Source organism: Streptomyces sp. NPDC104371 (assembly GCF_055583785.1).
Window position 1 is genome coordinate 597058 of record NZ_JBVJNF010000002.1, and the last position, 115343, is coordinate 712400.

83 protein-coding genes, 4 pseudogenes and 1 riboswitch (2 of these 88 only partly in view) are annotated in these 115343 nt (G+C 68.7%); of the genes and pseudogenes, 39 read left to right on the plus strand and 48 right to left on the minus strand.

The window, feature by feature from the left end:
- Nucleotides 1-843: the 5' portion of an ABC transporter permease gene (locus ACZ60T_RS08555; RefSeq protein WP_469665289.1), read on the minus strand. It extends 81 nt beyond the left edge of the window; only the first 843 of its 924 coding nucleotides appear in the window; the start codon lies at nt 841-843; the stop codon falls past the left edge of the window.
- Between the two features lie 33 nt (nt 844-876).
- Nucleotides 877-2493 carry a peptide ABC transporter substrate-binding protein gene (locus ACZ60T_RS08560; protein WP_365621831.1) on the minus strand — a complete coding sequence of 539 codons (1617 nt, stop codon included), beginning with the start codon at nt 2491-2493 and terminating at the stop codon, nt 877-879.
- Nucleotides 2494-3056: 563 nt separating this feature from the next.
- Between ACZ60T_RS08560 and ACZ60T_RS08565 the strand changes: the two genes are divergently transcribed.
- The 6 genes from ACZ60T_RS08565 (at nt 3057) to ACZ60T_RS08590 (ending at nt 9974) form a co-directional block, all read left to right on the plus strand.
- Nucleotides 3057-4046: an ABC transporter permease gene (locus ACZ60T_RS08565; protein ID WP_469665290.1), complete on the plus strand. Its 990-nt coding sequence runs from the start codon at nt 3057-3059 to the stop codon at nt 4044-4046.
- 78 nt (nt 4047-4124) lie between these two features.
- Nucleotides 4125-5891: an ABC transporter substrate-binding protein gene (locus ACZ60T_RS08570; protein WP_469665291.1), complete on the plus strand. Its 1767-nt coding sequence runs from the start codon at nt 4125-4127 to the stop codon at nt 5889-5891.
- 118 nt (nt 5892-6009) lie between these two features.
- Nucleotides 6010-6990: an ABC transporter permease gene (locus ACZ60T_RS08575; protein ID WP_469665292.1), complete on the plus strand. Its 981-nt coding sequence runs from the start codon at nt 6010-6012 to the stop codon at nt 6988-6990.
- A 52-nt stretch (nt 6991-7042) separates the two neighbouring features.
- Nucleotides 7043-8080, plus strand: coding sequence for an ABC transporter ATP-binding protein (locus tag ACZ60T_RS08580; RefSeq protein ID WP_469665293.1), 1038 nt, complete (start codon nt 7043-7045; stop codon nt 8078-8080).
- A gap of 26 nt (nt 8081-8106) precedes the next feature.
- Complete coding sequence (locus ACZ60T_RS08585) at nt 8107-9150, plus strand: ABC transporter ATP-binding protein (RefSeq protein ID WP_469665294.1); 1044 nt, start codon at nt 8107-8109, stop codon at nt 9148-9150.
- Nucleotides 9151-9434: 284 nt separating this feature from the next.
- Nucleotides 9435-9974 (plus strand): hypothetical protein, encoded by a 540-nt coding sequence (locus ACZ60T_RS08590; protein WP_365621810.1) that lies wholly within the window; start codon nt 9435-9437, stop codon nt 9972-9974.
- A gap of 44 nt (nt 9975-10018) precedes the next feature.
- On the opposite strand, the gene ACZ60T_RS08595 is transcribed toward ACZ60T_RS08590, so the two are convergent.
- The 8 genes from ACZ60T_RS08595 to ACZ60T_RS08630 form a co-directional block, all read right to left on the minus strand.
- Nucleotides 10019-10522, minus strand: coding sequence for a DinB family protein (locus ACZ60T_RS08595; RefSeq protein ID WP_469665295.1), 504 nt, complete (start codon nt 10520-10522; stop codon nt 10019-10021).
- A gap of 73 nt (nt 10523-10595) precedes the next feature.
- Nucleotides 10596-11741: an ABC transporter ATP-binding protein gene (locus tag ACZ60T_RS08600; protein WP_469665296.1), complete on the minus strand. Its 1146-nt coding sequence runs from the start codon at nt 11739-11741 to the stop codon at nt 10596-10598.
- A 12-nt stretch (nt 11742-11753) separates the two neighbouring features.
- On the minus strand, nt 11754-12806 hold the full coding sequence (locus ACZ60T_RS08605; protein WP_469665297.1) for an ABC transporter ATP-binding protein: 1053 nt from the start codon (nt 12804-12806) through the stop codon (nt 11754-11756).
- A 9-nt stretch (nt 12807-12815) separates the two neighbouring features.
- A complete protein-coding gene (locus ACZ60T_RS08610) occupies nt 12816-13796 on the minus strand; it encodes an ABC transporter permease (RefSeq protein ID WP_469665298.1) in 981 nt (326 codons plus the stop codon).
- A gap of 89 nt (nt 13797-13885) precedes the next feature.
- A complete protein-coding gene (locus tag ACZ60T_RS08615) occupies nt 13886-15694 on the minus strand; it encodes an ABC transporter substrate-binding protein (RefSeq protein ID WP_469665299.1) in 1809 nt (602 codons plus the stop codon).
- A gap of 133 nt (nt 15695-15827) precedes the next feature.
- Entirely contained in the window at nt 15828-16859 is a 1032-nt protein-coding gene (locus ACZ60T_RS08620; protein WP_469665300.1) for an ABC transporter permease, read from the minus strand.
- Nucleotides 16860-17351: 492 nt separating this feature from the next.
- The gene (gene typA, locus ACZ60T_RS08625; RefSeq protein WP_365621789.1) at nt 17352-19268 is read right to left on the minus strand and encodes a translational GTPase TypA; all 1917 of its coding nucleotides are present in this window, start codon (nt 19266-19268) and stop codon (nt 17352-17354) included.
- 188 nt (nt 19269-19456) lie between these two features.
- Nucleotides 19457-21370: an ABC transporter family substrate-binding protein gene (locus tag ACZ60T_RS08630; RefSeq protein WP_469665561.1), complete on the minus strand. Its 1914-nt coding sequence runs from the start codon at nt 21368-21370 to the stop codon at nt 19457-19459.
- A 391-nt stretch (nt 21371-21761) separates the two neighbouring features.
- Here ACZ60T_RS08630 and ACZ60T_RS08635 point away from each other — a divergent pair, with 391 nt between their 5' ends.
- From ACZ60T_RS08635 to ACZ60T_RS08655, 5 genes are all read left to right on the plus strand, one after another.
- Complete coding sequence (locus ACZ60T_RS08635) at nt 21762-22052, plus strand: hypothetical protein (protein WP_365621786.1); 291 nt, start codon at nt 21762-21764, stop codon at nt 22050-22052.
- A 14-nt stretch (nt 22053-22066) separates the two neighbouring features.
- Nucleotides 22067-22888, plus strand: coding sequence for a hypothetical protein (locus tag ACZ60T_RS08640; protein ID WP_469665301.1), 822 nt, complete (start codon nt 22067-22069; stop codon nt 22886-22888).
- 26 nt (nt 22889-22914) lie between these two features.
- Nucleotides 22915-24855 (plus strand): fumarate reductase/succinate dehydrogenase flavoprotein subunit, encoded by a 1941-nt coding sequence (locus tag ACZ60T_RS08645; RefSeq protein WP_469665302.1) that lies wholly within the window; start codon nt 22915-22917, stop codon nt 24853-24855.
- Nucleotides 24852-25628, plus strand: a complete 777-nt coding sequence (locus ACZ60T_RS08650; RefSeq protein WP_365621779.1) for a succinate dehydrogenase/fumarate reductase iron-sulfur subunit — start codon at nt 24852-24854, stop codon at nt 25626-25628. Before ACZ60T_RS08645 ends, ACZ60T_RS08650 begins: the two co-directional genes overlap by 4 nt.
- Nucleotides 25629-25709: 81 nt before the next feature.
- Nucleotides 25710-27218 carry a TPM domain-containing protein gene (locus tag ACZ60T_RS08655; RefSeq protein ID WP_469665303.1) on the plus strand — a complete coding sequence of 503 codons (1509 nt, stop codon included), beginning with the start codon at nt 25710-25712 and terminating at the stop codon, nt 27216-27218.
- Here the strand turns inward: ACZ60T_RS08655 and ACZ60T_RS08660 are convergent.
- The 6 genes from ACZ60T_RS08660 to ACZ60T_RS08685 form a co-directional block, all read right to left on the minus strand.
- Nucleotides 27215-29803 carry a SpoIIE family protein phosphatase gene (locus tag ACZ60T_RS08660; protein WP_469665304.1) on the minus strand — a complete coding sequence of 863 codons (2589 nt, stop codon included), beginning with the start codon at nt 29801-29803 and terminating at the stop codon, nt 27215-27217. The two genes, ACZ60T_RS08655 and ACZ60T_RS08660, sit on opposite strands and share 4 nt — an antisense overlap.
- 321 nt (nt 29804-30124) lie before the next feature.
- Nucleotides 30125-30553: an ATP-binding protein gene (locus ACZ60T_RS08665; RefSeq protein ID WP_469665305.1), complete on the minus strand. Its 429-nt coding sequence runs from the start codon at nt 30551-30553 to the stop codon at nt 30125-30127.
- 135 nt (nt 30554-30688) lie between these two features.
- Nucleotides 30689-31114, minus strand: a complete 426-nt coding sequence (locus ACZ60T_RS08670) for a (deoxy)nucleoside triphosphate pyrophosphohydrolase (RefSeq protein WP_469665306.1) — start codon at nt 31112-31114, stop codon at nt 30689-30691.
- Between the two features lie 52 nt (nt 31115-31166).
- Complete coding sequence (locus tag ACZ60T_RS08675; RefSeq protein WP_365621765.1) at nt 31167-31358, minus strand: SPOR domain-containing protein; 192 nt, start codon at nt 31356-31358, stop codon at nt 31167-31169.
- Between the two features lie 294 nt (nt 31359-31652).
- Nucleotides 31653-32405 carry a GntR family transcriptional regulator gene (locus ACZ60T_RS08680; protein WP_469665307.1) on the minus strand — a complete coding sequence of 251 codons (753 nt, stop codon included), beginning with the start codon at nt 32403-32405 and terminating at the stop codon, nt 31653-31655.
- 146 nt (nt 32406-32551) lie between these two features.
- Nucleotides 32552-33751 (minus strand): DUF4190 domain-containing protein, encoded by a 1200-nt coding sequence (locus ACZ60T_RS08685; protein WP_469665308.1) that lies wholly within the window; start codon nt 33749-33751, stop codon nt 32552-32554.
- A gap of 99 nt (nt 33752-33850) precedes the next feature.
- On the opposite strand from ACZ60T_RS08685, the gene ACZ60T_RS08690 reads away from it, so the two are divergent.
- The 12 genes from ACZ60T_RS08690 to ACZ60T_RS08745 all read left to right on the plus strand — a co-directional run bounded on the left by ACZ60T_RS08690 (nt 33851) and on the right by ACZ60T_RS08745 (nt 47913).
- Nucleotides 33851-34972 (plus strand): pyridoxal-phosphate dependent enzyme, encoded by a 1122-nt coding sequence (locus ACZ60T_RS08690; protein ID WP_469665309.1) that lies wholly within the window; start codon nt 33851-33853, stop codon nt 34970-34972.
- A gap of 158 nt (nt 34973-35130) precedes the next feature.
- The gene (locus ACZ60T_RS08695; RefSeq protein ID WP_469665310.1) at nt 35131-36423 is read left to right on the plus strand and encodes an esterase/lipase family protein; all 1293 of its coding nucleotides are present in this window, start codon (nt 35131-35133) and stop codon (nt 36421-36423) included.
- A 13-nt stretch (nt 36424-36436) separates the two neighbouring features.
- The gene (locus tag ACZ60T_RS08700; protein ID WP_469665311.1) at nt 36437-37468 is read left to right on the plus strand and encodes an alpha/beta fold hydrolase; all 1032 of its coding nucleotides are present in this window, start codon (nt 36437-36439) and stop codon (nt 37466-37468) included.
- On the plus strand, nt 37465-38928 hold the full coding sequence (locus ACZ60T_RS08705; protein WP_469665312.1) for a carboxylesterase/lipase family protein: 1464 nt from the start codon (nt 37465-37467) through the stop codon (nt 38926-38928). Before ACZ60T_RS08700 ends, ACZ60T_RS08705 begins: the two co-directional genes overlap by 4 nt.
- A 203-nt stretch (nt 38929-39131) precedes the next feature.
- Nucleotides 39132-39743, plus strand: coding sequence for a phosphatase PAP2 family protein (locus tag ACZ60T_RS08710; RefSeq protein WP_469665313.1), 612 nt, complete (start codon nt 39132-39134; stop codon nt 39741-39743).
- Between the two features lie 141 nt (nt 39744-39884).
- On the plus strand, nt 39885-40313 hold the full coding sequence (locus ACZ60T_RS08715; protein WP_469665562.1) for a GntR family transcriptional regulator: 429 nt from the start codon (nt 39885-39887) through the stop codon (nt 40311-40313).
- The gene (locus ACZ60T_RS08720; RefSeq protein ID WP_469665314.1) at nt 40310-41242 is read left to right on the plus strand and encodes an ABC transporter ATP-binding protein; all 933 of its coding nucleotides are present in this window, start codon (nt 40310-40312) and stop codon (nt 41240-41242) included. Before ACZ60T_RS08715 ends, ACZ60T_RS08720 begins: the two co-directional genes overlap by 4 nt.
- Nucleotides 41239-42210 (plus strand): ABC transporter permease subunit, encoded by a 972-nt coding sequence (locus tag ACZ60T_RS08725; RefSeq protein WP_469665315.1) that lies wholly within the window; start codon nt 41239-41241, stop codon nt 42208-42210. Before ACZ60T_RS08720 ends, ACZ60T_RS08725 begins: the two co-directional genes overlap by 4 nt.
- Before the next feature lie 171 nt (nt 42211-42381).
- Nucleotides 42382-43170, plus strand: a complete 789-nt coding sequence (locus ACZ60T_RS08730) for a class I SAM-dependent DNA methyltransferase (protein ID WP_365621736.1) — start codon at nt 42382-42384, stop codon at nt 43168-43170.
- A gap of 404 nt (nt 43171-43574) precedes the next feature.
- Nucleotides 43575-43703 (plus strand): DUF6408 family protein, encoded by a 129-nt coding sequence (locus tag ACZ60T_RS08735; RefSeq protein WP_289735814.1) that lies wholly within the window; start codon nt 43575-43577, stop codon nt 43701-43703.
- A gap of 161 nt (nt 43704-43864) precedes the next feature.
- Nucleotides 43865-45922, plus strand: a complete 2058-nt coding sequence (locus ACZ60T_RS08740; RefSeq protein WP_469665316.1) for a DUF2075 domain-containing protein — start codon at nt 43865-43867, stop codon at nt 45920-45922.
- A gap of 110 nt (nt 45923-46032) precedes the next feature.
- A complete protein-coding gene (locus tag ACZ60T_RS08745) occupies nt 46033-47913 on the plus strand; it encodes a DNA/RNA helicase domain-containing protein (protein WP_469665317.1) in 1881 nt (626 codons plus the stop codon).
- Nucleotides 47914-48010: 97 nt separating this feature from the next.
- On the opposite strand, the gene ACZ60T_RS08750 is transcribed toward ACZ60T_RS08745, so the two are convergent.
- The 4 genes from ACZ60T_RS08750 to ACZ60T_RS08765 all read right to left on the minus strand — a co-directional run bounded on the left by ACZ60T_RS08750 (nt 48011) and on the right by ACZ60T_RS08765 (nt 53920).
- Complete coding sequence (locus tag ACZ60T_RS08750) at nt 48011-49102, minus strand: 2Fe-2S iron-sulfur cluster-binding protein (protein ID WP_469665318.1); 1092 nt, start codon at nt 49100-49102, stop codon at nt 48011-48013.
- Nucleotides 49099-50769, minus strand: coding sequence for a hydroxylamine reductase (gene hcp, locus ACZ60T_RS08755; protein WP_469665319.1), 1671 nt, complete (start codon nt 50767-50769; stop codon nt 49099-49101). Before hcp ends, ACZ60T_RS08750 begins: the two co-directional genes overlap by 4 nt.
- A gap of 119 nt (nt 50770-50888) precedes the next feature.
- On the minus strand, nt 50889-51584 hold the full coding sequence (locus tag ACZ60T_RS08760) for a Crp/Fnr family transcriptional regulator (RefSeq protein ID WP_365621730.1): 696 nt from the start codon (nt 51582-51584) through the stop codon (nt 50889-50891).
- Nucleotides 51585-51736: 152 nt separating this feature from the next.
- Nucleotides 51737-53920, minus strand: coding sequence for a DEAD/DEAH box helicase (locus ACZ60T_RS08765; protein WP_469665320.1), 2184 nt, complete (start codon nt 53918-53920; stop codon nt 51737-51739).
- Between the two features lie 194 nt (nt 53921-54114).
- Nucleotides 54115-54337, plus strand: a riboswitch (cobalamin riboswitch).
- 175 nt (nt 54338-54512) lie between these two features.
- Between ACZ60T_RS08765 and nrdI the strand changes: the two genes are divergently transcribed.
- The 4 genes and pseudogenes from nrdI to thiI all read left to right on the plus strand — a co-directional run bounded on the left by nrdI (nt 54513) and on the right by thiI (nt 59426).
- A complete protein-coding gene (gene nrdI / locus ACZ60T_RS08770) occupies nt 54513-54938 on the plus strand; it encodes a class Ib ribonucleoside-diphosphate reductase assembly flavoprotein NrdI (protein ID WP_469665321.1) in 426 nt (141 codons plus the stop codon).
- A 92-nt stretch (nt 54939-55030) separates the two neighbouring features.
- Nucleotides 55031-57102, plus strand: a pseudogene (gene nrdE / locus ACZ60T_RS08775) (class 1b ribonucleoside-diphosphate reductase subunit alpha).
- A gap of 35 nt (nt 57103-57137) precedes the next feature.
- The gene (gene nrdF / locus ACZ60T_RS08780) at nt 57138-58160 is read left to right on the plus strand and encodes a class 1b ribonucleoside-diphosphate reductase subunit beta (RefSeq protein WP_469665322.1); all 1023 of its coding nucleotides are present in this window, start codon (nt 57138-57140) and stop codon (nt 58158-58160) included.
- Nucleotides 58161-58169: 9 nt separating this feature from the next.
- Nucleotides 58170-59426, plus strand: coding sequence for a tRNA uracil 4-sulfurtransferase ThiI (gene thiI / locus ACZ60T_RS08785; RefSeq protein WP_469665323.1), 1257 nt, complete (start codon nt 58170-58172; stop codon nt 59424-59426).
- On the opposite strand, the gene tsaD is transcribed toward thiI, so the two are convergent.
- Nucleotides 59364-60473: a tRNA (adenosine(37)-N6)-threonylcarbamoyltransferase complex transferase subunit TsaD gene (tsaD, locus tag ACZ60T_RS08790; RefSeq protein ID WP_469665324.1), complete on the minus strand. Its 1110-nt coding sequence runs from the start codon at nt 60471-60473 to the stop codon at nt 59364-59366. The genes thiI and tsaD overlap by 63 nt on opposite strands.
- A gap of 87 nt (nt 60474-60560) precedes the next feature.
- On the opposite strand from tsaD, the gene ACZ60T_RS08795 reads away from it, so the two are divergent.
- Nucleotides 60561-60917, plus strand: a complete 357-nt coding sequence (locus ACZ60T_RS08795) for an antibiotic biosynthesis monooxygenase family protein (protein WP_469665325.1) — start codon at nt 60561-60563, stop codon at nt 60915-60917.
- A 121-nt stretch (nt 60918-61038) separates the two neighbouring features.
- Here the strand turns inward: ACZ60T_RS08795 and ACZ60T_RS08800 are convergent, their stop codons facing one another.
- From ACZ60T_RS08800 to ACZ60T_RS08820, 5 genes and pseudogenes are all read right to left on the minus strand, one after another.
- Nucleotides 61039-62187: an AAA family ATPase gene (locus ACZ60T_RS08800; RefSeq protein WP_469665326.1), complete on the minus strand. Its 1149-nt coding sequence runs from the start codon at nt 62185-62187 to the stop codon at nt 61039-61041.
- Nucleotides 62188-62197: 10 nt separating this feature from the next.
- A complete protein-coding gene (locus ACZ60T_RS08805; RefSeq protein WP_469665327.1) occupies nt 62198-62677 on the minus strand; it encodes a hypothetical protein in 480 nt (159 codons plus the stop codon).
- Between the two features lie 137 nt (nt 62678-62814).
- Nucleotides 62815-63345, minus strand: a complete 531-nt coding sequence (locus tag ACZ60T_RS08810) for an NUDIX domain-containing protein (RefSeq protein WP_469665328.1) — start codon at nt 63343-63345, stop codon at nt 62815-62817.
- Between the two features lies 1 nt (nt 63346).
- Nucleotides 63347-63766, minus strand: a pseudogene (locus ACZ60T_RS08815) (tetratricopeptide repeat protein); the annotation flags it as partial.
- 167 nt (nt 63767-63933) lie between these two features.
- Nucleotides 63934-64881 carry a hypothetical protein gene (locus tag ACZ60T_RS08820; protein ID WP_469665329.1) on the minus strand — a complete coding sequence of 316 codons (948 nt, stop codon included), beginning with the start codon at nt 64879-64881 and terminating at the stop codon, nt 63934-63936.
- Between the two features lie 851 nt (nt 64882-65732).
- Here ACZ60T_RS08820 and ACZ60T_RS08825 point away from each other — a divergent pair.
- The 4 genes and pseudogenes from ACZ60T_RS08825 to ACZ60T_RS08840 all read left to right on the plus strand — a co-directional run.
- Nucleotides 65733-66023 (plus strand): annotated as a pseudogene (locus ACZ60T_RS08825) (aminoglycoside phosphotransferase family protein); the annotation flags it as partial.
- A gap of 1 nt (nt 66024) precedes the next feature.
- Nucleotides 66025-66717, plus strand: a complete 693-nt coding sequence (locus tag ACZ60T_RS08830; protein WP_469665330.1) for a class I SAM-dependent methyltransferase — start codon at nt 66025-66027, stop codon at nt 66715-66717.
- Nucleotides 66718-66750: 33 nt separating this feature from the next.
- Nucleotides 66751-67295: pseudogene (locus ACZ60T_RS08835) on the plus strand (HAD domain-containing protein).
- 481 nt (nt 67296-67776) lie between these two features.
- Nucleotides 67777-68154: an IS3 family transposase gene (locus ACZ60T_RS08840; RefSeq protein ID WP_469665563.1), complete on the plus strand. Its 378-nt coding sequence runs from the start codon at nt 67777-67779 to the stop codon at nt 68152-68154.
- A gap of 9 nt (nt 68155-68163) precedes the next feature.
- Here the strand turns inward: ACZ60T_RS08840 and ACZ60T_RS08845 are convergent, their stop codons facing one another.
- From ACZ60T_RS08845 to ACZ60T_RS08885, 9 genes are all read right to left on the minus strand, one after another.
- Nucleotides 68164-68640, minus strand: coding sequence for a hypothetical protein (locus tag ACZ60T_RS08845; RefSeq protein ID WP_469665331.1), 477 nt, complete (start codon nt 68638-68640; stop codon nt 68164-68166).
- Nucleotides 68641-68663: 23 nt separating this feature from the next.
- The gene (locus ACZ60T_RS08850; protein WP_469665332.1) at nt 68664-69305 is read right to left on the minus strand and encodes a DUF4253 domain-containing protein; all 642 of its coding nucleotides are present in this window, start codon (nt 69303-69305) and stop codon (nt 68664-68666) included.
- 251 nt (nt 69306-69556) lie between these two features.
- Nucleotides 69557-69898, minus strand: a complete 342-nt coding sequence (locus ACZ60T_RS08855) for a CdiA C-terminal domain-containing protein (protein ID WP_469665333.1) — start codon at nt 69896-69898, stop codon at nt 69557-69559.
- A gap of 272 nt (nt 69899-70170) precedes the next feature.
- Nucleotides 70171-70602: an Imm1 family immunity protein gene (locus ACZ60T_RS08860; RefSeq protein ID WP_469665334.1), complete on the minus strand. Its 432-nt coding sequence runs from the start codon at nt 70600-70602 to the stop codon at nt 70171-70173.
- Nucleotides 70602-77069 (minus strand): RHS repeat-associated core domain-containing protein, encoded by a 6468-nt coding sequence (locus ACZ60T_RS08865; RefSeq protein ID WP_469665335.1) that lies wholly within the window; start codon nt 77067-77069, stop codon nt 70602-70604. The genes ACZ60T_RS08860 and ACZ60T_RS08865 overlap by 1 nt, the downstream gene beginning before the upstream one ends.
- 212 nt (nt 77070-77281) lie before the next feature.
- Entirely contained in the window at nt 77282-81547 is a 4266-nt protein-coding gene (locus ACZ60T_RS08870) for a LamG-like jellyroll fold domain-containing protein (RefSeq protein WP_469665564.1), read from the minus strand.
- Between the two features lie 888 nt (nt 81548-82435).
- On the minus strand, nt 82436-83668 hold the full coding sequence (locus ACZ60T_RS08875) for a tyrosine-type recombinase/integrase (RefSeq protein ID WP_469665336.1): 1233 nt from the start codon (nt 83666-83668) through the stop codon (nt 82436-82438).
- Between the two features lie 42 nt (nt 83669-83710).
- Nucleotides 83711-83860, minus strand: a complete 150-nt coding sequence (locus ACZ60T_RS08880; protein WP_469665337.1) for a helix-turn-helix domain-containing protein — start codon at nt 83858-83860, stop codon at nt 83711-83713.
- Between the two features lie 172 nt (nt 83861-84032).
- On the minus strand, nt 84033-84383 hold the full coding sequence (locus tag ACZ60T_RS08885) for a hypothetical protein (RefSeq protein ID WP_469665338.1): 351 nt from the start codon (nt 84381-84383) through the stop codon (nt 84033-84035).
- 1080 nt (nt 84384-85463) lie between these two features.
- Here ACZ60T_RS08885 and ACZ60T_RS08890 point away from each other — a divergent pair.
- The gene (locus ACZ60T_RS08890) at nt 85464-86471 is read left to right on the plus strand and encodes a hypothetical protein (RefSeq protein WP_469665339.1); all 1008 of its coding nucleotides are present in this window, start codon (nt 85464-85466) and stop codon (nt 86469-86471) included.
- Nucleotides 86456-86773, plus strand: coding sequence for a hypothetical protein (locus ACZ60T_RS08895; protein WP_469665340.1), 318 nt, complete (start codon nt 86456-86458; stop codon nt 86771-86773). The genes ACZ60T_RS08890 and ACZ60T_RS08895 overlap by 16 nt, the downstream gene beginning before the upstream one ends.
- Nucleotides 86774-87482: 709 nt before the next feature.
- Here the strand turns inward: ACZ60T_RS08895 and ACZ60T_RS08900 are convergent.
- The 3 genes from ACZ60T_RS08900 to ACZ60T_RS08910 form a co-directional block, all read right to left on the minus strand.
- The gene (locus ACZ60T_RS08900; protein ID WP_469665341.1) at nt 87483-88031 is read right to left on the minus strand and encodes a hypothetical protein; all 549 of its coding nucleotides are present in this window, start codon (nt 88029-88031) and stop codon (nt 87483-87485) included.
- 281 nt (nt 88032-88312) lie between these two features.
- Nucleotides 88313-88855 (minus strand): hypothetical protein, encoded by a 543-nt coding sequence (locus tag ACZ60T_RS08905; protein ID WP_469665342.1) that lies wholly within the window; start codon nt 88853-88855, stop codon nt 88313-88315.
- Nucleotides 88856-89079: 224 nt separating this feature from the next.
- The gene (locus tag ACZ60T_RS08910; protein ID WP_469665343.1) at nt 89080-89628 is read right to left on the minus strand and encodes an ATP-binding protein; all 549 of its coding nucleotides are present in this window, start codon (nt 89626-89628) and stop codon (nt 89080-89082) included.
- Between the two features lie 999 nt (nt 89629-90627).
- Here ACZ60T_RS08910 and haaT point away from each other — a divergent pair.
- From haaT to haaN, 4 genes are all read left to right on the plus strand, one after another.
- A complete protein-coding gene (haaT, locus tag ACZ60T_RS08915) occupies nt 90628-93345 on the plus strand; it encodes a cyclophane-containing RiPP biosynthesis TPR protein HaaT (RefSeq protein WP_469665344.1) in 2718 nt (905 codons plus the stop codon).
- A 126-nt stretch (nt 93346-93471) separates the two neighbouring features.
- Nucleotides 93472-93675: a HaaA family cyclophane-containing RiPP peptide gene (gene haaA, locus ACZ60T_RS08920; RefSeq protein ID WP_469665345.1), complete on the plus strand. Its 204-nt coding sequence runs from the start codon at nt 93472-93474 to the stop codon at nt 93673-93675.
- A gap of 13 nt (nt 93676-93688) precedes the next feature.
- Nucleotides 93689-94849 carry an FxsB family cyclophane-forming radical SAM/SPASM peptide maturase gene (locus ACZ60T_RS08925; protein WP_469665346.1) on the plus strand — a complete coding sequence of 387 codons (1161 nt, stop codon included), beginning with the start codon at nt 93689-93691 and terminating at the stop codon, nt 94847-94849.
- Nucleotides 94850-94939: 90 nt separating this feature from the next.
- Nucleotides 94940-95419, plus strand: coding sequence for a cyclophane-containing RiPP N-acetyltransferase HaaN (gene haaN / locus ACZ60T_RS08930; RefSeq protein ID WP_469665347.1), 480 nt, complete (start codon nt 94940-94942; stop codon nt 95417-95419).
- 1101 nt (nt 95420-96520) lie between these two features.
- On the opposite strand, the gene ACZ60T_RS08935 is transcribed toward haaN, so the two are convergent.
- The 6 genes from ACZ60T_RS08935 to ACZ60T_RS08960 form a co-directional block, all read right to left on the minus strand.
- The gene (locus tag ACZ60T_RS08935) at nt 96521-98722 is read right to left on the minus strand and encodes a DEAD/DEAH box helicase (protein WP_469665348.1); all 2202 of its coding nucleotides are present in this window, start codon (nt 98720-98722) and stop codon (nt 96521-96523) included.
- Nucleotides 98719-100056: a BREX system ATP-binding protein BrxD gene (brxD, locus tag ACZ60T_RS08940; RefSeq protein WP_469665349.1), complete on the minus strand. Its 1338-nt coding sequence runs from the start codon at nt 100054-100056 to the stop codon at nt 98719-98721. Before brxD ends, ACZ60T_RS08935 begins: the two co-directional genes overlap by 4 nt.
- Nucleotides 100053-102884, minus strand: coding sequence for a BREX-2 system phosphatase PglZ (gene pglZ / locus ACZ60T_RS08945; RefSeq protein ID WP_469665350.1), 2832 nt, complete (start codon nt 102882-102884; stop codon nt 100053-100055). Before pglZ ends, brxD begins: the two co-directional genes overlap by 4 nt.
- Complete coding sequence (locus ACZ60T_RS08950) at nt 102884-107011, minus strand: BREX-2 system ATPase PglY family protein (RefSeq protein WP_469665351.1); 4128 nt, start codon at nt 107009-107011, stop codon at nt 102884-102886. The genes pglZ and ACZ60T_RS08950 overlap by 1 nt, the downstream gene beginning before the upstream one ends.
- A gap of 160 nt (nt 107012-107171) precedes the next feature.
- Nucleotides 107172-107606 carry a hypothetical protein gene (locus ACZ60T_RS08955; RefSeq protein ID WP_469665352.1) on the minus strand — a complete coding sequence of 145 codons (435 nt, stop codon included), beginning with the start codon at nt 107604-107606 and terminating at the stop codon, nt 107172-107174.
- Complete coding sequence (locus tag ACZ60T_RS08960; protein WP_469665353.1) at nt 107606-107755, minus strand: hypothetical protein; 150 nt, start codon at nt 107753-107755, stop codon at nt 107606-107608. Before ACZ60T_RS08960 ends, ACZ60T_RS08955 begins: the two co-directional genes overlap by 1 nt.
- Nucleotides 107756-107912: 157 nt before the next feature.
- On the opposite strand from ACZ60T_RS08960, the gene ACZ60T_RS08965 reads away from it, so the two are divergent.
- A complete protein-coding gene (locus tag ACZ60T_RS08965; RefSeq protein ID WP_469665354.1) occupies nt 107913-108209 on the plus strand; it encodes a GntR family transcriptional regulator in 297 nt (98 codons plus the stop codon).
- Nucleotides 108210-108262: 53 nt separating this feature from the next.
- On the opposite strand, the gene pglX is transcribed toward ACZ60T_RS08965, so the two are convergent.
- From pglX to ACZ60T_RS08985, 4 genes are all read right to left on the minus strand, one after another.
- Nucleotides 108263-112066 carry a BREX-2 system adenine-specific DNA-methyltransferase PglX gene (gene pglX / locus ACZ60T_RS08970; RefSeq protein WP_469665355.1) on the minus strand — a complete coding sequence of 1268 codons (3804 nt, stop codon included), beginning with the start codon at nt 112064-112066 and terminating at the stop codon, nt 108263-108265.
- 119 nt (nt 112067-112185) lie between these two features.
- On the minus strand, nt 112186-113661 hold the full coding sequence (locus ACZ60T_RS08975; protein ID WP_469665356.1) for a hypothetical protein: 1476 nt from the start codon (nt 113659-113661) through the stop codon (nt 112186-112188).
- A complete protein-coding gene (locus ACZ60T_RS08980) occupies nt 113658-115076 on the minus strand; it encodes a KGGVGR-motif variant AAA ATPase (RefSeq protein WP_469665357.1) in 1419 nt (472 codons plus the stop codon). The genes ACZ60T_RS08975 and ACZ60T_RS08980 overlap by 4 nt, the downstream gene beginning before the upstream one ends.
- A protein-coding gene (locus ACZ60T_RS08985; RefSeq protein WP_469665358.1) for a hypothetical protein crosses the window boundary here: on the minus strand, nt 115076-115343 show its 3' portion. The gene runs 218 nt beyond the window's last position; 268 of the gene's 486 nt are visible here — the last part of the coding sequence; the start codon falls outside the window, past its right edge; it ends in the stop codon at nt 115076-115078. The genes ACZ60T_RS08980 and ACZ60T_RS08985 overlap by 1 nt, the downstream gene beginning before the upstream one ends.

The following is a 115343-nucleotide window of genomic DNA, read 5'->3' on the forward strand; positions in this document are numbered from 1 at the left end:
GACGGTCACGAAGCCCACGACGGTCTGGGTGTTCTGGCGGAGGATGCCCTGGTAGAGCTGGTAGCCGACGCCGTGGATGTTGAAGATCCGCTCGGTGACGATCGCGCCGCCCATGAGGGAGCCGATGTCGGTGCCGATGAAGGTGACGACGGGGATGAGCGAGTTGCGCAGCAGATGCCGGATGATCACCCGGCGGCGCGGCAGCCCCTTGGCGATGGCCGTGCGGACGTAGTCGGAGCGCTTGTTCTCGGCGATGGTGGTGCGGGTCAGCCGGGTGACGTAGGCGAGGGAGACCGAGGCGAGGACGAGCCCGGGGACGATCAGCTCGCCGAGGGCGGCCCGCGGGGAGACCGAGGGCCGGATCACGCCCCAGTGGACGCCGAGCAGGAGTTGGAGCAGCAGACCGGTGACGAAGGTCGGCACGGAGATGACGACGAGGGTGAGCAGCAGGACGGAGGTGTCCATGGGGTGTCCGCGGCGCAGCCCGGTGAGCACGCCGAGCGCGATCCCGATGACGATCTCGAAGGCGATGGCGACGAGGGTGAGCCGGATGGTGATCGGGAAGGCCGTCCCCATCAGCTCGGTGACGCGCTGTCCGTTGAAGGCGGTGCCGAAGTCGCCGGTGAAGACATGGCCCATGTAGGCCAGGTACTGCTGCCACACGGGCCGGTCGAGGCCGAACTCCCGGCGCAGCCGGGCCGCGGTGGCGGGGTCGCAGCGCCGCTCGCCGCACAGACCGGCGACGGGGTCGCCCATCACGTGCACCATGAGGAAGATGAGCAGGGTGGCGCCGAAGAAGACCGGGATCATCTGCAGCAGGCGCCTGATGACGTACCGTCCCATGGGGGCTCCGGGTGGTAGGGGCCGGCGTGCGGCTCAGCCGACCTTGATCTCGTCGTAGACGGGCACGCTGAACGGCGTGAGGGCCACGTGGCTCAGGCGGTGGGAGTAGCCCGCGCTGCCGTTCTGGTACCAGAGCGGGATGGCGGCCATGTGGTCCCGTACGACGCCCTCGGCGCGCTGGAACAGCCGTACGGCCTTGGCCCGGTCGCTCTCCGCGTTGGCCTGGTCGACGAGCCGGTCGAAGTCCTTGTTGGACCACTGGCCGTCGTTGGAGGAGCCGCCCGAGTAGTAGAGCGGCTGGAGGAAGTTCTGGATGAGCGGGTAGTCCATCTGCCAGCCCGCCCGGAAGGGGCCCGGCATGCTGTGGCGGCCGAGCTGGTTGCGGAAGTCGGCGAAAGTGCCGACGGGGTTGCCGACGCAGGCTGTGTCGTCGCCGAGCGCGTTGTTGATGGAGTTGCAGACCGCGTCCACCCACTGCTTGTGGGAGCCGGTGTCCGCGTTGTAGGTGATACGGACCTGTCCGCCGGGCAGTCCGCCGCCCTCCCGGACCAACTGCTTGGCCCGGCGCGGGTCGTGGACACAGGCCGCGCCGCAGAGCCCGTCCTGGAAGCCGCCGGCCGCGCCGAGGACCGGAGAGGTCCAGTCACTGGCCGGGGTGCGGGTCCTGCGGAAGATGGTGCGGGTGATCAGGTCCCGGTCGATCGCCATGGACAGGCCGGTACGGACCTTGCGCATCCTGGGGCTGTTCCAGCTCCGGTCGTAGAACGGGAAGGCGAGGGTCTGGATGATGCCGGCGGGGGTGTTGATGTAGCGGCCGTCGAGGTCCTTCCTGGCGAACTTGAGCTGTGTGGCGGGCACATCGTCGACGAGGTCGAGGTTGCCGGCCAGGAGGTCGGTGTAGGCGGTGTTGCTGTCCGTGTAGACCTGGAGGTCCACGCCCTTGTTCCGCGCCTTGTCCGGGCCCTGGTACCCGCCCCATCTGCGCAGGGCCATCTTGAAGCCCCTGGTGTACGACACGATCCGGTAGGGGCCGTTGCCGACGGGCTTGCGCAGCCAGTCCTCGTGGTGGTCGAAGAACGCTCTGGGCAGCGGCGAGAAGGCGACGTAGCCGAGGGTGTCGGGGAACGTCGAGAACTTCTGGTTGAGCCGGACGGTGAAGGTACGGGGGCCGGTCACCCGGAGCCCGGAGAGGGTGTCGGCGGACTGGGTGCCGGTCTCGGGGTGCACCTTGTCGTAGCCCTCGATGTATCCGAAGAAGTACGCGTTCTTCTGGTTGTTCCTCAGGCTCGCGCCGTAGTTCCAGGCGTCGACGAACGAGCGGGCGGTGACGGGTTCGCCGTTGCTGAACCGCCGGCCGTCCTTGACGGTGATGGTGAAGTTCCGTGCGTCGGAGGTGTCGATCCGCTCGGCGAGCATGTTCTCCGGGGCGGCGGTGCGCGGGTTGTAGCGCTTGAGCCCGCGGAAGATCATGTCGAGGACCTTGCCGCCCTGGACCTCGTTGGTGTTGGCCGGTTCCAGCGGGTTCTGCGGGTCGCCCCAGGAAGCGCTGAACACCCCGGGGGTGGTGCCGCCGCCCCCGCCGCACGCCGCCGCCGCGAGGACAGCCACCGCCGCGCCCGCCGCCCATCGGGCGGGTCTGGCTCCACGCATGGACTGCCTCCTCGGAGTGCGCCGTACCGCCAGCGCCGGAGCGCTGTCCGTATATCGGTCAATATCAGCGATCGAGGGGCATCACACTGATGCGCACCATCGGGCCGAGATCACGTCATTCGGATGGGGCATGCGCGAGGGGGTCTAAAAGATCTTGACTGCGGATGGTTCGGGATGGCCCACGGTCCACAACGGATCACGCCACAGCAAAGCAATAGATCTCCGCCTATCCCCACTGAACCGTTGATTTGCGAACCGTTGATGTACGCATTTCGACACTCGCCTATCCGCATATCGAACTCCTTGTCCGATTAGCCCGATTGGCCGGGTTGAGGACACAGATCGATCACAACGTGCTACCCGCGTAGCTACGGAAAGGTCAAGTCCAGGCAAAGAACACAAAGACAAGCCCAAGTCGGCTGAGAATTTATTGACCTTGAATGAATTGCGTTGAAAAAGTCCGGCGTAGCCCGTAGGGGAGTGCCCTGCGGAGTCATCAGACCCTCCCTTGGGCCAGGAGCACCATGACCACCCCTACTCCATCCTCGGCTGCACCTCTTGAGGTGACCGACGAGAACGCCGAGAAGCCGAGCACTTCTGACGGCCCGAAGGACACCGCGACCAGGTCCCCGGGACAGTTGGCATGGCTCCGCTTCAAGCGGGACCGCACGGGCGTCGTTTCGGCGATCATCGTGATCTGTTTCTTCGTCGTCGGTCTCTGCGCGCCGCTCATAGCGAAGATCTACGGCAAGGACCCGTACACGAACTACGGCGTCGACGACCCCAGCCTGCTGGGCGACAACGGCCTCCCGGCAGCGCCGAACGGCGGCATCAACAGCGACTTCTGGTTCGGCATCGACCCGCAGCTCGGCCGTGACGTCTTCACGTTCCTCTGGTACTCGATCCGCAACTCGCTGCTGCTCGCCACCGGCATCACCGTGCTCGCCATGGTCGTCGGCGTGGTGATCGGTGTGACCGCGGGCTATGTGGGCGGCAAGACGGACTGGCTCCTCGGCCGGGTCATGGACATCCTGCTCGCCTTCCCGCAGCAGCTCTTCTTCGTGGCCTTCACGCCCGTGGTCCTCGCCCTGTTCGTGGGCGACAACGAGAACACGCCCGTCTCGCTCATCGTGATCTCCCTGATCCTGCTGCTCGTCGTCTTCGGCTGGGCGTCCATCGCCCGACTGCTGCGCGGTCAGGTACTGGCCCTGCGCGAACGGGAGTACGTGGAGGCCGCCAAGGTCACGGGTGCGTCTCCGGCTCGCATCATCTTCAAGGAACTGCTGCCCAACCTGTGGACGCCGATCCTGATCCAGGGCACCCTCATGCTGCCCATGATGGTCTCCACGGAAGCGGGTCTCGCCTACCTCGGTGTTGGTCTTCAGGACCCGACCCCCGACTGGGGCGTCATGATCGGGTACGCCGCCCAGTGGTACCAGGACGACATCACCCTGCTGATGTTCCCCGGTCTCGCCATGGTGATCTTCGTCCTGGCGTTCAACCTCCTCGGCGACTCGGTGCGCGACGCGCTCGACCCGAAGACCAAGCGCTGACTCCGAACCCCTTCGGGATCACGGCAATGTCGCCGAGGTACCGGACCACCTCATCAACCCACTTCAAGGCAGGATGCGATGTCCTTCTCGCGCAGAAACTTCCTGATCGCCACCGGCGTCGCCGCCGCGTCGAGCACCGTGCTGAGCGCATGCAGCAGCGGTAACTCCAGCAGCAGCGGCAGCGACGGCGGCAAGCACGAAGCGGCCAAGGCCAAGACGACCGAGATCAAGGTCGGCACGCCGGAGGACTCCAAGGGCCCGGCTCCGGAGGTCTCCGGTGCCAAGAAGGGCGGCAAGGTCTACCTGCTGAACGACGACGACTTCTCGCACCTCGACCCGACGCGTATCTACTACGCGTGGAACTCGCTCGTCGAGATGGTCCTCGCCCGTACGCTGACCGCCTACAAGATCGCCGACGACGGCTCGCAGACCCTCGTCGGTGACCTCGCCGTCGACTGCGGCACCATGAAGGACGGCGGCAAGACCTGGACCTTCACCCTGAAGGACGGGATCAAGTGGGAGGACGGCTCCGACATCACTGTCGATGACGTCCGCCACGGCATCGAGCGCGGCTTCGCCGACTTCACCACCGAGGGCGCCACCTACGTCCAGACGTGGCTCGTGGGCTCGGACGAGCCCCGCAAGTCCTACAAGGGCCCCTACAAGGGCAAGCACCTGAAGTCGATCGAGACGAGCGGGAAGAGCATCACCTTCCACCTCGCCGAGGCGCGCCCGGACTTCAACTACGTCCTCGCCATGCACTCGTACGCGCCGGTCTCGGTGAAGCACGACACCAAGCAGGCCTACGACAAGAAGCCGTTCTCCAGCGGTCCTTACCGGGTCAAGTCGCACGAGACCGACAAGTCGATGGTGCTGGTCCGCAACGACCACTGGGACGCGAACACGGACCCGGTCCGCAACGCCTACCCGGACGAGTTCGACTTCACCTTCGGCATCGAGGCGGAGACCGCCGCCGACCGTCTGATCGCGGACACGGGCAACGACCAGTACGCCGTCTCCTGGCGCACGGTTCCGCAGAGCAAGATCCAGCAGGCCACCGCCAAGGGCAAGGACCGCCTCATCTCGGGCCTGGGCACCGGCACCAGCGTCTACTGGATCAACATGACCCGGGTCACGGACATCAAGGTCCGCGAGGCCATCATCCGCGCCTGGCCGACCGCCGCCGTCCGCAGGCTCCAGGGCGGCGAGAACCGCGGTGACTACGCGACCGGCTTCATGAGCCCGCTCGTCGCCGGTTACAAGTCGCAGGACGTCTGGGGCAAGCTGAAGAAGCCCGAGGGCGACCCGGAGGCGGCGAAGGCGATCCTGAAGAAGGCCGGCAAGCTCGGCACCAAGGTCGTCTACGCGTACCAGAACGACCCGATCAACGCCAAGGTCAAGGTCGTCATCGAGAACGCCCTGAAGAAGGCCGGCTTCGAGGTCGTCTCCAAGCCGCTCGACTCCACCACGGCCTACGACCAGATCGGCAAGATCGACAACCCGTACGACGTGTACTGGGGTGGCTGGTCCGCCGACTGGCCGACCGGCTACTCGGACTTCATGCCGTGCTTCCACAGCTCCAAGGTCGTGGACCAGGGCAACAACTACTCGCACATGAAGGACCCCGAGGTCGACGCCGCGATCAAGGCCGCCACCGCCGAGATCGACCCGAAGAAGGCCAACGACATGTGGGCCGGTGTGGACAAGCTGGTCACCGAGAAGGCTTCCTTCGTTCCCGACGTGTACATGCGTCGCATCTACATGCACGGTTCGAAGGTCGGCAACGTGAGGATGGACCCGAACTTCGACGGTTCCATGCTCTACAAGATGTACGTCAAGGCCTGACCCGTCACTGAGAGGTGGGGCGGCTTCGGCCGCCCCACCCTCGGCTCGTCCACCGGGCCTCCGGTCACCCCGGCCCGGCCCGTTCCGTACGACGGCCCTCCCAGGAAAGCCAACCCCCATGCTTCGCTTCCTCGTTCGCCGACTCCTCGGCGCCGTGGTCACGCTGTTGATCATCAGCGCGATCACGTTCATGCTCTTCTACGCGGTGCCGCGCGACCCGGCCCGGATGGCCTGCGGCAAGGTCTGCACGCCGGACACGCTGGAACTGATCCGGCACAACATGGGGATCGATCAGTCGCTGCCGCAGCAGTACTGGAACTGGCTGTCCGGCATCTTCGTGGGCCGCGACTACACGGGCATCGGCAACTGCAACGCCCCGTGCCTCGGCTACTCGTTCGTCAACCACGAGTCGGTCCTCGGCACGGTCAAGGACCGCTTCCCGACGACGGCCTCCCTCGCCCTCGGCTCCTCGGTCGTCTTCCTCATCTTCGGTATCGGCACCGGCATGCTCGCCGCCGTGAAGCAGGGCAAGGCCCTCGACAAGATCGCCAGCTCCCTTTCGCTGCTCGCCTCGTCGATGCAGATCTACTTCGTCGGTCCGGTCGCCCTCTACCTGCTCGTGTACCAGACGCACCTGCTCGACCAGCCCACGTACACCCCGTTCACCGAGAACCCGGCCGAATGGTTCATGGGTCTGCTCGTGCCCTGGCTGGTCCTGGCGCTGATCTGGACCGCCAACTACACCCGTATGACCCGCTCCCAGATGGTCGAGACGCTCAGCGAGGACTACGTCCGCACGGCCCGTGCCAAGGGTCTCTCGCGGCGCACCGTCTTCTTCCGCTTCGCCTGGCGCGGTGCGATGGGTCCGATCGTCACCATCTTCGGTATCGACATGGGCGTGCTGCTCGGCGGCGCGATGATCACCGAGAAGACGTTCAGCCTTCAGGGTCTCGGCATGCTCGCCGTGAAGTCGGTCTTCACCAACGACCTTCCGATGCTCCTGGGCGTCATGATCATCACCGCGGCCTTCGTGGTGTTGGCCAACATCGTCGTCGACGCGGTCTACGCCATGATCGACCCGCGGATCCGGCTCGCCTGACCCCGCACGCCCCCATCAGCTACCCCGCATCACCCCCTTCTGGAGCGTCCCCGTGACGAGCACCGATCAGCAGCCCTTCCTGTCCGTCAAGGATCTGAAGGTGCACTTCTCGACCGAGGACGGCATCGTCAAGGCCGTCGATGGTCTCTCCTTCGACCTCGAACGGGGCAAGACCCTGGGCATCGTGGGTGAGTCGGGGTCCGGCAAGTCGGTCACCAACCTGACCATCCTGGGTCTGCACAACCCGGACAGCACCGAGGTCGAGGGCTCCATCACGCTCGACGGCCAGGAGCTGAACGGCGCCTCGGAGTCGACCCTGGAGAAGCTCCGCGGCAACAAGATGGCGATGATCTTCCAGGACGCCCTGGCCTCGCTGTCGCCGTACCACACCGTCGGCCGGCAGATCTCCGAGACGTACCGCAAGCACACCGGCGCCTCCAAGCAGGAGGCGCGGGCGCGGGCGATCGAGATGCTGCGCCGGGTGGGCATCCCCCAGCCGGACCGCCGGGTCGACGAGTACCCGCACCAGTTCTCCGGCGGTATGCGCCAGCGCGCGATGATCGCCATGGCGCTGGTCTGCGACCCTGAGCTGCTGATCGCCGACGAGCCGACCACCGCGCTCGACGTGACCGTGCAGGCCCAGATCATGGACCTGCTCAAGGACCTCCAGCAGGAGTTCGGCACCTCGATCATCTTCATCACCCACGACCTGGGCGTGATCGCGGACATCGCGGACGACGTGCTGGTGATGTACGGCGGCCGGTGCGTGGAGCGCGGCCCGAAGGAAGAGGTGCTGCGCACCCCGCAGCACCCCTACACCTGGGGCCTGCTGGGCTCCATGCCGACCCTGGACGGCCCGGTCGACGTGCCACTCACCCCGATCCCGGGCTCGCCGCCGTCGCTGCTGAACCCGCCGTCCGGCTGCCGCTTCCACCCGCGCTGCGCCTTCGCGGACAAGGTCGAGGGCAACCGCTGTGCGACCGAGTCTCCCGTGCTGGAGATCGCGGACGGCCGCGGCAATGCCTGCCACCTGAGCGACGAACAGCGCCGGGACTTCTTCGCCGACCTTGCCGCCAGCAAGGCCAACTGACGTACAAGAGACGGGATTTCACCACCATGAGCAGCACCTCTCCTCTCCTGGACGTCTCCGGGCTGACCAAGCACTTCCCGATCAAGGGCGGCTTCCCCATCCGCCGCACGGTCGGCGCGGTGCAGGCTGTCGACGGGCTGGACTTCCAGGTCGCCGAGGGCGAAAGCCTGGGCCTGGTCGGCGAGTCCGGCTGTGGCAAGTCCACGACCGGCCGACTGATCACCCGCCTTCTGGAGCCCACGGGCGGCACGATCTCCTACCGCGGCCAGGACATCACCCACGCGAGCCGCAGGCAGTTGGCGCCCATCCGGTCCGAGATCCAGATGATCTTCCAGGACCCGTACGCCTCGCTGAACCCGCGTCAGACGGTCGGCAAGATCATCACTGGCCCGATGGAGATCAACGGGATCAACCCGACGGGCGGCCGGGAGAAGCGTGTCCGTGAGCTGCTGGAGATCGTGGGTCTGAACCCCGAGCACTACAACCGCTTCCCGCACGAGTTCTCGGGCGGCCAGCGCCAGCGCATCGGTGTGGCGCGGGCGTTGGCCCTGGAGCCGAAGCTGATCGTGGCGGACGAGCCGGTCTCGGCGCTGGACGTCTCCATCCAGGCGCAGGTCGTCAACCTGCTCCAGCAGGTCCAGAAGGACCTGGGCATCGCCTTCCTGTTCATCGCCCACGACCTGGCGATCGTGCGCCACTTCTCGCAGCGCGTCGCGGTCATGTACCTCGGCAAGATCGTGGAGATCGCCGACCGCGACGACCTGTACGGCAACCCGCGCCACCCGTACACCCGCGCACTGCTCTCCGCGGTGCCGGAGGCCACGGTGGACGAGGCGCCGCGCGAGCGGATCCGCCTGGAAGGCGACGTACCGTCCCCCATCTCCCCGCCCTCGGGCTGCCGCTTCCGCACCCGTTGCTGGAAGGCGACGGAGAAGTGCGCGACGGAGGCGCCGCCGCTGGTGCAGGTGGAGGGCAACAAGGCGGGCCACCTGACGGCGTGCCACTTCCCCGAGACGCAGGAGACGGTCCCGGCTCCGCGTCTGTCCAAGGACCCCGAGACCGCGGCCTGACACACCCCTTTCCGTCAGCCGCGGCCAACGGAGCCCGACCTTCACAGGCCCCTTGACCCGAGCCCCGAACGTCCGGTTCCCGGGGACGAAGGCCCGTATCGCTGTGCGATACGGGCCTTCGCCATGAGGTCACGCCGAGGCGGTGACAGGTTCGACCGATACGGATCGCCTTGAGTGGCCGGTCAACTCCCAGGGTGATCCCATAGGATTCGTCGGACCGTGGGCGCACCGGCGCGCTACCGTCGGGCACGCCGTGTCGTCCACGCGTGACCGAGGAGAATCCTGTGGCATCGTCTTGCAGCCCGGAGTATGCCCCCGCGGGGGATGTAGGCGCGGCGCTCATGGTGGTCGACTCCCAACTCAAGGCCATCTACGACGGCAAGGCGGAGAGCGACCCCGAACAGCGGCAGTTGCGCGAGCAGTTCATGGCGTCGCTCGGCCCCGACGACGTGGACGACCTGCTGGACGGCGTCTGCACGCTCATCTACATGTTCACGCAGTGGCTGCGGAGGGCCTACGAGGAACACGACAGGGACGTCATCGAGTACGTCGTGCCCAGCTTCGTGGCCTCGTTGCGCATGATGCCGAAGAGCGTCCGTCCCGAGGTCATCCCCACCATGACCGGCCTGGTCGTCGCGGCCGGCACCGGTCTGAGCCCCAACCTGTGGCGCAAACAGTACGGCGACTGGACCCGCGCCGAGATGAACCCCCTGGAAGCCACGGCCTTCCTGCTCGCGGAGCACATCAACCGGCTCACCGACGACCACGACTTCGCCACCCGCATGATCACCAACGCCCTGTCCCACTCGTCGCGAGGTGCTTGACCCGCGTGACCAAGCGGCGGCGGCCGGGTGGGACAAGGCCCGGCTCAGTCGCCCCGCGTGCCGTCGATCAGTTCGCGCAGGATGTCCAAGTGGCCGTTGTGGCGGGCCGTTTCCTCGATCAGGTGGTGGAGGATCCAGCGCAGGTCGACATGGAGACCGTCGCGCACCGGGCGCTTCGCCGTGGCGTCCAGGGCCTGGGAAGCCACCAACTCCCGGTAGCGCGCGCTCTGTTCGTCGTACTCGTCCAGCAGCTCGGCCAGCGGACGCTCGACCGCGATCCGCATCTCGCGGTCCGGGTCCTCCTCCGTCCACGGCCCCTCGTCCTCCTCCCCGAGGAACACCACCTGGAACCAGTAGTACTCGACCCAGCGCAGATGGCTGATCAGCCCGCTCAGCGTCATCAGCGGGGAGCCGGGCAGCGGCGCGGCGACCGCACCCTCCGCGGAGACCCCCTCGCACTTGGCGCGGGCGGTGGCGCGGGCGTAGTCGAGAAAGGCGGTCAGCTGCGTGCGCTCGTCCCAGGCGGGAGGCGTGTCAGTTCGTATCATTGAGGCGAGCATCCCGGACGCGGCAAGGGTAAGTCGAACGAATATCGAGCGGCGACGGCTGGTGAGCCCGTCTTCAGCTCTCCTCCTCCTCCAACGCCGTCAACGCCGGATCCAGCACGATGTCCTCGTCCCGTGCCTCCGTCGTCGGGGCCTCCGGGAAGTGGCAGGCCGTCAGGTGGGCCGGGCGGTTGCCCGGGAGGCGTACCAGCGGGGGTTCCTCTGTCGCGCACTTGTCCTGGGACTTCCAGCAGCGGGTGCGGAAGCGGCAGCCCGAGGGTGGGGAGATCGGGGACGGTACGTCGCCCGCCAGGCGGATGCGTTCGCGGCCGGTCTCCTCCGCTGCGCCGTCCAGGGTCACCTCGGGGACCGCGGACAGCAGCGCGTGCGTGTAGGGGTGGCGTGGGCGTCTGTAGATGGAGTCGCGGTCGCCCACCTCGATGATCTTGCCGAGGTACATCACCGCGACGCGCTGCGAGAAGTGGCGCACGATCGCCAGGTCGTGGGCGATGAACAGGAACGCGATACCCAGGTCCTTCTGGACCTGCTGGAGCAGGTTGACGACCTGCGCCTGGATGGAGACGTCCAGCGCGGAGACCGGCTCGTCCGCCACGATCAGCTTCGGCTCCAAGGCCAACGCCCGTGCCACACCGATCCGTTGGCGCTGACCGCCCGAGAACTCGTGCGGGAAGCGGTTGTAGTGCTCGGGGTTCAGACCCACGATCTCCAGCAGCTCACGGACGCGCTTCTCGCGACCGCCGGCCGGGTTGATGTCGTTGATCTCCATCGGGCCGGAGATGATCTTGCCGACCGTCTGGCGCGGGTTCAGTGACGAATACGGGTCCTGGAAGATCATCTGGATCTCGGACCGGATCGGCGCCAACTGCCTGCGGCTCGCGTGCGCGATGTCCCGGCCGCGGTAGGAGATCGAACCACTCGTCGGCTCCAGAAGGCGCGTGATCAGGCGGCCGGTCGTGGACTTGCCGCAGCCGGACTCGCCCACCAGACCGAAGCTCTCGCCCACGTGCACGGTCAGATCGATGCCGTCCACGGCCTGCACCGCGCCGACCGTACGGCGGACCGGGAAGCCGCCCTTGACCGGGAAGTGCTTGACCAGCTTCTCCACCACCAGCAGCGGCTCCCCGGGCGCCTCCTCCGCTCCCGCGCCCGCCTCGCGCGGACCGGGCAAGGTCGCCTCACCCTTCACGGCCTCTTCCTCCATGGCACGCTCTCCCTACCGCAGCCGGGGCTTGATCTGCTCGACGAAGATGGTCTGCTTCTGCTCGGCCGTGAGATGGCACGCCCCGCCCCGCCCCGGTGGCAGCAGCGGCAGTTCGTCCACGCACCGCGCCCCGCCCACCTCGCCCCGGAAGGCGCACCGCGGATGGAAGCGGCAACCGGACGGCGGGTTCAGCAGCGACGGCGGCGTCCCCGGGATCGGGGTGAGCGGGGCGCCCAGGTCCGAGTCCAGCCGGGGCATGGAGTTCAACAGGCCCCAGGTGTACGGGTGTCGGGGCGACCGGAGCACCTCGTCCACCGTGCCGCGTTCGACCGCTCCCCCGGCGTACATCACCATGATGTCGTCGGCCACGTCGGCGATGACCCCGAGGTCATGGGTGATGAAGATGATCGCCGAACCGAACTCCCGCTGAAGGTCCTTGAGCAGATCGAGGATCTGCGCCTGCACGGTCACGTCCAGCGCCGTGGTCGGCTCGTCGGCGATCAGCAGGTCGGGGTCGCACACCAGCGCCATGGCGATCATCGCGCGCTGCCGCATACCGCCGGAGAACTGGTGCGGATACTCCTTCGCCCGCTCCTTGGGGTGGGGGATGCCGACCTTGCCGAGCATCTCCACCGCCCGCTGCCAGGCCGCCTTCTTCGAGGCCCCGGTGTGCTTCATGAACGGCTCGGCGATCTGCCGTCCCACCGTGTAGTACGGCGACAGGGCGGTCAGCGGGTCCTGGAAGATCATCGCGACCTTGTTCCCGCGCAGCTTCTCCAGCTCGGACTCGCGGGCCGTGATCAACTCCTGTCCGTCCAGCACGATCTCGCCGTCGACCGTGGTGAACATCGGGTTGTGCAGCCCGAGTATGGTCAGGTTGGTCACCGACTTGCCGGACCCCGACTCCCCCACGATGCCGAGGGTCCGGCCCCGTTCGAGGTCGAAGGAGAGCCCGCCGACCGCGCGGACGACGCCGTCCTCGGTCGTGAAGCTGACATGCAGGTCCCGCACCGACAGGAAGGCACCCTCGCCGGAGTCGACTGGTTCCTTGGTCACAGTGGTCACGGAGTGCTCCTAGGAGAGCCGTACGCGCGGGTCGATGAACGCGTAGCAGGTATCCACGATGATGTTGAACAGCAGGATCATGGTGGCGGCGAACAGCATCACGCCGAGCAGCAGCGGCAGATCGCTGAAGAACACCGACTGTACGGCGAGTTGGCCGATGCCCGGCAGACCGAAAGTGGTCTCGGTGATGATCGCGCCGCCCAGCAGCGAGCCGAGGTCGATGCCGAAGATGGTGACGATCGGGATCAGCGAACCGCGCCAGGCGTAGCGGAAGAAGACGTACCGCCGCGACATGCCCTTCGCGCGCGCGGTGCGTACATGCTCCTCCTGGAGCTGTTCGATCATCGAGGAGCGCGCCATACGGGTGTACTGCGCGGCGAAGATCGTGGACAGCACCACCCACGGGATGAGCAGCCCCGAGAACCAACTCACCGGATCCGACGTCAGGTTGTGGTACGCGGGCTTGTCGAACAGATGCGACTGGTAGACGAGGAGCGCGAGCGCCAGCGGGCCGAGGAAGTAGATCTGCATCGAGCTGATCACCATCGAACCGGCCGTGACCGTCTTGTCGATCAGCGAGCCGCGCTTCCAGGCCGCCAGCAGTCCGGTGGCGAGGCCCGCCACCAGGAAGACGACGGCCGCGCCCAGGGTCAGCGAGACGGTGGTGGGCAGGCGGTCCATCAGGGTCGGCCAGACCGCCTCGTTGGTGTGGTACGAGTACCCGAAGCAGGGGGCCGGGCACGGGCCCTGGTCGAAGGCGTCGCTGCCCAGGACGATGTTGTGCAGGAAGGTCAGGTACTGCTCGGGGATCGACTTGTCGAGGCCGAGCACATGATGGATGTTCTCGATGTTGGCCGGCGTGCACGTCTTGCCGCAGATCAGCAGCGCCGGGTCCCGAGGCATCCCGAAGAACAGCAGGAACGTGACGACGCTCAGCAGGAAGAGGATGACGACGGCGCCGAGGGTCCGGCGCAGGAGGAAGCGCAGCATGACAGGGCAGCTCTCAGACGTCAGCGGGCCGGGCGGTCCCGGCGCGGCCCGTGGGACGGCCGCGCCGGGAACCGGGCGGACGGACGGGGTTACTTGACGTACAGCCGACGCGGGTCGATGCCGCCGAGCACGTCGTCGTAGGCGAGGCCGCCGACCTTGGAACCGGCGATCTGGACCTGCTTGTAGTAGCCGGTCGGCACCGCGTGCACGACCTCGGTGAGCAGGTACTTGTCCAGCTTCTCCCACTCGGTCGCGGCCTTGACCGGGTCGGTGATGGTGTTGATGCGGTCGATCTCGCTGTTCACATGGGCGTCGTTGACCTGCGGGTAGTTGTGCGCGCCGTCGGCGATCAGGCGTCCGTCGGTCGTCGGCGGGAGCACGGTCGAGGCGGACGGCCAGTCGGCGCCCCACGAGGTGTGGAAGATGTCGAAGTTGTTGTGGATCTTGCTGACTTCGTCGAAGTAGGTCTCGGCCGGCAGCTCCTGGCGCTGCACGTCGAAGCCCGCCTTCTTCAGCCCCTCGGCCATGGCGGTGGAGTACTGCTGGCCCTCGGGGGTGTTGATGTAGGCGAAGGTCAGCTTCATGCCGGACTTGCCGGCCTCCGCCAGCAGCTTCTTGGCCTTGGCCGGGTCACCCGCGGGCTTCTTCTTCTTGCCGAACGGGTCGAAGGTGGGGTCGTAGCCGCTGACGGTCGGGCTGATCAGGCCGCCCGCGACCTCCATGGCCGCCTCGCCGCCGTAGGCGCGGACGAACGGGGTGACGGGCAGGGCGTACGCGATGGCCTCGCGGACCTTCTTGTCCTTCAGCTCCGGCTTGCTCATGTTGATGTTGATCTGGCCCACATAGGGCTGATAGCCCGCGACCGTACGGGACTTCAACTTGGAGTCGCTGAGGACCCGCGAGAGGTTGCCCGCGTCGACCTGGTTCTGCAGGCTGACACCCGTCTGGTCGACCCCGCTGTCCGCGATGAGCGCCTTGGTGGACATCTCGTACTGCTGGTTGAAGGTGACGTTGAACTGGTCCACGTACTGATGGCGGATCGGGTCCGTCTTCGGGTCCCACTGGTCGTTCTTGACCAGCACCATCGACTTGCCGGACTTGAACGACTGGATCTTGTACGGTCCGGTCGCCAGCGGTGCCCGGTCGTACTTCTCCTTGGTGTCGCCCTTCTCCTCCACGATGGAGTAGCCCGTCATGGCGAGCGCGTACGGCAGGTCGGCGACGGGCTTCTTGAAGTGGAAGACGACGGTGTGCTCGTCCGGCGTCTCCAGGACGCTGTCCGGCAGGTGCTTGCCCTGGTACGGGCCGTCCGGCAGCAGCTTGCGGTAGTCGGTCCCGGCGGTGTCGGCCAGCCACTGCTGGAGGTAGGTCGGGCCCTTGGTGAGGAAGGGCGCGAAGAGCCGCTCGACGCTGTGGCGGACGTCCTTGGACGTGATCGTGGCCCCGTCCTGGAACTTGACGCCGTCCTTGAGGGTGTACTTCCAGGTCCGGCCGCCGTCGGACACGGTGCCGGAGTCGGTGGCCAGGTCACCGACGATCTCGTGCTTGCCGCCGTCGTCGCTGGTCGACTTGTAGCCGGTCAGGCCCCGGTGCAGCAGCGGGGCGATCGTGCCCTCGGCGAAGGTGTAGATCTGGGCCGGGTCCAGGTGGGCGGGGCTGTCGCGCTCCAGGAACTCCATGGTGCCGCCGGCCTTGGCGCCGGGGACGGGGGCGGCGGGGCCGGTGGAGGCCGCCGCGTCGCCGAACTTGATCAAGGCCTGCTGACGCTTGGCGTCGGTGTCGTCCTTCTTGTGGTTGTCGCCGCCGCTGCTGCCGCCCTTGCTGCAACCGGAGAGCACGAGCGCTCCGGCCGCGAGCACCGAGACCGCGGCGTAGACATGGCGTCCGCCCCTACTCATCACTCAGTTCCCACCCATCTGTTGTCACTCGTGCAGACGAAGTGCCGTGACATGGCACGGAGTTGTGTGGAGTTGCCTGGACTTGCCGTGGGGTGTGCGGGGACGTGCGGCGCGTTGTCCGCGAACTACGCGGTCAGCGCGCCGACTTGGGGTCGAATGCGTCCCGGACCGAGTCGCCGAGAAGGTTGAACGCGATGACGAAGATGATCATCGAGACGCCGGGGAAGAACATGTAGGTGATGTCGTTCTGGAGCACCAGCTCCGTCGACGCCTTGGCGAACATCTGGCCCCAGTCGGGCGTCGGTTCGACGATTCCGACGCCGAGGAACGACAGGGCCGCCTCGGCCGTCACGAAGTTCGGCAGCAGATACGTGGACTGCACCAGCAGCGGTGTCACCACGTTGGGCAGGATCTCCTTGCGGATGATGCGCCCGGAGGTCGCCCCGCTCACCCTGGCCGCCTCGATGAACTCCCGTTCCCGCAGGCTGAGGGTCGCCCCTCGCAGGATGCGGCCGAGGCTCATCCAGCCGAGGAGCCACTGCACGACGATCAGCGCGACCACGCGTACATAGGTCGGTGTCTCGTCCCGCGGGCTGACGAAGAGGGAGACCACGACCGGCATGCTCGCGATGAAGAAGAGCTGCGCGGGGATGGCGAGCATGAAGTCGATCAACCGGCCGATGGCGAAGTCGGCCTTGCCGCCGAGATAGCCCGCCGTGACCCCGAGGACGATGCCGGTGAGGACCACCGCGACCGTGACCGTGAGGGAGATCATCAGCGAGGTGCGGATCCCGTAGATCAGCTTGGTGAAGACGTCGTAGCCGTTGCCGGGTTCGAGGCCGAACCAGAACTCACCGCTGATGCCGCCGTTGGGCTGGACCGGCACCCCGGCGCTGTCGAACAGTTCGGGGCGCTCGTCCGCGTACACGGTGGACGGGTTCTTGCCGTACACCTTGGAGATCAGCGGTGCGAGCAGTCCGATCAGGAAGAAGGAGCCCACGACGAAGGCGGAGACCACGCCGACGCGGTCCCGCTTGAAGCGGATCCACATCAGCCGGCCGGGCGACCGGCCCTCCACCTGTCCGACCGCGGGTCCCTCGCCCGGTTCCCGCTCTCCGACGACGACCGGTGTCCCACCGCCCCCTGCCTTCGGAGGGCTCGTCATGATGCGTCCAATGCATGCGTCCGTTTCAGAGGTACGCCGAGCCGGTGGCCGCCCCAGGACGCGGGCGGGCCACGGCTTGGACCACGTGGATCAGGAAGTGACGAACTGTCTGCCGGACGACTGCTTATCGGTCGCCGCTGGCGACAAGTCCCAGGTGAACACGCGTAGTCGGCATTGGCGCCGCCTCCTTGACTCAACCGGTGCACGGACAGGAGGGGTTGACCGTCTGTCCCTCCGACACCCCTGACGGAGGTTCACACACCCCACCGGTGCTCGTGAGTCGACGCACCGTCCCCGCGGCGCCTGACCCATTGACCCGAGCGTGTGCCCCACTATCTGCCATGAGCCAGGGACCGAACACCGTCTTTAGGTCTCGGTTCGATCACAGCTCACCTGCGCATCAGCCGGAATATGGGCATACGAAAGCCCGGGTGACCCCATGTGGGGCCACCCGGGCTTCGGGGGCGATCAGGGCATCAGGCCCTGGCCGGATCAGCCGTGCTTGGCGCGGCTGGCGGCGCGGGCGCGCTCGCGCTGGTCGAGGTTGACCTTGCGGATGCGGACGGCCTCCGGGGTCACCTCGACGCACTCGTCGTCGCGGCAGAACTCCAGGGACTGCTCCAGCGACAGCTTGCGCGGCGGGACGATCGACTCGGCGATGTCGGACGTCGCGGACCGGATGTTGGTGAGCTTCTTCTCCTTGGTGATGTTGACGTCCATGTCGTCGGCGCGGGAGTTCTCGCCGACGATCATGCCCTCGTACACCTCGGTGCCCGGCTCGATGAAGAGCGTGCCGCGCTCCTGGAGGTTCGTCATCGCGAACGCCGTGACACTGCCGGAGCGGTCGGCCACCAGCGAACCGTTGTTACGGGTCTGGAGGTTGCCGAACCAGGGCTCGTGGCCCTCGTGGATGGAGTGGCCGATGCCCGTACCGCGCGTCTGGGTCAGGAACTCGGTACGGAAGCCGATCAGACCGCGCGACGGGACCACGAACTCCATGCGGACCCAGCCGGAGCCGTGGTTGGACATGTTGTCCATACGGCCCTTGCGGACACCCATGAGCTGCGTGACCGCGCCCATGTGCTCCTCGGGCACGTCGACCGTCATGCGCTCGACCGGCTCGTGGACCTTGCCGTCGATCTCGCGGGTGACCACCTGCGGCTTGCCGACGGTCAGCTCGTAGCCCTCGCGGCGCATCTGCTCGACCAGGATGGCCAGCGCCAGCTCACCGCGGCCCTGCACCTCCCAGGCGTCCGGCCGGTCGGTGTCGAGGACCCGCAGCGAGACGTTACCGATCAGCTCGCGGTCGAGGCGGTCCTTGACCTGGCGCGCGGTGACCTTGCGGTCCTTGACCGTGGCCTTGGCGTTGGCGCCCTTGCCGGTACCGCCCCGGCCGACCAGCGGCGAGGTGTTCGTACCGATGACCATGGAGATCGCGGGCTCGTCGACCGTGATCAGCGGCAGCGCGACCGGGTTCTCCGGGTCGGCCAGGGTCTCGCCGATCATGATCTCGGGGATGCCCGCGACGGCGCAGATGTCACCGGGGCCGGCCTTCTCGGCGGGCTTGCGGGTGAGGGCCTCGGTCATCATCAGCTCGCTGATGCGAACGTTGCTGACCGTGCCGTCGCGCTTGATCCACGCGACCGTCTGGCCCTTGCGCAGCTCGCCCTGCTCGACGCGGAGCAGCGCGATACGGCCGAGGAAGTTGTCGGCGTCGAGGTTGGTGACGTGCGCCTGGAGCGGGGCGTCCTCGTCGTAGGTCGGGGCGGGGATGTGCTCCAGGATCGTGGAGAAGAACGGCTCCAGGCTGGTGGAGTCGGTCGGGACCGTGCCGTCCTCCGGCTTCGTCAGCGAGGCGATGCCGTCACGGCCGCACGCGTAGACGATCGGGAACTCGATCTGCTCCTCGTCGGCGTCGAGGTCGAGGAACAGGTCGTAGGTCTCGTTGACGACCTCGTCGATGCGCGAGTCGGGGCGGTCCGTCTTGTTGATGCACAGGATGACGGGCAGCCGCTGCTGGAGCGCCTTGCGCAGCACGAAGCGGGTCTGCGGCAGCGGACCCTCGGAGGCGTCCACGAGGAGGACGACGCCGTCCACCATCGACAGACCGCGCTCGACCTCGCCACCGAAGTCGGCGTGGCCGGGGGTGTCGATGATGTTGATCGTGATGGGGTCCCCGCCGTCCTTCGGGTGATACTTCACCGCGGTGTTCTTGGCGAGGATCGTGATGCCCTTCTCACGCTCCAGGTCGTTCGAGTCCATGACGCGGTCGTCGACCTGCTCGAGCTGGTGGGCGGCGAAGGCACCGGCCTGCTTGAGCATGCCGTCGACGATGGTCGTCTTGCCGTGGTCGACGTGGGCGACGATGGCGACGTTGCGGATGTCGTGACGCGTAGCAGTCACTGCCATGTGTGGCGTACTCCCGGAGTGGTGAGGACGGCCCCGCGCGTACTGTCCGTGTGGCGCGGGCCCTGCCGGGCTGGACACGCCACGGCCTCACCCCATGTTACGGGGCCGCTGGAGTACTGGCTCGCCGGGTTATATCAGCCCAGGTCAGAGGCGCTTTCCAGCGGGATTCACCGGGATTCGCGGTGATCTTACGAGTGCGGACCGCCCGTGGACGGCGATACGGGGGCTCCGGAGGCGGCTCCCGGCCCGCGCGCGCCCTTCTTCAGGAAGCCCATGTCCTCGTAGACCGGGGTCTGGAAGCCGAAGGATCCCGCGTTGGCCACGCTCACGCGGGCGGCCGTGAGCTGGGGGCGCTGGTAGAGCGGGATCGAGCCCGCGACGGCCCACAGGCGTACGTCGGCCTTACGGACCAGGTCCCGCTCCTCGTCCTCGTCCAGGGTGGCGATCGCCTCGTCGAAGAGCTGGTCGACCTGGTCGGTGCCGACCCGTGTGTAGTTCTGCTCGACATTCAGCGAGCCGTCCGCCGCGGGCACCGGCTTGGCGAAGATCGGCCGGGCGTCGGTCGCGGGGAAGGCGGACACGGGCCATGAGTACAGCGCGAGGTCGTAGTCCCCGGAGGCGATGTGGTCCCGGAAGAAGCTGTCGTCGGGGACCTTGGTGATCTCCGTACGGATCCCGACACGGTCCAGCATGCGCGCGACGTGGTCGCCGACGGTCCGCAGGGACTGCGACCCCGACCCCGACGGCAGCAGGAACCGCAACTGGAGCGGCTTGCCGTTCTTCGCGAGCGCACCGGCCGCGGCACCGCCGGCGCCCGCCTTCCTGCCCTCGCTCCCGGCCTGCTTCTGCTGCCCCGCGCCCGGTCCGGACACCCAGCCCGCCTCGGTCAGCAGCTCCTTGGCCTGCGCGGTGTCCTGCTTGCCGAGCGCGCCGCTGCCGTCCTCGTACGCCGACTGCCCGGCGAGGGCGAGATGGCTGCCGAGGGGGGTGACGGGCAGCCCGAGCGGCTTGAGGATCAGCCCGGCGAGCGCGGTGCGGTCCAGGGCGCGGGCCACGGCCCGGCGGACACGCTCGTCGGAGAGCGGGCCCTTGGAGCCGTTGAGGGCGAGCTGGGTGTAGGCGGGCTCCAGGGACTTGCGGATCACGACGTCGTGCGCGGCTGCCTGCGCGGGCGGCCCCTGCTGGGCGGTGCCGCGCTGCGGGGTGCTGCCGCTCTTGCCGGGGGTGACGGGCGCGATCCGCCGCGCCTCCTCCGGGTCGACCTCCGCCAGGTCGACCCTGCCGTCGGCGAGCGCCTTGGCCCGCTGGTCGCGGGGGACGGCCACGAGGGCGATCTCGGAGAGCTTGGCGGGCCGGCCCCACCAGCGCGGATTGCGCTGGAGCGTGACCTGGCCGCCCTGGCGGTCGACCTTCTGGACGGCGAAGGGCCCGGCGGTGACCTTCAGGGTCTTCCTCGCCCCGTCGTTGAAGCCGCTCGGGGTGCCCGTGACGTCCTTCGGGTACAGCGGGGAGAACAGCGACTCCCAGTCGGCGTACGGCTTGCCGAAGGTGACCTTGACCTCGCGGTCGTTCGCGCCGCGCTCGACCTTCTCGATGCGGTCGTAGCCCGCGTTGCGGGCCGTCCAGTACGCGCTGTCCCGGCCGGAGAGGGCGTGCCACTGGGCGGCGAAGTCGGAGGCGTCGATCCTGCGGCCGTCGCTCCACACCGCCCGCCGGTCGAGCCGGTAGACGACGGTCTGCTTGGGCTCGGTGGCGGTGACCTTGGCCGACTCCAGGACGTCGGGGTTGCGCTGCGGGCGGCCGTTGGCGTCGAGCCGGAACATCCCGGGCAGGACGGCGGCGGCGACGCGCGAGGTGGTGGCGTCGGCGTCGGCCTGGTAGGTGTTCAGGGTCTCGGGCACGGTGTCGACGGCCCAGCGCAGGGTGCCGCCGTCGGTGACGAGAGCGCGGGCGGCCGGGGCGATGTCCTGCGCGGCGGTCGGCTTGCCCTCCCGCTCCTCGTCCACGCTGCACGCGGCGAGCGCGGTCGCCGCGAGGGCCCCCGCGATGAGGAACGTGGCCGAGCGCAGCACCGCGCCCGGTCCGGCACCGTCGTGGGACATCGCGGACATCGCGTACCTCCGGGGGAGCCGCTCTGCGGATGAGTGGGCGTTACCGCCCAAGTCGACAAGACGACTGGGCGTTCTGCCCTGAATCGCCACAATTTGACGCTGATCGTATAGACCTACCGAAGAGGAACCGGCTCAACGGCGCGCGGTGGCACGGCCGCGAGGTGGACGAAGTCCACCCGGACGGCGCATCCCGGGCCGCCGCCCGGACCGGGGCGCAGACCCGTCGACGGCGCCCACGCCCGTCAACCCGTACACATCTGTCCCACCATCAGAGGCAAATCCGTGCAGATCCCTTCACACTGGGTGTGTGACGCGCAACACTCACAGGCGCAGGCAGGTTGCCGCCTGGGGCCTCTCCGACCCGTGGAAGTGAGGTCACGTCATGTCCGTGCACGACGAACTGACGTCAGTCCAGCGGTGCCTCGACGACCTGTACCGGTCGGTGGGGCGCCTGGAGCAGCAGATGGGCGGCGGCGGGCTCGACATACGCCGGGTGCGCACCGCCGCCGACCACCTGCGCGAGAGCCTGGCGCTGCTGCGCGAGACCGCCGCCGCGCCCACCGCGCCCCGCGAGAGCGAACTCGTGACGATCTCCGACACCCCGTACGACACCACCCTGTGGACGGACGCGGACGACGAGGGCCTCGGCGCCCGCGGCCGGCACGCCCCCTGAAAGGTGCGCCCAAGTTGGCCACTGGTACGGAACCCCACACCGGCAGCGGCGGCGTACGGACCGGTACGCGCGCCGCGATCGCCGCACCGCATCTGCGCACCGACCGCTGGTGGCTGGCCCCCGCCGCCACCGCGGCCGGCCTTCTGGCCTTCATCGTGTACTCGACCTGGCGGGCCTTCGCGGACACGCACTACTACTCCGCGCCCTACGTCTCGCCGTTCTACTCGCCCTGCCTGGCGGAGCGGTGCCAGACCATGCACGCGGGGCCCAACGCGGCCCTCTTCGGAAGCTGGTGGATCATCTCCCCGGCGATCATCATCCTGATCTTCCCGCTCGGCTTCCGGCTGACCTGCTACTACTACCGCAAGGCCTACTACCGCGCCTTCTGGCTGTCGCCCCCGGCCTGCGCGGTGGCCGAGCCGCACCGCGCGTACACCGGCGAGACCCGGCTGCCGCTGATCCTTCAGAACCTCCACCGGTACTTCTTCTACGCGGCGCTCCTGGTCGCGGGCGTGCTCACCTACGACACCGTGCTCGCCTTCCGGGACACCCACTACCGCTGGGGGCACATGGGCCTCGGCACGCTGGTGTTCCTGCTGAACATCGCGCTGATCTGGGCGTACACGCTCTCCTGCCACTCCTGTCGGCACATCGTCGGCGGCAGGATCAAGCACTTCTCCCGGCATCCCGTGCGCTACCGGGTGTGGGGGTTCATCAGCAGGCTCAACGCCCACCACGCGCTGCTGGCCTGGGCGTCCCTGGTGAGTGTGGCGCTCGCCGACTTCTATGTGTTCCTGCTCGCGTCCGGCGCCTTCTCCGATCCGCGCTTCTTCTGACGAGTTCTGATGAGTGAGGCCTTGTGATGTCCGTGGTCGACCGGCAGGAATGGGACGTCGTCGTGGTCGGGGCCGGCGGGGCCGGTCTGCGGGCCGCCATCGAGGCGCGCGAGCGAGGCGCGCGTACGGCCGTGATCTGCAAGTCGCTGTTCGGCAAGGCGCACACCGTGATGGCCGAGGGCGGCATCGCGGCGGCGATGGGCAACGTCAACCCGCACGACTCCTGGCAGGTGCACTTCCGCGACACCCTGCGGGGCGGGAAGTTCCTCAACCAGTGGCGGATGACCGAGCTGCACGCGCGCGAAGCGCCGGACCGCGTCTGGGAGTTGGAGACCTGGGGCGCCCTCTTCGACCGTACGGGCGACGGGCGCATCTCGCAGCGCAACTTCGGCGGCCACGAGTACCCGCGCCTCGCGCACGTCGGCGACCGGACAGGACTGGAACTGATCCGCACGCTCCAGCAGAAGATCGTCGCCCTCCAGCAGCAGGACAAGAAGGAGACCGGCGACTACGAGTCCCGGCTGAAGGTCTTCCAGGAGTGCACGGTCACCCAGGTCCTCAAGGACGGCGACCGGGTCTCCGGGGTCTTCGCCTACGAGCGCGAGTCCGGGCGCTTCTTCGTCCTCGAGGCACCCGCCGTCGTGATCGCGACGGGCGGTATCGGCAAGTCCTTCAAGGTGACGTCGAACTCGTGGGAGTACACGGGCGACGGGCACGCGCTGGCCCTGCTCGCCGGGGGGCAGTTGCTGAACATGGAGTTCGTGCAGTTCCATCCGACGGGCATGGTCTGGCCGCCGTCGGTGAAGGGCATCCTCGTCACCGAATCGGTGCGCGGGGACGGCGGGGTGCTGCGCAACGCCGACGGCAAGCGGTTCATGTTCGACTACGTCCCCGACGTCTTCAAGGAGAAGTACGCGGAGTCGGAGGAGGAGGGCGACCGCTGGTACGAGGACCCCGACCACAATCGGCGCCCGCCCGAACTGCTCCCGCGTGACGAGGTCGCGCGGGCCATCAACGCGGAGGTGAAGGCGGGCCGCGGCTCGCCGCACGGCGGCGTCTTCCTCGATGTGTCGACGCGGATGTCCGCCGAGGTCATCCGGCGCCGACTGCCGTCCATGTACCACCAGTTCAAGGAGCTGGCGGATGTCGACATCACCGCCGAGGCGATGGAGGTCGGGCCGACCTGCCACTACGTGATGGGCGGTGTCGCGGTCGACTCCGACACGGCGGCGGCCCGCGGGGTGCCGGGGCTGTTCGCCGCCGGAGAGGTCGCCGGAGGGATGCACGGCTCCAACCGGCTGGGCGGCAACTCCCTCTCCGATCTGCTGGTGTTCGGACGCCGGGCGGGGCTGCACGCGGCCCGGTACGCGGCCGGAGCGACCGGGCGCCCGCGCGTGGACGACGCCCAGGTGGCCACGGCCGCGGCGGAGGCCCTGCGCCCGTTCTCCGCCGAGGGCCCGGCGACGGGCGAGGGCGGGACCCAGCCGCCGGAGAACCCGTACGCCCTCCACCAGGAACTCCAGCAGACGATGAACGACCTCGTCGGCATCATCCGCCGGGAGTCGGAGATGGAACAGGCGCTCAAGAAGCTCGCGGAGCTACGGGCGCGGGCCCGCCGGGCGGGCATCGAGGGCCACCGCCAGTTCAACCCGGGCTGGCACCTCGCCCTGGACCTGCGCAACATGCTGCTGGTCAGCGAGTGCGTGGCACGCGCCGCGCTGGAGCGCACGGAGTCGCGCGGCGGACACACCCGCGAGGACTTCCCGACGATGAACCGGACGTGGCGCTGCGTGAACCTGCTGTGCCGCCTCACCGACCCTGGCGGCCCCCAGGCGGCGTCCGACCCGGTCCGCGGCCAGATCACCCTCTCCCGCGAGACCACCGACCCCATCCGCCCCGACCTGCTCGCCCTCTTCGAGAAGGAGGAGCTGGTCAAGTACCTCGCCGAAGAGGAGCTGTGCGCATGAGCGGCTACGAGGCCCGCTTCAAGGTGTGGCGGGGGGACACGCGGGGCGGTGGGCTGGAGGACTTCGCGGTCGAGGTCAACGAGGGCGAGGTGGTGCTGGACATCATCCACCGGCTCCAGGCCACCCAGGCGCCCGATCTCGCGGTGCGCTGGAACTGCAAGGCGGGCAAGTGCGGTTCGTGCTCGGCGGAGATCAACGGGCGGCCACGGCTGATGTGCATGACGCGGATGTCGGTGTTCGAGCGGGACGAGACGATCACCGTGACCCCGCTGCGCGCCTTCCCGGTGATCCGCGATCTGGTGACGGACGTGGGCTTCAACTACCGGAAGGCGCGCGAGATCCCGGCGTTCGTGCCGCCCGCCGGTCTCGGCCCCGGTGAGTACCGCATGTGGCAGCAGGACGTGGACCGGCCGCAGGAGTTCCGTAAGTGCATCGAGTGCTTCCTGTGCCAGGACGTCTGCCATGTCGTCCGGGACCACGAGGAGAACAAGCGGGCGTACGCGGGGCCGCGCTTCCTGATGCGGACGGCTGAGCTGGACATGCATCCGCTGGACGCGGCGAGCGAGACGGGGCTTGACCGCAGGCGCACGGCCCAGGACGACCACGGGCTCGGCTACTGCAACATCACCAAGTGCTGCACCGAGGTGTGCCCCGAGAGCATCAAGATCACGGACAACGCGCTGATCCCGATGAAGGAGCGCGCGGCGGACCGCAAGTACGACCCGTTGGTGTGGCTGGGATCGAAGATCAGGAGGCGTCCTCCGGTGGACTGAGCGCCCCGCCCGCGGGGGCGAGCCGCCCCGAAGGGCGCACCCCGGTCGCGGGTTCGCGGCACCGGTCATACGCTCCCACTTGTGACGCCGCCAATGCCGATGGGCGTGGTGGGAGCCGCGGGCGGGACGTCCGGCGGCGACCTGGTGCTGCCGCTGGTGGCCGTGGGGGCCGCCGTGGCCCTGGCCGGGTACGCGTCGCTGCGGCGCGGGCTGCGCGCGAGGACGCGGACGACACCGGGCGGGCGGACGCCGACCGTCGTACCGCTGGACGAACTCGACCGGCGTGCCGGGGACTCGCTCGTCGCGATCGACGACTGCGTGCGGACGAGCCGCGAGGAACTCTCGTACGTCAGCGCGCGGTTGGGCGAGGAGGCGGTGCATACGCACGTGGAGGCCGTGGAGTTCGCCGCGGCGGAGCTGGCCGCCGCGTTCCGGGCGCGGCATCAGCTCGACGAGGGGGCGGGGGCGAGGCGGGAGCTGCGGGAGGAGATCGTCGCGCGCTGCGACGCGGCGGGGCGGCGGCTGGACGCGGAGGCGCCCGGGTTCGACGGGACACGGGCGCTGGAGCGGACCGCGCGGGAGGCGGTGGAGTACGCCGAGACGCGGTTCCGGCGGCTGGCGGCGCGGGCCGTGGACACGGACGGCGTGCTCGCCGAGCTGCGCGAGCGCTATGCCCTGGCCGCGTATCTGCCGGTGGCGGGCCATGACGAACAGGCCAAGGACCGGCTGGTGTTCGCCACGGCCTGTCTCAACGGGGCGCGCCGGGCCCTGGACCGGGACGAGATCGAGCACGCGGTGGCCCGGCTGCGGGCGGCGGAGGCCGCCGTCGACCAGGCGGCGGTGCTGACGGACGGCATCGCCCGGCTCGCGACGGAGCTGGCCACCGCGACGCGCATGCTGCCCGCCGCCCTCGCCGACACGGCCAGGGAGCTGACCGAGGCCCGCGAACTCCTGGACACGCAGGGCGCCCGAGCGGATCTGCGGGGGCGGATCGCGTACGGGGAGTCGGTGGTGGAGACGCTCCGGGCCGAGGCTCCCGCCGCCGCGCGGGGGTGGCGCGATCCGGTGGGGGCGTTGCGGCGGATCGAGCAGGTCTCGACCGGCCTTGACCGGGCCCTCGCGCGCACACCGGGCGGCTCGAAGGCCCTGGCCCGGCTGGAGAGGGCGCTGCTGACCGCGCGCAGCACGGTCGCCGCCGCGGCGGACCAGGTGACGACGTACCGAGGGGCGGTCGGCGCGGAGGCGCGGACCCGGCTCGCGGAGGCGGAGCGGCGGCTGCGGGAGGCGGAGAACACGGAGCGGCCCCCCGTACCGGCCCCGTCCGCCGCCCTCGCCGACGCCCGCGAGGCCGACACCCAGGCCCGCCAGGCCCGGCAACTCGCGGAACGGGACGTACGGACGTACGGAACGCCGTACGGCGAGAGCCTGGAGACGGGCGGCGCCGTACTCGGCGGCATCCTGCTCCGCACCCGCCCCGGCCGGAACGACGGCGGCCCCGCAAGCTACGGCGGACCGGGCACGCGGGGACGCAGGAACTGCGGCGAACTGTTCCACACACCCCGCCGCCCACCCGGCGAAGGAACCCCCTAGTACAGGCTCAGCAGTGCCTCCGTCGGGTCCATCGTGTGGCTGTCGCCGTCCGGGAGCGGTAGTTCGAACCACACCGTCTTGCCGTGCGGGGTGCGGCGGGAGCCCCAGCCCGCGGAGAGCAGGCCGACCAGTTGCAGTCCTCGGCCGCCCTCGTCGGTGTCCCGGGCGCGGCGGCGGCGCGGTTGGACCAGGCACGCGTCCCACACCTCGCACACCAGCGTCCGGTCGAGGAGCAGCCGCAGTCGGATCTCGCCCTCCCCGTACCGCAGGGCGTTGGTCACCAGCTCGCTGACCAGCAGCTCCGCCGTGTCCACCAGGGGTTCAAGGCCCCAGTCGGTGAGCTGGTCGCGCGCGTACTCGCGGGCGCGGCCGACGCTGCGCGGCTCGCGCGGCAGGGTCCAGTCGCCGACGGACTCGGCGGGCAGGCCCTGGATGCGTGCCATCAGCAGCGCGATGTCGTCCTCGCCGTGGTGGGTGTCGAGCGCGGTCAGGACGTGGTCGCAGACGTCCTCCAGCGGCCTGTTGGAGTCGGTGAGCGCCCCGACGAACGCCTGGAGGCCCTCGTCCAGCGGATGGTCACGGGACTCGACCAGCCCGTCCGTGTAGAGCGCGAGCAGCGCGCCCTCGGGCAGTTCGACCTCCACCTCCTCGAACGGCTCGCCGCCCACGCCGAGCGGCATCCCGGGCGGCACGTCCAGCATCAGCGCGGACTCGCCCGGCTCGACGAGGACCGGGGGCAGATGGCCCGCGTTGGCGAAGGTGATGTGGCGCGTCACCGGGTCGTAGACCGCGTACACACAGGTCGCGAGGTACACCTCGGACAGCTCCGCGTCGCGCGGTTGCCGGGAGGTGCGCCCGGCTTCCGACGGGGCGCCGAGGCCGCGCGCGATCTCGTCCAACGCGGAGAGCACCTCGGCGGGTTCGAGGTCGAGCAGCGCCAACGTACGTACCGCCGTACGGAGTTCGCCCATCGCCACGGCGGCGCGCAGCCCGCGGCCCATGACGTCGCCGACGACCAACGCGGTGCGGTGGCCGGGCAGTTCGATGACGTCGAACCAGTCGCCGCCGACCTCGGTCGCCGCGTTGCCCGGCAGATAGCGGCAGGCGATGTCGAGCCCGGAGGCCTCGGGGTCGCCGGGCGGCAGCAGGGAGCGCTGAAGGATCAGCGCCCGTTCGTGCTCGCGGCGGTACAGGCGCGCGTTGTCGATGCAGACCGCGGCGCGCGCGGCCAGCTCCACGGCGAGCGCGCGGTCCCGTTCGCCGAACGGCTCGCTGCCCTTCGTACGGGAGAACTGGGCGAGGCCGACCACGGTGTCGTGGGCGACCATGGGCACCGCGAGCGTGGACTGGATCAGCCCGCCGTCCCCGGCCGGGATGTGCCGGGGACGCCCGCTGCGCAGGGCCGCCGCCCAGGGCGAGTTGAAGGCGTAGTGGTGGACGGAGCCGACGGGGACGGGCGCGGGACCGGTGGCGAAGGGCACGCCCGAGACCGCGCTGGAGAAGGCGACGCGCCGCAACTCGACGCTTCCGTCGGTGAGTCCGGGCGGTGTCTCGTCACCCACCAGCAGCCCTTGGTGGAGGTCGACGGTGGCGAGGTCGCAGAAGCCGGGCACGACCACGTCGAGGAGTTCGCGTGCGGTGGTCTCCAGGTCGAGGGAGTTGCCGATGCGGGCGCCCGCTTCGTTGAGGAGGGCGAGGTTGCGGCGGGCGGCGGCGGCCTCGCGGGCGGCGGCGCGGCGGCCGGTGACATCGGTGCTGAGCCAGGCGACGCCGAGGGTGCGACCGCTGCCGCTGTGGACGCGGTAGAGGTTGGCGGACCAGTGCTTGCGCTCGTCGGAGCCGGGGACGAAGCCCGTGACATGCATGTCCGTGATCGACTCGCCGGTCTCCAGGACGCGCCGCAGGGTCGTGGCCACGCGGTCGGCCTCCGTCGCCGGCAGGTAGTCGTGGACGCGACGGCCGCGATGGTCGTCCGGGGTGCCGCCGAAGACGGAGGCGAAGCGCTGGTTGGCGCGCCGCACCCGCAGCTCGGTGTCGATCAGCAGGAACCCGAAGGGAGATTGACCGAAAATCGCCTGCGAGGCGGCGAGGTCGGTCTCGATCCGGCGCAGCGTGTGGACGTCCACGACGATGCACACGGCGGCCCGCTCGCCCTCCTCCGTGGCCGTGGGCATCACATAGACCTCGGCGAGCCCCTCCGTCCCGGCAGCGTCCGGCACCCGGAAGGGGACGACACCCGTCCACTCCCGGCCATCGAGAATCTCGGCCATCTTGCGCTGGCCCCGCTCGCGCAACTCGGGGGCGATGAACGCCTCGATGGGATCCATGCCGACGGCCCGCTCGGCGGGGACGCCGAACAACTGCTCGGCCCGCAGGCTCCACTGGTCCACATGCCCGTCGGGCCCGATGGAGAACGACGCGACCTTTATGTAGTCGTACATCGAGCCAGGCGGGCTGACCTGCCACAACGTGCCGCTCGCGGCATCGCGAAGTTCGGCGGCCACGGCAGCGTCAGCCGTGGCCGCTGCCCTCGCGCCGTCCGACGGGTCCTCGGACTCCGTGGCCTTCGCTGGTATCTCGCTCACGCGAACCGTCCCCTCCAGCTCACCGCGTCCGGCACCGGTCACCGAGGGCGGCTGCCCGCAGTATCCAGCACTGCGGCGCCGCGCAACACGGTGTTCACGATCACACCATGGTCCCGATGGCTTTCGGACCGGCCGCGCCATACTCCCAGTCTTCTAACCAGGTGATGCCCCCTCGAACCAAAGACTGCCGCCATCGACCCTGGCGTGATCCTTTCGCTCACCGTGCGCCCCTGATGCCTCACTGTGCGCCAGCGCAGCGCCACCGCGCACAGGGGGGCGCGGTCGGCGGGGACGGGCGGCACGGGGCGGACGGCGGCTCGGTCAGCCGGAAATCCCCAGTTCGAACCAGACTGTCTTGCCGGGTTCCGCCGGCTCATGGCCCCAGCGACTCGAGGAATGGGCGACCAACTGGAGCCCGCGGCCGTTCTCGTCGTCGGCGTGGGCGGTGCGCTCGCGGGGCGGGTCCGGCAGCGGGTCGGAGACCTCGACGCGCAGGGAGGCCGCGGAGTCGGCGGGGCGTACGAGGCGGACGCCGATGGGGCCCGTCGCATGCCGCAGCGCATTGGTCATCAGCTCGCTGACCAGCAGCGCGGCGACCTCGCCGAGCTGCTCGAGCCCCCAGGAGCGCAGTTGGTCCCGGACCGCCGTACGAGCGGTCCGCACCGCACCCGGTTCAGCGGGGAACGTCCACTCGGCGCTTTGACCTTCGGTGTCGAGCACACCGATCACTTCCCAGACCCAGAAGCCCACCCATGTCCGGTTTCGTGGGGTTAGTTGGCACATACCCGGTATGCGAGCTGCCTTACCGCGCACAAGGGCGCACGGTGGCATGAACGGCGTACGGGGTGGAGGGCACGGGGCGCGGGCCCCGAGATCATCAGATGATCAGGAAGAGGCCCGTCCCGAGACGCCCTCGGCGGGCCGCCACTGCGCCAGTACGGCCTCGACCGCCGCCACGTCCTGGTCGAGCCAGTCGACGTCCCAGACCTCCTCGGGGGTCAGCCAGCGCAGCTCGTCGTGGTCCTCCAGCGGCTCGGGCGCACCGGCGAGCAGGCGGGCGGTCCACACCCGCAGGACATATCCCGGCTTCAGAGGCCACTCCCCCGGCACGCGGCCGACCGGCTCCGCCGTCACGCCCAACTCCTCGCGCAACTCGCGCGCCAGGGCGTGTTCGGGGCTCTCGCCGGGTTCGACCTTGCCGCCGGGCAGTTCCCAGCGCCCGGCCAGCTCGGGGGGCGCGCTGCGGCGGGCGGCCAGGAGACGGCCTCGGTCCAGCAGGGCGCCGCCGACCACCACGATCGTCTGCGTCATGCGCCGGAGCCTACGGGAGCACGGGGCGGGACGGCCGTGCGGGGCGAACCCCTCACTTGCTTCCGTTGCTCCCGTTGCGCCCGATGCGCTCCACCCAGTAGAGCTGCTTGTGGCCGCGGTCCTCGAGGCTGTCCACGATCTTCTGGGCCTCGGCGCGGGTCGCGTACCGGCCCACGCTGTAGCGGTTGCCGTTGTCGTCCTGCCGGATGACCAGCCAGGGAAGAGTGATCGTGCCGTCGCTCATCGCACCCCTCCGCGTCCCGTCCCCGACATCCGCCGCGTCCCTCCCGAGGGAACCGCATTGCGCATATGCCCGAGCCTACGCCCTACCTTTACGGAGCGAATACGGGTTTTCACAAAGAGGTTACGCAACCAGCCACAACGGAGGGGGCGCACGCCGTCGAACGCGCCGTCGCACACGCCCCCGGCGCACGCCGAGCAGCGCAAAGCCGATCAGGGGTACGGGCGGAGGGAACGACCGAATCCCAACTGCGGCCCGGGAAGCGGGGGTCGAGGGAGGGAAGGCGAGGCCGCCCGGCTACTTCACCGGCAGGTGGTACGCCGCACGGAACCGGTCCGCGGGCACCACCACGTCCGCCGTCTCCACGGGGCGGCCCGAGGCGAAGTACGTCCGCTGGAGCGTCAGCACCACATGACCGGGGACGCCGCCCAGCGCCATCAGCTCCTCCGCGAGGCCGGGACGGGCGCCGACCTCCTCCGTGACGTTGTCCACGATCACGTCGATGGCGGCCATGCGCTCGACGACGCCCATGCCGCCGAGGGGGCCCTCCTCGGGGAGCATCACCGGCGTGCGGCCGGTCAGGGCGAGCGGCTCCCAGGACGTGGAGAGCATCATCACCTCGCCCGCCTCCCGGAACACGTACGTCGTGCGCATCACGCGGTCGCCCGGCTGGATGGCGAGGCGCTCGGCGATGACGCCGCTCGCCTCCGCCTGCTCGCTGCGCGAGTCCCAGGTGCCGTGCGCCGAGGTGTCCGCCTGCTCCTGGCGGAACGGCGTGGCCCCGCTCTCCGGGCGGAAGCCGGAGCGGGCGATGCGCCGCGGCACGGGCCGCTCCCGGACATAGGTGCCCGAGCCGGAGCGGCCCTCGACGAGCCCCTCGGCCATCAGCACCTTGCGGGCCTCCAGGGCCACCGTGTCCGAGACGCCGTACTCCTCGCGGATACGGGCCTGGGACGGGAGGCGGGTGTGCGGCGGCAGCAGGCCGTCGGCGATCTTCTTGCGGAGATCACCCGCGACCCGCAGATATGCCGGCTGGTCACCGAAAGTCACTGGCCGCTCCCCTCAGGCTGTACAGACAGCAACAGATTGGCAACCCTGGGTGGTGCCGCGCAAGCAAAGGCCAGAGAATCACTCGATGTGATGACATTGCCCGCACAGGGCTTTGCGCAGGCACTTTCTCCCCGTTATGGCGCCCGTTACACCCGTTCCTCGCCCCGGGTGTCTCCGCCGGAACCCTCACTGTCGTCGCTGTCATGTGACGGAGGGGTGGTAGCGAGGCCCAGAGCCTCGCGGGCGGTGATCGCCGCGCGGCCCTCCAGCAGCGCGCTGCCCTTGTCGTAGTGGGTGTAGAACGCGTCGGCGTCCGCGGCCTCCGCCGCCTTGCGCCACTCCTCGCGGGCCCGCTCCAGGGCCTTCGTCTGATCCGCGACGGGCTTGTCGGCGTCGTCCTGCCACTCATGGGTGCGCAGGTTCCGGGTCTGCTCGCTCAGCGCGGCGGCCACCCGCTCCGCCCACGCCCGGTGGCCCGGCAGGTCGTCCTCGACGTTCGCGGCGTCGGGGACGGTGTCCAGGGCGTCGTAGAGCAGGACGTCCGCCTGCAGATAGGCGAACTGGTCCCCGGTGAGGGTCCCGGCGTCACGGCGCAGTGAGCCGGTGAGCTTGCTCTTGGCGTCGGTGTGGCCGAACATGCAGTTGATCGCGCGGTCGCCGAAGCGCCAACTCTCCCGCGTGGGCGTGAAGTAGTAGACGTCGACGTAGTCGGGGATCGCCCAGACGTCCATGGCGTAGGCGCTCTGGAGCGCGAAGCACTTCTCCTCGGCGATCTCGGTGAGCGTGGCGGTGCCGGGGTAACGGGCGTCGGTCAGCTTGTAGTCGGCGAACACCTCGGCCTGGTGCCTGCCGGAGCAGGACACCGTGCGCACCTTGTACGGCTCACCCTCCAGCGAGCCGCCCGGCACGTCGAAGCACTCGCCCTTCTTCACGGAGAACGTCACGCCGGCGTCGCGCGCCTCGCGCGCCCCGTCCTTGACGCCCTCCCAGAACTCCGACGCGCTGCCCGTCGCGAAGAACAGCACCAGCAGCGCGAGCCCGAGCGAGGACATCGCGATCCCGCCGATCGCGAGCCCCCGGCCGCGCTCGCCGCGCCGCTTGATCTGCGCGAGCGCGATCAGCCCGAGGATCAGCCCGACGGCGGGCAGGAAGCACATGATGCCGAGGACGAGCGCGGCGACCGCGAGCCCGTTGACCGGCGCCGGACGGTGGTACGGGGAGTACCCCTGGCCCCAGGTCTGATACGGAAGCCCGTTCCCGTAAGGCGGCCCGTACGGCTGCCCGTACGCACCCTGCGGAGGGGGATCCTGGGGCTGCTGGGGGCCGGGAGGCGGGGGTATGGCCACAGGTACGGGCTCCTCGTCCGAAGTGTGGAGAACTGGTGTACGAGCCGCATGGTACGGCGAGCGCAGGACAGGGCGCCCCCGATCGACAACCCTGTTCCCATGACACTTTTGCCGGACTGTTACTGCCCGGCGGACGGCACGCGCGTGTCCGCGAGGTCGCTCGCCTGGTGCTGTCCCGTCTGCGGCGGCCCGCTCGATCTCGACTTCTCCCCCACCCCGGCCCCTCTCAAGTCCCTCGCGGGGCGCGTGAACTCGCTGTGGCGGTACGCGGAGACGCTGCCGCTGGCCAGGCCCGCGGTCAGCCTCGGCGAGGGCCGCACCCCGTTCGTGGAGCTGACGGACGGCGTCCAGGCGAAGCTGGACTTCCTGATGCCGACGCTCTCCTTCAAGGACCGGGGCGCGGTGCTGCTGGCCGAACTGGCGCTGCGGCTCGAACCGCGCCGGGTCGTCGCCGACAGCAGTGGCAACGCGGGCACGGCGATCGCCGCGTACTGCGCGCGGGCCGCGCTGCCGTGCACGGTGTACGTCCCCCGGGGCACCTCGCCGAAGAAGCTGGAGCAGATCGACGCGCACGGGGCGCGGCTGGAGGTGGTCGACGGCGACCGCGAGGCCGCGGCGCGGGCCGCGCGCGAAGTGGCGGACGAGCCCGGGGTGTTCTACGCCTCGCACGTCTTCAACCCGTACTTCCTGCACGGCACGAAGACCTATGTCCATGAGCTGTGGGAGGACCTCGGCGGGCGGCTGCCGGAGGTCCTCGTGCTGCCCGTCGGCAACGGCACGCTGCTGCTGGGCGCCGCGCTCGCCGTCGCGGAGCTGTACGCGGCGGGTCTGATCGGGCGTCGGCCCGCGCTGTACGCGGTCCAGGCAGCCGCGGTGGCGCCGCTCGCGCGGGCGTGGGAGGAGGGCGCGGACGAGCTGGGAGAGGCCGCCCCGGTGGCCCCGACCGCCGCCGAGGGCATCGCGATCCCCCGGCCGCCGCGGGCCCGGCAGATCCTGCGCGCGGTACGGGACTCGGGCGGCATGTTCCTGACGGTGACGGAGGATCAACTCCGCGACGCGCAACGGGACCTGGCGTCCCGCGGGCTGTACGTGGAGTCGACCGGGGTGGCGTCCTGGGCGGCGGTGCGGGACGGGGTGCCGGGCGAGCGCGGTGCGGTGGTGCCGCTGTGCGGGGCGGGTCTGAAGTCGGGGCTCGCCCGTCCGGCGCCGTCCGGCGGCTGAGGCCCGGACGCCGGTTCCGGGCATGGTGCGGTACCCCATAGGGGCCAACTCCCTTATGGGGTGCGCGCCTATGCCTCCCCGTACGGGCCTTGCCTAACGTGTGCGCGGCGCATCACAACGCCGCGCACACATCCACCTCAGGGCAAGGGGGCCAGGGCATGCGGGACAGACGAGGCCGTGCGGGACGGTGGCGGCTGCTGACCGCCCTCGTGACGGCGGTGGTGGCGGCGCTGTCCGTCACCGGGGGCACCGCGTCCGCCGCCGGGCAGCCGCCCTCCTACCTCGCCCTGGAGGCGAGCTACGGGTCCGGCAGCGTGACCAACGGCTGGGAGCGCGTGGAGCGTTACCTCGACACCACGTCCGGGTTCACCACCGAGGGCTACCCGGCCGACGGCCGCGGCGACCAGGACGGGCAGCGGGTGACGTACTTCGGCGGCGTCACCCGTCCGTACTCCGGCCGCTTCCTGCTCTACTCGGCCCCCGGCTGGGACACCGGAGCGGACACGACGCCGGTCCTCCTCGTGCACGGCGCGAACGACACCGCGGACCGCGCCTGGGCCAACCCGGGCGAGTCGGGCGGCTACGGCTGCGGCGCCCTGTCCTGCCCGTCCACCGGGCTGATGCAGTACCTGTCCTCGCGCGGCCACCGGGTCTTCGCCGTCGGCTTCGCGCACAAGCAGGGCGACAACCTGATGCAGGCGCAGGTCGTCGGGGACGCGATCGCCGTCATCAAGGCGAAGCTGGGGGTCGACAAGGTCGACCTGGTCGGCTGGAGCAAGGGTGAGATGTCGGCGCGCGCGTATGTGTCGTCGCTGAAGCCGAGTTGGGGACGCGCGTACGCCGGTGACGTCCGCAGGCTGATCACCGTCGGCGGTCCGAACGGCGGCTACGACTACCCGTACGCGCACGGCTGGGCGCACGACTTCTCCATCTGGCCCGAGTGCGGAGGACAGATCAACGCCCCCTCGCCGCACTCCCGTATGACCTGCTACGGCCTGTACACCGCGCACCCCGAGTTCTCGATGACCCCCTCCGGCGGCTACGACAACTACCCCGGCCAGCGGCAGATGCTGGCCCGCTGGGACGACACGTACGGGGTCGACGGCGCCGCGCAGGACTGGTACACGACGTACTACGGCGGCCAGGGCTTCTACACCGCGGGCAGCGGCATCCAGGCCGCCATCGACGCGGGCTCGCTGATCGAGCCGCTGCACCGGGCGGGCGTGCCCGCGTCCGTCACCACGTATCTGCTGGCCGGTGGCTCCCCGGATGTCGTCGGCATCTTCAACGAGAACCGCGGGCCCAGCGACGGTGTCGTCTTCGTCGCGAGCGCGCTCGACACCACCGGCGTCCCCACGGTCGGCGGCAAGGCCACCGTCGCCACCGCCAACCACCTGGAGCTGGGCTGGAACAGCTCGGCCGCCGCTCAGATCGCCTCCTGGCTCTCGTAAAGGACCCGCGCACATGACCGCGAGCAGCATCCGTACCCGCCGCGTGCCCACCGGGCGTCTCACCATGCAGGTCAGCGAGGTACGGGACGAGGGCGAGCCGGTCGTCTTCGTCCACGGCAACGTCTCCTCGTCCGCCTTCTGGCACACCACGATGACCCAGCTCCCGGACCGCTACCGCCCCCTCGCGCTCGATCTGCGCGGCTTCGGCGGCACCGATCCGCTGCCCATCGACGCGACACGCGGTGTGCGCGACCACGCCGACGACCTCGCCGCGCTGCTCACGGCGCTCGGGATCGAGCGGGCGCATCTGGTGGGCTGGTCCCTCGGCGGGGGCGTGGTCATGCAGTATCTGTGCGACCGCCCGGCCGCGGTGCGCTCCCTGACGCTGGTCAACCCGGTCTCCCCGTACGGCTTCGGGGGGACGCACGGCGTGGAGGGGATCCTCACCTCCGCGGACGGGGCGGGCTCGGGCGGCGGTACGGCCAACCCCGAGTTCGTCGCGCGGCTGGCCGACGGCGACCAGGGCGAGGACTCCCCGCTCTCGCCCCGCGCCGTCCTCGCGAGCTGCTACGGCAAGGCGCCGTGGCGCCCCGCGGCCGAGGACGCGTACGTCGCGTCCATGCTCACCACACGGACCGGCGCGGACCACTACCCGGGCGACAGCGTGCCGACGGAGGTCTGGCCGGGCGTCGCGCCGGGGACCCGCGGGGTCCTCAACTCCCTGTCCCCGCTGTACTTCCGCCTCGACGGGCTGCCCCTGGTCGACCCCAGGCCGCCGGTGCTCTGGATCCGCGGCGAGGACGACGTGATCGTCTCGGACACCTCGGTGTTCGACCTGGCGCACCTGGGCGCGATCGGCGCGGTGCCGGGCTGGGACGGCACCCCGGCCCAGCCGATGGTGGCGCAGACCCGCCATGTCCTGGACCGGTACGCGGCGGCGGGCGGCCCGGTACGGGAGGTCGCCGTGCCGGGCGCCGGACACACGGTGCATCTGGAGCGCCCCGACGCGTTCGACGCGGCGCTGCGGGGAATCCTGTCGGCATGACGGTCCGCACCACGGTCTGTACCACCGAGCAGGGCGCCGTCCGCGGGCGGCTGTCCGCGGACGGGGTGGCCTCCTTCCTGGGCCTGCCCTACGCCGCCCCGCCCTTCGGCCCCCTGCGCTTCCGCGCGCCCGCCCCGCCCGCGCGCCGGAGCGGCGTACGCGAGGCGACGGCCTTCGGCCCGACCGCGCCCCACGCGCCCTACGCACCGCCCTTCGACGCCCTCATCCCGGAGAACGAGATCCCCGGCGAGGACTGTCTGAACCTCAACATCTGGACCCCGGAGCCCCGGCCGGGCGCCGGTCTGCCGGTGATGGTGTGGCTGCACGGCGGGGCGTTCTCCAACGGCTCGGGGTCGGCGTCGGGGTACGACGGGAGCGCGTTCGCCCGCGACGGGGTCGTCTGCGTCACCCTCAACTACCGGCTGGGCTCGGACGGCTTCCTCCACCTGCCCGGTGTCCCGGACAACCGCGGTCTGCTGGACCAGGTGGCCGCCCTGCGCTGGATCCGCGCCAACATCGCCTCCTTCGGCGGCGATCCGGGGCGGGTGACGGTGTTCGGGGAGTCGGCGGGCGCGATGGGCATCGGCGTGCTGCTGGCCACCGGGCAGGCGGACGGCCTGTTCCACCGGGCGATCCTGCAGAGCGGCGCGTGCCATCACGTCCTGCGCCCGGCGTCGGCGGCGCTGATCGCGGCCCGGCTGGCGCGGAAGCTCGGGATCGAGCCGACCCCGAAGGCGTTCGCCGCGGTCCCGCTCGACGACCTGCTGCCCGCCCAGGCCGAGCTCCGCGGCGAGATCGGCGCCCGTCCGGACCCGGCGCTGTGGGGCGAGGCGGCGCTCAACATGATGCCGTTCGAACCGGTGACGGCCGGCCCGTCCCTGCCGGGCCCGGACTGCGGGGTGGACCTCCTCGTCGGGAGCAACCGTGAGGAGTACCGCCTCTTCCTGGTCCCCACCGAGCGCATGGACGTCTTCCCCGCGTCCCGGTTCCGCACCATGGCGGCGGCCTACGGCGTGGACCCGGACCGGGCGCTGTCGGTGTACGGGGCGAGCCGCCCCGAAGCCGTGCCGGGCGAGTTGCTGGAGGCGGTGGCGACGGACTGGTTCTACCGGATCCCCGCCCTGCGCCTCGCCGAGGCCGTCCCGGGCTCGTACGTGTACGAATTCGCCTGGCGCTCACCGCGGTTCGGGGGCCGCCTGGGCGCGTGCCACGCCCTGGAGCTGGGCTTCGTCTTCGACCGGCTGCACGACCCGTCGTACGCCCCGATGGTCGGCCCCCGCCCGCCCCAGGCGCTCGCGGACGCGATGCACGCGGCGTGGGTCTCCTTCGCGACGAGCGGCGACCCCGGCTGGCCCGCGTACGACACGGCCGGCCGCACCACGATGATCTTCGCCGAGGATCCGGGCCCGGAGGACGACCCTCGCGCGCGGGAGCGTCTGCTGTGGGACGGCGTGCGCTGACCGGCCGTACGCGCACCGCTACCCATATCCGTACGCGTACAGGCGTTCACTCGTGAGGCAACTGGGCCCCCGCCTGGTAGCGTCTACTCCTCTGTAGATGTTCACGCCTCGGAGGCCTCACCTTCACCCGGGTGTCCGCCTCGTGCCGCTGTGCGTTCCCCGGGGCGTGTCCGCATGTGATCCACATCTCGGAGATCCACTTGATGCCTACCTCCTCGGTCGCTCTCGACGGCGCGGCCATAGACGGCGGTCTGTACACCGACGTCACCGACATCGCCCGCGACACCCACTGGCTCAACGAGCCGGTGGCGGTCTTCACCGACTACGGCATGGGGCTGTTCGCGGTCTTCCTGCTGTTCGCGTGGTGGCGGGCCCGGCGGGAGGAGAGCACGGTCATGGCGGCCGTTCTGTCCATACCGTTCGCCGTCGTGCTCGCGTACGTCTTCAACAGCGGGATCAAGAACTTCTTCGAGGAGCCCCGCCCCTGCCGGGCCCTCCCCCACGCCTATCTCGTCGAGGCCTGTCCTCCGGTGGACGACTACGCCTTCCCCAGCAACCACACCACCGTGGCCTTCGCCTTCACCGCGGCGTTCTTCCTGATCGACAAGCGCCTCGGGGCGGTCGCCCTGCTGGTGGCCGTGGTGATGGGGACCTCCCGCGTCTACGTCGGCGCGCACTACCCCCATGACGTCGCGGTCGGCGCGGTGGTGGGCACGATCGCCACCCTCATCATCGCGGTGCTGGGCCGTCGCCTGCTCACCCCCCTCGTGGAACGCCTCCGCGGCGGGGCACTGCGCCCGCTGCTCGCCGCCTAGCCGTAACTCCTCGCGGCGGCTCTCGGCCGCCGCAGCGCCTCACCACCGACCCCAGGGAGCGGAACCCCGCCCCCTGGGGTTTGACATGAGGGAGATCGAGTTCCTAGGTTTCACTAACACATTAGTTAAAGGGTGGTGACAGTGATCGAGTACCGCATCGAACGACGCAGCGGGGTCCCCACCTACCAGCAGATCGTCCGACAGACCGAACAGGCGCTGCGCCTCGGCCTGTTGAAGCCCGGGGACAAGCTCCCCACGGCCCGCGAGGTGGTGGAGGCCACCGCCGTCAACCCGAACACCGTGCTCAAGGCCTATCGGGAGCTGGAGCGTTCGGGTCTGGTCGAACCGCGTCCGGGGCTCGGCACGTTCGTGCTGCGCACCCTGGGCGCGGGCGAGACGGACGGCGAGCTGCGGGACGAACTGCAACGGTGGACGGCGAAGGCGCGCCGGGCCGGACTGGACAAGGAGGACGTCATCGCCCTGGTGACGTCCGTGGTGGAACGGGAGTTCGCCGACGGCGCCGCGGACAGCGGAACCGGCACACGGACCCGGAAGGCGAGGACGTCATGATCGACCGGACCGAAGGGACGGCGGCCGTACGGGCCGACGGCCTGGACGTGCGGCGGGGCGGGAAGCCCGTCCTGCGCGGACTCCGGCTGGAGATACCCGCGGGCCGGGTCTGCGCGCTGGTGGGCCCCAACGGCGGCGGCAAGACCACGTTCCTGGAGACGGCCGCGGGACTGCTGCGGCCGGACCGGGGAACGGTGCGGCTGCTGGGCGAGGACCCGGGCAGCGACGCGGGACGGGCGCGGCTCGCGTTCGTCGGCCAGGACAAGCCGCTCTACCCACGGCTGACCGTCGCCGAGACGCTGCGCATGGGCCGTGACCTCAACCCCGGCTGGCGGCCCGACCTCGCCGCGCGGATGCTCGACGAGCGGATATCCGAGCGGGCCCGGGTCGGGTCCCTGTCCGGCGGGCAGCGCACCCGCGTCGCGCTCGCCCTGGCGCTGGGCAAGGCGGCGGACGTGCTGCTCCTCGACGAGCCCTTGGCCGACCTGGACCCGCTCTCCCGCCACCACGTCACCTCCGTCCTCATGTCGGACGCCGCCGAGCGGGGCACCAGCATCGTGATGTCCTCGCATGTGCTGGCCGAACTGGAGGGGGTGGCCGACGAGGTACTGCTGCTCGACCACGGCCGCGTCCGGATGTCGGGCCCCGCCGACGAGGCCACGGCCGACCACCGGCTGCTCACCGGACCGGCCGCCGAGGACGCGGCACCGGAGCTGCCCGGCGTGGTGGAGACCCGTACCCGGGGACGGCAGACGACGCTCCTGGTGCGCGGTGACGGCACTGTGCCCGGAGGTCCCTGGCAGAGCGAAGAACCTTCCCTGGAGACGTTGTTGATGTCCTACTTGCGCTCCCCCGAGGCCCCGGCGTGGATCGCCCGCCCCCTGGACGACACCGCGCCGACGGCGACGCACCAGGAGGCGGCGGCATGAGCGCGCAGTCCCTCGCCCCGTCCACCGACTCCCCCGAGTCGGCCTCCGTGGCGTCCCGTTCGGGGCTGCTGCGCACGATGGTCCGGCGCCAGCGGTCCCTGTTCCTGGTCGCCGGGCTCGTCCTCCTCGCGGTCGTCGCCTGGGCCGCGGCCGACCGGGCGGCGCTGTTCAAGGCCAGGAGCCAGAGCGACGCCTGTCCACCGGTGAGCCCGTCCTGTGATGTGACGCTCAGTCATCTGATGGACGCCGAAACGGCCGTGCAGTACTTCCAGTACGCGCTGATGCTGCTGCCGCTGCTGATCGGCGCGTTCGTCGGCGCGCCGCTGATCGCGCAGGAACTGGAGCGCGGCACACACCGGTTGATGCTGACCCAGTCGGTCTCCCGCGCCCGCTGGCTCACCGCCCAACTCGCCCTGCCCGTCGCCGTCGTGACGACGACCGCCGTGGGCTGCTCGCTGGCCGCCGCCTGGGTACGCTCGGCCGCCCGGCAGACCACCGTGATGAACGTGTGGGGCCGCTGGGAGACCCCCGTCTACTCCACCTTCGGCATCGTGCCCGTCGCCTCGGCCCTGCTGGCCCTCGCCGCCGGTGTCCTCGTGGGCGTCCTGGTGCGGCGCACGCTGCCCGCGATGGGCATCACGCTCGTCGTCTGCGCGGGCCTCAGCGCCTTCTTCTACTGGATCCGGCCCCATCTGCTGCCGGTGCGCACCTGGGTGGGCCACGGCGGCTTCCAGTTGAAGGGCGAGATATGGATGCTCGAGGACGGTGTCGTCCGCAAGGACGGCTCCTGGCTGCCGTACGACCAGTGCCCGGCCCCGGGCGCCTGCCGTACGGGGACGGTCTTCGAGCAGTACCACGAGGCGAGCCAGTTCTGGCCGATGCAGGGCGTCGAGACGGCCCTCCTGCTGGCCTGCGCCGCCGCGGCCACCGCCGCCACGTACGCGGTCCTGCGCCGCAGGGCCTGCTGACCGGTTTCGCCTGACCTGGCCCGTCCACATTGGCGCCGGGGAGTGCGCCCGCGCACTCCCCACCCCACTCCACCCCACTCCCCTCCACCCCCAAGGCCTGTCCACTCCCAGGCCTCCCCATGCCCTACTTCCACTAACACACTAGTTAAATAGTCAGGAGCGTCACCCCCCATGCCTCCCGCCCAGAAGAACCTCACCGCCAACCGCAGTTCGCTTCTGCACCGCGCCGGTTACGCGCTGCGGCACCCGCAGCGCGTGCCCCGGTACCTGCTGCGCGCGGGCCGGGACGCCTGGCTGCGCATGCGCCACCCGGACCACGTCTCCTACTACCGGGCGGTGATGCGCAGCGACACCGCCCGCAATCCGGAGGCGGCCGTCGGCAGCCGCAGTCATGAGAGCTGGCTGCGGCTCGGGAAGATGCAGTTCGACTACCTGGTGCAGCACGGCCTGCGCCCGGAGGACCGGCTCCTGGAGATCGGCTGCGGCAACCTGCGCGCGGGCTGGCGCTTCATCGACTACCTGGGGCCCGGCTCGTACCACGGCATCGACATCTCGCCCGACATCCTCGCGGCCGCCCGTAACACCGTGATGGAACGGGACTTGCGCGACCGGGTGCCGCACCTGTCCCTGGTGCAGAACCTCACCTTCGACTTCCTGCCCGACGCACACTTCCGGGTGGTCCACGCCCACAGCGTCTTCTCGCACTCCCCCCTGGAGGTCATCGACGAGTGCCTGGCCCATGTCGGGCGCATCCTCGCTCCCGACGGCTGGTTCGACTTCACCTTCGACCGCACCACCGGCAGCGAACACCAGGTGCTGCGCGAGGACTTCTACTACCGGACGGAGACGCTCGTCGCCCTCGCGGCCCGCCACGGTCTGGCGGCCCGCTTCATGGACGACTGGGAGAAGCTCCCCCACGGCCAGTCCAAGATCCGCGTCACCCACGGCCCCGCCCACTGAGTCACCCCAGGGACGCCACGCCGCCTCGGTCTCCACGCCGACCTGGGCCTGGTGTGCCGCGACGAGCGGTCGTGCCTCGCCGCCCCACCTGCTCGGTGCGAGGGAAGGCCACCATCGGCCCCGGCAGTGACGCCTTGTTCGCCGTCGATCCGGCCGGATGACGCCCCTGCGGGCGGATGCGGTGGGTGTCGGCTCAACGGGGCCGCCTCGGCGTCAACTCCTTGGCCAGGGAGTCCAGTCGTGCGTTAGCGTAGCCCCGTACCACGTGTCCCTCCCTGGAGGAATTACACGACATCGCCTGCGGAGACGTGGGCCTTTCGGTTCGATGGCGCAGCGCCATGGCGTGTTCCCGGCGGGAGCCGACCGGCGTCCGCCATCGGTCACAACCGAAGGGACGCATTCCTATGGCTGCCGTCGAGTACGCGCGCACGCACCGCGTTTGGGTCCGTGATGTCCTGGTGGGCATCATGGCGAGCCTCGGCTCGAACCTGATGTGGGCGCTGGCGCAGGCCGTGGTGCACCGCCTCGGCTGAGCCGGGCGGCGGGCGGGCCTCCGGGCCCGCCCTCACCTCGCCCGAGGCCGGGTTAACCTACTGACCGTCATTGCGGCCCGCCGGGCTTCCGCTCCGCTTCGGCGGCACCTTGATGGACATGCCCCCACCCGCGCGATTCGTCTCGTGCCTGGGGAACCTTCGTGCTCCTGCAACTGCCCGCAGCCGAACTCGGTCAACTCATCGTTGCTCGGGCCGAGTCCGCGCGTCTTCCACTCACCGAGCGGCTGATCGACGGTCATTCCGGAATCACGGGGCGAACGGCCGACCAACGCGATGTCGCTTCCTGGGACAACAGCATCCCCGTGGTGGTGAAAGCGCTGCTGGACTGCGGCCTCGACGCGGTGGAGGTGCAGGTCGAGGTCGACCTGCCGCATACCAACTCCGCCGTGGACCTGGTGCTGTGCGGTCAGCGTCCCGTCACGGGAACGGACTCCTACCTCGCGATCGAGCTGAAGCAGGTACGGCACGCCACAGTGGACCCCCGGTGTCCGATCGCCGTCGACCTCGGATTCGGCAACGGGAAGAACAAGCTGCATCCGGTACGGCAGATCCAGCGCTACTGCGAGTACATGATGCGCTACCTCCCTCATCTCCGGGAAGACGAAGATCAGTTGATGGGGGTGGCGCTGCTCCACAACGCACGGGACGCGGACGTGGCAGCGCTGTTCGATCTGCCCGAGTCCGACCACGGCTTCCTCTACACGCTTGACGACCTGGACCGGTTCCGGCGGGTCCTCACCTCGAGGTTCGCCGCCGCGTCCGGGAAGCGAGCCGCGCATGCCCTGAGCGCGGCGCGCCGCGACCCCTTGCTCAAGGTGACCGATGTGGCGCGGCAGCGATCGGTCATCGGCGGCGGTCTGATGCTCCTCGACGAGCAGTACGTCGCGTTCGACCGGATCACCCGGCACCTGGAGAAGACCGCGCCCTTCACCGGTTACGACGTCGGGCTGTTCTACGACCCCGACGGCGCACACGACCCCGGCCGCCCGCCGGACCGGAAGCGCGTGTACATCCTGCGCGGTGGTCCGGGCAGCGGGAAGAGCGCCGTGGCCCTGGAACTGCACCGCGAGCTGGGGCTCCAGGGACGTGAGGCCGTGCTGGCCAGCGGATCCCACGCGTACACGGAGACGCTGCGGGAGATCCTGATCGGTACGGCACGCCACGGGCAGGTGTCGGCCAAGCGCAGCGCGGCTCGCAGGCTGTACCGGTATTTCAACAGCTTCGCCGACACCCCTCCGGACAGCATCGATGTCCTGATCTGTGACGAGGCACACCGCATGCGGCGCAGTTCGACCCACCAGTGGACGCAGAAGGAACTCCGGGACGACGACCGGCCGCAGGCGACCGAGTTACTCAGGGCCACCAAAGTGCCGATCTTCCTGCTTGACGATCACCAGTCGATCCGCCCGGACGAAGTGGGAACCGCCGAATACCTCAAGAAGCTCGCTGAGGACAACGGTTGTTCGGTCGAAGTGATCGATCTGGAGGGAACGTTCCGGGCGGGTGGCAGCAAGCGGTACCAGAGCTGGGTCCAGCAGTTGCTGGGACTGAACGTCTCCGACCCGGTGGCCTGGCGACCGGACGGCCGGATGACACTCACGGTCGCCGACTCCCCCGAGCAAATGGAGCAGTTCATCCGGGACCGTGCCGAAGAGGGAGCCACGGCGCGCATCACCGCGGGCTTCTGCTGGCCGTGGAGCAATCCGGACGGGGAGCGACTCGTCGACGACGTGTGCATCGGGGACTGGCGACGGCCCTGGAACGTGAAGCCGCAGCACAGCGTTCCGGGCGCACCGAAGTCGGATCTGTGGTCGACCGACCGCCGCGGCATCGGCCAGATCGGTTGCGTCTACACGGCACAGACCTTCGAATACGACTGGAACGGCGTCATCATCGGCCCCGACCTGCTGTTCCGTAACGGCGAGTTCACAGTGAACCGGACCGCTTCCCACGACCCCGCCTTCCGCGGCCAGGTCGGCGAAGCGACCGTCGCCCGGTGTGTCCGTAACGCCTACCACGTGCTTCTCACCCGCGGGGTCGTCGGCACCGTGGTCTACGCGGTCGATCCGGCGACCCAGAACGAACTGCGCAGGCTCATCCCGGGCACCATCGGCTTGCAGCACTACGACCGCGACCAGCCGAAGCTCACCGCCGAAGGCGCGCATCTACCCCCCGCCTACAACAGACATCACAGGTAGCCTTGATCCCGTCGTAGTTGCGGCCCGCCGGGCTTCCGCTTCGCCTGGCGGAGCCACCGAGGACATGCCCCCACCCGCACGGTTCCCTTCGTGCTGCCTGGGGGCATGCCTTGTTGTTCCGCGACTCCGCCGCCGCGGTCGCCGCCGAGTGTCTCTCCGGCGCTCTCTTCTTCCGTCTGACGGAACAGTTCGTGCACGTGCACGGTCACAAGCCGAGTTCGTCCGAAGTCCGCTCGTGGGAGCGGAGCATCCCGGTCCTCGCGAGCGCGCTCAACGACGCGGGGCTCGGACAGGTGGAGATGCTGCTCGAATACGGGCTGCCGTTGAACAGCAAGCGCGCCGATGCCGTGCTCGCCGGGGTGCACCCCGAGACCGGTCTGCCGTCGTACGTCGTCGTGGAGCTGAAGCAGTGGAGCAGCGCCGAGCCGGACGACGACGATCCGTCGCTGTGCCGCATCGACGCATACACCCGGGCCGTGCTGAACCCTGTCGACCAGGTGCGCGGGTACTGCGAGTACCTCATCTCCTTCAACGGAGCGCTGGCCGGGCACCCGGAACGTGTCTGTGGTGCCGCGTACCTGCACAATGCCACCGAGTTCGGCGTCAGCGGGCTCTTCGAGGCCGAGCAGGACCAGCTCGGGCAGCTCTTCATCGGTGCGCGGCGCGGCCAGTTCATCGACTTTCTGCGTACGAGGCTGGGCACAGGGTCTGGCGCTTCGGCCGCGGACGAGCTCCTGAACGGGAAGATCGGTCCGTCCAAGCAGCTCATGGCGGTGGCGGCCCAAGAGGTGCGCGAGCGCGAGCAGTTCGTACTGCTGGACGAGCAGAAGATCGCGTTCCGCACGGTCCTCAACGCCGTTCGCCGTGCCAAGCAGTCCGACCACAAGGAGGTCGTGGTCGTCACCGGCGGGCCCGGCACCGGCAAGAGCGTCATCGCGCTGTCGCTCCTCGGCGAGCTGTACCGGCAGAACATCTCCGCACTGCACGCGACGGGCTCCAGCTCGTTCACGACGACGATGAGGAAGGTCGCGGGCGCGCGAAAGCGTGAAGTACAGGACCTCTTCAAGTACTTCAACAGCTTCATGACCGCCGAGCGCAACGGTCTCGACGTCCTGATCTGCGACGAAGCCCACCGCATTCGGGAGACTTCGGCCAACCGCTACACGCCGGCGTCGAACCGCACCGGCAAAGCCCAGATCGAAGAGCTTCTGGACGCGGCGCGCGTCCCGGTGTTCCTGCTGGACGAGCATCAGGTCGTCCGACCCGGCGAGATGGGTACGGTCGCGGAGATCGAAGCAGCCGCCGCGAAGAAGGGGCTCCGCTGTCATGTGGTGCCGCTGGACAGCCAGTTCCGGTGCGGTGGCAGCGACGCGTATCTGCGGTGGGTGGTGCGGCTGTTGGGGCTCGAGCCGGGGGGCCCGGTGGTCTGGGAACCCGACGACAAGATGCGGCTCATGGTCGCGGACAGCCCGCAGGAGATGGAGGCGTTCCTCGACGACCGCCGCGCGCAGAATTACGGCGCGCGTATATCCGCGGGCTACTGCTGGAAGTGGACGAAGAAGGTCCCGCCCGGGCAGGCGCTGCCCGCGGACGTCGTCGTCGGGGAGTGGGAACGCCCCTGGAACGTCTTCGGTGACCGGGCCATCGGTGGCGCGCCCCCGGCGGCCCTGTGGGCGACCGACCCGGCCGGTTTCGGTCAGGTGGGCTGCGTCTACACGGCGCAGGGCTTCGAGTACGACTGGAGTGGCGTCATCATCGGCCCCGACCTGGTGTGGCGGGGCGACCGGTGGGTCACCGACCGTACGGCCTCCAAGGACCCGGTCTTCAAGAAGTCGACTCCGGACGCGGATGTCGACCGGCTGATCCGCAACACGTACAAGGTGCTGTTGACACGTGGAATGGTCGGTACGGTCGTCTACTCGACCGACGCCGAGACGCGCGAGAAGCTGAGAGAACTGACCGGCGCGGCCTTGAGCCTCACTGCCGCGTGATCCGGCCCTGATCCGCGGCTCCGTCCCGGCACGGAGACCGGACGGGGATGCCGTGCGAGGGCGGTCGCGAGGTTGCGGCCGCCCTTCGTTCGCCCGGTCAGGTCGGTAGGAACAGTTCCCGGAACACCCGGTCCTGGGGGATCTCTTGCTTCGTCGCCACGTTCGTGACGGCCTCGATCAGTGGCGGTGGGCCGCATACGTAGATGTCCGGCGACTCCCTTCCGTCCAGGGTGCGCAGTGCGTCGCCGAGGCGTTCGGCCGGTGTGCCGATGGCGCCCTGCCAGCGGGTGCCCGGTCGGCGTACGCAGATCTCGTGGGTGAATCCCGGCAGCCCGGCGGCGATCTCCTGGAGCGGGGCCTCGCCGAAGACGTCGTCCTCCTCATTCACGCCGAAGTAGAAGCGGGCCCGCTGCGGCTCCTGCCATTCGGCCATCTGCCGTGCCATGGACAGCAGCGGCGCCAGTCCCGTACCACCGGCCACGAACCAGCGGGGCCGCAGCCCGGTCTCGCGCAGCCCGAACGCGCCCTGCGGGCCGTGCACCGTCAGCCGGTCGCCCACCCGGGCCCGTTCCCGCAGGTATGAGGAGAACAGCCCGTCGGGCAGCAGCTTCACGTACAGCTCCAGGACGCCGTCCCAATTCCCGGTGTTGGCAAGGGAGTAGACGCGCCGCGCGCCGCCGCTGCCCGGCACCTCGACCTCGACGAACTGTCCCGCGTCGAACTGGAAGCCGCCGCCCTCCTCCTCGTCCGGCTCCAGCACCAGTTCCAGCCTGACGGTGCCGCGTGCGACGTGCTCGAGCGCGGTGAGCGTGCCCTCGCGGACCGGGATCGAGCCGTAGACGATCCGTGAGTCGTCATAGGGCAGTTCGGCCGCCAGCGCCTCGCGCGGGAAGGTGCGGCAGAGCAGCACGCCGCCGTTCGCCCGCTCCCCCGGCGGCAGCGCCTGCGTACTGTGCGCGCCCAGGTCGTACGCGCCGGAGACGACGGTGGCCCGGCAGGAGCCGCACGTGCCCTGACGGCACGCGGCGGGCAGCGCGGCGCCCCACTCCGCCGCCGCCTCAAGGACGCTCTGCCCCGGCGCGCACGGGAACTCCAGCCGCTGCCCGTCGAAGGTGTGCAGCGTGACCGGGACGGCCCCGTCCGCCGCCTCCCCGGCGCTCCCGGTACGGGGCTCGGTGGCCGACGTCATGACGCGGACCTCTCCAGCGCCGCCGCGACGTCGATGGCCGGGTCGCCGATGGTGCGCAGCCCGAACGTGTCGACGAGCGCCGCCACCAGCCCCGGCGTGAGATAGACGGGCAGCGACGGACCCAGGTGGATGTCGCGGAACCCGAGCGCCAGCAGGCTCAGCAGCACGGCCACCGCCTTCTGCTCGGTCCAGGACAGGGCGAGTGTCAGCGGCAGTTCGTCGAGGCCGCACGCGAACGTGTCGGCCAACGCCTGGGCGATCTTGACGGCGGAGAAGGCGTCATTGCACTGGCCGAGGTCCAGCAGCCGGGGAATCCCGTCGATCTCGCCGAAGTCATGCCCGTTGAAACGGTACTTGGCGCAGCCCAGCGTCAGCACCACCGAGTCGTCCGGCGCCCCCAGCGCGAAGTCCCGGTAGTACTCACGGCCGACGGTGGGGCCGTCGCAGCCGCCGACGAGGAAGAAGTGCCGGATGGCACCCTGCCGTACGGCGTCGGTGACCTTGTCCGCGACGGAGAGCAGCGCGTCGCGCCCGAACCCGACCGTGATGAACCGCTCCTCCGGCTCGTCCGCGCGGAAGCCGGGCATCGCCTGCGCGGCCTTGATCAGGGCGGAGAAGTCGTGGTCCGCCAGGTGCCGCACCCCCGGCCAGCCCACGGGCCCGGTCGTGTAGATCCGTCGGCGGTACGCCGGGTACGGCTCGATGATGCAGTTCGACGTCATCAGGATCGGGCCGGGGAACTTCGTGAACTCCCGCTGCTGGTCCTGCCAGGCGCCGCCGTAGTTGCCGACCAGGTGCGGGTACGCCTTGAGCAGCGGGTAGGCATGCGCGGGCAGCATCTCGCCGTGCGTGTAGACGTTGATGCCGGTGTCCTTCGTCTGCTCCAGCAGCGCCGCCAGGTCCCGCAGATCGTGGCCGCTGACCAGAATCGCCTTGCCCGCCACCGGAGTTGTCCGTACGGCCGTCGGCTGCTGAGGGCCGAACGTGCCGGTGTTGGCGGCGTCGAGCATCTCCATGACCGTCAGGTTGAGCCGGCCGAGCCCGACCGCGCGCGCGAGCAACTCATCGGTGTCCGTGGGCTGTTCGGCCAGGTAGGCCAGCGCCTCCTCGACCCCGGCGGACACCTCGTCGCGCTGCTGCCCGAGCACGTGGGCGTGGTAGGAGTACGCGCAGATGCCTTTGATCGCGTACAGGTGCAGCGAGCGCAGCCCGACGACATCGGGGCCGACCGCGGAGAGCCCCGCGTCCACCCGGTACGAGGGCGCCTGCCGCAGCAGCCCGTCCAGATCGGCGGCGGGCTCCCACCGCGCGGGGCCGGTGAGGTGCTCGGGCCGCTGCCCGCGGGCCCGCGCGGCGTCCTCGTACCGGGCCCGCACCCGGTCGCGTACGGCCGCGGCCTCTTGGATCAGGGCGACGAAGCGGGTGGGGTTGAAGTTGACGTTGGTCAGGGTGGTGAAGACCGAGTAGAGGATGAAGGGCGCCGCCTCTTCGTCGGGAGCGCCCAGGGCGCGGGCCCGCGTCGCGTACTGGGCGATGCCCTTCACCGCGTGGATCAGTACGTCCTGGAGGTCAGCGGTGGCGGGATCCTTGCCGCAGTTGCCCAGCGGGCCCGCGCAGCCGAGCGTCTCACCGGTACGGTCGGCCTGTTCGCACTGATAGCAGAACATCCATGCTCCTTGGCAATGAGTGGTGTCCCCGTGGAGCCGACGCTAGGCCGATGCCACCGCCGTCTCCTTGACACAGATCAAGGAGGGAGCAAGGTGCGCTGTGGTGTCGGTCACCGCCCTCACCGCCATGCCAGCTTGTCCCGCAGGGCGGTCGTGTCGTGGAGCGCGATGCACCGGCCCCGCACGCTGATCAGGCTCTGGGCCGACAGTCCGTGCAGGACACGGGAGAACGTCTCCGGGGTGAGGTTCAGCCGCGAGGCGAGGATCTGCTTCGACACGGGCAGCCGCACCTGGTCCCGGCACTCCTCGTCGGTGGTGGCGTTGTGCAGGAGGAACCCGATGACGCGCTGCTCACCCGTCCGCAGCGAGTAGGACTCCACGTCCCGTACGAGTCGGCGCAACCGCACCGCCATGTTGCCGAGCATCCGGCGGGCGAACGACGGGTCCCGGTCGAGCAGTTCGAGCATCGCCCGGCCGGCGACCGCCAGCATCTCCGTACCGACCAGCGCCGTCGCGGTGACCGGGTAGGTGCTGCCGTCGAAGACCACCGCTTCCCCGAAGCTCTCCCCGGCCGACACGATCTCCACGACCTTCTCCGACCCGTCGCCCGTGGACACCGAGAGCTGCATCTGCCCGCCCAGGACGAAGAAGAAGCCCCGCACCGGATCGCCCTGATGGAAGAGCACCCGCCCGCGCGCCAGCGTCACGGAGGAACACCCGGCCGAGATCACCCCGAGCTGCTCGGAGGTGAGCCCGGCGAACAGCGGCAACCGGGACAGCAGCTCTCGCGCATCCACTCCGGCCCGCGGCGACATGCACCCTCCAACGCCCCATGCCCGGACACCCCGGGCCTTCCAGCCACACCCGCACCGACGCTACCGCCGGACCACACCCCGGCCGGAAGGGCCGTTGGTCCCCGGTACGCGAACGGGCCGCCTGTTGACGTGCGTTGGGGTCGGGCGGTCGCTCACGGGTGTCCCGCGGACCCGTCGCGGACCGCTGCCAGCCGCGCCTGCTCCTCCTCGACGATCTGGCGGGCCATCGTCGTGTCCGAGACGTCGACCGCGTCCGGCGTCGACTCGGCGACCGCGCTGCGCCGTGCGTACGCGTCGAACAGGCGGGTCTTGTTCTTCAGCATCTCCACCATCCGCTCGTCCACCCCGCGGGTGGTGAGCAGCCGGTGCACCCGGACCGACCGCACCTGCCCCATGCGATGGGCCCGCGCCACCGCCTGGTGTTCGATGGTCGGTTTGAGCTGTGGCTCACAGATGATCACGACCGACGCGGCCTGCATGTTGAGCCCCACCCCGGCCGCCTCGATCTGCGCCACCAGCACCGCATGACCGGGCACGGCGGCGAACTCGTCCACCGACCGCTGACGGCGCGCGGGCGGCACGCTTCCCGAGATCGGGCCGAACACCGGGCCGCCGCCCTTGCTCCGCGCGTCATCCAGCGTGTCCTTCACCGCCCCGAGGACATCCCTGAAGGCGGAGAACACCACCACCTTCAGCCCGTTCTCGGCGGCGTCCTCGACGATCTCACGCAGCCGGTTCAGCTTGGCCGACTTCTCGGGGCGCGCGTACGCCGCTCTGCGCATCGCCATGAAATTGCCCGCGCTCACGGCCTCGCGGTAGGCCTCTTCGTCCGACGCGCTGAACTCGTCCCACTCGTCCGTCTGCTGGAGCGCGGGCAGTTCGGTCAGGACGTCCTGCTGGTTGCGGCGCAGATAGACCGGGGCGACAGCCTTCCGGAAGGCCTGGGAACCGGCCACTCCGTCACGGTCACCGATGGCCTCCGCCAGGCGCGGCTGGAGAATCCGCACCAGGCTGCGGAACTCGGCGACCCGGTTCTCCATGGGGGTGCCCGTCATGAAGAGAACGCGTTCGCATCGTTCGGACCATTCCGTCACGGCCCGGGAGCGGCGCGTCTTCGGGTTCTTCACATAGTGCGCCTCGTCCACGACCAGCATCCCCAGCTCGCCGCCGCCGGGGACCGGGAAGCCGCGCAGGGCGTCGAAGGTGGTCACCGCTACGCCGCCCCTGCCCTTCCAGTCGGCGAACGCTTCCTGTCTGTCGGGGCCGTGCAGAGGCATCACGCGCAGCTTGCTGCGGGCCTCGATCTCGCGTGTCCAGTTGATCAGGACGCTGGCCGGGCAGACGACCATGAAGTGGCTCTGCCCCTCGGCAGCGAGATGCGCCAGCGCGGCGATGGCCTGGATGGTCTTGCCGAGCCCCATCTCGTCGCCGAGCATCGCCTTGCGTTGCGCCAGGACGAAGCGCGCGCCGAAGGCTTGGTAGCCGCGTAGCGACACCCGCCGGTGCGTGTCGTCGAGCGTCTGGTCACGGACCCGCTCGGCGACGTCGTCGGGCAGGAACCCCTCGACGGCGGCCGTGTCCGGTCTGCGGCCGGAGATCTCCGCGAGCAGGCTGTAGTAGTCGGCGGACCGCAGCTCGAAGTCGACCCAGGCCGCGGCCTCGGTCGGGGTACCGCGCAGCAGGTCCACCGAGGCCTGCGCGAGCAGCTCCGGTACATCGCCCCGCGCCGCCTCCTCGGTCAGCCCGCGAAGCTCCGCGACAGCCTCCAGCGCCCGAACTCGCTTGGCCTTCCCCGCCAGCAGCATCCCCAGCCGCCCGGCGGCCGGCTTGGCCTCGGCCAGCAGCGGACCGAGCCGCTCCGAGAGCGCCGCGGCCGTGTCGACGGCTCGCCGCGCGTCGGGGCCCGCTTCCACCAGCACCTGCAGGGCCATGACGAGTGCGGTGGTCCGCGGCTCCGGCCGGTCCACGTCGATGTGGACGGCGACGGCCTCCCGAACGGCATCGGCTATCTGACGTGCCGCCGCGATGACCTGATCGGCGGTCCGCTCCCCCACGCCGGGAATCTGCCGCAACCGGTAGGGACCGGCGTCGAGTACCTGCCGGACCGACCGCAGCCCGCTCCGCTCGACTTCCCCGAGCCTCAGCCGCCCCTCGGTGACCTCCTTCAACCGGGTCACCGGGATGGCGTCCAGCGCCTGTTCCGCCGCCGTGTCGCAGATCGGCTTCAGCGCCGCCCGAACCGCCTCGACGGCCCGCCCGTGGTCGTCGGCCACCGCCTGCGCCGCCTCGTACAGCCGCCCTCCCGCGGCAACCGCCTCCCGCTCACCGCGCCCCATCCCGCCCCGGCCCCTCTCGCCATGTCCCCGCGACCGTCGAAACCTATCCAACGCGTCCGGCGCACGCGCCAGCACCGGGGCGGGACGCGCTCCCCGAGGGCGGTACCCGTCCGACCGCACCAGAACTTAGGGTTACCTAAGTTTCACTCCTGACACAACATCTGGGATGCGCGCACTCGCCGAGTTCTAGATGTAGTGTTGGCGGTGCTGGTGGTTCGCCGGGCACTGCTGTGTTCGGCGTCGCAAGAGGGAACCCGGTGAGAGTCCGGGACTGCCCCGCAGCGGTGAGCGGTAACGACCGCCGTCATACGCACTGGGCCCGACGTACCGGGCCTGGGAAGCGACGGCCAGTAGGGGTCTCGTACAACACGAGACGCGCCCGCGAGTCCGAAGACCTGCCACCGGTGCGCACACCGGACAGCGGCGTGCGCGCTCCGAGGCCCCGAGGGAGGGCCAGGTGGCAGCCGCACGGATCCGGGCGAGGCGTACCGCGTATCTCCGCCGCCCCGGCGTCCCGTCGTACGCGCCGCGCCGCTCCTCCCCTCCCGGTCCTCGGACGGAGACGGGAACGAGCGAGAGGAGCCGGCGACCGATGAACGGTCTCGTGTATTTCTCCAGCGTCTCGGAGAACACCAAGCGCTTCGTGGAGAAGCTGGGCCTGCCCGCCACACGCATCCCCGTGCACCCGCACCGCGAAGGCATGCCCCGGGTCACCGAGCCGTATGTGCTGATCGTGCCGACCTACGGCGGCGGTGACCGCTCCGGAGCGGTCCCCAGGCAGGTCATCCGCTTCCTGAACATCGAGGCCAACCGGACGCTGCTGCGGGGGGTCATCGCCTCCGGCAACACCAACTTCGGCGCCGCCCACTGCCTGGCCGGCCGGGTGATCTCGGCGAAGTGCCAGGTCCCGGAGCTGTACCGATTCGAACTGCTGGGCACGGACCGCGACGTCCGCGCCGTGAGGGAAGGACTGCGGGAATTTTGGACACGACAGACGGCGGAGCGACAGGCGGCATGAGCACCCTCACCACGGCAAGCACGGCCCCCGCGGCCCCGCGCGAGTCGGTCGGCACGCGCAAGGACTACCACGCGCTGAACGCCCTGCTGAACATGTACGACTGCGACGGCCGCATCCAGTTCGGCAAGGACCGCGAGGCCGTCCGCCAGTACTTCCTCCAGCATGTGAACCCGAACACGGTGGAGTTCGGGTCGCTGAAGGAGAAGATCGACTACCTCATCGAGAACGACTACTACGAGGAGGCGCCGATCCGGCGCTACCGGTGGGAGTTCCTGGAGGACCTGTACCGGCAGGCGTACGCCCATGAGCACCGCTTCCGCACCTTCCTGGGCGCGTTCAAGTACTACACCTCGTACACGCTGAAGACCTTCGACGGCTCCCGCTACCTGGAGCGGTACGAGGACCGGGTCGTCGCCACCGCCCTGTTCCTGGGCGCGGGCGACGAGGCGCTCGCCTCCCGCCTGGTCGACGAGATGATGACCGGCCGCTTCCAGCCCGCCACCCCCACCTTCCTCAACGCGGGCAAGGCCCAGCGCGGCGAGCTGGTCTCCTGCTTCCTGCTGCGCGTCGAGGACAACCTGGAGTCCATCGGACGCGGCATCAACTCCGCGCTGCAACTGTCCAAGCGGGGTGGCGGCGTGGCGCTGCTGCTGACGAACCTGCGTGAGCAGGGCGCTCCGATCAAGAAGATCGAGAACCAGTCCTCCGGTGTCGTCCCCGTGATGAAGCTCCTCGAGGACTCCTTCTCCTACGCCAACCAACTCGGCGCGCGGCAGGGCGCGGGCGCGGTGTACCTGCACGCCCATCACCCGGACATCATGCGGTTCCTGGACACCAAGCGGGAGAACGCGGACGAAAAGATCCGCATCAAGACCCTCTCGCTCGGTGTCGTCGTCCCCGACATCACCTTCGAACTGGCCAAGCGCAACGCGGACATGCATCTATTCTCGCCGTACGACGTCGAGCGCGAGTACGGCAAGCCACTGGCCGACCTGTCCGTCAGCGAGCACTACGACGAGCTGGTCGCCAACCCCCGCGTCCGCAGGACGACGCTCAGCGCCCGCGAGTTCTTCAAGACGATCGCGGAGCTCCAGTTCGAGTCCGGCTACCCGTATCTGCTGTTCGAGGACACGGTGAACCGGGCCAACCCGATCCCGGGCTGGATCAACATGTCCAACCTGTGCTCGGAGATCCTCCAGGTCAACACGCCGAGCACCTACGACACTTCGCTCGGCTACGAGACCGTGGGCAAGGACATCTCCTGCAACCTGGGCTCGCTCAACATCGCCGCGGCGATGGCCTCCCCCGACCTCGGCGCGACCGTCGAGACCGCCGTGCGCGGCCTGACCTCCGTCTCCGACCAGTCGCACATCGACGCCGTGCCCTCCGTGGCGCACGGCAACGACCTCTCCCACTCCATCGGCCTCGGCCAGATGAACCTGCACGGCTACCTCGCCTCGCGGCACATCCACTACGGCAGCGAGGAGGCATCGACTTCACCGACATGTACTTCTACGCGGTCGCCTTCCACGCCCTGCGCGCCTCGAACCGGATCGCGAGCGAACGCGGCACCGCCTTCGACGGCTTCGAGAAGACCGCGTACGCCGACGGCTCCTACTTCGACAAGTACACGGAGCGGGTGTGGGAACCGGCCACCGAGCGGGTCCGGGCGCTGTTCGCCGACGCGGGGATCACCCTGCCCACGCAGGCCGACTGGCGCGAGCTGAAGGAGTCCGTGCGGGAGCACGGCATCTACAACCAGTATCTCCAGGCCGTGCCGCCGACCGGCTCCATCAGCTACATCAACGACTCGACCGCCTCCCTCCACCCGATCGCCTCGAAGGTGGAGATCCGCAAGGAGGGCAAGCTCGGCCGCGTCTACTACCCGGCGCCGCACATGGACAACGACAACCTGGAGTACTTCCAGGACGCGTACGAGATCGGCTACGAGAAGATCATCGACACCTACGCGGCGGCCACCCGACACGTCGACCAGGGCCTGAGCTGCACGCTGTTCTTCCGGGACACGGCCACCACGCGCGATCTGAACAAGGCGCAGATCCACGCCTGGCGCAAGGGCATCAAGACGCTCTACTACATCCGGCTGCGCCAAGAGGCCCTGGAGGGCACCGAGATCGAGAACTGCCTGTCCTGCACCCTGTGACGCCAGTCGCCCGCACTCTCCCGGAAGCACGCACCATGACCACGACCCCCGCCCCGCTGACCGAGCTGTCGGTCACCCCGCCCGCCTACCGCCACGACCCGGCCGCCCGGCTCCGCCCGGTCAACTGGAACCGCGTCACCGACGAGAAGGACCTGGAGGTCTGGAACCGCCTCACCGCCAACTTCTGGCTGCCGGAGAAGGTACCGCTCTCCAACGACGTGAACGCCTGGCAGCAGCGGCTCACTGCAGCCGAACGCACGCTCACCATGCGGGTGTTCACCGGTCTGACCATGCTCGACACCGTCCAGGCCACGGTCGGCGAGATCGTCCAGATCCAGGACGCCCGCACCGAGCACGAAGAGGCCGTCTACACCAACATCGCCTTCATGCAGGCCGTGCACGCCCGCAGCTACTCCTCCGTCTTCTCCACCCTCTCCAACACCCCGGAGATCGACGACGCGTACCGCTGGGCCGTGGGCAACGACGTCCTCCAGCAGCGTTGCAAGACGGTCCTGAAGTACTACTACGGCGACGACCCGCTGAAGCGGAAGGTCGCCTCCACCCTGCTGTCGTCGCTGCTGCTGTACGCGGGCTTCTACCTCCCGCTGCACTTCTCCACCCACGCCCTGCTCACCAACACCGCGGACATGATCCGCCTGATCCTGCGCGACAAGGCCGTGCACGGTTACTACTCCGGCTACAAGTACCAGCGCGGCCTGGAGAAGCTCGACGCCTCGGGGCAGGAGGAGATGCGGACGTTCACGTACGACCTGCTGGAGGAGCTGTACCAGCTCGAACTCCGGTACTCCGGCGAGCTGTACGAGCCGCTCGGGCTGATGGACGATGTCGCCGTCTTCGTCCGTTACAACGCCGACAAGGCGCTGATGAACCTCGGTTACCCGGCCCGCTTCACCGCGGACGAGACCGAGGTGAACCCGGAGATCCTGGCCGCGCTGTCCCCCGGCGCGGACGAGAACCACGACTTCTTCTCCGGCTCCGGCTCCTCCTACGTCATGGGCAAGGCGGAGGACACCGCCGACGACGACTGGGACTTCTGAGAGGCTGACATGTCCGACAAACCCAGCGTTCCCGCTCCCCCTACGGCATCCGGCCCGTACGACTCATGCGTACTGCTCAAGCACGGTGAGATCTTCCTCAAGGGCCGCAACCGGCACCGCTTCACCGAGCGGCTGCACGACAACCTGCGTCTCGCACTGCGCGGGATCGGCGGCTCCACGTGGATCAAGACCGCCCAGAACGTGACCGTACTGGGCGGGCAGGTACCCCAGGAGGCTCTGCTGGAGCGGGCGCGCAGAGTCATCGGCTTCAACTCCGTGGAGCCGGCCGTGCGGGTGCCCAGCGAGCTGGACGCCATCACCTCGGCCGCCCTCGACGCCCTGGGCGGCACCCGGGACGGCGCCACGTTCGCCGTGCGGACCAAGCGGCGGAACAAGCGGTTCCCGCTGACCTCGTCCCAGGTCGACGCGCACCTCGGCGCCCGAGTCCTGGCACAGTTCCCGGGGCTGCGCGTGGACCTCGCCCGGCCGGACGTCACACTGGCGGTGGAGATCGACCACAAGGAGACGTATCTGTCCTGGCGGCGGCTCCCCGGCCTGAGCGGACTACCGGTCGGCTCCAGCGGCCGTGCTCTGGTGCTGCTGTCCGGGGGCTACGACTCGCCCGTGGCCGCCCACCGGGCCATGCGGCGCGGCCTGGCCTGCGACTTCGTGCACTTCAACGGGGCTCCGTACACGAACCCGTCGTCGGTGTACAAGGCGTACGCCCTGGCACGGGAGCTGAACCGCTACCAGCCGCCCGGGTCCCTGCACGTCATCGCACTCGGCAAGGCGCAGAAGCAGCTCGCCGTGGCCGGGGCCGGACGGCTTCAAGTCGTCGCCCAGCGGCGGCTGATGGTGCGTACCGCCTCCGCGCTGGCCGCCCGTACCGGCGCGCAGGCGCTGGTGACGGGCGACAGTCTGGGCCAGGTGGCCAGCCAGACGCTGGCCAATCTGGTCGCCGTGGACGAGGCGGCGGCGCTGCCCGTGCTGCGGCCGCTGATCGGCTGGGAGAAGCAGGAGATCATCGACGAGGCCCGGTCCATCGGCACCGCCGAGATCTCGATCCTCCCGGACGAGGACTGTTGCAGCCTGCTCGCTCCGCCCCGGGTCAGCACCCGTGCCGGGCTCCCTCAACTGCGGTCCGTCGAGAAGCGCCTCGACCTGGACGAGGTGGTCGAGGCACTCCTGGACGCCGCTCAGGTGCTACACCCCGGGACGGACGAGGAGGCGCCGGCCACCGGCGGCCACTGTCCGGCCCCCGCCTGACGGCAGCGGGGTCAAAGAGGCGTACTCCAGCGGCGCCGACGGATCGATGGACACCTCCAGTGGCGCGGGCTCGGCCCCCGAGCGGACGAGCAGGTCGCCCACGGCCGCGATCATGGCGCCGTTGTCCGTGCACAGCGTCAGCGGCGGCACCCGCAACTCCACCCCGGCGTCGGCGCACCGCTGCTCGGCCAGGCCCCGGACCCGGGAGTTCGCCGCGACGCCGCCCACCACGATCAGCGTCCGCACGTCGTGGGCGCGGCAGGCGGCGAGCGCCTTGCGGGTCAGCACGTCCGCGACGGCCTCCTGGAGGGCGGCGGCACCGTCGGCCACCGGCACCTCCGCACCGCGTGACCGGTGCTTCTCGGCCCACCGTGCCGCGGCCGTCTTGAGGCCCGAGAAGGAGAAGGCGTACGGGTCGTCGCCGGGGCGGGTGAGGGGCCGGGGGAAGTCGACGGTGCGCGGGTCGCCTTCCCGTGCCGCCCGGTCGATCGCGGGCCCGCCCGGGTAGGGCAGGCCGAGGATGCGGGCGACCTTGTCGAAGCACTCACCGGCCGCGTCGTCGAGGGTGTCCCCGAGGTGCAGGATCGGCTCGCGCACCAGATCCCGGACGAGCAGCAGGGAGGTGTGCCCGCCGGAGACGATCAGTACGACACACGGAGTGGGCAGCGGCCCGTGCTCCAGCGTGTCCGCGGCCACGTGTCCGGCCAGGTGATGCACCCCGAACAACGGCACCCCCGCCGCATAGGCGAGCGACTTGGCCCCCGCGAGGCCGACCTGGAGGGCACCGCTGAGACCGGGACCGGTGGTCACGGCGACGGCGTCGATCTGGCCCAGCCGCAGCCCTGCCCGATCGAGGGCCGCACGCACGACCGGGTTGAACGCCTCCAGATGCGCCCTGGCGGCGATCTCGGGCACGACCCCGCCGAAGCGGGCGTGTTCGTCCATGCTCGACGCCACGACATGAGCGAGAAGCTCCCCGTCCCGCACGATCCCGACACCGGTCTCGTCACACGAGGACTCGATCCCGAGCACCACTGGTCCACCCATCGGCCCACCTCAATCTGCGCATACTCAGCAACTGCAATATATGTGCAATAAGGACCAGCGGAGAACGACGACGAGAGGGAGACGCCTGTGACCGTGACCGCCGCCATCGACAGCAGTCGCCCCGTGGCGACACTGATCAACGTCTTCACCGTCCCGCCAGGGCGACAACGGGAACTCCTCGACCTCCTGGCCCACGCCACGGAGGCAACCATGAAGCACCAGCCCGGCTTCCTCTGCGCCAACTTCCACGCCAGCCAGGACGGGCAGCGCGTCATCAACTACGCCCAGTGGGAGTCCGAGGACCACTACTGGGCAATGCGCGCCAATCCCGAGGCCCAGGCCCACATGGACCAGGCAGCCACCATCGCCACCGACATCCAGCCCCGGCTCTTCACCGTCGCCTCCCACCACCCGAAACCGCGCGGCAAGCACCAAGGGGCCTGACTCCGAAGAGTCAGACCCCATAGGACCTGCACGTTCACCAGATCAGCGAAGTGGCGCTATGTCACCGGCCAGACATTGAAGCGCGGGTGCCCTGCGGACTGGGGACATCGCGATCCCTCAGTCAGCGGTTCGGCAGAACGCTTTCAGTGAGTTCCTGGTACGCGTCCATGACATCACCCACGTGCAGCGTGGTGACCTCGTCCTCCGACGGGACTCCAGAGCTGCCATACGCGTCGTAGACCCGTAGGTCCCGCACTGCGGCAGCCTTCCGAGCGAGTTCGCGCGCAAAGCGGCCATTACCAAGCCGGTCGATCAGACCGTTGGTGGCGACGAGGTCACATGACGTGCGCAGCGCAACCGCCGCCTCGTCGGTAAGGGCATCGCCTTGAGCTCCCAGGAACGACTCCGCGATCAGCACCAGCTCGTCAGCCGAGTAGGCCGGGAAGTCCACCCGAGTATTGAAGCGGGAGGTGAGACCTGGGTTGGTGGACAGGAGGTCATCGATCTCGTTCGGGTACCCGGCGAGAACCACAACCAGGCGGTGCCTGTCGTCTTCGGCTCGCTTGAGGAGCACCTGTAGGGCTTCCTTGCCGAAGGCGTCACCACCCGAGTACCCGGTGTTGGCCAGTGCGTACGCCTCGTCGATGAAGAGAACGCCGTCCAGGGCCTCGTCGATGATCTTTGACGTCTTGATCGCCGTCTCTCCGAGGTGCTGTCCCACGAGGTCGACGCGCTGGGCCTCGACCACGTGGCCTCGGGCCAGCAAGCCAAGCCCTGCGAAGACCTTGCCGACGACACGGGCCACCGTGGTCTTGCCTGTGCCGGGCGGCCCGGCAAATACCAAGTGCTGTGGAGCCGGTGCCGCAGCCAGGCCCTGGCTTCTTCGCACGGACGCCATCCTCAGCTGTGCCGACAGGGTCCGCACCTGGCGTTTCACCGGGGCCAGCCCGACCATCTCGTCGAGTTCGGCCATTGCCTCGTCCAGCAATGCCGAACGCTCCTCGTCGCTCAAGGTGACACCGGAGGAGTCCTCATGCTGTTCCTGCACAGCCCCAGCAGCCTGGACGGGCACGCGCGCAGCAGGCGAGGCCACCACCTTCGCCCGCTGGGCCACATCACCCAGGGTCGGGCTGTACCGGAACGCTGTCTGGAACTGCTTCAGAGCTTCCTCAGCCCGGCCGAGCTGCTCATACGCACGGCCGCGCAGGTAGGCAACCTCCCCGAGATAGCCGGCATTGTCGGTCAGCGCTTGCGGGAGTGGGTTCAGCACGTTGAGCGCCTCATGGGAGACACCTTGGGCGATGAGACTGGCCGCAACGCAGAGCTGCGACTCGTCCCGTAGAAAGGAGTCCCGGATTCCCTCGGCAAAGGTCAGAAGAAGTGGCCAGTCCTTCTTCAGGGACGGCGTAGCGTGCGCAGACGAAGCGAGTCTCGTCACAGTCGAGCACTGCGTGGGAGAGCATGCTCCATGCTTGATCGAGTAGGCCGTCGTCCACGAGCTTCGTCGCCCTCGCGAGCCACAGGTCGCGGCGCGTCTCTAAACGGAAGTTCACGTAGCCCCCGATCTGGAACCGAGAGGACAACGGGGTCTGGAGCTTCGTGCGCATGGCGCCGAAGGACTGGGCTTGACCGTGCATGGCCTCGATCGCCTGGCCTTGGAGCTGTCCCGTGGCATGCAGTCCCAGCCAGGCGTCAGCGGCAAACGGGTCGTGCGCGACGGCCGCGTGAAAGGATTCAGCCGCAGCAGCCCGATTGCCCATCCTCAGCTGCGCAACTCCTTGAAGCCACGCTTGCTCGCACTTCTTGATCGAACGCCGTGATACGGACGGCCCCTGCACCCAGGTCTCCCTTAACTATCGTTGGTCGATTCAGAATTCGCCCGCATTAGATAGGCGGGCTAGTTCCACCCGTCGATTGACACCTGAGAGTTGCCATCCAAGTACTGACGCAGGGCGCTGGCGGTGATGTCGACGAAAGCGTCGGGGATGTCGTTGGCATCGACCCAGCGGACCTGGGAGTGCTTGCGTGGTTCGCGGTTCTCGGGTTCGCCGGTCCATTCGTGGGCAGAGAAGACGACCGCGAGGAAGCCGTTGGGGGCTTCGACGCCCCAGGCGCCATGGATGATGTGGGCGACCTTGAGGGACTCGGGCTTCACCGTGAGGCCCGTCTCCTCGTAGAGCTCGCGGACCGCGGTCTCCGTGATGGGCTCGCCCGGTTCGCTCTTGCCGACGGGGAGGTCCCACATGCCTTGGGCGAACTTGGCGTTCTCGCTGCGCTGGAGGAGGACGACGCGGTTGGTGGCCTTGTCATGGACGATGACGGCGGCGACCAGCAGGGTCATCGATTCGAGCGCCGGCTTGAGGGCCTTCGGCTGGTTGTCGGTCTGCTGGGCCACGGTGTTCCCTTCGTCGGGCGGGTTGTTGGGCATGTTAGGCGAGGGCCTCGCGGGCGCGGCGGGCGAGATCGACGGCGCCGGGAACGCGGCGGCGCTGGTAGACCGCGAGCGTGGAGCAGATTGAGGTGATCGCCTTGCGGGTGCGGTCGGAGGTCATGCCCTCCATAAGGACCAGGGCCTGGGTCCAGGCGGCGACGGCTTCGTCGGCGCGGGCCTGGGCGGCGAGGCTGTCACCGAGGTCGGCGTGGGTGAGGGCGTGGACGCGCTTGTAGTTCGCGGGGTCCCAGCGGGTGAGGGCGTCGCGGTGCTGTTGCTCGGTGCCGATGTGGTCGGCGAGGTCTGTCAGGGTGCGTGCGGTGTGGCTGGTCACGGTGCCGGCGGCGGGGCCGCTGACGCGGGAGTAGCTGGGCTGGGGGCCGTCGTCGCGGAGGAGAGCGTCTTCGGCGGCGAGCAGGTTCCAGGAATCCTGGGTGCTTTGCTACAGGAACCCGTACGGGAGTCCGTGAATTCATGGTGCGGGCGCGTTCCAGGGAACGCAGTGCCGCATCTATGTCGCTGGCCTCCTCCCGTCGACGGTGACGGGCCTCGTGCCGTCCTCGCCCTCGGTGAAGTCGGCCGTGCTCATGGCGCCGTCCTCGTCCCGTGGGAACCGCGGGGTAGCGGCTTGGCGCGCGAGCCCGGCGGTTTGCCGTCCCAGGCGAGCTCACCCGCCACGAAGCCGTCGTCGCCGCCCAGCGCCTCATGCACTCGCTCCAGCAGTGCCTCGGTGGTGTCGCACACCGTCTCGTCCCGGTGGTCGTACGGGGAGACGTCCGGCTCGCCCTTCACGTGGTAGACGAGGATGAGTGTGCCGTCGTCCTCGGTGGCGACCGTCGTCTCATACGTCGCCCCGGTCGGCCGCGTGAAGTGCAGCCGGAAACTGCCGCCCCGGTCCTCACCGCCCTCGAAGGCGAAGCCCTCACCGGTCATGGCGTCCTGGAGCGCGGCCACCAGGTCCCGGCGCCGCTGATAGGCCAACTCCAGCTCGTCCACGCGGCGTTCGGCATCGGGCAGTCGGCCCTCCAGGGCGGCGATCGCGTCGATCGCACCGGTCGCCGCGCGCGCGGTCAGCGCCTCGGTGACGGCGCGCAGGGCGTCCCCGATCTCATGGGCGAGGTCCTGGTCGCCGAGTTCGGCGGCGGTGTCAGCCACGCCCTCGGCCGCCGGGCGTACGACGTCGAGCCGTTCGGCGGCCTCGGCGAGAGCTGACTCCAGGACCGCCCGCTCGGCCTCGGCGATCAGCTCCCGCGCCTCTTCGAGACCGCGCGCGTCGGCGCAGGACTGCTCCGCCCCCGCCTGGTCCAGGCGGGCACCGCGCTCGGCCGACCTACGGGCCGCCAACTCGGCTTCCATGCGGGCGACTTCGTCACGGGCGCGCTCCCGGCGGGCGCCCGCCTCTTTGGCCAACCGGGCCCGCTCGGCGCTCCGCCGACGCTCCCGAGCACGGCGCTCCTTGGCCTGTCGCCTGCGCTCGGCCGCCTCCCGCTGCGCGTACCACGCGCCAACGCGGACGTTGCCACGCCACCGCATGAAGGGATTCTCCGGAGGGTCGACTTGAAGTGTCTCTGTGTCGAGGGCGTCAGCGATGGCAGTGGGAGGAAGGAGGTCTCGCCTCTCGCCGGCTACCGCGGCTGGTTCTGATGGAAGTTTCGGCAACTCATCCCACCCTGGCCCAGAAGCAGAGCCCAACGGCCGAAGGGGGACGTCGAGGAGGGAAGCAATGTAGCGGCGCCACAACGGATGCCCCCGCCAAGCCCGCGGCACGGGCGCTCGCTCGCCACGCTTGACATCGCCAGCTTCGGTCAGGGAGTTCCAATAGCGGCCAGCAACACCTCCCTTCATGCGCTGTCTTCCTCCCCGTGTGACCCATCGGTTGGAAGTTGCTCGGTTCTGCGGATCTGGCTTCCGATTGGAGTATCCCCCGTGACAACCGCCCGCAGAGTGCGAACAGTCGCCAACTGACGTAGGAGCGCGGGTGCTGCAGCTCCAACGGCGACGGCGGCCGCAGCTCCTGTGACCTGGCTGTGGAAGACCCAACCGGCGAGCCCGCCCAGGAAGATCCGGGTCGCCGCCACCAAGGAGTCGGCTACGGGATCCATGTACTCCGTTAGGGCAGGCGTCCGGCGCCTACGACGAGCGCGCCGTACGCGACGCCGGGCCTCTTGCCAGTCCACCAGGTAGCCGAAGACCACAACGATCTCCACAAGACCGCCGCCCACGGCACCGTATGCAACGGCAAGTTGCCATCCCACGTCCCCCGCTCCGTCCTGTCGAACCGGCGCACCTAGTGTTCCAGGAGCCACCACCCCGCGTGCAACGAACTTGCAACTCACATCCGTGACGTCCGCCGACGGAAGAGAGACGGGCTTCCCGGAGTTCGTCCCGGCCTGCTCGACCTCGCAAGCCGGCACGGAACCATCGAGCCCCCGCACCCCGTCCGCCTGCGCGTCTTCCTGGAGCAGTACGTCACCGCCGGTGGCACCTCCGACGTCCTCGCCCCGCGGGGCGGGCTCACCGCCGAGAACTGGGCCCTGGGCTGGCACCGCATGTGGGCCGTCGAGTGGTTCATGGAGCAGGCCATCCACTGGATCAACGACCCGGCCACCGACCCCGCCTACCTCAAGGCAGTCCGCCGCCACCTCACCGACGTCCTCCACCTCCTGGAGATCTGACGTGCTCGCCCAAGCCTCCCCATGGCACGCCCACGCCCTCCAACGCACCGCCGCCGGACTTGCCGAACCTCTGGCCGTACCCGCCCGGATGGAGTGGACCACGAGACCCGGTCAAGGGCCCGGCGCCGACGCCCTCGGGCCCGACCTGCGCGGCAAGCGGCTCCTGGAGGTCGGCCGCGGCCCCGGCCACAACGCCGCCCACCTCGCCACCCGCCACGGCGCCCACGTCACCGGCGTCGACCTGGTCGGCCTCCAAGTCCGCCGCGCCCGCTCTCACTACGGACGGCTGAACAATCTCGCCTTCGTCGCCGGCCACACCCCGCACTACTTGCAAGCCTCCGACGAGAAGTTCGACGCGATCTATTCTGTCTTCGGCGCCGTAGGACTCGTCGCCCCCGAACTCCTGCTTCCGGCCATCGCCCAGCGCCTCACGCCCGGACGGGTGTTCGCCTTCTCCGTCCCTCACTCGCAGCCCGGTGGCCGCACCCCCTCGGGCGACGACCGCCCCCGTCGTGCCTACGTCACTCTTCCCGACCACACCCGACTCCCCATCGCCCGCTGGGAGTTCTGCACGGACCGGTGGGAGAAGCACCTCAACCAGGCCGGTTTCCGACTCACCTCGGCCCAGGAGTTCCACGACGCCCGCATGGGCCACTGGCCCACCACGTTGCTCATCCGCGCTCGCAAGCTCTGACAGCCATTCGCCCGGCTTCCCTTGGAGGAACCAATGCGTCCGCCCTACCTGCTCCTCGACATCGACGGCGTCCTCACCCCCTTCCCCGACGCGGCTGGCTCGACCCCTGCCACCCACACCCGCCACGGTGTCGTCCCCACCGGCCGGAGCGCCGACAACCCGGTCACCATCTGGCTCAACCCCGCCCACGGCCCCATGCTCATGGACGTGATCAGTACGGGGCTTGTCACGCCGGTCTGGTGCACTAGCTGGCGGCAGGACGCCACTACCCTGATCGGACCGCTCCTCGACCTCCCGACCCTGCCGCACGTCGAACTACCGCGCCCACAAATCCCACCAGCCATCCCAACGGCTACCTGTGGAAGCGCGACCACGTCGACACATGGCTGAACGACGCGCCCGCTGTCCGGATCGACGACGACTTCACCGGCCTCGACCATGAATGGGCGGCGGAGCGCACTGCGAAGGAAACAGCGACCCTCCTCATTCAGCCCGACCCGCACCTCGGTCTACAGCCCAAGCACCTGACCGAGGTCACGAGGTGGATCGCGCAGTTACCCACAGCCCGCGCCGCCTGACGAATGATGCTCGAGCGTGAGCCTTCTGCGGTCTGTGGCACGTATCGGCAGCGCTGATGTCGGAGTCGGCTGGAACACTGCGGCCGTGATCAAGCACGGCGAGTCCGTAAAGACGGTCTCAGAGCGCCTCGGCCACACCAACGCGGCCATGACGCTGAACATCTACATCCACCTGTGGCCTGGCTCCGAGGAGCGAACCCGGACCGCCGTGGACAGGTGCACGCGGACCAGTCCGCCGATGCCAAGTAGCAGGTCGACGAAGCAGCGTATCCGCTACCCTGCGCGCTGACCGAAGTCAGCACGCTGCGGACTCTGCGCGGATCGCAAAGGCCGCCCAACCCGCTCCGTCGCAGGTCAGACGGCCTTTCGCCGAACGTATTAGACGTTGAAGCGGAACATCGACACCAGGACTACCACCTGCGAAGACACCGGAGACTCGGTGCGGATCCAGCCAGGATCCAGCGCCGGGGGCGGCGGGTCGGTGACTGGTGCCTCACGCTGGATCCGCAGGGTTGTCCTGGAGCTGAGAGGCCCCGGACAAACTCCGGGCGGCATCTACGGCTCACCGCGTGTGCACGCCGTCCTCAAACTCGAGGGGGTGGCGATCGGCCGCAAGCGGGTCGAGCGGCTCATGCGCGAAACCGGCCTCGCCGACAGTGAGATCACCACGCCAACGGCGAGGGGCTTCGCCACGTCACCTCCTCCAACCGACCGGGTTCACCTGACACCCAGGATGAAAGAGGTTGACTCATCGGCAACTCAAAGTCATTATGCAGCCATTACAAAAGAGCAGCAGCGGCTTCTCGGCCTGAAATCTGCCCTCTGCTGCTACAAGCGACTCCTCAGGCTCACCATGTAGGACACAGTCCTATGGCAGCTCGCAGCCGCTCTTGGAGGCGATCAGTGCCACTAGTCCGGCCGCTCCCCCGTCGCCGTTATAGCCGCGCACGCGCAGCTCCCAGCCCTGCTTCCTGAGTAGGGTCTGCTCCAGGCCTTCGGCGGAATGAGACCCGTCGCCGGCCCACCCCTTGTTACGTAGGAGCTCGACGATTTCGTCTCCCCACTCGCCCTCCCTGCCTTTCTGCTGAGCTGTAACGCCTATCGCGCAGTCCTTCTCGCTGGTCGGCTCACCCATCTGCGTCAGGCCCGCCGCAGCGACGGCGTCGACGATTTCCTTTCGGACTGTGGCCACCGTCGCCTCGGTAGCAGATGGCGCGTTGGCCGTACCAGGCGCAGCAGTTGTGCCCGCGGACTCAGTGCCGCACGCCGTCGCCAGCGGGATGGTCAGCAGCAGCACGGCCAGGCTCTGACCGAAACGGCTTGGCAGCATTCCGATGATCTTCATCGCTGTCCTTGGATTTCTTTCTGTTAGTCCCACCAGAACGACCAGACATCGGAACGTACACGGTCATTGCCTATGACTGGCAGGTCATCCGCTAGGTCGCCACAGTAAGCGAACTGTTCCACGGCTACCTGAGCAGCCGTCAGCGGGTTCAGCGGCGGGCGGGCCACCACTAGCCGCAGGTTGGAGCCGTCGGCGAAGAAAACCTCCGCCCCGAAGCGCTCATGCCAGCTACGCAAGAAGGCAAAGTGGTCCGCAGGGAGAAGTAGGCGCTGTGCCGGTTCGCTCCACCAGTTCGGCGCGTCTGGCACTCCAGGCAGCAGGGCTGGCAGCTCGAACCCCTCCGCGGCTTCCATGAGACACAGCCAAAGCCGATCACCCGCCCAGTGGCGTTCATATTCCCACACATCTCCTGCGCGCGGCGCCGCATAGGCCGGGCGTAGTTGCGTAACCAGCCGGTCGGGGACCAGGTCGGCCAGCCACTCCTCCCGTTCGTCTTCGTCGGCCTGGGCAAGGGTGTCCCGAACCGCGGCGTCGACCACCTCAGCAACGACGGACTCCGGGTTTCGGGCCATCGCGTCCGCGAGGGCCGCGGGGCCTCCTAGACCGAGTCGTCCCGTGTTCACCGGTGGCGCGACCAGGCCGACCGGGTCGACGGACGTGACCACAGGCCACAGCCTCGTACGCTGATGCTCGGCCTTCCAGGACTGCCAGATCCCGGGGGCCTGCGCGCGGTCCACGGGGAACCCGTGGACCGCCACACCGTGCTCCGAAAGGGCGGAGACCACTTTGCCAGGGCGAAGAGCATGACCGAGTCGACGTGTCTCCGCACTGATCTGCTTGGCAGTGAATCGCACAGCTACTCTCCGCCCCTTTCCCTTGTGGGCTCTACATCAGCGCATCTGATCACTGTCGCTGATCAGCGCAAGTGCACCGTGAAATCATACCCATCACCATAAACACGTATGGCGCTCAGGCCGACGGGGGCCTGCGTGGACCTCCTGACACTCTTGACCGCCGACTCGGCCATGCCTCGGTCCGCATTTTCCAGATGAATGTAGGCGAAGTCGGCGCCCTGCTCATCGGCGCTGCGGATCTCTCTCGTGATTCCCTTGCGCGTGGTGGTGGACAGGCTCTTGAACTCCGCGCGCACCCCGTCGACCCAAGCGTCGAACGACTTGTTCCCTTTCGCTCCGGGGGCGCCATCATCGGAGCCTCTCGCCACGACTCTGTGTCCCTCGCGGGCCAGATTAAAGGCCATCTCGAATTCTTCGTCTTCGAATCCGAAGCCACCGTTCTTATTCTTGGAACCCGAGTTGGAAGCTCGTCAGGCCACTCCGTCCGCAGGTCGAACATGCCACCGAACGGAAGCCAGCCGTAGACGCCGAGGACTTCCCGGTTACCCAGTCTCAGCTCAAAGCACGGAAACGGTCCACCAACTCTGCTGGCGGACCGTCACAAAATTCCGATGCTATCACTTGGAGTCGCATGTACCACGCAGTAGTTATGTGCCGTACATGCGGATAGAGCAGATCACCAGAGTTCAGGCTCTTGCCATTGGACGCAGGTTGGGCGCTGCCCCCCAGAGGAAATGAATTCCCTTACAGCCCGACGCACAAGATCGATCGCTATTTCCGAACAGCCCGGAAATTCCGTCTCATTCCCGACAATGAAATAGGAGACATTCCCTCGACCTACCGTGCCGCCAAGAGAAACGACATTCCCGCTTTCATCCATGAAACCGAGAACGCCAACCTGAAGCTCCCTATCCACGCCAACCAGGAACTCGTGATCCGGGAAACCCGAGGCAAGTTTTGGGCGTTCCAGCGAGTGCAGTTCGGCCATATTCTCGGAATCCTGGCCAGCGAGAAGGGCATCTACGAGCGAATCTACATCATCGGGTGTGATGATGACGCGTCCGTCCGCGTGCTCTTTTCGATAATAGGCCTCAGCCCGCCCCTTCATCACTCTGCTCCTCCATAGGTCTTGGAATTGAGACCACCCCTACCGTTCGGCCAGTGTACCGTGAGTCGCCTGTCACCGAGGATGGAGCCTAGTACGTTGTTACACCCCAGGCGCTGCATACACGGACCAGCAGGATTGTTGATCACAATATCCCCCTTCTTCATTCCGTCTCGCACCATAAATGCAGCGAACTTCTGCTCCACATCGCTGGCACGAGCCGACTTTGCGGCGCCAGGCAGGACACCACGCTCCCTAAGCCTGCTGTTAACTATATCAATCAATTCTTGATCGCCCCTCTTAGCGCCACTAGCCACACGGAAAACGCGCCCGTCAGCCATCCCAATCCCGACAGTTTTACCCTTCGCGACATATTTCGGAAGGTTCCGCAGAGCGAAAGCCCTCAGCGCGGCTACACTCTCTCCGATCCCGAGAGCGCGAGCCGTCCCGGTTGCCCACCCCGGGCCTCCCGGGGTCCACGCGACCATGTTCAGTTCGACTTGCTTGTATTCGCATATCCCAGAGGTATCGCACAATAGTTGAGGCTCAGGAGCCCCAAAGAACCTTTTGTACAGAAATTTGAGCGCACTGACAACAGGGTCTTTGATTGGATTCTCGTAGGGGCCGGGCGACGGTGCAGACCCTGGACTCGGACTCGGCAGAGGACCGCCACTGCTGGTCGTCTTCCCGGTCCCCCCAGAGCCGCTGGTCTTCCCGGTGCTAGTGGTTACCGGGATGTGGGTTGCCGGCGGGCCTTGTATCGGCGCCGTAGAATGGCTAGGACCGCATTTCTGCCAGCCGCCGCTGCACTGCTTGACTTCCCCGTTCTTACCTTGCTCCAGCCTGATGGTTCCGGTCGGGTCGCTGTAGGTGAGCGGATTTTGGCCGGCGTAGCTGTAGCCGTTGAGGCTCTGTGGGTCGGCGGGGTCGAGGATGGGGTCGACGCTGATGAATCGGCCTGTGGTGGGGTCGTATTCGCGGGCGCCGAGGTGGGTGAGTCCGGTGGTTTTGGTGTCGTCGGTGCCGCCGACGTAGCCCTTGGTTCCGGGCCAGGCGGCCGGTTCGGTGCCGCGGGTGCCGCCGAAGGGCAGGGTGCGGCGTTGGGTGAGTTTCTGGGTCGTGGCGTCGATGGCGAGTTGGGCGGTGCCGTGGTGGTCGGCGAGGGTGAAGGAGACGTTGCCATCGTCGGTCTTGACGGCCTGGTTTCCGCCGCCGAGGTCGAAGTAGCGGGTGGCCTTGGGCTTGGTGGCGTCCTTGGCCAGGGTGATCTCGGTGGTGCCGAGGTAGAGGGTGGTTTCGGTGGAGGTGCGGCCGATGAGGCGGTTGCCGTCGGCGTCGTAGAGGTACTCGGTGGTCTTGCCGGAGCCGCCTTGGACGGGTTCGGTCACCTTGGCGAGGTGTCCTTCAGCGTCCCAGGTGAGGTTCTGGGTGGTCCCGTTCAGGGTGCGGGTGGTGGTGTTGCCGGTCTCGTCGTAGCCGTAGGTGTCCTTCGCGGTGCCGGTCGGGCCGGTCGTGGTGACGGAGGACAGGGCGTGCGGGTGGGCGCTGCTCGGGGTGGGGTAGGTGTAGGCGCGCTTGGTGTCCTTGGCAGCATCACCTGTGGGGTTGTGGAGTGTTTCCGCGGTGCGGTTGCCAACAAGGTCGTAGGTATAGGAGTTCCAGTACGTGGCCGGGCCGCCCAGCACGCTGCCGCTGGGTGTGGTGGCGCAGGTGGTGGTGTTCTGGGTCCAGGCTTCGGTGAGGCGGCGTAGGTAGTCGTAGGTGAAGCACTGGTTGTCGGTTCCGTCGCGGGAGACGTCGGAGACGGACAGGACGTTGCCGGCTTCGTCGTAGTGGTAGGTGCTGCTCTGGTCGACTCCGGCGATGTCCTGGCGGTCGACGCGAGTGTTGGCCAGGCGCTGGGTGCCCCACTCGTAGGTGTTGGTGACCTGGACGGGCTTGGCGCCGGCGGCCGTGCTGTACATCTTGTACTGGCTGGGCTTGCCGGTGTTGAAGTAGCTGGTCTCCGCCTTGAAGCCGTCGCTCTGTGAGGAGATGGGCCACAGAGTGTCCGGATCGTAGGTGAATGACTGGGTGGCGCCGGGGAGTGAGCCGGCGGCGGAGTAGGTGAGGCCGCCGACCAGTCCGGAGGGCAGGTAGGAGGTTCCGGCCTGGTAGGTGCCCTGCAGCTCGCCTTCCCGCGCGGGGATGGCCACGGCAGTTCTTATCGGCCGGTAGAGGCGGTCGTACTGGGTGACCTTGGTGGTGTAGGCGGTGCCGTCGACGTAGCGGATGGATTCGGCGGGCTGGCCCTTGGCGTTGGGGACGGTGTCGTAGGTCCAGTTGGCGCGCAGGGTGCCGGTGGCCGATGCCTCGCGTAGTTCGGTCTGGCGGCCGAGGTTGTCGTAGCCGTGCCACAGGGCCGGATTGCCGGGGCGGGCGTCCTTGGTGGTGACCAGTTGGCCGCGGTCGTCGTAAGTGCTGGTGGTGGTGCCCTTGTCGGGGTCGCTGGACGTGAGCTGGCGGCCCAGCAGGTCGTAGGTGTACGACCAGGTGCTGCCTGCCGGGTCGGTCAGCCGCAGCAGTTCACCACGGGGCGTGTAGGTGTACTTGGTGGTGTCGTAGGCCGCCTCCGCGCTGCGGGCAACATGCTGGCGCAGTTCGGTGGTCCGGCCGCGGGCGTCGGTGAGAGTGGTGGTGGCGGTGCCGCCGACCGGGGGGATCACCGTGGTCCGGTCGCCGCCGTAGATCGTGCGCGTGGTGGCCAGCACCGGTCCGCCGTCGCCGTTGCCCGCGATCTGCTTGGCCTCGGTCTCCCGTCCCAGCCCGTCGTAGGTGTACCGGTTCTGGGTCTCCACACCCAGCGTTTCCTTGGCGTCCGGCTTGACCAGAACCGTGGAGGGTGCGCCCTCGGCGTAGTAGGCGGCGAACTCCTTGGCTTTCAGGCCGCGTTCGTCGTAGAAGGTGTCGGCCAGCAGGCGTCCGCCACCCGAACCCGGGTCCTGGGTCTGGCGGGGGCGCAGGAAGCCGTCATAGATGGTGTAGGAGGTGCGCTGGCCTCCGGTGTTGTTGAGCGTCTTGGTACCCACCACAATCGGCTGGTTCTCGGCGACGGTGTAGGTGAACTGGAAGTTCGGGGTCTGGTCCGTCTTGCGGTCGGCCAGCCACACCTTGGTCGAGCGGCCCAGGGCGTCGTAGGCGAAGTTGGTGACGTTGGTGTTCGTGTCGGACTGCTGCAGGGGCAGGCCGCGGAAGATGTCCTGGGTGGTGGTCGTGGTCTGCGCGGTGGCCGCGTTGCTTGCCGTGGCCGGGGGCGTGGTCACCTTCACCGTGGTGGCGAAGCCGGTCGCGGGAGTGAGTTCGGTCGTGGTGGTACGGCCGTCCTTACGCGCGGCCCGCGTAATCGCCCCAGCCGCGGTGACCGTCACGTCTGCGGTCAGATCGGTGCTGGTCAGTTCCCGGCCGTAGGAGTCGTAGGTGGTGCCGGACTCCAGGTAGGTGGCGGTGGTACCGCTGTATTCCTTCAACACCGCGCTGGCCGTCGCATCCCCCTTCGTGGGGACCGCGTCATACGTGCCGCCGTCGTAGGCGGTGCGTACGTCGGACATCACGTCCGCGGGACGGCTGACCGTGGCGCCGCAGGCCTTCGACACTGTCTCGATGCGAGACGGAAGGGTGATGATGTTGTCGGTCGTGTTGGTCGCATACGTGGTGCGGGTGCAGGTGTCGTCGGCAGAGGTGCTGTCGTCGCCGAAGTCATCGACCTGCGTGATCCGTCCGGCCACCGTGTCGTAGGTGTTGGCAGCGGACGTGGTGCGCCACTTGGCGCCCGCGCCGTCATCCAGTGAGGTCCAACTCTTGCTCTGGGACGTTCCGGTGAAATTGGCGGTGACCGTGCCCCAACTGCGGGTCTTCCTCGCGGTCTCATAGTGCCAGGGCCGGTTGACCTGCTTGGCCAGGACCTTGCCACCGGGGCCCGAGTAGCTGACGGTCTTGTACGCGAAACCGGCCGCCGACTCGTGGTCGGTTATCGGATCGCCTTCACCACTGTCCAGGGTGACGGCCACGGACTTCGTGCCGCCGCTGCTGTCCTTGCGGTCGCCGTCCATGCCGCGCAGGAAGTACGTATCCTCCTGCGACTTCATCGCCGAGGCACCGCCCTGGCCACCCGTCTGCACGCGGACATGTCCGTAGCCGCGCCACTGCGACCAGGTCTTGAACTTCTCCTTGGTCAGTCCGTCGTCATCGTCGTAGTGCCAGGCCGCACCATCCAGATAGTCATAGCTGGTGACCTGGTCCGGTGCCCCGCCCGTGCGGTCGGTCGCGGTGACGGACGTGACCACGTACTTGTTGAACCACTGCAGCTCAGGATCGTCCGAGGTGCTGCCGCCGATGTACTGAGGGAAGCAGCGCGTGGTGTTGGCCTGCGGCGTCGGCAGAGCGTTGAAGTCGCAGGCCGGTTTCGAGTAGTTGACATCGATCTGGCCGCCGGACTCGTCGGCGACCGTGGACAGGCGGTCCTTGATGAACGGCGGGTAGCCGTCGCCGGTCTTGTCCAACCGGTTGACGAGCTGGGTGTAGGCGAAGGTCGTCTTCGGCAGGGTGATCGCAGGGGTGGCAGTGTGTCCGGTGCGCTGGATGGAGTCCAGCAGCAACTGGTAGTCGATGTCGGCCATGCCCCAGCGGTGAGTCAGCTGCCAGGAGTCGACGTCCTGGTAGGCGCTGCCGTCGTAGACCTGGGTGGTCACCTGACTCAGCCGCTTACGGGTGAAGAACACCGGGGAGAGGCGGCCCTTGTCACAGTCCTTGCCACTGTCGCAGTTCAGGTCCCAAGGAGTGTCGTACCAGTAGGCGGCATCCTTGGTGATGTCCGAGCAGGCGGTGCTGGACAGGCAGCGCTCAGCACTGGTGAAGCTAACCTTGGCCAGTGCCTTGGTGCCGTACATCGAGGAGGACTTCAGCCCGTAGTCGATGTGGTCGAGTGTGCCGCCACGCACATAGCGAGTGTTGTCCGACGCCTTCAGGTTGCGGCCGTAGGAGTTGGTCTCCTGGTTGTAGTAGTAGGCGACGGCGTTGCCGTGGACGTCGACGGCGTAGTCGAGGTTCCAGCGCCAGGCCTGCTGGCACCAGGAGTCCGCGAACGCCGTGGCGTGGCAGGGCTCGCCGGTGTCGTTGCCGAAGACGGGGGCGGTCCAGGTGGAGTCGGTGGTCGGCTTGCCGTCCGCCCAGCCGGGCAGCCGGTTGTAGCCGAAGTAGTAGCGGGTGCCATCGGTATCGGTCAGGCGCCAGTACTCGCCGTCGTTGTCACCGTTGCCGCGGTTGCTGGAGGTCAGGTGGTCGATCTTGGTGCCGTCGTCGTTCTTCAGCTTCCACGAATCGGTGCCGTTCGGGACCAGTTCGCCACCCTTGCCGTTGAAGGTGAGGAACGCGTTGTCGTAGGCCCAGCACAGGTCTCCGGGCTTATTGCCGTCCGCGTTCTTCACGCCGTCCTCGGCGCAGGGCTTGTACCGGCGTTCAATGAAGCCCGGCCACAGGTCGAAGCCGTCCCCCGCCCAGGACGCCTGGTTATTGGTGTTGCCGGTACGGCCGTCGATAGAACCGGAGGAGTACGACAGCCCCACATTGGGCGTCATTCCACCGGGAACATCCGGTACCGGCATGTCGTACGACCAAGCGAAGTCACCAGTATTGAGATTCGTGCTCCACGTCGCCGAGGGGGACAACGAGGTCGCCTTGTAGTCCCCATTCGCACTCTGGGTCTCCGCCACGGCGGCGAGCACCATGGGAGTGCTGGCGCTGAGGGCCACGTTATCCGCGGTGAGAGTCTGCTTCTTGGTGTCGTTGGCCGTCGCCACCGGCTCGCTGGTGCGGCAGTGTGCCTTGTTGGGGGTGGTGAGTGCACAGGCAGGCAGTTGGACCAGGGTGAGGCGGGAGGCGTAGCCGCCGCCGTAGGCATCGGCGAAGCCGGAGTAGTCCAGCTTCGCCCGCACCCGGCCGGCCAGACCGGTCCGTCCGTCTTTGCCCTTGTCCTTCAGGCGCAAGGATATAAGGACACCGTCAACGGCTGCTCTCTTCGCAGCCTCGCGACCCAGGACACGTGCCTCAACGGCACCGCTCGCCGACTTCGCGCTGGTGATACCCCTCGTATCCAGCGTCAGCGGCAGCCCTTTGGCCCGGACAGCCTTGCGTTCGGTGTCCTTCGCATCTGCGGCTGGCAACTCAACGACCGCCGTGGCCGCCTTCGGCCAGGCTGAGTCCGGCGGCGTCTGCGGGGTACGCGGGCCCTTCATCAGGGTGCGTGGCTTGGTCTTGACCACCGAAACGGGTACGGGCTTCCCGGACGGGGGAGGGCCGGGGAGTTCCTTCCCGCCGTTCGCCGCAGCAGCGGGCTGTGTCACCCCTTGTAAAAGGGTGCCGACCATGATCGCGGCTGAGACCAGCGCGATACGTTGCCGCAGCGTTTTGAGGCGCTTTCTCGATCTGTAGTGCATTCCGTCCTTCGTTCTTCGGTGTAAGTCAGCCTGCGTGTAACAGAGCAGGCGGGAGTGGAAGTTGAATGGCATACCGCGCAGGTCTTGCCGCGCCCGGGAGGGCCGGGCGCGGCCATTGCGTCAGCAGTCGTCAGGAACGTCGGTGGCCCTCTCGAGCCACGAAGCCAGCCGGTTGGTCTGCATGGTGGTGACGTGTTCGTCCCACCACCGGATCAGCCGATGTCAGGCACCTCGGTGGGCACGTCGAACCAGCTTGAGGCCAGATACGCGACCTGCTCGTCGGTGAGCGAGCCCTGGAAGGCCCAGACGTCGTCGACCAGGCCAGGGAAGTATTCGCCCCAGGCTCCGTCGGTCTTGGCACGGCCGACCTGGAAGGATTTGGTCGCCTTGAAGCCGAGCGTGTTCTCGGCCCAGGAGGCCGAGCTTCCGCAGTCCGTACCCTCGTCTCCGCTGTCGTCCTCACCGTTGTTGCAGGAGATCTCCTGAAGCAGGCCGTTGACATACAAGCGGGCCTGCTTGGCAAAGCCGTCGTAGACCACGGCCAGGTGGTTCCAGTCCCGCGCGTCATAGAACTCGCTGTTGGCCACGCGTACGACCGTCGCGTCCGTGCCGTCCTTGTCCGGCACCGCCAGCTCCCAGCGGCCACGGCCTTCCGGATTCGCGGAGTCGGGTACGAAGCGGACGGTGAAGGCGCTCTGGTTGGTGCCTTCGGCGCTGACCAGCGCGACGCTGTTCTGCGGCAGCGCGGCGGCCTGCGCCCAGGCGGTGACGGTATAGCTGGCACTGGTGTCGACCGGTACTGACGTCGTGGCCGCGTAGCCGCCGACGCCGTCCAGTTCCAGGCTGCCGAAGTCCATGAAGGCGTAGTCCGACTTCTTGGCGCCGCCGTTCAGGGTGAGCGCGCTGCCTCCGGGCACCGCGTTCGGAGTGGAAACCGGGCTCGTCCCAGTGGCCTCCTCGAACATCCAACGTCCGTTGACCAGCGGGCGCTGCTTGAACATCTGTTGTACTTCCTCGGCCGACACCGGGCGGTCCAGGAGCCGGACGTCGTCGATAGTGCCGGGGAAGTAAGAGGCCATGGCTCCGCTGTAGTTACCTGCGCCGATATACACCGACTGGCCCGCGTAGAACGCCCCGCCCAGCTTGGTCGAGCCCGCCTTGACCCCGTTCACGTACAGGGTGAGCGTGTCGGCCACAGCGTCATGAACGCCGACCAGGTGCACCCACTCCCCGGCGCGCGCGGTGACACCGTCGGCCTGCATGGCCCGTATCGGGGTCGCGTCCGGGGCGTCGGCGGAGTACTGGTTGAACGCCCAACGGTCGTATGCAGCCGAGTAGTACAGCTCGAAGCCGGGCTTGTCCTTGCCTGCCTGCGCCGCGATGATGCCGGCGCTGGTGGGCTTCTTGTCCAGTTTCGCCCACGCCGAGATGGTGAAGGGGCGCTGGGTATCGGCGTGCGGGGCCTCGGTGTGCGCGTATCCGCTCTTGCCGTCCAGCCTCAGTGCACGGCCGGCGACGCCGGGGGCGCCGAGCTGGGCGTCACCGGCGAGCGTCAGGGACTGGGTGTCAGCGTGACCCACGACCGCTGTGGCGCCTGGCTCTTCGTCCAGTGGGAACACCGCGCGGGCGGTGCGTCCGTTGCCGATCGACTCGAGGCGGTACAGGTGAGTGACCTCGGTGGCGCTGACCGGCTTGTCGAAGATCCGCAGTTCGTCGATGCTGCCGGGGAAGTAGTTCATGACTTCGCCGTTGAGGTTCGCGGCTCCGATCTGCAGCCCTCGGCGCGCATCCCACGCGGTCGTGTAGGCCGTGGAGCCGGTCAGGGTCCCGTTCACATACAGTCGCAGTTCCTTGTCGGTCCCGCTGTACACGCCCACCAGGTGGGTCCACTCGTTCGCGGTCACACCGCCGGCCTGCGGGGCCATCGCCCGTGCGATAGAGGCCCCCGGAGTGTCGGACGTGTACTGGTTGAAGACCCATCGGTCGTAGGCCTGGGAGTAGTACAGCTCGAAGCCCGGGGAGTAATTGCCTGGCTGCGCTGCGACAACGGCGGCGTTGGTAGGTATTCGGTCAAGCTTGACCCAGGCTGAGACACTGAACCCGTTGGCCGTGTTGACCGTCGGGATGTCGGTTGCCGCGTAACCGCTTGTGCCGTCCAGGTGCAGAGCGGTGCCCTTCTTACCTGCTACGCCTGTGGTAGCACCGCCATGCGACGTGGCCACGCGTGCACCGGAACTGCCCGCAGCCTGGCTTGCCCCGGCCGACTCATCCATCTGCCACATCGCCCGCTCCGGCTGCCCGCTCTTCACCCGAAACTGGTAGGTGCGCGTCTCACTGCCGTTGCCTGCCTGGTCGAACGCCTTGGCGGTGACGAAGTTCAGCCCCTCCTTGGCCGGCAACATCTTCGCGATCTTCGCGGCACCTGCGGACGTGGTCATCGTGTTCGCCGACGTGGGGTCGCCGTTGATGCCGAACCAGTACTTGGTCACATCACTGTTTGCAGCCTTGAGTTCGAACGAGCCGTACTTGCCCACCCCGTCGTACCAGGGGTCGTCCGGGTTCTCCGGGTCCGAGGCCGGGTACTCACCCGAGACGATCGAAGGCGCCTTCGGCACCGTCGTGTCGTAATAGAAGTAGCAGGCCGTCGGGTCACCCGCGGACGACCACGGCGAGTACTGCGCCCCGTCATAGGCGCGCGCTTGCCAGTAGATCTGCTTGTTCTGCGGCACATTGGACGGCAGGCTGATCGAGAAGTTGGACCCGGACTTCTTGGACGAGGTCCGCGCCGGCTTCCACCGCGCGGTCACCCCCTTGCCGTCCCCCGAATCCCACGACGCCTGGAACTCGACCGCGACCGTGTCGCCGTCCGGATCGGTAACGCTGTTCGCCGAGATCTTGCCCAGAGTACGCACACGCGCCGCGTCCGCCGGCTTCTTACAGGTGCCGCCGTACTCCATCGTCAGCTGCGACATCTTGATCTGCGCGGGCGGACGGTTGTACTTCACGTGCAGAAACGCCTTGTCGGAGAACCGCTTCCACGCATAGGCGTCGGACTCACTGGCCGCCTGCAGGCCGAAGGTCATCGTCGCGCTCTTGTTGTTCGCGGCCGTCTGCACCGCCGACTTCACGTTGAACTCGGCGTCCTTGGCCGCGCAGCCCGTGTATCCGTAGGCGAAGGACTCCGATGCCAGTTGCTTGATCCAGAAGCCGGAGGCGTTCTGGGTGTTCCAGGTCGTCGACGAGGAGATGTCCTTGGTCTGCCACAGTTCCACGCTGCGTGCCTCGCAGGACGCAGACCAGGTGTTGTGGACCACGAACTCCGCCGACAGGATCGACTTCCCCGCGAACGTCGACGTCGGGATCCGGTAGAAGAGACGCTTGGTGTCATTGGGCTGGCAGTAGGACCAGTTGCAGTAGCCCATGCCCGCGTCCGAAGCACCGTTGAACTTCCACTGCGGCGACGACGCCCAGTACTTCGACGCCATCGTCCACGCCGACGCCTTCGGCGCGTACCACTGCGGGTCGATGAACACCGGATACACCGTGTCCTTACCCTTCAGCACGTCGGCATCCGGCTTCAGCACCAACTCGTCCTGGCCAGTTGACACTTCCACGCCGACCGGAGCCAGCTTGCCCGACTCCGCCGCTCCCGGCTCGTCGCTGCCGGGCTCCTCAGCCGAGGTCGCACCCGCTGACCGCCCGGCAGCTGACTGTTCAGCCGATGACCCCTCACTGGAATCCCACATCAGCGGCTGCGGCGCCTCGAACACCGCACTGTCGGCACCCTTGTCGACAGCCTCCAGACCACCCTCGTCCGTCTCCCGGATGTTCACGCCTTCGCCGTCAAGCTTCAGCCGCAGTGCGGCCAGCTCCTTACTGGCTGCCGCCTCGGCCGACTTGACCACCAGCAACTGCGTGAACCCATCCTCCTGCGCCCCAAGCCGCAGATCCACACCGGGCAGGACATCCGGATACGTTGCGCTATCACCCTCGATCCGTGGGGCAGGAAGCGCTCCAGGCCAGGACAGTGCGATCTCACGCCCCGCCTTCGTCATGCGCACCATCGGCGCGTCACCGCCGCCCGAGAACTCCAGACCAACCGTGGTGACCTTCGGCGCGACCATGCCACTCCCGGCCTTCACCAGGCCGGTGTCGACCGGCTTCCACCGGCCCTCCACTCTGGCCCGCACGGGACGCAGATACTCCCGTGCCTCCAGATTCCCATCGGGCGTGGCATAGACCTCGCTGCTCTCTCCCCCTAGCGAGGTCACCTCCACCGGCTTGCCCGTGCGCCTGGCCTGAGCGAACGCCTCAGCCTCGGTCAGCGCGGGCTGCTCCTCAGACGTCGCTTCCGACGCCGCAGCCGCCTGCGTCTTGCTGTGGACCACCCCCACCGCGCTGGTCGCTGTCAGTCCGCTCAGCGCCACCGCAGTGGACAACACCACCCCGACAGCACGCAGCCGCCCACCCACAGGCATGACACACCCTCCCCACAGAGCCTTCCCAGACCCTGACGCATTGTGAGCGATCTTCCACAGATCGCACACGGGAGGGTAAAGCTGTGATCATGGCAGGGTCTAGATCACCACAAGTGGACATTGTGCTTCATGCGAACAAAAGCGGCGAGGCGTTGAGTGACATACCCCATGCGCGGCCCTGGTTTAGAGAGGGAAAGGTATTGGCCGGTACGTCAGGCTTCAACACAAGGCGGCCGAGACTCCAGCGACATCCCGTCCCGAGCAACTCCCCGCGCCTGGCTGCCGTCTCCAAGAACACAAGACCTGCGTAGCGCGACTCGTTCAGAACGGCGTGATCACCTCGTCAGCCCGCACGCTCTTCGGAAGACTCATCGACATCGTCGCGACGAGCGATCCCGTAGATCACATCAGGCACATCACAAGCGCCTGTTCCCTACGGCTCCCGCCCAGGACTCGAACTGCGGCAACCGGGCGACCGGTGCCGCCACACCCCCGTCTGACACCTACACGGGCACGCACACGGGCACCTACGACACCGTCGCACCCCGCCGGGGCACTTGGGGCCCACTGATCGCACTCGACCTGCGCAGACGCAGGCGCCGCATCCATTTCACCGGCTCTCCATCCAGCCTGCCTGTGGAGAACGACGGATAACAAAACATGACGATGTGTCAGGTCATCCGGCCGGGATCCAACCATGGGTACGCGGACGGGGTCGGCCCGGATTCGGGTCGGCCCCGTTTGACCTGACGGTTCGCTAACGCCAGATCCAGGGTTGTGCGTGGCCGGAACATCGACACCAGCGCCGCTGCTTGCGAAAACACCGAAGAGTCGGTGCATATCCAGCCAGGACCCAGCAGCCGTGACGGCAAGTCGGCGACCGGTGCCTCACGCTGGATCCGCAGGGCCGTCCGGAACCTGGGACACTCCAGGCGATGGAGCTGGGGCACCGGGTCGCAGGGCGTTCTGCATGATCGTGCGGCAGCGGGCCCAGGATGCGGGGACGAGGTGTCCGTACACGTCGACGGTGGTCTTGATGGAGCGGTGTCCGAGCCAACGGGAGACCTCGTGGAGGGGGATGCCGTGAGCGAGGGCGGTCGAGGCGAAGAAGTGCCGGAGCCCGTGTGGGGTGTACTTCGGGCTGCCGTCGGATCTGGTGATGCCCGCCTCCTTCAGGGCCTTTTTGAAGTGATAAGCGTAGGTGGTGGCAGTCGGCATAGTGCCTTTGCCGCGCTCGCGTGGGGCGAAGAGGACATCGAGGCCCCCAGCCGTCACGGTGCCCCACTCGCGTAGATGGGTGTCGATCTCGTCAGCGAGGAAGGCGGGGGTGGGGACATCACGGTATTCGCCTTCGGCGCGATGCTTGAGTGGGATGAACCGGGTGGTGCAGTCCTCGCGGTGGGCCTTGGAGCTGACCTGGCGGCGGACACGGAGGAAGCCGTCTCGGTGGCAGTCGGCGGTGAAGGCGAGAGTTTCGCTGATGCGCAGGCCAGCGCCGGCCTGGAGGTAGACCGTGAGCCGGTAGTGGGGCGAGATCTGTTTGGCGATGAGGTCGACTTCGTGAAGAGTGGGGATCTCGTCCTCGTCGACCGCGTGGGCTCCGATGCGGGGCAGCTTGACTCCCTCGGTGGGATCGTCGGGACGCCTCTTCTCCTTGATCGCGGTTTTGAAGATGCTGGTCACCATCTTCATACGGTCGCTGACGGTGCTGGGGGCGAGCTTCCGGCTGATGACCGCGACGAACGCTTCGATGTCCGTGCGCTGGATGCCAATGACTGTCCTCGAGCCCAGGGCAGGGATGAGGTGGGTACGCAGGAAGCTGTCGTAGTTGCGGTAGGTGCCGTCGGCGACGACCTGGCGCCCCAGCCAGTCGGCGGCGTAGTCGCTCAGGGCGATGTCGCCGCGTTTGGGGTCGAGGTAGAAGCCCTCGTATTTGTCGTGTTCCAAGCGGTTGGCAAAGGCTTCGGCCTGGGTTTTCTTCTCGAAGCTTGGCTGACGTTCGGCCCTGGCACCGTCGGGTTCACGGTAGCGGACGGTCCAGGGGTGACCGCAGCGAGGCTTTGTGCACGGGTAGTTGACGTTGCGTTTGTCGCTCTTGCAGCGCTGGTAGACAGTGGCCACTGGTTCCTGGCTCTCCTTACGGGCCGGGCCCAGTCGCGGGCCTCAGCCGTAGTGCTGGTCGAGATAGCGGGTGATGTCGCGTGCGCGGAACCGCAGGAGGCGTCCGACTTTCTGGGGCTTGATGCCCCACAGGCGGTATTTGTTCCTGAGCGTGGTCTCGCTGACCCTGAGCCACGCGGCGACCTCTTCCACGGTCAGCAGCCGGTCACCTCCGTGCCGTACGGTGTGCCCGCGCTCAGACGTGGAGCACGGGCGTCGATCTGTTCCTTTCCGAACGACGGTGGTGGCAGGTAGAGAGCGGCACGGTGGTGTGTCGGCTGCCGGGCCGGGCGTGGACCATGGACGCTCCGACTCGGCCGGTACGTCAAGCGGGTCGCTGGGTGACGCGTCCGAACCGGAGGAGGCGCAGGAAGCTGTCATCGGCTGTCTCCGAACGAAGCGTCGTACCGTGAGGGCCACCCAGGGCCAGGGGCGTCGGGGTAGACGGGATCCAGGCGTCCATGCCAGGGGCCGTGTCCCGGATCGCGATCTTGAGTAGCGGAGCAGGCCGGTGGACGGGGCGTTCGACGAGCTCGGTGCAGAGCTTGTCGATGGCCCAGGCGGGCAGTACTGCGCCGGGGATGGGAGCGGCGTTGGTCTCGTCCGGGTCGGGGAGCCAGATGGTTGTCGGCAGCGGGTGGGTCGTACGAGTGCGGGGGATCGTGGAGTTCGGCATGGGCTGAGCGGCGCCCGGGAGCGAGGGTCCGGCCGTGCTCGTGCTGACGTGAGTAATAGGGATTCGCCGGCTGATCTTTGCCATCGCCTTGTGCATGTTCGACCTCCTGGGCGATCACTCCACGCCCGTGACTGCTCCCCCGGTCTTCCTCACCATGTATCTCGTTTGTGCAGGTCGTCATGGATGCGAGCCGGTTGCGCGCCACCTGCGAGCCACTGCCGAACCAGTGGGACCGGCCGCACGATGGGAGCTCAATCCGATGTCAAGGAATTCTGTGTTCGATTCACATTGCTCCATTGAGGCGTCACTCCATGCCGTCAGGGGAGGACCAGGGCCGGGGCCACTGCACATGCCGATCCATTCGACCGGTAGTGCCGCTGCAGCGGCGTGCGGGTGGGCCGACGGTGGCACGGGGGCTTGGGAGGAGTAACCGACTTCGGCCACGACCGGCCCCACACGGGCGACGACACACCCCATCGGCCCCGACTGACGTCCAGCCCCCACCAGCCGACGACACGGCGGCAGACGCCGACGTGTCGCCACGCGCCGTCGCACCGCATGAGACAGCCCACGCTGCCACCGGGAACCCGGTCAGCATCCGGCGGCTGCGCACAGATCTGCACATCGGGCCGCGGCGCGCCCGCCAGATCCGCGAGCAGCTCCTGGCCCGAGATCGCAACCCACCGCCCTCGGTCATTTGAACGGCGTGCCCGCCACCCGATTCGTCCCGGTCCGGAAACCGATCGGATCCGACGTAGGGGATCTTCGAGATCCGCTCGCCGATCGACACACCGCTGACACACCGCACGCGCCCTACGGCCGTACCACCGCTCTGAGCTGGTTCGATCTGGAAGTGAGCGGCCCGCTTGACTTCGCGCCGGAGCGGAGCGTCCATGGTCGTGGTCGACGCACCCGGCGGACCCACGGCAGATCCGGGAATCCGTCCATGCCACGGCCATGTTCGCCCGGGGGACACGCGATGCGCACGCGCCCGGCGAACATCCGTGACCCGCACCCGTGCGGGTCGCCCCGGCCGGGGACCTCTTCCCACCCGACATCCGACGGAATGAAGGTTCCCACATGTCTGACACCACCAACGACACGCGTACGGTGCACCCCGTAACCGGCCCGGAACCGCTGGCCCCGCTGACTGGCGCCCGCGCTGCCGTCTACACGGAACTGGCCGCTCTCACCGGCGACGAGGGCGCCACAGCCGCCGAACTCGCACTCGCTGCCGGCCTGGGTCATTCCACCACCGGCAAGGCCCTGGTCACCCTGGAGGAACGCGGCATGGCCGTACGCACCCCCGGCAGCCACGGCGGCCCCCGCCGCACCCCCGACCGCTGGCGCGCCACGCCCACCCCCGAGACCGTAAGTAGCAACGGCCCCAGCGCGCCGGAACCCACTCCCGCCGACACGGAGCCCTCCGCCGCCAACGCTCCGAAGCCGGACACCAGCCAAGTGGGCGGCGGGAGCACGCCGGTCGATGTAGCGACACCCGGCAGCGGAGCGACGAGCACCAGCGATGGTGCAAGTGCCACCGCGGCATCGGCCGCCGACACACCGCACGACACCCCACACCAGCAATGCGAGAAGCCCGGTGAAGACGCGGGGGACGAAGCCGACACGCACCGCGACGGCGGCAACCATAGCCCGGAGACCAAGGGCATCCCTGCCCCACGGACAAGCCCTGAGCAGTCGACGACGGCACTGGTGGAGGCAGCCGTTCAGCCGGGTGAGAAGAGGCGGCTCGCGCCTGGAGCGCTCCGCCAGATGGTCATCGACCACCTGCGGGCGCACCCCGACGAGGCACTCACCGCCACCAAGATCAGTCGCGTGATCGAGAAGTCCTCGGGTGCCATCGCCAACGTCCTGGACAAGCTGGTCAAGCAGGGCATCGCCGAGCAGGTGAGCGACCGGCCCGTACCTACCGCATCTCAACGCCGAACGGCAACGCGTAGCCGACCAGGCATAGCAAACCGGGCCGGCTCCCAGGAGAATTGGGAACCAGCCCGGCTGCTGTGCGAGTCTCCCACACCGAACGCGGGGCGACGGGGAGCGCGAGGGCTTCGGTGGCGGACTGGCTGAGCGCGATCGTGGCCGTCGTGTCGGCGGCGATCGCCGTGTACGCGGTGTACTGGGCACGACGTTCCGCACGCAGCACCTTCGAGCACGCGGCTTACGAGTTGGCGCGCACACTGCACATTGACCTCACCACCAGGGAAACCGCCCAAGCCCGAGACATACTCGAGCGCTTCCGCAACGGCACCCGCAGGTCCCCCGGGCACGACGGCACCCTCGGCTGCGCCTGGGTGCCGCCGATTTTGCACGGTGACGTCAAAGCTGGCCGACATGCCAGAGCTATTGAGATAGGAGGGAGTAGCGAGTGACAGAGGGGGCGCAGTGCAGAGAGCAGTCGGCGTGGGGGGTCGCGCGGGTTGTGCGGGGGGTGCGCCGGCCGTTGGTAGATCGGGATGCTTTGCTGCACCGATATACAGTCGCCCTCGCCTGTCGATGGCTCGTATGCCGCCTGACCTGCAGGATCGGGCTGAGTGGGGGTGTCGCATCCAAGTGCGCACACGGAAGCGATGGTGGGTACGACACCGCATGCGACGGGTCGCATACCAAGCGATCCACATTCGCCATAGATGCGGTGCAATGACCTGCTGACCTGTGGGTTCACCGGGTATTCCGTGCTTGGTTCCTGGTGACGATCAGGACCGGTGGCTGACTCGGGCTCGAGGTCGGCGAGGCGGCGCTCCCGGTACGTGTAGACGTGTCGGACGGCATCGTGGCGGCTTGGTAGAGGCGGATGGCGTGCTGAGCGAGCCGTTCGTGGTCGGGGTGCAGGGTGCCCAGGTGTCCCCGAAACCACCACCGCCCCTACCCCGGCCCACACTCAGCCCAGCCTGCGCCGCCGGCCAGCCGTCACCACAGGCGGCTGCTCCGGCCCCCGCCGCCGCGCTCCTGGCACCCGCGGCCCGCCGCTGCTCAGGGCTGAAGAAGACATGGAGGTACCCACAATTAACCTCGCAATCAAGAGAGTTCCAACGTCCAATCCGGCCCGCTCGGTGCGGGCCGCGCCTTCACCCCGAGGCGTCAGCGCGTGACAACGGTCTGCACCTCGTCCACAACGAGCCGCCGCTCAGCGGTCATCACCAGCCCCGGCACCACCCCGGCCTGCTCGCCCCCATGCCACTCGACATCCCAGGTCACCTGCACCGACACCGTGTACGCACGGCCCGGCGCGGACAGCGACGCCCGCCGATATGTGTAACCGCAGTCCGGCGAGGAGGCGTTGGGGCTGTAGGCGTCCGAGTACGGCGTCCCCGGCCCTGGGCACACCACCTGGCCGCCCTCCCCCATCGACCACACCGCCCTCCGCGGCCGGGCCGTCGCCGTCACCTTCACGCCCTCCACCTCAGCCGACGTCGACACCGGCCCCCACGTGGAACGGTCCACCCACATCCACGTGGGTACGTGAACCACCTGCACGAAGTCCTCACCCGGACTCGTGCGGATCAACGGCATCGGCAACTTCAGCCGCTTCACCGCCTGCCGGACCACCAGTTCGGTGGGAACCTGCTTCCCACCTTTCGACTTGGGCTTCTTCGCCTCCCTCGGGTCGAAGCGCGGCAAAACCCCCATTCCGAAATGTGTCGTGACCGGCGGCAACTCTTTCGACTCTCCACCACCGCCGCCGGACCTCGCCGCCCCTCTGCGGGGCACCGGCCTACTCTTCCCTGAACGACCCTGGCTTCTGGTGACGCTCTCCACCTCCGCATCGCACGCACCCGGAACACAAGTGATTCCAGCGAAGTGTTGAACCGCCTCGTCGGCACTTGCAGCCGGGAACGGCATCCCCGCAGTACAAGCACAAGCGAGTGTGACCGCCATGGCCGCCTTCGGTGTCAACCACAACGCCTTCATCAGCAGGACCCGGCTTCGTGAAGGTAGAGCTTGGAGACCTTCCAAGTATTCCCCTCGCGCCGCACCGTCGCGTCAGCCTTGGTGTGACTTCCGGGCACATTGTTCTTCAACTCGCCGTTCAGCTTGTACTGCAACCAGTCAGTCCCGTCCACGCAATCTTGCACAGTGACTTCCCGGCTGGTCGCCGAGACGACCCGCGGATCCACCCGCGGTGTTCCTTTGCTGACGACCTTTTCCTTCTTTGCCTCCCGCAGGCCGTACTTCATCAGTTCAAGAGCGCCGCCCGTGGCATGATCGCCGAGAAGCGGAGAGTCCACATCCGACGTCTCAGAGGCGAGTGTCAGGTCCCGCCACATAGCTCGATAAGCATCGACCGCCTCCGCATGCTCCGCTTCTGGCGTCTGAGAGGCCGCCGTCGCGGACGTCCCCTCGGGCAACGGTTTGGCGTCTGATGCGCTGTCCGCACAGCCCGCCAGCAACAGCCCGGTGACCGCTACGTTCGCAGCCGCCAGAAGCACCTTGACCCAAGGTCGCGTATCCACCACCCCTACCTTCCGTCACCGTCAACACCTGGATGGAAACTCTCAGTGATCAGACGCGACTGGAGCTACCCGGCGCTGCTCCAATCAACCGCGACAGGAGGGTGAATTCCGCCCTGTTTCCGACCCGGTACTTGACGCTGCTTCGCTTTGATAACCCGCTTCACCGACGAAAGGTGGTGCTCGTCGCTCGAACGAACGACGAGCACCACCTTTCAAAGGCTCATCTACAAGCCCGATAAAGCGCCCTCCCTTCGGCTCTGCACCCAAAGGTCCAGAGCACTACGAAGCTCCGAGGCCGTCACATGGCGCGGCCAGGACCGCGAACCACGCTGTTTTCGTCCTCTTCCGCCCTTGAAATCCCCAGGCCCCCTCGGTGAGTTCGTGGACGATGTGGAGGCCGCGTCCTCGCTCGGATAGCAACGCACACAACGCTTCCAATCCACCCCCACGGTTCTCCTCGGCCGGGCATACGGCACCGTGGCGGGGAATTCGGGAACCTCTGGGATGCGCGGATCACGGTCTTCGACTTCGCAGATGACCCCGACCGCGGAGCGACGCAGGCGCATCTCGTAGGGTCCCACCGCGTGTGTGGTGGCGTTGGTGACCAACTCGGAGACGGCGAGCACCGCATCGCTGATCACCTCGCCATCGAAACCGAGCTGGTCGAGGGCGCAGCGCAGGGTGGCGCGGGCCTGGGCCGGGGCGTCGGGAGTGCAGCTCGTCCAGCGCCACAGGACGCAAGGGGCGGCACCCAAGGCGTCGTAAGCAGTCATCGCCGCCCTCCCCAGACCGCGGTGTGACGTCCCCGTACGACGCGGCGGTGGCGGCCGTGTCCCGGGCGGGCGTAGTCGCGCGCTTCGCACAGCGCGAAAGGGCCGGCGGCCGTGATGAACGGCAGCATCAGCGCAGCGGTAAAAAGGATCGGCGCCACGGCAAGGACCTCCCTGATGATCGCGACTGGGTCGCGACCACCACACCGTGGACCCCACGAAGAGCGGAATACCCCTCTTACCAGGTCTTTCAAGGACTTTCGCTACGCTCGAGTGAGCGTTTCAAGGAACCTCGGAGGGCGCACTCCTCTATAGACGGGCGCCCGGCAGCCGCAGCCGGGCCTCTTCCTTACCGGCGAGCGCTGTCGGGCCTGTGTCTCGGAAATCGACCTGCCGTGTACGGCGCCCTGACCCCCTACTACGTCAACACAGCCTGGCCTACCTGGTCTGCGCAGCAGGGCGCTTGAAGACCCGCTGGATGCGCTTCGCGCCGATGGCGGACGCCAGGCCGGGGCGTCGCATTGACGCTGCTGGCGCATCAATTGTCGGCAATGAACTCATGCGTAAGCAGGCAAGGCACGTCTCAACGAGGTCGTCGGGTTCCCAACTACGCGCCGGAAGATCGCTGTCCGGCAAGGTTCGGGCCTTCGACGCGGTCCACAGAGGCCTCTTGATCGACAAGACAGGAATCCCCGCCCTGGGTTTGATGGCAACGGGCAACACACGTGCGGAGGTCAGCGCATGGAATTCCGCGTCCAAACTGGTGTCCATCAGATGCCCCCATGGCGTGGAGACGCCCTTGACCAAGGTCCATGAGGGCTGTTCGGTTAGGGAAGTTGAGGGATCAGACTTGGGGGTGGCGTCCGTGACAGGGTCGGTTGGCCGTTCGTGGTATCTCACCAACGGCGCCGAGACGGAGTCGACCGCTCGCCCAGCCGCTGGGGCCTCCGTATGAGAATCCGGCGCGGGATCGCGATCACCATCGTCGCCGGAGGCGGCGCTGTGACCACGTTGTTGGTCGGACTCGTCACCAACGCGGTGTCCAATGAGTCGCGGTGGCCCGGCTGGCTGGGGTGGTTACAGGACCACGCCTGGTTCTCGTTCATCGTGCTGGGTGTGACGACGGCGGGGCTGACGGCCCTGCTCGCCAGGCTCTCTGAGACGGAGCCTCCCGCGCCGCCAAGGCGACCGGAGGACGCAACCGGGACACCAGGGGCCGCCCAGGTGCTGCGGTCGTTGCCACGCGACACCGCCGCGTTCACCAACCGTACCGCGGAGCTGGAGCAGTTGGTGGGCGCGGTGCGGGCCTCGCAGGAACATGGCGATGGGCTGCCGGTTCACGTGATCGACGGGATGCCGGGCGTCGGGAAGACCACTTTCGCCGTGCACGCCGGACACCTGCTCTCGGAGCGGTTCCCCGACGGACAGCTCTTCGTGAACCTCAACGGGCACACGCCAGGACGCACTCCGGTGCAGGCCGGCGAGGCGCTGGCCTCGCTTCTCGCTGCCGCCGGCGTGCCGACGCAGCAGATACCTGTCGGGGACGATGTCGGAGCGGTGACTGAGGCTCGGGCCGCCATGTGGCGGAGCAGGCTCGCCGACAAGAAGGCGCTGCTGATTCTCGACAACGCGGCAAGCTACCGGCAGCTGGAGCCGCTGCTCCCCGGTGGGAGCGGGTGCCTGGTCTTGGTGACGAGCCGCAAGCGGCTGGTGGCGAACGAGGAGATCGTCATGTCGGTGGACGCTCTGCCGCCAGATCACGCGGTCGACCTCTTCATCCGGCTCAGTGGGCGGCTGGCCGAAGCGCTCGACCGAGATGTAGTGACCGAGTTGGTGCGGCTGTGCGGGTGTCTGCCGCTGGGGGTGTCGTTGCTCGCGGCACGGCTGCGGCACCATCCGTCTTGGAGCGCCGAGGACCTGCGCGGGCGGCTGGTGGCGGTGCGGGACCGGCTGGGAGAGCTACGCGCCGGGGAACGTGCCGTCACCGCGACGTTCGATCTCTCCTACCGGGATCTCACGCCGGAGCGTCAGCGCTTCTTCCGGCGGCTCGGCTATTTCCCGGGCACCGACCTCGATGCCTACGTCGGTGCGGCTCTGGGCAATGTCTCTGTCGTGGTGGCCCGTCGGCACCTCGAAGCGCTCTACGACGACCACCTGATTGACGAGCATTCCGGAAGCCGCTACCGGCTGCACGACCTCCTACGCGACTACGCCCGCAGTCTCGCGGACAGTGGAGACAGCATGGATCACGTACCGGCCGTCCAGCGTGTGTGCACTTATTACCTCGCCGCTCTCGCTGTCGCGAACGGGCACATCGTGCGCAGCGGTGCCGCGGTGCCACCGACGTCGGATGGAGCCTCCCGGGTGGAGACCCCGGCCCTCGAGTCGCGGGCGGACGCCCTGAGCTGGCTGGAGACCGAACGGGCGAACATCCTGGCCTGCGTCCGGCGGGCGAACGGCCTCGCCCTGTACGACCTCGTGGTCCGGCTCGCCGCGGCCATGGCACCCTTCCTTCGTCAGGCCGGCCCCTGGGACCAGGCCGTCGGGCTCCATCGGACCGCCGTCGAGGCCGCCCGCCACACCGGCGACCAGCGGGCCCGAGGCGATGCTCTCGCCGAACTCGGTGTCGTGAGCCGTTTCATGGCTGCCTACCCGCAGGCGATCGAGGCCCTGAACGACGCCGTAACGGCCTACGAAACGGTCGACGACCGGCGTGGCGAGGCGGACGCCCTCAACCAGCTCGGCATCGTCTGGTACCTGACCGCGGACAACGAGGACGCGGTCCACGCCCAGACCGAGGCCCTCGCCCTCTACCGTCAGCTGGGGTACCGGCTCGGGCAGGCAAACGCGCTCGCGGATCTCGGCATGACACACCGACAGTTGAGCCAGTTCGACGCCGCGGTAGAGGCACAGAGCGAGGCCCTGGCGATCTACCGAGAACTCGGTGACCGATACGGGGAGGCGAACTCCCTGCGGGACCTGGGCGTCGTGCACTGCCTCATGGGTTCGTACGACCTGGCCTCGCGGCATCACCAGGAAGCGTTCGACATCTACATGGAGCTGGACGACCGTGTACACCAGGCATACGCACTGAATGAGTTGGGCGTCGTCCGGCGGCTGACCGGAGACATCGAGGGAGCGCGGGCAGCGCATAGCCAGGCCATGGCTCACTTCACCGAGCTCGGCGAACGGTTCGGCCGCACGAACAGCGTCCGCCACCTTGGCATAGTGGACCGTGTATGCGGGAATGCGGCGGAGGCGATCCGGCTTCTTGAGGAGGCTCTGCACGCCTACCGCGAGCTCGGCAGCCGCGGGGGTGAGGCCGTCGCACTGAGCGAGCTGGGCGTAGCGCACGGCATCGCCGGTGACCGGGACCGAGCCATCTACGAGTTCCAGCGCAGCCTGGAGATCCTGCGGTCACTGGGCGACCGGTGTGCTGAAGCCGAGGTGCTGAACCACTGGGGGAAGCTGCTACTCGCCTCTGATCAACCGACGTCCGCCCGCTGGCACTTCGATCAGGCGCTTACGCTCGCAAGGGACATCCGCTGTCAGCTGGAGGAGGCACGGGCCCTGGAGGGCATCGGCCGCTGCGACTGGATGGTTGACGGGCCTGGTCACGGCGTTGGCTCACTGCAATCCGCCGTGACCGTGTACCAGCGATTGGGAGCGAGCGCGACCGTGGACGACATCGAACGGTTGCTCGTGTCGCGGCCCGGTTGACGCCGACCATGTGGCCGAATTTCCCGTGACAGGCGGGTCATTGAGGATGCTATTTTGCGGCTGATCTGTCGCTTCAACCCCGTCGCACCGTGCCGCCTCCGGCACGTACCCCACGAGGAGTGTTGAATGCTGTCGCCCACGTCCAGCACCGAGCCACACACCACCACGCCTGTCGACCAAGCGTCCGGGGAGCCGACGGCGGCCGGCACCGCCGTCCTGGACCGTGTTGCCGCCCGCGTCCGGCAACGGCTGGAGGCCGAGGAGGTCACGACGGGCCGGATCGGTGACGGCGCCCACGCGGCCTCGCTCATCTGGCCCTTGCCGCTGTGAGCACGTCCCTTCGATGACAGAACCCGAAGGCCACGTTCCGTTCCGGACGTTCATCCTCAAGGTCGCCAACCGTTGCAACATCGACTGCGACTACTGCTTCGTCTTCAATTCCACGGACCAGGCTGCGCGACGTCTACCCGCCCGAATGGACCTCGCTGTGGCCCGGACTGCCGCCCGGCGGATCGGTGAGCACGCCTCCGCACACAGCCTTCGAACCATCCACGTCGTACTGCACGGTGGGGAACCACTGCTCGTCGGCACCGGGTACATGACCGATCTACTGGAGGCCATCCGGGACGGTGTGCCGGCCGGGACCCAGGTCCTCTTCGAGCTCCAGACCAACGGGACCCTTCTGTCCGGCGCCTGGCTGGATCTCTTCGAGCGGTACGAGGTGGTGGTGGGCGTCAGCCTCGACGGGCCGCCGAGCGTGAATGACCGGCACCGGCTGACCCACGCCGGGCGGTCGACCGCCGCCTCCGCCGAGCGCGGCATCGAACTCCTGCGGTCGCGGCCACACCTGTTCGCGGGACTGCTCGCCGTCGTGGACCTGGCCAACGACCCCGTAGAGGTCCACGACTACCTGGCTGCCTTCGAACCGCCCGTGATCGATTTCGGCCTACCGCACGCGACCCACGACGACCCTCCGCATCGCGCCGACCCGAGCGTGCCCGAGTACGGGCTGTGGATGAGCAAGGTGTACGACGCCTGGCTCGCCCGGCCCGAGTACCGGCACAGCGTCCGGATGCTGGAGGACATCGTGGCCCTCAGCTCCGGCGTGCGCGGCTCGGTGGAGACGCTCGGCCTGGCCCCGCCGACGAGCATCGTGATCGAGTCCGACGGCTCCATCGAGGCCGTGGACACCCTGCGGTCGGTCGAGGAGGGCGCCTCCTGGCTCGGGCTCGACGTCCTCCACCACTCCTTCGACGAAGCTCTGGCCCATCCGAAGCTGCTGCACCGGCAGCACGGCAAGGACGCGCTCGCCGAGCAGTGCCGAGCCTGCCCGCTCGTGGACGTGTGCGGCGGTGGCTACCTCCCGCATCGTTTCAGCGCAGCACAGGGCTACCGGAATCCCTCTGTCTACTGCGCGGACCTGGAGTGCCTCATCCGACACGTCCAGGGCTCCCTGCGACGGCACGGCTGGAACCCCTACGCGCAGGCCGCCTCATCGCCGTAGGCGCGTGTGCCGTATCGCCACGGGGAATCACGCGTTGGAACGAACAAGTGCAGCAGCGACCGAGCTACCGAGGAACTACAGGAGGCGCCGATGACTGTGACGATTCGACCTGCGGAGAAGCGGGACGTCCCGGCCGTGGCCGAGCTGATCGAGGAGATCGAGCGGTTCTACGGGTCGATCGACAGCGACATCCAGCCGCTGGAGGAACGCCGCACCCAGGTCGAGGAGGCGCTCTTCGGCTCGCCGCCGCTGGCCTCCGCACTGCTTGTCGAGGACGAGAGCGGAGACATCGTCGGACTCGCCGCCTACTCGTTCCTCTGGCCGGCCGCCGGCTCCTCACACTCCCTGTTCCTCAAGGAGCTATACGTCCGTGACACGCTCCGACAGCAGGGCATCGGAGCCCGCCTCATGGACGAACTCCGCGCCATCGCCGCGGCACGCCCAGGGTGCAGCCGCATGGAATGGATGACCGACAGCGACAACCCAGGTGCGCGGGCCTTCTACAAGTCACTCGGGTTCGCCGAGTTCGACGGGAAGATCGTCTACCGGGTCGACTCTGGCACCGCGTGAGGGTGAGGCGAGACCAGTGGGAGAAGAGCGCTGCGCCGAGTGCGGCAGCAAGATCGTCATCGGACTCGGGTGCGAATGTCCACCAGGCTCGTCCGCGTCCGCGCCCTCGCGCTCGGTAGGCACGTTCGTGAGGAGGGAGTGGGGTACTCACCCGGATGACACGATCCTGATCTCTCCGAAGCAGTGCGCGCACAGGCCCGGCTGGTGCGACCACATGACCGAGGACGACGTACGGCCACCGCAGTGGGGGTGGATCCCGAATCCTCCGCTCGGGCTCTGGGAGCGGTTGAGCAGTGCTTCTCCAGCGACGGCCACCGCGGGCAATCCAAGGCGATTGGCCGTGCGGAGGTGCACCACCTGTGAAACGAACCTCGCACAGAGCTGACCATCGCGCTTCGATGCCGCTCTGTTCTCGCTTCGGCGGGCGCGGCCTCACTTGCCAACGACCGCGCCCAGGTGGTCGTCACGCCGCTGGGCCTCCGTAAGGCCACGGAAGCCGACGGCGTCGACGACCGCCCCACGGCGTCGTGATCAGCGCGTTGGTCTGGGCCTGCCAGGCAGCGAGGGTCGTCGTGCCCTCCTCCAGATGGCCCGTCATCACGCGCCGGGGCGAGGACCCCGGCCGCCCTCCTCTATTCGACCGCGGCCAGTGCGTTGGGCCAGCCCTCGCACAGCACACGGCTCTCGAAGGGTGGCCGCCCGTGTCGATGTACGTCTCGCCTGCCTCCCAGACGGCATCGTCGACGTACCTCCGTGCGCCGGCCACGCTGTGGTCGGCGGTCTCACCGAGCGACGCGGGCGAGCAGGGGCGCGCCCGGGGCAACTCGTGCGGTGCGGTCTGCCTCAGGCTGCTGCTCATTCCGCGTGGCTTTGTTCACGAGGTTCGCGTGAACAAAGCCAGTTGGCGTTCAAGTCCAAGCGGAGGTTCAGGGCGGACCGGCTGCCAGTGGGCCCACCTGCCGCACGACCTGCCGCAGAAAAGTGCTTCCGCATGCCCGTGTGGTCTTGTGCTGCTGAACCTCAGTGACGTGGTTACACCGGCCTTTACGATGTTCGTTCGGCTGAACCATCCTCTGGAGCACCATACGCCTCGACCGTGGTCTACGGGCGGTTGAGGGTGGTGAGGCGTATCGGCTCGGTGAGGACCGCGCGGGCTCCATCCTCGTCCGCGGTGCGCGCGGCAAGAGTCGCCTCGGCAAGCCGGGCGGGGAGTGCGTCCGAGAACTTGAGGCCGCGCACCGCCCGCCCGTCGACTTCGGGCAAGCACAGTCGCAGTGTGGCCTCCGTGACGGCCGCCTTCCAGCGAGCCGGTGTCAGATCGTCGCGCAGGCAGATCCAGTGATCCTCGAAGCGGTGCTTCGGAGCCACGACGGACGACAGCGAGGCGGCCAGCGTGGCATTGGCGCGATACCCGGCCCACGTCCACCAGCGGATGTCGCCGCCTGCGCGCCGGGTGATGGCTGTCCCGCCTGGGTGCACGGTGTGCAGACGTCTTTCGCGGGCCTCGGTGAGCCTGACGGTGGCTCGTTTCGTCAGGCGTACGGGAGGATCCTGCCCCAGCAGGACGTCGCGGGCCGCGCGGGTCAGCGCGAACGAGCGAACGCGTTCGCCACCGAAGCCGCTCCAGCGGGCGCGGCCTCCTCCGTCGGCCGGTTCCACGTAGCAGCGCCTACGACGCCAGTCGATGTAGGTCACCAGCCAGCTGCGCCCGGCCAGCAGCAGCTTGCGCGGGCCGGTGACCTCCTCGGTGAGCAGGTCCGGATCCGCACGGCCGATCTCGGTGCGGCCGGTGCAGACGGTGAACTCGGGCGGGGCGGTGAACACCGCGGTGAGGTTCATGAAGTGGCGATGCCCGTAACGGCGTTCGGCCTCAGGACCGATGAACAGCAGATCCCCGTCCTGGTCCAGATATCCCCGCTCCACCAGATGGCGCGCTACGGGTTCCGCGCCGGGCCCGAACGGGCCGATACCTCCCCACCACTCCTGCCAGAGGTTCTTGCCGACCCGGTGTTCCTGCAGGCACAGGGCCAAGAGCTGCTGGGCCACCAGGTGACAGGGCTCCGGCGGGGCCACTACCGGTTCCACCCAGCCGCGGGACCACTGCAGAAGGAGGGCGGCTGCCGAGAGCAGACCGGCATCGTCGAGAGCGAGGAACAAGCAGTTGCGGGTGGTTCCGGGACGCCGTCCTGTGCGACCGAGGCGCTGGAGAAAGGAGGCCACGGTGGGCGGTGCGTCGATCTGGATGACCCGGTCCAGGTCGCCCACGTCGATGCCGAGTTCCAAGGTGCTGGTGGAGACGATCACGCAGTCGCGTGCCTCGGCGAAGGCCTCCTCGGCACGCCGACGCTCGTCCACGGACAGGGAGGCATGGGACAGGAAGGTCGTCACACCCTTGAGGCGCAGCTGTTCTCCCAGCTCTTCGACCGTACGGCGGCTCTCGCAGAAGACCAGGCGTTTCTCGCCCCGGTGCAGGGCAGTGATGACGGTCGCCGCGTTGGCAACGGAGCCGACGTAATCGAGTTCAACGTCTCCGAGGGGGGTCGGTGGTGATACCTCGGGCGCGGCTCGTCCTTGCGGGGCGGAGCCGGTGAGGTGGGGAGCGACGACCCGGGCGGCGCGGCGCCCGCGCCTCGAGCCCTGGAGCCAGGTCAGCAACTCACTGGGGTTGCCGACGGTGGCCGACAGGCCGACCCGTTGCAGCGGGCGCCCGGCGACACGGCTCAGGCGCTCCAGGACGGCGAGCAGATGCCAGCCCCGGTCGTCGCCCGCGAAGGCGTGTACCTCATCGACCACCACGGCGTGGAGCCCGGAGAAGAAGGCCCGGTGGTCGACGTGGGTGCTCACCAGCATGGATTCCAAGGACTCTGGCGTGGTGAGGAGGATGTCGGGACGGTCGGTGAGGATGCGGCGCCGCTGGGGCGTGGTGACGTCACCGTGCCACAGCTCGGTGGTGCGACCGAGCCATTCCGTGTAGGTCCGCAGCCTGGGCCACAGGTTGTTGAGCAGGGCTTTGAGCGGGCACACGTACAGCACACTGGTGCCCTTCCAGCCGTGCCGGTTCATGCGCGTCAGCAGGGGAAAGACGGCCGCCTCGGTCTTGCCGCCTGCCGTGGGGGCGAGCACTACGGCGTCCTCGCCGCCGAGGAGCGGTTCGACGGCCGCCTCCTGGAGCGGGCGCAGAGAGCGCCAGCCCAGCGAGTTGACGATGTGGTGGCCGAGGACCGGGTCCAGGAGGTCGAGGATGTCGACCGGCTCCCCCTCGTCGGCCGGTTCCCTCAAGCTCCCGCTCCCCGGTTCCGTCATGACACGTCCAGGTCCAGCTCGATCTCCCCGGCGCTGACGGCCGCGCTCTGCTCGGTCTCGGTGAGTTCGGCCCGGTTCAGGGTGAGGGCGTAGTGCGCCCGAGGATCGAAGTCCGGGAACTCCTCGACCCGGTCCAGGACGTCGGCAACCAGCTTGCGCAGGTACAGGCGCGGGGCGACACCGACCTTGCCGCCAAGCGACCCGGCGACCGCGCGGGCCAACTCGTCGAGGTAGGCGTCGGAGACCCGCGCGGTGATGCGTTCGGGGTTGCGGGCGACCCCGGCATACAGGTCGCGCGTCTTGCGCCCCAGTGCGCCGAGCGCCGGCAGGTCGAAGCCGGGCAAACGCAGCTGGACGGCGCGGGGCGAGTCGAAGCGGGGGTCGGTGGTGAAGTCGGTGGCAAGGCGCTGGGCAAGGGGTGCAAGACGCTGGACGCCCTGTTGCCCGTCGTAGAAGGCGGAGGTGCCGGTGATGACGAGGAAGAGACCGGGGAACCGGCCCGCGTCGATCTCGTCCAGGAGCTGACGCAGCGCGTTGAGGGACTTCTCCCGTACGTCGGAGCGCACCCGCTGCAGAGTCTCCACCTCATCCAGGACAAGCAGCAGACCGGGGTGCCCGCAGTCGCGCAGCACGGTCAGCAGGCCCTGCAGGAAGCCCAGGGCGGCGAAGTGGTCGAGGTCGCCGCGCACGCCTGCGGCGCGTTTCGCCGAGGCTGCCACGGAGCGCTGTCCGCCGAGCCAGGCGATCAGCGCCTCGGCGTGTGCGCTTTCGCCGCAGGCCACGGCCCGCCGGTAGCCGCGCAGGGCAGCGGAGAAGGCCGGGGTGGTCCGGGCGACGGCGGCGAGCCGCTGCTCCAGCAGCTCGTCCACTGCCCTCGCCAGGGCGGTCTCGTCATCATCGGCGATGTCGCCGCCCGCGAGGACCTCTTCCTCCAGGGCATAGAACCAGGAGTCGACGACCGCCCGGAGCGCGGACGGCTGGTGTGTGGCGGTGGCGAGCCGTTCGACGAGCCGACGGTAGACAGTCTCCAGCCGGTGCAGGGGCGTCTCGGTCTCGGAGATCTGTACCTCACTGACGGCGAGGCCGCGCCGCTTGGCACGCTCGGCGAGCCAGCGGGCGAAGAAGGTCTTGCCGGAGCCGTACTCGCCGCGCAGCGCGTGGAAGGCTGAACCACCCCGCGCGACGGTGGCGAGGTCGTCATCGAGCGTGGTCTCGAAGCGCTCCAGACCGACGGCGAGCAGGCCGAGGCCCGCCTGCGGGACGGTGCCCCGTCGCAGCGCGTCGACGACGTCCCTGCGCCGCGCCGGGCTCACTGCCGATGCGGGTGTGCTCATGCGGCGTCTCCCAGGAACTGTTCTTCGAGGAGCGCCTTGTTGAGCTGGACGGTACGACCGGACTCCACGAGCTGGACTACGGGATAGCCATCGACGTTGAGCAGGCGCTCCAGAACCGTGGCGAAGCGCTCCGGGTTACGCTGCGACCGGCCGGTGACGGCCTGCGCCGCCGCGACGACCGCGCCGGGCGACAGCTTCCCGCCCGCCGACACGAGCGCGTCGATCGCGGCGGCGACCGCCCGGTCGCCCTTGGCGTCCTGCACGCCGCGGACGAACTCGCGCTGGGCCTTGTATGGCTCGGAGTGGACGATCCGGTCGCCAAGGCCACCCCGCGCGGACGACCCGGGCACGGCCGAATCCTCAGGCTCGTTCCGCGCCGCCTGCACCGCGGACTCGCTGGCTCCGCCAGACGGGGCAGGTACGACGGAGGCGTCGGCCCAGGAGACCACGGCAGTGCCGGCTGCGGCGATCTCCGCGGTCGCGGGCCGCTCCGCAGAGGTAGACGTGCGCACGGGTCCGCCATGCCACCAGGGCGGTGCGACGCGCTCGGCCGGCAGCAGCGTCCACCCCTCGGGTACCAGCTCGGCGGACGGGACCACGGTGATCACCGGGACGGTGACCTCGGCGAGGGAGGCGCCGCCGTGGTATCCGGCCTGCCGGGCCGTGTAGCGCAGGTCCTCACGCCAGGGCAGGACGACCCGGCCGCCGCCCGCCCGCACGCGGGGACCGGAGAGGGCGATCTCGCCGTCCCCGGCGGTGCCGGTACGCCACCGTGCCCCCTCCACTCCGTCGGCGACGGTCGGCTGGTGCCCCCGTGGGGTGCGATCGAGGACATGGCCGTGGTCGGAGACGAGGACGACGGGCCTGCCGTAGTCGCGTGCCGCGTTCAGCAGGTACGGCAGCTTCGCGATGTCACCGAGGCGCCAGCGCCCGCGGGCGATCCCCTCTCGGCCGTCGGCCAGGGCGTCGTCGATCGTGTTCACGACGACGGCGACGATGTCGTCGGACGCCAGGGCCTGCAGCAGCTCAGGCGCCAGCCGGTGACCGGGGGGGCCTTCGTAGCCGCCCTTGTGGAAGAGCTGGGCGCCCCGGTCGCGGTGCCGCCTCTTCCAGAAAGCGGTGAATCCGGCCCGTTCCTTATCCTGCCCGCCTTCCTCCGGCCGACCGCACAGCAGCGCGGTCCGGCTGGTCCTCGTCACCGACGGCAGCATCGACACGGCGGCCTGCCGGGCGGGCTCATCGCCCGGCCGAGGCCGGGGCACCACCTCGGTCCACACGCGCCGGTCGAGCTCCCCGGCAAGCTGCACGGCCACGTCCGCGCTCATTCCGTCCAGGACAAGCAGCAGGGGCCTGCCGCCGCCCCGGGCGAACGGCGCAACCGCCTCCGCCAGGACGTTCTCGATGAGCAGGGCACCGCCCGGTGCCTGCTGGGAGGCGCTTTCCGTCCAGACGGCCAGCCGACGAGCAAACACCTCGTCGAGCCGGGCCCGGCGAGCCCGTACGGCTCCTATCAGTCGCTCGTAGGCGTCCGCTACCGCCGGGTCCCGGAAGTCGTCCCCCTCGGCCAGGATGCTGACGGCCAGGTCGGCCCACCCTGAGGAAGCCAGCTGGGCCCGGACGGCGCGGTCCACCGAGGTGGTCGAGGGCAGGGGCGTGTGCAGCCAGCGCACCAGACGCACGGCGGTGCGGGCCGATTCGGTGGAGTCGGAGTAGACAGTGCCGAGCTGATGCTTCGTCAGCTCGCGGAAGGCGGTCTCCGCAAGGCCCACCGGTCCGTCGAGCAGGCCTGCGAGGGTGCGCAGCCGGCCCCGGTAGCCGGACGGGAGGAGCCGGTCGGCGCCGAGCAGAGGGCTGAGCCGGGCCTCCGTGGCGAGCCGGTCCGCATGATCCAGGACGGTGAGGACGCGTTCGCGCGCCTCGTCGCGCTGGGAGCCGCTGCCCTCGGCCTGCGCGATCCAGCGGCTGAGCACACCGGTCGCCGCGTCGGCGAAGGGCCGCAGCGCCTCGAAGGAGGGCAGGGCCGGGCCGAAGAGGGTTCCCAGCGCGAAGCCCGCGGCTTCCGGGGCCGTGGCGGACAGCGCCGCGGACGCGAGCGCCCCGAGCGGCAGGGCGTCCTGACCCCGGCCATCGGCGGCCAGCGCCATCAGGGTAGCGGCGGCGGGCCCCACAGCCCGGGTGAGCCACTCCGCGATCCCGTGCCGCTCGGCGGCGGGCAGTGCGGCGTAGGAGGCGGGACCATGCATGGTGCGGGACCAGGTGAACAGGGTGTCCGCGTCGAGGTCGAGGGTGTCGGAGGCCGTGTCGCCGAGCCGGAGCCGCTGCGCGAGCAACGCGCGTACAGCGCGGTCGCGGGTCAGGACGGCGCCGGCCCGCGGCCAGCCGCCGTCCACCGGTTCGGCCTCCAACAGCGCGTCGAGTAGCCAGCGTTCGCCGGACATACGGCTGTCCAGGTCGGTCGCGCCGAACAGCTGCTTGACGATGTCGGCGCGGTCGACGGACAGCGGGCGGCAATGCACGGCGTGGGCGCGCAGGTCCCAGCCAATCTGGTCGGCGGGGACCTGCCCGGTGACAACGAGCACGTCGTCACCGGCCGGGTCCGCCTCGCTGCGATGGCGCTGCCAGGCGTCCGCGATGCCCAGCAGAGAGTCCTGGTCGGTGACCCGGACCCGGTGGTGCCTGCCCTCGGCGCGGACGGTGAACTCGGCCTCCCGGCCGCGATCCTCGTAGACGGCGTCGACGAGGACCAGCCGCCTGCCCTCGGCCCTCGGCAGTTCGGCCTGGAGCAGCACCTCGATCGCGCGGCGGCCGACGACGGGGCGTGGAGCCATCAGTGCCCACCTCCGGCCCCGTCACCCACGTACCCATCGTCTCCGGCTGCCAGGCCCTTGCCACCGGCCGGGAACAGGCTGTCACCGTCCCGGCCGTCCTGCCCGGCGGCCGGCCGACTCCCGTCAGTCGTCCTGTCGACGGCACGCCAGACGATCTCTACGGCCGTGTCCGGGTGCTCCGCGCGGAACTCCTCGATCTCCCGCCGTACGGCCGTCAATTCGGCGCTGAGCACGGCTTCCAGCCCTCCGGTGCCGACGCCGATGACCCTCCGGGCGGCGCGCGTCGGCAAACCGGCCGCTCCCGTCGCCGTACCGTACGGTTTCCCGGTCGGCGCCTGCCCGGCTCCCGTCCCGTCGGCGGGGTCAACGGGATCAGCCGGGCTCGAGGGCACGGGCGGGTTCCCGTGCTCCGAGAGCGGGATCTGCTCCGGGCCGGGGGCGGGCGGCTGCGGCGGGAGGGGGGCCGTCCGCTCCGTGCGGAGCGCCGCGTCGAGGATGGCCATGGCGGTCTCCGGCGCCGCGCCGAGCACGGGCACCAAGGGGCGTTCGAACTCGGAGGCACGGGCCGCCTCAGCGATCTGGTCGAGCAGCCGCCCGGCGCGGTCGCCCACGCTGTCGTCACGGTCACGCAGCCCTTGGACGCTCTTCAGCAGCCGCCAGTCGGTGGCGTCCAGAGCCTGGAGAACGGCCTCGGCGCTCTCCATGGTGTGGGCCAGCTCCCGGGCGGGTGTCTCGTGGGACACCTTCGCCAGTTCTTCGATCAGCGCGGTCGCGTCGGTGCCGTGCCGGCTCAGCCGGGCCAGCAGCGCCGCGGCCTCACGCAACATCGCCGTGCGCGGGGCGGGGGCGGCACCGTCCAGTCCGAGCAGGTCCGCGTGCCGTTCCAGGGTGCTCCGCAGACCCGAGACGTGCTTCTCCAGCTCCTCGACCCGATCGCGTACGCCGGCGGCCAGGCTGTTCACGTTCCGCGCGTAGGGATGCGGCTTGGCGGGCACACCGAAGAGACGGCCGGCGTGTTCGCGGGCGGTCTCGTACGCCTCCTTGTCGGGCAGCGGCTGGGCGCGTAGTGCCCAGCCGGGGCCGATCGACGCCAGGTCGGGAGCCGGGGCCTCGCGGCCCGTGACGTCGACCCAGACGCGGTCGTCGAGGAGGGCGTACGCGGCGATGAGGAGGTTGATGATCTGCGGGTCGATACCGGCGTATTCGAGCGGCTTTCCGGTGATCCAGCGGCGGATGTCCTCCACGCTCAGCAGCTCCCGCTCGCCGTTCTGGGCGGCGGCCTGGTTGATGCGGGTGCGCCAGTCGGCACGCAGTACGAGCGGGCCGTCGTGGACGGTGCCGAGTTCCAGCGGTTCCACGATCCGCTTGACCGTATACAGCTGACGGTCGTCGACTTCGACGCGGCCGTCCTCGTCCATGGCCCGGGTGATCCACTCCAGGGCGGTCCGCAGGTCGCGTAGGGTGACCGCCTCGCGTCGGCCTGAGCGGTCGGTGCCGAAGTCGGGGTGCTTGGGGTACAGCGCCGTGAACATCCCGTCGGCCAGGTGCAGGACGTTGTCGGAGAACGTCTTGCCGCCTTCGGGTTCCGGGCGGGGGAACTCCGGCTGAAGTGACAGCACATGGCGGCCCTCGACCACCTCGGCGGACTTGGTGCCGTCCGTCGGTGCGGAGATCCCGTACACCTCGCCGAGCGCATCGACGAGGGTGCGCGTCAGGGCGTCGCGGCCGACCTCCAGCTGGCGTCGGATCTTGGCCCGGTCATCGGGCCCGTAGTTGCCGGTGAACTCGTCCAGCCGGTTGCGCTCCAGCAGGAAGTTGATCCGGACGAGCTGCCCGAGCTGGGCCCTGCGCTGCTCGGAGAAGAAGTCGGGCAGCCACACCAGGGTGGGGGCGGTGACGGTCTCCTTCAGCTTCTGGAACCGCTGGTAATCCCAGGTGGGGAACCGGTTGTGGTCCTCGTCGAAGGGGTAGTCGGCGACGAACCGGATGTGACCCTTCGTGCTGGGGACGAACTGCTCGTCGGAGAGCTTGCGGGCGTCGGCCACGTTACCGAAGACGAACTCCACGGTCCGCTTCGTGCCCTGCCAGACGATCTCCCGCTTGTCGACGAACTCGCCCTCCTGGACACCGAGGAGTTCCCACAGCCGGTCACGCACCCACATCCGGCGCGGTCCGTCCTTGTCCTCCCCTTCCACCCGCTTGAGCAGCGGCTCGATGTCCAGGTCGGACAGGTGCAGGGAGAAGACGGGGTCGGTGTCGCCCTCGCTGCGCAGCTCGGTGGGGAACTCGCCCTGCAGCGCCTTCATGCGCTCGACGACCTTGTCGCCGACGGGCACGGTCCGCGAGTGTACGGAGCCGTGGTTGAGCGCGGCGAGCCGTGCGCCGCTGAGCCGGCGCAGCGCCGGCACGTCGGGCGCGAGCGCGGCGAGCAGCAGCGTCTTCACGAAACGGTCGTCGGCGAGGAAGTCGGCGTTGGTCTCGTCCCGGCCGTACTTCCGCAGCAGGACCTCACGGGCCTTGGCGTGGAACTTCACGGCTGCTTCGGACTCGTGCGCGAGCTGGTCGGTGAAGGCCGCGCCGGTGCCGTCGACGAGGACGTCCCACAGGTCACCGAGCGGGATGAGTCTGCCGAGCGGGGCGTCCGCGTTCTTCTCGAGCAGCTGCTGGACCAGCTTCAGGCCGCTGCGCTCGCGCTGGAGCGCGCCGGACAGCGCCACGAGCACGTTCAGCAGGGCGGGCGAGAGGGGGTAGACGGCGCGGAAGTCCTCCCAGCCGGCGCGGGTGGCCCCGCCGTCGTCCAGCAGGATGTCCTTGACTTGCTGGTTGGAGTTGTCGACGCCCCTGAAGGCGGACTGGAGCACCTCTTCCTGGCCGTTCCGGGGCTTGAGTACCCGCTCCTTGATGATCTCCGGGAGGTTGCGGTCCTCCAGGTTGATGACGGTGAAGCGCTCCTTCAGGTACTCCAGCGCCTGTTCCATGTTCTGTACATCGGAGCCGAGGATGTCCTTGCCGACGAGCTGGGACAGATCCCGCTGGCGGGAGATGAAGGAGACGATCGGCACGGGCCGGTCGGCGTTGCCGGACTCGATCAGCTTGACGAGCTTCTGGATCTCCTCGTTGACCCAGGTGCGTTCCCGCATCCGGGCCTGGAGCCACAGGATCAGCTCGTCGAGGAACAGCACCACGCCGTCGTAGCCGAGGGTGCGGGCGTGCTTGCTGATCTCGCTGAGTCCGTCGTCCAGCGACACGTACGCTTCCGCGCCGCCGGCCGCGCTGGCCGCGTAGGACTTCATGGGGCCGCTGATGAGCGCGGTCACCAGACGTTCGCGGACGGAATCCCCTGCGGGGGCGGAGAAGGCGCGACGGAGTTCCTCACCGGTCCACGACGCGGCGGTGAAGGTACCGATCGGTGTCAGTCCGTCACCCCCAGCGGCCGGTGCGGGGGTTGCCTCGATGGGGGCGAGCCCGTCACTCGCGACGGTCTGCGCGGTCGTCGCGGCAGGTAGCAGCCGTACGAACGCCTCGTCGCCCAGCGACTCGCACAGCGCGCGGGCGTCCGCGAGCAGTGAGTCCGCCTTGAACACCGAGGGCGTGGACTCCGCCGGGTGCAGCTCGCGTACGGTCTTCACGTAGCCGCCGAGCAGCGCGGACTCCAGGTTGGCCGCGCCTACCAGGTGGTACGGCACCATGAGGAACTTCCGGCCAGGCAGCCAGTCGTGATGCTCGGCGATCACCTCGCGCAGCCGGTGCTTGGTACGGACCCCCGGGTCGCCGTTGAGGACGGCGTGCAGCACGGTCAGGAAGTGGCTCTTACCGGCGCCGAATGATCCGTGCAGGTAGGCGGCGTACGAGGTGTTTTTCCGCACAGCTGCGCGGACCAACCGCAGCGCCTTGTCGAACTCTTTCGCGAGCTGTTCGGTGACGACGTAGTCCGCCACCGAACCGGCCGATTCGGCGCCGAAGCCCTGGGACAGTGCGATCTTGAAATCGCCGGCGTGAGCGTCCTCCTTGATGTCGAGAACGTCCCTCAGCACGACCTTGCTGCCCCTGGCCATCCGCCGCTCCAGCTCCCCGTTCGAATCCCGCCCGGCCGTACGGCCGACTATCCGGCGGAGCCAGGCGATCACCCAGGCCCCGCACGCCACCCTCCATCCTGCCAGCTCGGGCGGGGCGGCAGGGGTGGTGTGCGGGGATGGGGCGGTGATGACCGGTCTGAGGATTGAGGCTATCGGCGAGCCCGATCGGGCATGGCGAGAATGTCCGCTGTCGATTCGGTGGCGTGGGCGGTCATGGCCGATGGGCCCCTTCGTCGCGACGTGATGACGACCATAGTCCGCTCCCTTGGTTTCGCGTCGGCTGTCCGGAGCGGGCGCCGTCGTTCTCGGCACCTGGGTCCGCGGCGTCGGCGTCCACGTCCGGTGTGGGCAGGCGCTGGCCGCGGGACTCGGCAACACGCAGGGCATCCCTCAGGCACTCGGCGAGCCGAATCCCGACGTAGCGGACCTCGGTGTACGGCGAGGTGGGATCGTCCAGCACCGTGCGGGCGAGGCCGAGGATGTCGGTGGCGGTGGCGAGCTGTACGGCTTCCAGGTCATCGGCGAGGCGCGAGAGATAGCCGCCGTTGCCGTCCGTGGACAGGTAGCAGGGTTTGCCGTCCGGTGAGGGCCAGGGAAGCAGGCGCAGGGGAGTCGGGTGTGGGGGGTGGTGTGCCGACGGGTTCATCAGGCGGCCACCCCCTCGGTCGCCGGGGCTCCGATCAGGTGCTGGTCGAGGTGGGGTGCGGGTTGATGGCGGATGCGGCGGTGTTTGCCGGTTCCCGAGGTGAGCAGGAGGCTCAACCAATGGGCGGTGCGGCGGATAAGGTCGGGCATGTCGACGCTCCTTGGAAGCGTTGGCCGCACCCCGGGAGGTCTGAACCACCTCGCCGGGGCCTTTCATTTCGACGCTACATCGAGCTATAGCCCTCTGTATACAAGTACAGAGGGATCCACTCGATCGTTGAGGTGACTACATCTCTACGTTGGACGTATGAGCGATACTGAAGCACCACGGCCCATGCTTGACCCTATGAGTGCGAGGCCGCTCTACGTTCAGTTGGCCGACGTGATCGCCCGCAAGATCAAATCCGGGGAACTGGCACCAGACAGGCCCATCCCCTCGGAGAATCACCTCGCCGATGAGTACGGCGTTGCGCGTTTGACGGCTCGGCGTACTGCGCAGGAGCTGCGCGAACGAGGGCTCATCGTCACCGTGCGCGGCAAGGGATCCTTCGTCGTCGAGCAACCGCCCAGCGACGACGCCGAAGGGGGCGAACCAAGCGACTGAAGGGGCCGCGCGACAACGCGGGGCCCCTTCAGCGTCACCGCATGCCCTGGTGGCTACTCGGTGGCCGACCGTCGGCCACCCTTCTTCTTCTCGGGGCGCCAGTCGCGGAGGTCGGATTCCGCGAGGTGACGGTTGGCGCAGCCGCGGTTCAGTGCGGTCTGGAACTCGCGGGCAGGGTTGTCGCCCCATTCCTCGTCGTACGCGTCGTACCACTGGCGAACCCAGGGCATGACCTCCATAAGCCCAGCCAGCAACGGTACGAAACGCGGGTCCTCCCTGGACCAACCGTCCACATTCTCACGGTCGTTGACGAGGTTCACCAGCGCCTCGGCCTGGTCGCGATGGTTCCAGCCGGCCCAGCCGAGGAGGAGGGACGGGTCGCCGCCTGGGGAAGCGCCGGGGTAGGAGATGAACCGCTCCTTCGGCACGTCGAGCTTGCCGCGATGGGACCAGTACGAGTGCTTCAGGAAGTCGGCGCCCGTGTACTTCGGGGGCACCTTGATGTCCCGTCGCTCCCCGGTGCGATCTTCCTCCCGCTGCTCTTCCCACACCCGCTCCCACTGGGCACGCTTGCGCAAGCCGGACTCCTTGTAGCGGAGGGCGGCGAGGTACGGAACGTGCTCGGGCTCGATGACCGCCGCGAGAACGGTGGCGAGGGAGGCGTCGGGCTTGCCGAGGTGGTCGGTGGCGTAGAGCGCGGCGACGGCCTGGACGTCCTCGTCGTGGCGCAGGGCGTCGGCAAGTTGGAAGACGGTGAGCGTGCGGGGCGAGGTGTACTCGCCCCGCTCCTCGAACCACAGGTCCTCCCGCTCGGCAGCGCCCAGAAGCCAGGCACGGAGAGCGACGTCCTCGCGCTTCTTCCAGGGCTCGGTGGACCAGCGGCGCTTGTACTCGGGACGCTCGAGCAGCCGGATGTCCTTGTTGGACCCGATGATGTCGAGCCGGGCCTTCACGACCTCCTTGTAGGCGTCGGGCCAGTCGTCCAGTACGTCAGCGACGGCAGTGCCGGTGGAGCCGTGCCGTTCGAACCAGGCGGTCTCGACTTCGCCGGCGTCGACCTTCCTCTTCAGGACCATCTCGAAGGCCCGCTGCCCGAGTTCGAGCTGCGGTACGTCTGCGTCGCTCAGCTCGGCGGGGTCACCGGGCAGCGTGGTCCGGGCGACCTCTTTGGCCGTGAGCAGGCCGTAGGAGCCGTACACGGTCCAGTCCAGCTCTTCCTGGAGGAGGATCATGCGGGAGCGAATGCGGTCCTGGGCAGCCTTGGCCTCGTCCAGGGCAGCACGAGTGGGCGTGTCGGAGGCGGTGGTGACAGAGGGTTCGTGCTTGGCCAACTCCTGGGCCAGGTGGTCGAGTTCGCGGTTGTGGGCGAGGGGGAGGGATTCAGGGAGGGGGAACTGCTGAAGCCGCGTGGAGCTGAACTGGTAGAAACGCTCCCAGGCTTCGAAGGCCCACCGGTTACCGCCACCGCTGTTGTTATCCGCACCTCCCTTTTGCTGAGCGACCTGCTTCATCCAGAAACTTCCGGTTGATGAATTCATCAACCCAAGCAGCTCAAGATGCTCTTCTTCACTCGCTGCATCGGGCAGCTTGATCACCGGTGCAGTCTGCTTAAATACCTTTCCTCCGCGATCCAGGGCGAAGTGATTATGCGTGGCCACCTCTCCGTATGCAATACCGAGCGGAATGGCGTAGCGCTCAGGGTGCCATCGACTCCATTCGTACCAAGTGAGCCCGATTTCCTCATGGGTGCCTCCAGGCTCCCGACGCTCGCGCAGTTCTTCTCGAAGTGCCCATAGGAGATGTTCGAGATGGGGATCACTTAGATCAGCTGAAAGGTCACGGTCGTACGGGAAAAGAGCTTCCGCGTCGGCATGGAGGCTCCAGTCCCGAATGACGTTACCTTCGACCAGCGGAACGGTATGCTGCGGTCGCACTCTGTAACGGCACCATGTCCCAGGAGGAGCGAAATAGGCAGCGTCAGCCCCGGTATGAGCCGTTCGACCGATGAGACGTACGCGAGCGTCCAGCTGGATTCGGGAGGCTTGATGGAGCTGAGTCATGAGCGTATGCGAGCTCCCACCCTGCAAGGACCACGGGAAGGTGCGAAATCGTTCTCGTTCGGCATCAATGACCGAAATCCACTCGGACTCACTCCCCGGCTTACATACCTGCCCAGTGATAGCCGCCCACACTGGGCCAAGTGTGCCTTCCTCGGGAATGCCGGCCTCGCCTCGAATGCCCAAAACCGCCCGAATCGGATTCGCTTGCCGTGCCATCTGGTGCCGCCCAACAAGAATGACCGTTGGCGTTCCATGCCCGGGAATATAAGCACCCGACGTGTCGATAATGTGCGTTAGCTCAACACCTGGGTAATCGTTCCGTCGCTTGGTGTTCGGATCCTTGTAGGGCCCACCATGGAAGAACGACTCGATAAGAACCTTGCCAAACTCCCGCTTCATAAACGAGTTGGCCGTGATCTGACCGGTGAAGCCCCCATCCCGATGACTACCACCCGCCCGCACCGCCAGCTCGAAAATCCGCTGCGCGAACGGAACAGACAGCGCGTACTGTCGCGAGCACGCCCAGTACGCCTTCCGATAGTTCTCGTTCTCCTGCTTGTCCTTCACCGTGATGTACGGCGGGTTCCCCACCACCACGTGATACGACCCACGCCCCAGCAGGTCCACCTCGTGCACGTACTCCTCGACGTCCTCCGTCCGGTACGTGAACGCCTCACCCCGCTCGACGTCGTCCAGGGTCTGCCCCGCTCCCTGTCCGGCGTCCCGCCCATGCAGTAGCGAGTCCGCCACCGCCACCCGCACCGGCATCGAAGGGGCCCGGCGCAGTTCCCGCTCCCCGCCCTCCTTCAGCGCGGCCACCAACAACCGGAACCGCGCGATAGACACCGCGTACGGGTTCTTGTCCGCGCCGTGGACCGACTCCAGGGCGCGGCGGATCAGTACCCACCTGTCCGTACCGGGCTCCAACTCCCGCCACTTCGCAAGCAGCCGGTGGAACATGCCCAGCAGGAAGTGCCCCGACCCGCACGCCGGGTCGATGCAGCGCAGCCCGCGTACCTGGCCGTCGTCGTCCACCTCGCCCCGCCAGCGGGCCGGGCGGTGCTTCCAGATCGGGTCCAGGCCGAACTCCTCCACCGCAGGTTCCAGTGTCAGGTCGAGGATGAACTCCTCCACGAAGACCGGCGTTTGAAGCAGTGCGTAGGTCTTGCGGGCGTACTCGGACAGGTGTTGGTAGAGGTCTCCCAGGAACCGCGTGTCCAGCTCGGGGTCGGTGAAGTCGTAGCGGATCTCGCCGTCCGCGCCCCGCTCGCGCCAGAAGGCCAGCAGTCGGCGGGCGGCGGTGTACGACGGCGTGACCTCCCCCATCGGGTTGTGCCGTTCGTCGAAGAGGGCCGCGGCCGTGGGGTGGGCGTCGGCGAGGGCCTGGAAGGACAACCTCAGCCAGTCGCGGTCGTTCTGCTCCGGGTGGGTCCGGAAATGGTCGTCGTGGCGGTCCTGGGCTTCGGCCAGCCGCTCACCAGGGCCTGACAGCCAGGCGTCGGAGATCAGACCGTTGTCCTCGCTGAAGCGGACGAAGACACAGGCCAGCACCCACGCCGCGGCGATCTGGACCAGGCGGTCCTCGAGCCAGCTCTGGTAGTGGGCGGCGGTGCGCTCCGACTCCAGGGCGCTCTGGTACTCGATCCGCAGCGGCCCGTCGAACTCATCCCGCGCCGCCCGCTCTCGGAGGTCTTCCACCAGCAGTGCAACCTGCTTCTGCAGGTCCTTGCGCAGCGCCTCCCACTTCTCCCGGCTCAGCGACGCGCCCCGCTCACCACGGGCTTCCTCAGACGACACCGGCGCAACCTCTCCATCCCCGACAAGCCTGCCGTGGCTACACGGCGGTACCGACCATCCTGCCAGCCTCCTGCAACAAACCGGGAGCGGAGGGCGACCCCAAAGGTTCCGTCCCCGGCCTACGCCTTCGGCCGCGGCACGCCCCCCTTGCGGCCCAGCCCGAACGCGATCCGGTACACGTCCGGCAGGTCATGGCGGCCGTCGCTGCGGGGCTTGGTCATCACGCCCAGCTCGATCAACTCGGTGATCAGCCGCGGCAGGTCGTTGGGGTCGCGCGGGCCCGTGCGGACCTTGTCGGGGGTGTCGGCCTGGGCGTACTGCGCGCTCTCCCTGGCCAGCGCGGCGGGCAGGTTCACGTCCTTCCACACACTGAGCACCGTCGGCTCCGGGATCGGTACCTGGTAGTCGGCGAGCGGCTCTATGGCCAGCCGCACCCAGGGGGTGTCCTCCTTGACCTCCTTCACGCGCCGTACCGACGCCTGCTGGACGCCCGCGCGGATCGCCTCGTGATGCAGGGCCCGCTCGTGTGCGGGATAGCGGGTCCGCGTGGTCTCGGCCGCAGTGGCCAGGGCCTCCAGGAAGCTACGAGGGCTGACCTGCCCGAGGCCGTCCATGAGGTGGTTCGGCAGCCAGTCGTAGGTCCTGCCCCGACGGACGTTGTTGCCCATGAGCGGGTCCGCGATCTGCTCGAAGACGCGTTTCTGCGTCTCCGCGTCGCCGGACAGCAGCGGCGGCGGGGCGTGACGGACGCCGTCGGCCTCAGGGAGCCAGCCTCCGGTGGTGATCCTGCGGAACCGCTCCGCTACGTCCCCCTCCTCGTTGCCGAGGTAGTGGAACAGCAGGCCGTAAAGGTCGACGTGGGTCCATTCCAGGCGGGCCGCGTAGGCCGACAGCTTCGAGGCGTCGGCGAAGTGGTGGCTTGCCGCCTCGAACATGTCCGGGCGTACGAACACCTTCAGGCGGATACTGCGTGTGACGAACCGCATCTGGAGGGCCAGCCTCAGGATGCCACCGACCAGCCGGTCCGCCTGTCGGCGGTCGCTGTGCAGGTGTTCCAGGGCGTCGAAGAGCAGCAGGTGGACGATGTTCTCGTCGTAGGCCTGGCGGTCCGCCTGCTCGATGGTGCGCTCGGCCTGGCCGGGATGGGCGCGTACCCAGGTGATCTTGTCGGACCATTCGGTCAGCCCCAGCAGGTCGGGCAGGCCGAGTGCGGTCAGCAGGACCGTGTACCAGATGTCGTACGGGTCCTCGCCGGCTTCCAGCAGGCTGCCCAGAACCAGCGGGCCGGGGTAGCACTCGGACCGCATGGCCAGGCCGTACCCGGGGTGGACCCGAAGCCGGTTGAGGCGGTTGATGCGGTACTCCTTGGCGGCAACACCGCGCAGGGTCTCGTCGAGCAGCGACCAGTACCAGAACGTCTTGCCGACGCCCCGGCCGCCCTGCACCACCACGTTGTCGACGTAGAGGGCGCTGCGGTGCGAGTCAGGAGTGAAGAGCGTGTGGGGCGTTGGGCGGCGGGCGTCGGCCGTGATGACCTCCGCCAGCGCCGCCGACAGCAGGTCCTGGCACTCGCGTGCGGACAGGGCCTCGGTCATCGCGTTCCTTCCTGCTCCCCGTGGCCGTCCAGGGCGCCCTCGATCAGCGGGATGACGGTGGCCAGGAACTCACCGTACGCGGCCTGGACAAACGCCCGGTCCCACCAGTCCGGCGCGTTCACCGAGTCCATGCCCACCAGACCCTGGTCGAACAGGATCGGGACGGGCGAGTGCGGGGCCCAGTCGTCGTTCAGGGTAGGAGCGAAAGGTACCCCGGTGAGCGCATCGCCGGACGAGCCGTCCTCTCCCCCCACTTCGCCCGGCGCCACCTCGTCGTACAGCAGCGAGCAGCGCGCGTAGGCATTCCCCCGGAACGATTCCAGGTAGTCCTCCATCGGGAAGTGCACGGAGTCCGGCACCATCGACGCCACCATGCGCAGCTTCTCGCGGATGCGGGGCGCCTGGCCGGTGGACTGCCACGCGGCGAACAGGTCGCCGTAGCCTGCCCAGGTCTGGGTGTTGTCGGCTGCAAACAGCAGTGCGGTGTCGCACAGTTGGGAGATCGTCACGGCGGCGATGTCGTGGATACCAGCTCGGCTGTCCAGGAGTACGACGTCAGGACGGCGGCCGGTGTCGCCGTCTCGCTCGATCGCGTCCTCACACGCTTCGATCGCCTGCTCCAGCCGACGTCCGAAGGGGGTGCCGGGCAGGTCGGAGTAGACGCGGTTCAGCTTGTCGACGTAGGTGTACGGCATGTTGGGCGTGCCCTGGCCTCGGGCGGGGGCCACCCACAGTTCGCCATAGCGGTTGCGGGGCGCGTAGGCGGTGCGCGTCACGCACTCCAGACCCTCGGTGTTGTCCACCGCGGCCTCCACCAGATGGTCCACAATGCCGTGGCGGGGCAGGTTGCGGCCCGCGAGCAGCGGGCCCGCACCCGGTGACTCCAGGTCGAGGTCGATCACCAGGACGGCGTGACCCCGGTCGGCCAGACGCCGGGCGAGGACCGCGGTCGCCGTGGTCCGGCCGACGCCGCCCTTAAAGCCGTACACCGCCGTGCGGTGGCCTCGGGTGCGGACCGCGTCAGGGTCGGGTGCGCTCACCCTGGCCCAGTCCTCGCCGACCACGGTGTTGTCGAGGAAGCGGACTGTGCCCGCGCCCTGGGCAGCAAGCCCGGCGGTGTCGGCCACCGCCCGTCGGGAGCGTAGTACGGCGTCGGCGGAGAACATCTGCGAGGCTCGCACCACCGGCTCGCCGGACCGGTACCGGCCGAGTCGGCCGGTGAACTCCGCCTCCCAGGAATCCAGGAGCCGGGCCGCGTCCTGCTCCCTGCCGGTGTCATCGACGACGAGGGAGAAACGGCCGAGCACATCCCTGACCAGTACGACGTCGAAGCCCTGCCCGGCTACGGCGCGCGCGGCCTCGGCGGCGTACTGCCGCGCCGCGTCAAAGCGGACGGGGAGGGGCAGAGGCGTCATCACGTGAGCTTTCCATTGCGTCGGGCCTCTTGGTGCAGGACGAGTATGTTGTGCGCGGCGGTCCGGCGCCGCTCCACCACCTCGGCTTGGGCGTAACCGCCGTCGTAATAACGGAACTTCACATGCCACTTCTTGAAGACACGCAGGTCGCTCTCGAGTACCGCGTGGAGCGGTGCCCCGGTCCGGCCGTGCGCCAGCAGACCGATGTCCCTGATCAGCTCGTTGACATGGCCGAACTCGATGATCCGTTCGGAGTCCCCGGGATAC

What these genes read in the sequence shown, in the direction of transcription:
- ACZ60T_RS08575 (WP_469665292.1), top strand. Translation starts at nt 6,010, where the DNA reads ATGCTTCGCTTCCTCGTTCGCCGACTCCTCGGCGCCGTGGTCACGCTG.
- ACZ60T_RS08980 (WP_469665357.1), bottom strand. Translation starts at nt 115,076, where the DNA reads ATGACGCCTCTGCCCCTCCCCGTCCGCTTTGACGCGGCGCGGCAGTAC.
- hcp (WP_469665319.1), bottom strand. Translation starts at nt 50,769, where the DNA reads ATGTTCTGCTATCAGTGCGAACAGGCCGACCGTACCGGTGAGACGCTC.
- tsaD (WP_469665324.1), bottom strand. Translation starts at nt 60,473, where the DNA reads ATGGGTGGACCAGTGGTGCTCGGGATCGAGTCCTCGTGTGACGAGACC.
- ACZ60T_RS08860 (WP_469665334.1), bottom strand. Translation starts at nt 70,602, where the DNA reads ATGAAGGGGCGGGCTGAGGCCTATTATCGAAAAGAGCACGCGGACGGA.
- ACZ60T_RS08730 (WP_365621736.1), top strand. Translation starts at nt 42,382, where the DNA reads ATGCCTCCCGCCCAGAAGAACCTCACCGCCAACCGCAGTTCGCTTCTG.
- typA (WP_365621789.1), bottom strand. Translation starts at nt 19,268, where the DNA reads ATGGCAGTGACTGCTACGCGTCACGACATCCGCAACGTCGCCATCGTC.
- ACZ60T_RS08955 (WP_469665352.1), bottom strand. Translation starts at nt 107,606, where the DNA reads ATGAACCCGTCGGCACACCACCCCCCACACCCGACTCCCCTGCGCCTG.
- haaA (WP_469665345.1), top strand. Translation starts at nt 93,472, where the DNA reads ATGCTGTCGCCCACGTCCAGCACCGAGCCACACACCACCACGCCTGTC.
- ACZ60T_RS08855 (WP_469665333.1), bottom strand. Translation starts at nt 69,898, where the DNA reads ATGGCCTTTAATCTGGCCCGCGAGGGACACAGAGTCGTGGCGAGAGGC.
- ACZ60T_RS08600 (WP_469665296.1), bottom strand. Translation starts at nt 11,741, where the DNA reads ATGGAGGAAGAGGCCGTGAAGGGTGAGGCGACCTTGCCCGGTCCGCGC.
- ACZ60T_RS08585 (WP_469665294.1), top strand. Translation starts at nt 8,107, where the DNA reads ATGAGCAGCACCTCTCCTCTCCTGGACGTCTCCGGGCTGACCAAGCAC.
- ACZ60T_RS08845 (WP_469665331.1), bottom strand. Translation starts at nt 68,640, where the DNA reads ATGAAGATCATCGGAATGCTGCCAAGCCGTTTCGGTCAGAGCCTGGCC.
- ACZ60T_RS08885 (WP_469665338.1), bottom strand. Translation starts at nt 84,383, where the DNA reads ATGCCGAACTCCACGATCCCCCGCACTCGTACGACCCACCCGCTGCCG.
- ACZ60T_RS08820 (WP_469665329.1), bottom strand. Translation starts at nt 64,881, where the DNA reads ATGCGGTGGCGTGGCAACGTCCGCGTTGGCGCGTGGTACGCGCAGCGG.
- ACZ60T_RS08700 (WP_469665311.1), top strand. Translation starts at nt 36,437, where the DNA reads ATGACCGCGAGCAGCATCCGTACCCGCCGCGTGCCCACCGGGCGTCTC.
- ACZ60T_RS08925 (WP_469665346.1), top strand. Translation starts at nt 93,689, where the DNA reads ATGACAGAACCCGAAGGCCACGTTCCGTTCCGGACGTTCATCCTCAAG.
- ACZ60T_RS08690 (WP_469665309.1), top strand. Translation starts at nt 33,851, where the DNA reads ATGACACTTTTGCCGGACTGTTACTGCCCGGCGGACGGCACGCGCGTG.
- ACZ60T_RS08975 (WP_469665356.1), bottom strand. Translation starts at nt 113,661, where the DNA reads ATGACCGAGGCCCTGTCCGCACGCGAGTGCCAGGACCTGCTGTCGGCG.
- ACZ60T_RS08560 (WP_365621831.1), bottom strand. Translation starts at nt 2,493, where the DNA reads ATGCGTGGAGCCAGACCCGCCCGATGGGCGGCGGGCGCGGCGGTGGCT.
- ACZ60T_RS08960 (WP_469665353.1), bottom strand. Translation starts at nt 107,755, where the DNA reads ATGCCCGACCTTATCCGCCGCACCGCCCATTGGTTGAGCCTCCTGCTC.
- ACZ60T_RS08870 (WP_469665564.1), bottom strand. Translation starts at nt 81,547, where the DNA reads ATGCCTGTGGGTGGGCGGCTGCGTGCTGTCGGGGTGGTGTTGTCCACT.
- ACZ60T_RS08965 (WP_469665354.1), top strand. Translation starts at nt 107,913, where the DNA reads ATGAGCGATACTGAAGCACCACGGCCCATGCTTGACCCTATGAGTGCG.
- ACZ60T_RS08650 (WP_365621779.1), top strand. Translation starts at nt 24,852, where the DNA reads ATGAGCGGCTACGAGGCCCGCTTCAAGGTGTGGCGGGGGGACACGCGG.
- ACZ60T_RS08935 (WP_469665348.1), bottom strand. Translation starts at nt 98,722, where the DNA reads ATGACGGAACCGGGGAGCGGGAGCTTGAGGGAACCGGCCGACGAGGGG.
- ACZ60T_RS08595 (WP_469665295.1), bottom strand. Translation starts at nt 10,522, where the DNA reads ATGATACGAACTGACACGCCTCCCGCCTGGGACGAGCGCACGCAGCTG.
- ACZ60T_RS08725 (WP_469665315.1), top strand. Translation starts at nt 41,239, where the DNA reads ATGAGCGCGCAGTCCCTCGCCCCGTCCACCGACTCCCCCGAGTCGGCC.
- ACZ60T_RS08670 (WP_469665306.1), bottom strand. Translation starts at nt 31,114, where the DNA reads ATGACGCAGACGATCGTGGTGGTCGGCGGCGCCCTGCTGGACCGAGGC.
- ACZ60T_RS08865 (WP_469665335.1), bottom strand. Translation starts at nt 77,069, where the DNA reads ATGCACTACAGATCGAGAAAGCGCCTCAAAACGCTGCGGCAACGTATC.
- ACZ60T_RS08645 (WP_469665302.1), top strand. Translation starts at nt 22,915, where the DNA reads ATGTCCGTGGTCGACCGGCAGGAATGGGACGTCGTCGTGGTCGGGGCC.
- ACZ60T_RS08675 (WP_365621765.1), bottom strand. Translation starts at nt 31,358, where the DNA reads ATGAGCGACGGCACGATCACTCTTCCCTGGCTGGTCATCCGGCAGGAC.
- ACZ60T_RS08570 (WP_469665291.1), top strand. Translation starts at nt 4,125, where the DNA reads ATGTCCTTCTCGCGCAGAAACTTCCTGATCGCCACCGGCGTCGCCGCC.
- ACZ60T_RS08630 (WP_469665561.1), bottom strand. Translation starts at nt 21,370, where the DNA reads ATGTCCCACGACGGTGCCGGACCGGGCGCGGTGCTGCGCTCGGCCACG.
- ACZ60T_RS08890 (WP_469665339.1), top strand. Translation starts at nt 85,464, where the DNA reads ATGTCTGACACCACCAACGACACGCGTACGGTGCACCCCGTAACCGGC.
- haaN (WP_469665347.1), top strand. Translation starts at nt 94,940, where the DNA reads ATGACTGTGACGATTCGACCTGCGGAGAAGCGGGACGTCCCGGCCGTG.
- ACZ60T_RS08900 (WP_469665341.1), bottom strand. Translation starts at nt 88,031, where the DNA reads ATGGGGGTTTTGCCGCGCTTCGACCCGAGGGAGGCGAAGAAGCCCAAG.
- ACZ60T_RS08620 (WP_469665300.1), bottom strand. Translation starts at nt 16,859, where the DNA reads ATGACGAGCCCTCCGAAGGCAGGGGGCGGTGGGACACCGGTCGTCGTC.
- pglZ (WP_469665350.1), bottom strand. Translation starts at nt 102,884, where the DNA reads ATGGCTCCACGCCCCGTCGTCGGCCGCCGCGCGATCGAGGTGCTGCTC.
- nrdI (WP_469665321.1), top strand. Translation starts at nt 54,513, where the DNA reads ATGAACGGTCTCGTGTATTTCTCCAGCGTCTCGGAGAACACCAAGCGC.
- ACZ60T_RS08710 (WP_469665313.1), top strand. Translation starts at nt 39,132, where the DNA reads ATGCCTACCTCCTCGGTCGCTCTCGACGGCGCGGCCATAGACGGCGGT.
- ACZ60T_RS08750 (WP_469665318.1), bottom strand. Translation starts at nt 49,102, where the DNA reads ATGACGTCGGCCACCGAGCCCCGTACCGGGAGCGCCGGGGAGGCGGCG.
- ACZ60T_RS08695 (WP_469665310.1), top strand. Translation starts at nt 35,131, where the DNA reads ATGCGGGACAGACGAGGCCGTGCGGGACGGTGGCGGCTGCTGACCGCC.
- ACZ60T_RS08760 (WP_365621730.1), bottom strand. Translation starts at nt 51,584, where the DNA reads ATGTCGCCGCGGGCCGGAGTGGATGCGCGAGAGCTGCTGTCCCGGTTG.
- ACZ60T_RS08765 (WP_469665320.1), bottom strand. Translation starts at nt 53,920, where the DNA reads ATGGGGCGCGGTGAGCGGGAGGCGGTTGCCGCGGGAGGGCGGCTGTAC.
- ACZ60T_RS08610 (WP_469665298.1), bottom strand. Translation starts at nt 13,796, where the DNA reads ATGCTGCGCTTCCTCCTGCGCCGGACCCTCGGCGCCGTCGTCATCCTC.
- ACZ60T_RS08805 (WP_469665327.1), bottom strand. Translation starts at nt 62,677, where the DNA reads ATGGGCAATCGGGCTGCTGCGGCTGAATCCTTTCACGCGGCCGTCGCG.
- thiI (WP_469665323.1), top strand. Translation starts at nt 58,170, where the DNA reads ATGTCCGACAAACCCAGCGTTCCCGCTCCCCCTACGGCATCCGGCCCG.
- ACZ60T_RS08615 (WP_469665299.1), bottom strand. Translation starts at nt 15,694, where the DNA reads ATGAGTAGGGGCGGACGCCATGTCTACGCCGCGGTCTCGGTGCTCGCG.
- nrdF (WP_469665322.1), top strand. Translation starts at nt 57,138, where the DNA reads ATGACCACGACCCCCGCCCCGCTGACCGAGCTGTCGGTCACCCCGCCC.
- ACZ60T_RS08910 (WP_469665343.1), bottom strand. Translation starts at nt 89,628, where the DNA reads ATGACTGCTTACGACGCCTTGGGTGCCGCCCCTTGCGTCCTGTGGCGC.
- ACZ60T_RS08720 (WP_469665314.1), top strand. Translation starts at nt 40,310, where the DNA reads ATGATCGACCGGACCGAAGGGACGGCGGCCGTACGGGCCGACGGCCTG.
- ACZ60T_RS08735 (WP_289735814.1), top strand. Translation starts at nt 43,575, where the DNA reads ATGGCTGCCGTCGAGTACGCGCGCACGCACCGCGTTTGGGTCCGTGAT.
- ACZ60T_RS08810 (WP_469665328.1), bottom strand. Translation starts at nt 63,345, where the DNA reads ATGCCCAACAACCCGCCCGACGAAGGGAACACCGTGGCCCAGCAGACC.
- ACZ60T_RS08635 (WP_365621786.1), top strand. Translation starts at nt 21,762, where the DNA reads ATGTCCGTGCACGACGAACTGACGTCAGTCCAGCGGTGCCTCGACGAC.
- ACZ60T_RS08705 (WP_469665312.1), top strand. Translation starts at nt 37,465, where the DNA reads ATGACGGTCCGCACCACGGTCTGTACCACCGAGCAGGGCGCCGTCCGC.
- brxD (WP_469665349.1), bottom strand. Translation starts at nt 100,056, where the DNA reads ATGAGCACACCCGCATCGGCAGTGAGCCCGGCGCGGCGCAGGGACGTC.